This window comes from Streptomyces sp. NPDC019937, from assembly GCF_040631655.1.
In the GTDB taxonomy this organism is placed as follows: Bacteria; Actinomycetota; Actinomycetes; order Streptomycetales; family Streptomycetaceae; genus Streptomyces.
Genome location: NZ_JBEYAL010000002.1, coordinates 230,171 through 334,677 on the forward strand (window position 1 = coordinate 230,171; position 104,507 = coordinate 334,677).

General features: G+C 73.8%; 91 protein-coding genes, 1 pseudogene and 1 riboswitch (1 of these 93 cut by a window edge). Of the genes and pseudogenes, 40 read left to right on the forward strand and 52 right to left on the reverse strand.

The window, feature by feature from the left end:
- Together ABZ562_RS02735 and ABZ562_RS02740 are read right to left on the reverse strand one after the other, a co-directional pair.
- Positions 1-1,414, reverse strand: partial view of a S1 family peptidase gene (locus ABZ562_RS02735; RefSeq protein WP_361473006.1) — the 5' portion only. It extends 200 nt beyond the left edge of the window; the window shows 1,414 of its 1,614 coding nt (coding positions 1-1,414); it begins with the start codon at positions 1,412-1,414; its stop codon lies beyond the left edge, outside the window.
- A gap of 200 nt (positions 1,415-1,614) precedes the next feature.
- Complete coding sequence (locus tag ABZ562_RS02740; RefSeq protein WP_055555698.1) at positions 1,615-1,992, reverse strand: L-rhamnose mutarotase; 378 nt, start codon at positions 1,990-1,992, stop codon at positions 1,615-1,617.
- A gap of 188 nt (positions 1,993-2,180) precedes the next feature.
- Here ABZ562_RS02740 and aroQ point away from each other — a divergent pair, with 188 nt between their 5' ends.
- Positions 2,181-2,654, forward strand: coding sequence for a type II 3-dehydroquinate dehydratase (gene aroQ / locus ABZ562_RS02745; protein WP_361473009.1), 474 nt, complete (start codon positions 2,181-2,183; stop codon positions 2,652-2,654).
- A 27-nt stretch (positions 2,655-2,681) separates the two neighbouring features.
- Here the strand turns inward: aroQ and ABZ562_RS02750 are convergent, their stop codons facing one another.
- Positions 2,682-3,470 carry a DeoR/GlpR family DNA-binding transcription regulator gene (locus tag ABZ562_RS02750; protein ID WP_361473012.1) on the reverse strand — a complete coding sequence of 263 codons (789 nt, stop codon included), beginning with the start codon at positions 3,468-3,470 and terminating at the stop codon, positions 2,682-2,684.
- A 143-nt stretch (positions 3,471-3,613) separates the two neighbouring features.
- Between ABZ562_RS02750 and ABZ562_RS02755 the strand changes: the two genes are divergently transcribed.
- The 4 genes from ABZ562_RS02755 to ABZ562_RS02770 all read left to right on the forward strand — a co-directional run bounded on the left by ABZ562_RS02755 (position 3,614) and on the right by ABZ562_RS02770 (position 6,774).
- Entirely contained in the window at positions 3,614-4,507 is an 894-nt protein-coding gene (locus ABZ562_RS02755) for a sugar isomerase (protein ID WP_361473014.1), read from the forward strand.
- A 30-nt stretch (positions 4,508-4,537) separates the two neighbouring features.
- Positions 4,538-5,380, forward strand: coding sequence for a class II fructose-bisphosphate aldolase (locus ABZ562_RS02760; protein ID WP_361473016.1), 843 nt, complete (start codon positions 4,538-4,540; stop codon positions 5,378-5,380).
- A 140-nt stretch (positions 5,381-5,520) separates the two neighbouring features.
- Positions 5,521-6,234: a glycoside hydrolase family 75 protein gene (locus ABZ562_RS02765; protein ID WP_361473018.1), complete on the forward strand. Its 714-nt coding sequence runs from the start codon at positions 5,521-5,523 to the stop codon at positions 6,232-6,234.
- Positions 6,235-6,381: 147 nt separating this feature from the next.
- Complete coding sequence (locus tag ABZ562_RS02770; RefSeq protein WP_361473021.1) at positions 6,382-6,774, forward strand: STAS domain-containing protein; 393 nt, start codon at positions 6,382-6,384, stop codon at positions 6,772-6,774.
- Here the strand turns inward: ABZ562_RS02770 and ABZ562_RS02775 are convergent.
- The 4 genes from ABZ562_RS02775 to ABZ562_RS02790 all read right to left on the reverse strand — a co-directional run bounded on the left by ABZ562_RS02775 (position 6,685) and on the right by ABZ562_RS02790 (position 12,960).
- Positions 6,685-7,674, reverse strand: a complete 990-nt coding sequence (locus tag ABZ562_RS02775) for a sigma-70 family RNA polymerase sigma factor (protein WP_361473024.1) — start codon at positions 7,672-7,674, stop codon at positions 6,685-6,687. The genes ABZ562_RS02770 and ABZ562_RS02775 overlap by 90 nt on opposite strands.
- A 102-nt stretch (positions 7,675-7,776) precedes the next feature.
- Complete coding sequence (locus ABZ562_RS02780) at positions 7,777-8,016, reverse strand: DUF6296 family protein (protein ID WP_361473027.1); 240 nt, start codon at positions 8,014-8,016, stop codon at positions 7,777-7,779.
- 131 nt (positions 8,017-8,147) lie between these two features.
- Positions 8,148-12,584, reverse strand: a complete 4,437-nt coding sequence (locus tag ABZ562_RS02785) for a cation-transporting P-type ATPase (protein WP_361473030.1) — start codon at positions 12,582-12,584, stop codon at positions 8,148-8,150.
- Positions 12,585-12,687: 103 nt separating this feature from the next.
- Positions 12,688-12,960 (reverse strand): hypothetical protein, encoded by a 273-nt coding sequence (locus tag ABZ562_RS02790; protein ID WP_361473032.1) that lies wholly within the window; start codon positions 12,958-12,960, stop codon positions 12,688-12,690.
- A gap of 25 nt (positions 12,961-12,985) precedes the next feature.
- Here ABZ562_RS02790 and ABZ562_RS02795 point away from each other — a divergent pair, with 25 nt between their 5' ends.
- Positions 12,986-13,279 (forward strand): hypothetical protein, encoded by a 294-nt coding sequence (locus ABZ562_RS02795; protein ID WP_361473035.1) that lies wholly within the window; start codon positions 12,986-12,988, stop codon positions 13,277-13,279.
- A gap of 641 nt (positions 13,280-13,920) precedes the next feature.
- Complete coding sequence (locus ABZ562_RS02800; protein ID WP_361473038.1) at positions 13,921-14,496, forward strand: LuxR C-terminal-related transcriptional regulator; 576 nt, start codon at positions 13,921-13,923, stop codon at positions 14,494-14,496.
- A 101-nt stretch (positions 14,497-14,597) separates the two neighbouring features.
- Here ABZ562_RS02800 and ABZ562_RS02805 read toward each other — a convergent pair whose 3' ends face one another.
- Complete coding sequence (locus ABZ562_RS02805; protein ID WP_361473041.1) at positions 14,598-15,446, reverse strand: DNA-formamidopyrimidine glycosylase family protein; 849 nt, start codon at positions 15,444-15,446, stop codon at positions 14,598-14,600.
- 94 nt (positions 15,447-15,540) lie between these two features.
- Here ABZ562_RS02805 and ABZ562_RS02810 point away from each other — a divergent pair, with 94 nt between their 5' ends.
- Complete coding sequence (locus tag ABZ562_RS02810) at positions 15,541-16,695, forward strand: PP2C family protein-serine/threonine phosphatase (protein ID WP_361473044.1); 1,155 nt, start codon at positions 15,541-15,543, stop codon at positions 16,693-16,695.
- 13 nt (positions 16,696-16,708) lie between these two features.
- Here ABZ562_RS02810 and ABZ562_RS02815 read toward each other — a convergent pair whose 3' ends face one another.
- Together ABZ562_RS02815 and ABZ562_RS02820 are read right to left on the reverse strand one after the other, a co-directional pair.
- Positions 16,709-17,443 carry a Mut7-C RNAse domain-containing protein gene (locus ABZ562_RS02815; RefSeq protein WP_361473047.1) on the reverse strand — a complete coding sequence of 245 codons (735 nt, stop codon included), beginning with the start codon at positions 17,441-17,443 and terminating at the stop codon, positions 16,709-16,711.
- 73 nt (positions 17,444-17,516) lie between these two features.
- Positions 17,517-18,365: a ribonuclease BN gene (locus ABZ562_RS02820; protein ID WP_361473050.1), complete on the reverse strand. Its 849-nt coding sequence runs from the start codon at positions 18,363-18,365 to the stop codon at positions 17,517-17,519.
- A gap of 158 nt (positions 18,366-18,523) precedes the next feature.
- Between ABZ562_RS02820 and ABZ562_RS02825 the strand changes: the two genes are divergently transcribed.
- The gene (locus ABZ562_RS02825) at positions 18,524-21,937 is read left to right on the forward strand and encodes a SpoIIE family protein phosphatase (protein WP_361473053.1); all 3,414 of its coding nucleotides are present in this window, start codon (positions 18,524-18,526) and stop codon (positions 21,935-21,937) included.
- Here ABZ562_RS02825 and ABZ562_RS02830 read toward each other — a convergent pair.
- The 6 genes from ABZ562_RS02830 to ABZ562_RS02855 form a co-directional block, all read right to left on the reverse strand.
- Entirely contained in the window at positions 21,926-22,804 is an 879-nt protein-coding gene (locus ABZ562_RS02830) for a MauE/DoxX family redox-associated membrane protein (protein ID WP_361473056.1), read from the reverse strand. The two genes, ABZ562_RS02825 and ABZ562_RS02830, sit on opposite strands and share 12 nt — an antisense overlap.
- Positions 22,801-23,454: a cell wall protein gene (locus tag ABZ562_RS02835; protein WP_361473059.1), complete on the reverse strand. Its 654-nt coding sequence runs from the start codon at positions 23,452-23,454 to the stop codon at positions 22,801-22,803. The genes ABZ562_RS02830 and ABZ562_RS02835 overlap by 4 nt, the downstream gene beginning before the upstream one ends.
- A gap of 8 nt (positions 23,455-23,462) precedes the next feature.
- A complete protein-coding gene (locus tag ABZ562_RS02840; RefSeq protein ID WP_361473062.1) occupies positions 23,463-23,885 on the reverse strand; it encodes a septal ring lytic transglycosylase RlpA family protein in 423 nt (140 codons plus the stop codon).
- Positions 23,886-23,956: 71 nt separating this feature from the next.
- Positions 23,957-25,114: an acetyl-CoA C-acetyltransferase gene (locus ABZ562_RS02845; RefSeq protein ID WP_361473065.1), complete on the reverse strand. Its 1,158-nt coding sequence runs from the start codon at positions 25,112-25,114 to the stop codon at positions 23,957-23,959.
- A gap of 10 nt (positions 25,115-25,124) precedes the next feature.
- On the reverse strand, positions 25,125-25,739 hold the full coding sequence (locus tag ABZ562_RS02850) for a TetR/AcrR family transcriptional regulator (RefSeq protein WP_361473268.1): 615 nt from the start codon (positions 25,737-25,739) through the stop codon (positions 25,125-25,127).
- 54 nt (positions 25,740-25,793) lie between these two features.
- Positions 25,794-26,585 carry an SDR family oxidoreductase gene (locus tag ABZ562_RS02855; protein ID WP_361473270.1) on the reverse strand — a complete coding sequence of 264 codons (792 nt, stop codon included), beginning with the start codon at positions 26,583-26,585 and terminating at the stop codon, positions 25,794-25,796.
- A 54-nt stretch (positions 26,586-26,639) separates the two neighbouring features.
- Between ABZ562_RS02855 and ABZ562_RS02860 the strand changes: the two genes are divergently transcribed.
- The 3 genes from ABZ562_RS02860 to ABZ562_RS02870 all read left to right on the forward strand — a co-directional run bounded on the left by ABZ562_RS02860 (position 26,640) and on the right by ABZ562_RS02870 (position 30,000).
- The gene (locus ABZ562_RS02860) at positions 26,640-27,812 is read left to right on the forward strand and encodes an acyl-CoA dehydrogenase family protein (protein ID WP_361473068.1); all 1,173 of its coding nucleotides are present in this window, start codon (positions 26,640-26,642) and stop codon (positions 27,810-27,812) included.
- Positions 27,813-27,891: 79 nt separating this feature from the next.
- Complete coding sequence (locus ABZ562_RS02865) at positions 27,892-28,872, forward strand: acyl-CoA dehydrogenase (RefSeq protein ID WP_361473070.1); 981 nt, start codon at positions 27,892-27,894, stop codon at positions 28,870-28,872.
- Between the two features lie 123 nt (positions 28,873-28,995).
- The gene (locus tag ABZ562_RS02870) at positions 28,996-30,000 is read left to right on the forward strand and encodes a LacI family DNA-binding transcriptional regulator (RefSeq protein ID WP_361473073.1); all 1,005 of its coding nucleotides are present in this window, start codon (positions 28,996-28,998) and stop codon (positions 29,998-30,000) included.
- Between the two features lie 8 nt (positions 30,001-30,008).
- Here the strand turns inward: ABZ562_RS02870 and ABZ562_RS02875 are convergent, their stop codons facing one another.
- Positions 30,009-30,749 (reverse strand): PaaX family transcriptional regulator C-terminal domain-containing protein, encoded by a 741-nt coding sequence (locus ABZ562_RS02875; protein WP_361473076.1) that lies wholly within the window; start codon positions 30,747-30,749, stop codon positions 30,009-30,011.
- Between the two features lie 127 nt (positions 30,750-30,876).
- Between ABZ562_RS02875 and ABZ562_RS02880 the strand changes: the two genes are divergently transcribed.
- Positions 30,877-32,532, forward strand: coding sequence for an acyl-CoA dehydrogenase family protein (locus ABZ562_RS02880; protein ID WP_361473079.1), 1,656 nt, complete (start codon positions 30,877-30,879; stop codon positions 32,530-32,532).
- Between the two features lie 386 nt (positions 32,533-32,918).
- Here ABZ562_RS02880 and ABZ562_RS02885 read toward each other — a convergent pair whose 3' ends face one another.
- Positions 32,919-33,371: a hypothetical protein gene (locus tag ABZ562_RS02885; RefSeq protein WP_361473081.1), complete on the reverse strand. Its 453-nt coding sequence runs from the start codon at positions 33,369-33,371 to the stop codon at positions 32,919-32,921.
- A 128-nt stretch (positions 33,372-33,499) separates the two neighbouring features.
- Here ABZ562_RS02885 and ABZ562_RS02890 point away from each other — a divergent pair, with 128 nt between their 5' ends.
- Positions 33,500-34,270 (forward strand): DUF4239 domain-containing protein, encoded by a 771-nt coding sequence (locus ABZ562_RS02890; RefSeq protein WP_361473084.1) that lies wholly within the window; start codon positions 33,500-33,502, stop codon positions 34,268-34,270.
- Positions 34,271-34,283: 13 nt separating this feature from the next.
- Here ABZ562_RS02890 and ABZ562_RS02895 read toward each other — a convergent pair whose 3' ends face one another.
- Entirely contained in the window at positions 34,284-35,135 is an 852-nt protein-coding gene (locus ABZ562_RS02895; protein WP_361473086.1) for a metallophosphoesterase, read from the reverse strand.
- 269 nt (positions 35,136-35,404) lie between these two features.
- On the opposite strand from ABZ562_RS02895, the gene ABZ562_RS02900 reads away from it, so the two are divergent.
- A complete protein-coding gene (locus ABZ562_RS02900; RefSeq protein ID WP_361473089.1) occupies positions 35,405-35,866 on the forward strand; it encodes a universal stress protein in 462 nt (153 codons plus the stop codon).
- Between the two features lie 101 nt (positions 35,867-35,967).
- Entirely contained in the window at positions 35,968-36,204 is a 237-nt protein-coding gene (locus ABZ562_RS02905; protein WP_361473092.1) for a dodecin, read from the forward strand.
- A gap of 1 nt (position 36,205) precedes the next feature.
- Here the strand turns inward: ABZ562_RS02905 and ABZ562_RS02910 are convergent, their stop codons facing one another.
- The 5 genes from ABZ562_RS02910 to ABZ562_RS02930 all read right to left on the reverse strand — a co-directional run bounded on the left by ABZ562_RS02910 (position 36,206) and on the right by ABZ562_RS02930 (position 42,897).
- Positions 36,206-37,273 (reverse strand): phosphatidylinositol-specific phospholipase C domain-containing protein, encoded by a 1,068-nt coding sequence (locus ABZ562_RS02910; RefSeq protein ID WP_361473095.1) that lies wholly within the window; start codon positions 37,271-37,273, stop codon positions 36,206-36,208.
- Positions 37,274-37,422: 149 nt separating this feature from the next.
- Entirely contained in the window at positions 37,423-39,255 is a 1,833-nt protein-coding gene (locus tag ABZ562_RS02915; protein WP_361473098.1) for a transketolase, read from the reverse strand.
- Between the two features lie 29 nt (positions 39,256-39,284).
- Positions 39,285-40,601: an NAD(P)/FAD-dependent oxidoreductase gene (locus ABZ562_RS02920; RefSeq protein WP_361473101.1), complete on the reverse strand. Its 1,317-nt coding sequence runs from the start codon at positions 40,599-40,601 to the stop codon at positions 39,285-39,287.
- A gap of 130 nt (positions 40,602-40,731) precedes the next feature.
- Positions 40,732-41,925 carry an FAD-dependent monooxygenase gene (locus ABZ562_RS02925; RefSeq protein ID WP_361473104.1) on the reverse strand — a complete coding sequence of 398 codons (1,194 nt, stop codon included), beginning with the start codon at positions 41,923-41,925 and terminating at the stop codon, positions 40,732-40,734.
- Between the two features lie 105 nt (positions 41,926-42,030).
- The gene (locus ABZ562_RS02930; RefSeq protein ID WP_361473107.1) at positions 42,031-42,897 is read right to left on the reverse strand and encodes a DNA-formamidopyrimidine glycosylase family protein; all 867 of its coding nucleotides are present in this window, start codon (positions 42,895-42,897) and stop codon (positions 42,031-42,033) included.
- A 163-nt stretch (positions 42,898-43,060) separates the two neighbouring features.
- On the opposite strand from ABZ562_RS02930, the gene ABZ562_RS02935 reads away from it, so the two are divergent.
- The 3 genes from ABZ562_RS02935 (at position 43,061) to ABZ562_RS02945 (ending at position 46,993) form a co-directional block, all read left to right on the forward strand.
- Complete coding sequence (locus tag ABZ562_RS02935) at positions 43,061-44,314, forward strand: hypothetical protein (RefSeq protein ID WP_361473109.1); 1,254 nt, start codon at positions 43,061-43,063, stop codon at positions 44,312-44,314.
- 67 nt (positions 44,315-44,381) lie between these two features.
- Positions 44,382-45,434, forward strand: a complete 1,053-nt coding sequence (locus ABZ562_RS02940) for a LacI family DNA-binding transcriptional regulator (RefSeq protein WP_361473112.1) — start codon at positions 44,382-44,384, stop codon at positions 45,432-45,434.
- A 113-nt stretch (positions 45,435-45,547) separates the two neighbouring features.
- Positions 45,548-46,993, forward strand: coding sequence for a lipase maturation factor family protein (locus tag ABZ562_RS02945; RefSeq protein WP_361473115.1), 1,446 nt, complete (start codon positions 45,548-45,550; stop codon positions 46,991-46,993).
- Positions 46,994-47,025: 32 nt separating this feature from the next.
- Here ABZ562_RS02945 and ABZ562_RS02950 read toward each other — a convergent pair whose 3' ends face one another.
- Complete coding sequence (locus ABZ562_RS02950) at positions 47,026-47,346, reverse strand: hypothetical protein (protein WP_361473118.1); 321 nt, start codon at positions 47,344-47,346, stop codon at positions 47,026-47,028.
- Positions 47,347-47,443: 97 nt separating this feature from the next.
- Between ABZ562_RS02950 and ABZ562_RS02955 the strand changes: the two genes are divergently transcribed.
- The 3 genes from ABZ562_RS02955 to gntA all read left to right on the forward strand — a co-directional run bounded on the left by ABZ562_RS02955 (position 47,444) and on the right by gntA (position 53,336).
- The gene (locus ABZ562_RS02955; protein WP_361473121.1) at positions 47,444-52,060 is read left to right on the forward strand and encodes an HAD-IC family P-type ATPase; all 4,617 of its coding nucleotides are present in this window, start codon (positions 47,444-47,446) and stop codon (positions 52,058-52,060) included.
- Between the two features lie 174 nt (positions 52,061-52,234).
- On the forward strand, positions 52,235-52,363 hold the full coding sequence (locus ABZ562_RS02960; RefSeq protein ID WP_361473124.1) for a hypothetical protein: 129 nt from the start codon (positions 52,235-52,237) through the stop codon (positions 52,361-52,363).
- Positions 52,364-52,583: 220 nt separating this feature from the next.
- Entirely contained in the window at positions 52,584-53,336 is a 753-nt protein-coding gene (gntA, locus tag ABZ562_RS02965) for a guanitoxin biosynthesis heme-dependent pre-guanitoxin N-hydroxylase GntA (protein WP_361473126.1), read from the forward strand.
- A gap of 89 nt (positions 53,337-53,425) precedes the next feature.
- Here the strand turns inward: gntA and ABZ562_RS02970 are convergent, their stop codons facing one another.
- Complete coding sequence (locus ABZ562_RS02970; protein WP_361473128.1) at positions 53,426-54,442, reverse strand: cation diffusion facilitator family transporter; 1,017 nt, start codon at positions 54,440-54,442, stop codon at positions 53,426-53,428.
- A gap of 291 nt (positions 54,443-54,733) precedes the next feature.
- Between ABZ562_RS02970 and ABZ562_RS02975 the strand changes: the two genes are divergently transcribed.
- A complete protein-coding gene (locus tag ABZ562_RS02975) occupies positions 54,734-54,976 on the forward strand; it encodes a hypothetical protein (RefSeq protein WP_361473131.1) in 243 nt (80 codons plus the stop codon).
- Between the two features lie 32 nt (positions 54,977-55,008).
- Here ABZ562_RS02975 and cobN read toward each other — a convergent pair whose 3' ends face one another.
- Positions 55,009-58,638: a cobaltochelatase subunit CobN gene (gene cobN, locus ABZ562_RS02980; RefSeq protein ID WP_361473134.1), complete on the reverse strand. Its 3,630-nt coding sequence runs from the start codon at positions 58,636-58,638 to the stop codon at positions 55,009-55,011.
- A gap of 29 nt (positions 58,639-58,667) precedes the next feature.
- A riboswitch (cobalamin riboswitch) is annotated at positions 58,668-58,792 on the reverse strand.
- Between the two features lie 109 nt (positions 58,793-58,901).
- On the opposite strand from cobN, the gene cobG reads away from it, so the two are divergent.
- Genes cobG through ABZ562_RS02995 form a run of 3 tightly spaced genes read left to right on the forward strand, consistent with a single transcriptional unit; the run spans position 58,902 to position 62,472 of the window.
- Positions 58,902-60,290 (forward strand): precorrin-3B synthase, encoded by a 1,389-nt coding sequence (gene cobG, locus ABZ562_RS02985; protein ID WP_361473136.1) that lies wholly within the window; start codon positions 58,902-58,904, stop codon positions 60,288-60,290.
- An 8-nt stretch (positions 60,291-60,298) separates the two neighbouring features.
- A complete protein-coding gene (locus ABZ562_RS02990; protein WP_361473139.1) occupies positions 60,299-60,940 on the forward strand; it encodes a precorrin-8X methylmutase in 642 nt (213 codons plus the stop codon).
- Positions 60,937-62,472 carry a precorrin-2 C(20)-methyltransferase gene (locus ABZ562_RS02995; protein ID WP_361473141.1) on the forward strand — a complete coding sequence of 512 codons (1,536 nt, stop codon included), beginning with the start codon at positions 60,937-60,939 and terminating at the stop codon, positions 62,470-62,472. The genes ABZ562_RS02990 and ABZ562_RS02995 overlap by 4 nt, the downstream gene beginning before the upstream one ends.
- Here ABZ562_RS02995 and ABZ562_RS03000 read toward each other — a convergent pair.
- Complete coding sequence (locus tag ABZ562_RS03000) at positions 62,457-63,230, reverse strand: cobalt-precorrin-6A reductase (RefSeq protein WP_361473143.1); 774 nt, start codon at positions 63,228-63,230, stop codon at positions 62,457-62,459. The two genes, ABZ562_RS02995 and ABZ562_RS03000, sit on opposite strands and share 16 nt — an antisense overlap.
- 53 nt (positions 63,231-63,283) lie before the next feature.
- On the opposite strand from ABZ562_RS03000, the gene ABZ562_RS03005 reads away from it, so the two are divergent.
- Positions 63,284-64,426 (forward strand): cobalt-precorrin-5B (C(1))-methyltransferase, encoded by a 1,143-nt coding sequence (locus ABZ562_RS03005; protein WP_361473146.1) that lies wholly within the window; start codon positions 63,284-63,286, stop codon positions 64,424-64,426.
- A gap of 381 nt (positions 64,427-64,807) precedes the next feature.
- On the opposite strand, the gene cobM is transcribed toward ABZ562_RS03005, so the two are convergent.
- The 11 genes and pseudogenes from cobM to ABZ562_RS03060 form a co-directional block, all read right to left on the reverse strand.
- Complete coding sequence (gene cobM, locus ABZ562_RS03010) at positions 64,808-65,572, reverse strand: precorrin-4 C(11)-methyltransferase (protein WP_361473149.1); 765 nt, start codon at positions 65,570-65,572, stop codon at positions 64,808-64,810.
- Complete coding sequence (cbiE, locus tag ABZ562_RS03015) at positions 65,569-66,810, reverse strand: precorrin-6y C5,15-methyltransferase (decarboxylating) subunit CbiE (protein ID WP_361473151.1); 1,242 nt, start codon at positions 66,808-66,810, stop codon at positions 65,569-65,571. Before cbiE ends, cobM begins: the two co-directional genes overlap by 4 nt.
- An 80-nt stretch (positions 66,811-66,890) precedes the next feature.
- On the reverse strand, positions 66,891-67,640 hold the full coding sequence (locus tag ABZ562_RS03020) for an acyltransferase (RefSeq protein WP_361473154.1): 750 nt from the start codon (positions 67,638-67,640) through the stop codon (positions 66,891-66,893).
- A 49-nt stretch (positions 67,641-67,689) separates the two neighbouring features.
- Positions 67,690-68,415, reverse strand: coding sequence for a (2Fe-2S)-binding protein (locus tag ABZ562_RS03025; RefSeq protein ID WP_361473157.1), 726 nt, complete (start codon positions 68,413-68,415; stop codon positions 67,690-67,692).
- The gene (gene meaB, locus ABZ562_RS03030) at positions 68,416-69,411 is read right to left on the reverse strand and encodes a methylmalonyl Co-A mutase-associated GTPase MeaB (protein ID WP_361473160.1); all 996 of its coding nucleotides are present in this window, start codon (positions 69,409-69,411) and stop codon (positions 68,416-68,418) included.
- Between the two features lie 3 nt (positions 69,412-69,414).
- Positions 69,415-71,649: a methylmalonyl-CoA mutase gene (gene scpA / locus ABZ562_RS03035; RefSeq protein ID WP_361473162.1), complete on the reverse strand. Its 2,235-nt coding sequence runs from the start codon at positions 71,647-71,649 to the stop codon at positions 69,415-69,417.
- A complete protein-coding gene (locus tag ABZ562_RS03040; RefSeq protein WP_361473165.1) occupies positions 71,649-73,547 on the reverse strand; it encodes a methylmalonyl-CoA mutase subunit beta in 1,899 nt (632 codons plus the stop codon). Before ABZ562_RS03040 ends, scpA begins: the two co-directional genes overlap by 1 nt.
- Positions 73,548-73,859: 312 nt before the next feature.
- Positions 73,860-74,841 (reverse strand): annotated as a pseudogene (locus ABZ562_RS03045) (cytochrome P450).
- Positions 74,842-75,191: 350 nt separating this feature from the next.
- Entirely contained in the window at positions 75,192-75,344 is a 153-nt protein-coding gene (locus ABZ562_RS03050) for a hypothetical protein (RefSeq protein WP_361473168.1), read from the reverse strand.
- 23 nt (positions 75,345-75,367) lie between these two features.
- The gene (locus ABZ562_RS03055) at positions 75,368-75,529 is read right to left on the reverse strand and encodes a hypothetical protein (RefSeq protein WP_361473171.1); all 162 of its coding nucleotides are present in this window, start codon (positions 75,527-75,529) and stop codon (positions 75,368-75,370) included.
- 64 nt (positions 75,530-75,593) lie between these two features.
- Positions 75,594-75,764: a hypothetical protein gene (locus ABZ562_RS03060; protein ID WP_361473276.1), complete on the reverse strand. Its 171-nt coding sequence runs from the start codon at positions 75,762-75,764 to the stop codon at positions 75,594-75,596.
- 229 nt (positions 75,765-75,993) lie between these two features.
- Between ABZ562_RS03060 and ABZ562_RS03065 the strand changes: the two genes are divergently transcribed.
- From ABZ562_RS03065 to ABZ562_RS03080, 4 genes are all read left to right on the forward strand, one after another.
- Positions 75,994-76,920, forward strand: a complete 927-nt coding sequence (locus ABZ562_RS03065) for a DUF3048 domain-containing protein (RefSeq protein ID WP_361473174.1) — start codon at positions 75,994-75,996, stop codon at positions 76,918-76,920.
- A 282-nt stretch (positions 76,921-77,202) separates the two neighbouring features.
- Positions 77,203-79,527, forward strand: a complete 2,325-nt coding sequence (locus ABZ562_RS03070) for a glycoside hydrolase family 95-like protein (protein ID WP_361473177.1) — start codon at positions 77,203-77,205, stop codon at positions 79,525-79,527.
- A 116-nt stretch (positions 79,528-79,643) separates the two neighbouring features.
- The gene (locus ABZ562_RS03075) at positions 79,644-81,200 is read left to right on the forward strand and encodes a phosphatase PAP2 family protein (RefSeq protein WP_361473180.1); all 1,557 of its coding nucleotides are present in this window, start codon (positions 79,644-79,646) and stop codon (positions 81,198-81,200) included.
- A gap of 97 nt (positions 81,201-81,297) precedes the next feature.
- Positions 81,298-82,293, forward strand: coding sequence for a DMT family transporter (locus tag ABZ562_RS03080; protein ID WP_361473182.1), 996 nt, complete (start codon positions 81,298-81,300; stop codon positions 82,291-82,293).
- 4 nt (positions 82,294-82,297) lie between these two features.
- Here ABZ562_RS03080 and ABZ562_RS03085 read toward each other — a convergent pair whose 3' ends face one another.
- On the reverse strand, positions 82,298-83,137 hold the full coding sequence (locus tag ABZ562_RS03085) for a glycoside hydrolase (RefSeq protein WP_361473185.1): 840 nt from the start codon (positions 83,135-83,137) through the stop codon (positions 82,298-82,300).
- A gap of 250 nt (positions 83,138-83,387) precedes the next feature.
- Here ABZ562_RS03085 and ABZ562_RS03090 point away from each other — a divergent pair, with 250 nt between their 5' ends.
- From ABZ562_RS03090 to ABZ562_RS03100, 3 genes are read left to right on the forward strand one after another with little or no spacing between them, the layout of a single operon-like run.
- The gene (locus ABZ562_RS03090) at positions 83,388-84,731 is read left to right on the forward strand and encodes an MFS transporter (protein WP_361473188.1); all 1,344 of its coding nucleotides are present in this window, start codon (positions 83,388-83,390) and stop codon (positions 84,729-84,731) included.
- Between the two features lie 30 nt (positions 84,732-84,761).
- Complete coding sequence (locus ABZ562_RS03095; RefSeq protein ID WP_361473190.1) at positions 84,762-85,433, forward strand: response regulator transcription factor; 672 nt, start codon at positions 84,762-84,764, stop codon at positions 85,431-85,433.
- Positions 85,424-86,767 carry a HAMP domain-containing sensor histidine kinase gene (locus tag ABZ562_RS03100; protein WP_361473193.1) on the forward strand — a complete coding sequence of 448 codons (1,344 nt, stop codon included), beginning with the start codon at positions 85,424-85,426 and terminating at the stop codon, positions 86,765-86,767. The genes ABZ562_RS03095 and ABZ562_RS03100 overlap by 10 nt, the downstream gene beginning before the upstream one ends.
- Here the strand turns inward: ABZ562_RS03100 and ABZ562_RS03105 are convergent.
- Both ABZ562_RS03105 and ABZ562_RS03110 read right to left on the reverse strand, forming a co-directional pair.
- Entirely contained in the window at positions 86,758-87,693 is a 936-nt protein-coding gene (locus ABZ562_RS03105) for a TAXI family TRAP transporter solute-binding subunit (protein WP_361473195.1), read from the reverse strand. The genes ABZ562_RS03100 and ABZ562_RS03105 overlap by 10 nt on opposite strands.
- Positions 87,694-87,745: 52 nt before the next feature.
- The gene (locus tag ABZ562_RS03110) at positions 87,746-88,168 is read right to left on the reverse strand and encodes an ATP-binding protein (RefSeq protein ID WP_361473198.1); all 423 of its coding nucleotides are present in this window, start codon (positions 88,166-88,168) and stop codon (positions 87,746-87,748) included.
- A 268-nt stretch (positions 88,169-88,436) separates the two neighbouring features.
- On the opposite strand from ABZ562_RS03110, the gene ABZ562_RS03115 reads away from it, so the two are divergent.
- From ABZ562_RS03115 to ABZ562_RS03125, 3 genes are read left to right on the forward strand one after another with little or no spacing between them, the layout of a single operon-like run.
- Positions 88,437-89,294: a helix-turn-helix transcriptional regulator gene (locus tag ABZ562_RS03115; protein WP_361473201.1), complete on the forward strand. Its 858-nt coding sequence runs from the start codon at positions 88,437-88,439 to the stop codon at positions 89,292-89,294.
- Between the two features lie 2 nt (positions 89,295-89,296).
- Positions 89,297-89,602, forward strand: coding sequence for a DUF397 domain-containing protein (locus ABZ562_RS03120; protein WP_361473204.1), 306 nt, complete (start codon positions 89,297-89,299; stop codon positions 89,600-89,602).
- The gene (locus ABZ562_RS03125; protein WP_361473207.1) at positions 89,599-90,420 is read left to right on the forward strand and encodes an SAM-dependent methyltransferase; all 822 of its coding nucleotides are present in this window, start codon (positions 89,599-89,601) and stop codon (positions 90,418-90,420) included. Before ABZ562_RS03120 ends, ABZ562_RS03125 begins: the two co-directional genes overlap by 4 nt.
- A gap of 10 nt (positions 90,421-90,430) precedes the next feature.
- Here the strand turns inward: ABZ562_RS03125 and ABZ562_RS03130 are convergent, their stop codons facing one another.
- Positions 90,431-91,831 carry a HAMP domain-containing sensor histidine kinase gene (locus ABZ562_RS03130; protein WP_361473210.1) on the reverse strand — a complete coding sequence of 467 codons (1,401 nt, stop codon included), beginning with the start codon at positions 91,829-91,831 and terminating at the stop codon, positions 90,431-90,433.
- A 2-nt stretch (positions 91,832-91,833) separates the two neighbouring features.
- On the reverse strand, positions 91,834-92,538 hold the full coding sequence (locus ABZ562_RS03135) for a response regulator transcription factor (protein WP_361473213.1): 705 nt from the start codon (positions 92,536-92,538) through the stop codon (positions 91,834-91,836).
- 173 nt (positions 92,539-92,711) lie between these two features.
- On the opposite strand from ABZ562_RS03135, the gene ABZ562_RS03140 reads away from it, so the two are divergent.
- A complete protein-coding gene (locus tag ABZ562_RS03140) occupies positions 92,712-93,977 on the forward strand; it encodes a glycosyltransferase family 4 protein (RefSeq protein WP_361473215.1) in 1,266 nt (421 codons plus the stop codon).
- Between the two features lie 32 nt (positions 93,978-94,009).
- Here the strand turns inward: ABZ562_RS03140 and ABZ562_RS03145 are convergent, their stop codons facing one another.
- The 8 genes from ABZ562_RS03145 to ABZ562_RS03180 all read right to left on the reverse strand — a co-directional run bounded on the left by ABZ562_RS03145 (position 94,010) and on the right by ABZ562_RS03180 (position 102,147).
- Positions 94,010-95,536 carry an SDR family NAD(P)-dependent oxidoreductase gene (locus ABZ562_RS03145; protein ID WP_361473218.1) on the reverse strand — a complete coding sequence of 509 codons (1,527 nt, stop codon included), beginning with the start codon at positions 95,534-95,536 and terminating at the stop codon, positions 94,010-94,012.
- Positions 95,537-95,623: 87 nt separating this feature from the next.
- A complete protein-coding gene (pqqE, locus tag ABZ562_RS03150) occupies positions 95,624-96,745 on the reverse strand; it encodes a pyrroloquinoline quinone biosynthesis protein PqqE (RefSeq protein WP_361473273.1) in 1,122 nt (373 codons plus the stop codon).
- Positions 96,733-96,999: a pyrroloquinoline quinone biosynthesis peptide chaperone PqqD gene (pqqD, locus tag ABZ562_RS03155; RefSeq protein WP_361473221.1), complete on the reverse strand. Its 267-nt coding sequence runs from the start codon at positions 96,997-96,999 to the stop codon at positions 96,733-96,735. Before pqqD ends, pqqE begins: the two co-directional genes overlap by 13 nt.
- Positions 96,996-97,730 carry a pyrroloquinoline-quinone synthase PqqC gene (gene pqqC / locus ABZ562_RS03160; RefSeq protein WP_361473224.1) on the reverse strand — a complete coding sequence of 245 codons (735 nt, stop codon included), beginning with the start codon at positions 97,728-97,730 and terminating at the stop codon, positions 96,996-96,998. The genes pqqD and pqqC overlap by 4 nt, the downstream gene beginning before the upstream one ends.
- Complete coding sequence (gene pqqB, locus ABZ562_RS03165) at positions 97,727-98,629, reverse strand: pyrroloquinoline quinone biosynthesis protein PqqB (RefSeq protein ID WP_361473227.1); 903 nt, start codon at positions 98,627-98,629, stop codon at positions 97,727-97,729. Before pqqB ends, pqqC begins: the two co-directional genes overlap by 4 nt.
- Before the next feature lie 11 nt (positions 98,630-98,640).
- Positions 98,641-98,781, reverse strand: coding sequence for a pyrroloquinoline quinone precursor peptide PqqA (gene pqqA, locus ABZ562_RS03170; protein ID WP_361473230.1), 141 nt, complete (start codon positions 98,779-98,781; stop codon positions 98,641-98,643).
- Between the two features lie 73 nt (positions 98,782-98,854).
- The gene (locus ABZ562_RS03175) at positions 98,855-100,357 is read right to left on the reverse strand and encodes a glycosyl hydrolase family 28 protein (protein WP_361473233.1); all 1,503 of its coding nucleotides are present in this window, start codon (positions 100,355-100,357) and stop codon (positions 98,855-98,857) included.
- On the reverse strand, positions 100,354-102,147 hold the full coding sequence (locus ABZ562_RS03180; protein WP_361473236.1) for a discoidin domain-containing protein: 1,794 nt from the start codon (positions 102,145-102,147) through the stop codon (positions 100,354-100,356). The genes ABZ562_RS03175 and ABZ562_RS03180 overlap by 4 nt, the downstream gene beginning before the upstream one ends.
- Before the next feature lie 302 nt (positions 102,148-102,449).
- On the opposite strand from ABZ562_RS03180, the gene ABZ562_RS03185 reads away from it, so the two are divergent.
- Both ABZ562_RS03185 and ABZ562_RS03190 read left to right on the forward strand, forming a co-directional pair.
- Positions 102,450-103,259, forward strand: a complete 810-nt coding sequence (locus ABZ562_RS03185; protein ID WP_361473239.1) for a hypothetical protein — start codon at positions 102,450-102,452, stop codon at positions 103,257-103,259.
- Positions 103,260-103,270: 11 nt separating this feature from the next.
- Positions 103,271-104,362 (forward strand): PQQ-dependent sugar dehydrogenase, encoded by a 1,092-nt coding sequence (locus tag ABZ562_RS03190; RefSeq protein WP_361473242.1) that lies wholly within the window; start codon positions 103,271-103,273, stop codon positions 104,360-104,362.
- Positions 104,363-104,507 lie beyond the last annotated feature (145 nt).

Sequence of the window (104,507 nt, forward strand, 5' to 3'; positions counted from 1 at the left end):
CGCCCGCACCGGCGTTCGCGGCGCCTTCACCGCCCGCACCGGCGTTCGCGGCGCCTTCACCGCCCGCACCGGCGTTCGCGGCGCCTGCGCCACCGGCGTCACCCGCGCCGCCGTCACCGGCGCCGATCACGGCACCCGTGGCCTCCAGGGCACCGGTCACCGGCTGGAAGAAGGTCTCGCCGCCCTGGGTGCAGTCGCCACTGCCGCCGGACGTGAGGCCGACCGCCGCGTCCCCGGCGAACATCGCGCCGCCGCTGTCGCCCGGCTCCGCACACACGTTCGTCTGGATGAGGCCGTTGACGATGTCGCCACCGCCGTAGTTCACCGTGGCGTTGAGGCCCGTGACCTCGCCGTCGCTGACACCCGTCGTGCTGCCGGAGCGCTGCACCTTGAGGCCCACGCTGGCCTCGACGGCCCGGCCGATCGCCTGGTTGGTGCCGTCGGCGAGCTTGACCGCGCTCTCGGGCTGGGTGGTCGCGTCGTCGTACATCACCAGCGCGAAGTCGGTCTCGGGGAACTTGGTGTCCTGGACCGTGCCCAGCGCCTGCGCACCCGCCTGGTCCGCGGTCCAGGTCTCGGACTCGTTGCCGCAGTGGCCCGCGGTCAGGAAGCCGGGCGCTCCGTCGACGGAGACGTTGAAGCCGAGGGAGCAGCGGGCGCCACCGCCGAAGATGGCATCGCCGCCGACGACACCGCCGGCCGCCGCGCCACCGCCCGCGCCACCGGCCCCGGCGTCCCCAGCACCACCGGCCCCAGCGTCCCCGGCGCCACCGGCACCCGCGTCCCCGGCTCCGCCCGCAGCCCCGGCGTCTCCGGCGCCACCGGCACCCGCGTTCCCGGCAGCGTCGCCCGCCGCGTCACCGGCGCCCGCGGCGCCGCCGTTCGCGCCCGGCTGGGCCGGGTCGCCACCGTCGAACCTCTTGAACTCGCCCTTCGTCCGCTGGACGCTCACCATGCCGTCCATCGCGTCCGTGGCCTTGGTCAGCGTGTCCCACTTGGCGCCGGTCACGGTCTTGTCCGCGGTCACCCGGACCTTGTTCGTCACCGGGTCGATGGACCAGGCGGTACCGGCCACCGAGGCGTCGGTGCTCAGCGTCTTGGTGGCGGCCTTCAGCTCGGACATGCTGTTCTGCACGATCTTGGCGACGGCGCCCTTGGCTTCCACGGTCTTCGCCGCGTCCTCGGTCATGACGTTCATGACCAGTTGGCTCGTGTCGTTGTTGAAGTACCAGCCAGCGCCGTTGTCACCGAGGTCAGAGGCGAGGCTCCTCGCGAGTTTCACTGCCGACGGGGACGAGAAGGTCTTCACGTCCGTCGTCTTGTCCTGGCTCGCATTGGCGTTGGGCAGCAGAAGGGCGGCTGCCCCGAGCGCCACGACAGCAGCTCCGGAAACGGCGAGGGTCCGCTTGTTCACACGTCGGTGGTGGCTCAACACTGACCTCCAGTAGGGGGGCGCGGGGCGTGTGCGGAGCGCCTGTTGCATTTCCGCCACGCCCCCGCGCAGGGCCACCAAGCAGTACGGGAGGCGTTTACTCCGTTCTCACCATGACTCACAGTGTGATGAATGGCTGCGCCGATCGATCCGGAGCGATAGGGTCCGCCGGTTCCGCGCCCTCAGTCCGCGTCGCCACCCGCACCGTCGCCACCGGCGGCCCCGGCCGCCTGGACGCGCAGCTGCCACACCTCCCCCAGGGCCATCTGCGCCGATTCCCCGACCGGGGAACCCTCCGTGGTCTCGAAGTGATCGACGTAGGCGCCGATGAACTCCTGCCAGCGGTGGTTGACCGGGTCCTCGTCCAGCGCCGCCATCGCCGCGGCGAAGTCCTCGCAGTCCACGAGGTGGAAGAGATGGCGTCCGCTGCGCCAGATCCGCCAGTTGGTGATCCCGGCCCGGCCCAGCGACTCCAGCAGATCCGCCGGAACCGTGGCGTGCTCCCGTTCGTAGCCCGATTCCTGGCCCTCCTTGAGGACCGAGTGCAGCGCCACGCGCATCGGCGATCTCCCTTCATCCACCGTCATGGTCGGTCATGGTCCATGGGCACATGCCCGAAGCCACTCTGCCCCCTCCGGCCCCGGCCGCCAACGGTCTCCGGGCAGGCGATCTACGATGCTCCGCGGAGCGGCGCGACCGCCGGACGCCCCGCACCCGCCGATGACGACCACGGAAGGACCCCAACGCCATGGCCAACACCCCCGTGCGCGACCGTTCCACGATCTTGGTTCTCAATGGGCCGAACCTGAACCTCCTCGGCCGCCGCCAGCCGGAGATCTACGGCACCGACAGCCTGGCCGACATCGAGAAGCTGGTCGCCGAGACGGCCGCCCCGCACGGGCTCACCACCGACTGCCGGCAGAGCAACCACGAGGGGCAGCTGATCGACTGGATCCAGGAGGCGCGGGAGCGGCACGCGGCCGTCATCATCAACCCCGCCGGTTACTCCCACACCTCGGTGGCCCTGCGTGACGCGCTGGCGATCTGCGACGACATGCCGATCCTGGAGGTGCACATCTCCAACATCCACCAGCGCGAGCCGTTCCGGCAGCACTCCTATGTCTCCGCGCTCGCCAGCGGCGTGATCGCCGGATGTGGCATCCAGGGCTACGCCTTCGCGGTGGAGCGGGTGGCAGCGCTGCTCGCGGCCATGAAGAAGTGAGACGTGAGGACCTGAAGACCTCCCTCGTCAGGCCCGGATGACGCGGACACCGGCCTCGGTGTACGGGGCGATCGCCTCTTCGGTGGCGCCGGTGTCCGTGACCAGCACCTCGATCTCGTCCAGCGCGCAGATCCGGGCGAACGCCCGCCGGCCCAGCTTGGAGCTGTCGGCCGCGACGACCACCCGGGCCGCGCGCCGGGCCATGAGGTGGTTGATGCTGGCCTCGCCCTCGTGGTGGGCGGCCGCGCCCCGCTCGGGGTCCAGCGCGTCCACGCCGAGGATGGCCAGGTCGAGGGAGACCTCGCCCAGCACTCCGGTGGCCAGCGGCCCCATCAGTTCGAACGACTGGGGGCGGGCCACCCCGCCGGTGAGCACGATCTTGATGTGCGGGCGCACCGCCAGCTCATGGGCGATGTTCAGGGCGTTCGTCACGACGGTGACGGCCGGGCCGCCGCCCTCGGAGCCGGACAGTTCGCCGCGGGTGGCGATGGCGCGGGCGATTTCGGTGGTGGTGGTGCCGCCGTTGAGGCCGACGACCGCGCCGGGCTCGACCATGCGGGCGACGGCAGCGCCGATCCGCTGCTTCTCCGAGGCGCGCCGGGCGGTCTTGTAGCGCAGCGGAAGGTCGTACGACAGGTTGTGCGCGACCGCGCCGCCGCGGGTGCGGTTGAGCATCTGCTGCTGCGCGAGTTCGTCGAGGTCCCGCCGGATGGTGGCGGCGGACACCGCCAGTTCGGCGGCGGCCTCCTCGACCTCGACCCTGCCGTCCCTGGCCAGCAGTTCCAGCAGGGCGTTCCAGCGCTCCGGCCGTTTCACGCCGTCTCCTCGCCCCCCGTCGTAGCGTCGCGGTTCACCCTACCCCGATGGCGGGCGCCCTGGACTTCACTGCAAGATCATGCGCATTATCAGGCTGTACGAAGCATCTTCGCGCATGTGCAGCCATCGGACTGGGGAGCCATATGAGCCACACCGAGACCGAGATCGCGAGCCAGCCCGACTGCTGGCGCCGCGCCGTCGAACTGGCCCGGGATCCGGACGGGCCGGTGCGCGAGGCGCTGCCCCGGCCCGGTGAGCGGGTCGCCGTCGTCGGCTGCGGCACCTCGTGGTTCATCGCCCAGGCGTACGCGGCGCTGCGGGAGGCCGGGGGCCAGGGCGAGACGGACGCGTTCCCGGCGTCGGAGATGCCGGCCGGGCGCGCCTACGACCGGGTGCTCGCGCTGTCGCGGTCGGGCACCACGACCGAGGTGCTGGATCTGCTCGGCCGGCTCCGGGGCGGGGTGCCGACCTCCGTCATCACCGCGGTCCCCGGCTCCCCGGTCACCGGCCTGGCGGACGCGGCGGTCGTGCTGGACTTCGCGGATGAGCGGTCGGTGGTGCAGACGCGCTGGGCGACCAGTGAACTGGCGTTGCTGCGCGCCCATGTGGGGCATGGCCTGGAAGGTCTGATCGAGGACGGCGCGGCGGCGCTCGCCGCGCCGCTGCCCGACGGGCTCGCGGAGGCGGGCCAGTTCACCTTCCTCGGGCGCGGCTGGACGTACGGCGTCGCGCAGGAGGCCGCGCTCAAGATGCGCGAGGCGGCGGGCGCGTGGACCGAGGCGTACCCGGTGATGGAGTACCGGCACGGGCCGATCAGCGTCACCGGCCCGCGCAGTGTGGTGTGGTGGCTCGGCGAGGGCCCGTCCGGGCTGGCGGAGGAGGAGGTCACCGGGCCCGGTGGCCGGCTCGTCGGATACGGCCGGGACCCGCTGGCCGAACTGGTGCTGGTGCAGCGGCTCGCGGTGGCGATCGCGGGGCGCTACGGCCTCGACCCCGACCAGCCCCGCAATCTCACCCGCTCGGTGATCCTCGGTTGAGCGGGCGGAGCGAGCGAAGGGAGGCGGGCCATGCCGCTGGTGACCACCGCTGAGATCGTCGGACCGGCACTGCGGGGCGGGCTCGGCGCGGGGGCGTTCAATGTGATCCAGATCGAGCACGCCCAGGCGATCGTGGCCGGGGCGGAGGCGGCCGGGGCACCGGTCATCCTGCAGATCAGCGAGAACGCGGTGCGGTATCACGGCGCCCTGGCCGCGATCGGCCGGGCCACCGTCGAGGTCGCCCACGCCGCGCGGGTCCCGGTCGCGGTGCATCTGGACCATGCCACCGAGCCCGGGCTGGTGCGGGAAGCGCTCGGGCTCGGCTTCGGGTCCGTGATGTTCGATGCCTCGGCGCGCGATTACGACGCCAATGTGGCCGCGACCGCGGCGGTGGCGGCCGACTGCCACGCCGCCGGGGTGTGGGTCGAGGCGGAGCTGGGCGAGGTGGGCGGCAAGGACGGGGTGCACTCCCCCGGCGCCCGGACCGATCCGGCCGAGGCCGCCGCCTATGTCGCGGCGACGGGCGTGGACGCGCTCGCGGTCGCGGTGGGCACCTCGCACGCCATGGTGGTGAAGGAGGCGGTGGTGGACCTGGAGCTGGTCGCGGCGCTGCGCGCGGCCGTGCCCGTGCCGCTGGTGCTGCACGGTTCCTCCGGGGTGCCCGAGGCCGATCTGACCCGCGCGGTCGCGGCGGGTCTGACGAAGGTGAACATCGCCACCCACCTCAACGTGGCCTACACCAGGGCTATCCGCGGCCATCTCGCCGACCACCCGGAGGTGGTCGACCCGCGCCGCTACGTCGCGGCGGGGCGCGAGGCGGTGGCCCGCGAGGTGACCCGGCTGCTGGCCCTGGTGCGCGCCGTACCGCGCTGAGACCGCGCACTCGCGCTGTTGACCTGACCGCGTGTTGACGCGACCGCGGTGTCGACGCGACCGCGCGTGTTGACATGACCGAATCAACTCGCCACGATGCGGAGGAGGTTAGGAAAGGTTCCTAACAGAGGGGTGTCCCCATGCGCACACGACTCGCGTTCGTACTGGCCGGCGCCGGGCTGCTGGCCGGCTCCCTCACGGCAGGCGCCCAGGCCACCACCCGGGGCCCCGCGCCTGCCCCCGCCCCCGGCTCCGCGTCGGTCAAAGAAGGCTCCGTCACGGCCGCGCAGTTACTCGCCAAGGTCAAGAACTGTTCGCAGATATCCAGCGGCAAGTACCGCACCGACGACGAGACATCGGCGACCGTGCCGGTGTGCGACGCCAATGGCGCGGTCTTCTGGAAGGCGGACATGGACGTCGACTGCGACGGCCAGGTGACCTCCAAGTGCAACGAGGACACCGACCCGTGGTTCCAGGACGACACGGCCTTCCACCAGTCGAACGGAAAGCCCCTGATCGCCGACAAGCTGCCCTATGTGGTGGTGCCCAGCAAGAGTTCCACGTGGGACTACTCCAAGTCCGGCATCAAGGGCGGCGGCGTGGTCGCCGTCATCTACAACAACAAGGTCGAGTACGCGGTGGTCGGCGACACCGGCCCGACCAAGATCATCGGCGAGGCGTCCTACGCCACGGCCAACGCGCTCGGCATCGACCCCAACCCCGAGACGGGCGGCGCCGAGTCGGGCGTGACGTACATCCTCTTCAAGAACTCCTCGGTGTCCCCCATCGAGAACCATGACAAGGCGGTCTCGGTCGGCGACGGCCTGGCCAAGCAGTTCGTCCAGAACAACTGACCTCCCGCCGCGCACCGGCCGCCGGGCCCAGGGGCCCGGCGGCCGCAGCGCGCGGCCGGCGACGGCGGCGCGATGACTTTTCCCCGTCCCGAGGGTCCCTTCTGATGAGCGCGCGAGCCATCGCGCGCCCCCGACAGGAGGTCGACGTTGACCGGTCCCCAGCCCGAGAGCCCGCCCGCGCTTCCCCCGGCCGTTCTGGTCCTCGACCGGCCGCCGGGGACCCGCGCCGAGGTGGAGCGGCTGTGCGAACGGCTGCGCGAGCTGGTGCGGCGCAGCGCCCCCGGCCCCGTCACGGTGGACGTGGGCGCGGCACACCGGCCGGATCTGGCCATGGTCGAGACCCTGGCCCGGCTGCGGCTGACCGCCCGCCGTCTGGGGCGGGAGATCCAACTGCGGCACACCGGCGGCGAGCTGGCCGAGGTGCTCACCCGGGCAGGGCTGGACGCCGCGTTACGGATCGAGCCGGGGAGGGAGGCCGAACAGCGGGAACAGCCGCTCGGTGTCCAGGAAGGAGTTGAGCCCGGTGATCCGCCCGGCTGATATCTCCAGGACCTGGAGCGCCCAGGGCTCATGGCCGCCGCCCGGCCCGCCCGGCCGGTACTGGCCGAAGGCGGGCGCCCCGTTCGCCACGGTGGGGACCAGCCGGGAGCCCCGGCAGCCGATGCCGTGCCCCAGCAGCCAGGCGCGGATGTCGTCATGGCCGCGCAGCCACAGGTCGTAGGGCGGCATGGACAGCGTGGCGTCCTCGTGCAGGAGCGAGGTGAGGGAGTCCAGGTCGTAGCGCTCGAAGGCGTCCACGTAGCGGGCGAGGAGGACGCGCTGCTCCTCGTCCAGCGGCTCGACCGGATCGGTGTCGCTGATCTCGCTCGCGGAGAGCGTGGCCCGGGCGCGCTGCAGCGCGCTGTTGACCGAGGCGACCGTGGTGTCCAGCAGCTCGGCGACCTCGGCGGCCTTCCAGGCCAGCACCTCCCGCAGGATGAGCACCGCGCGCTGGCGCGGCGCCAGGTGCTGGAGGGCGGCCACGAACGCCAGCCGCACCGCGTCCCGCTGGGCGGCGACCTCGGCGGGGTCCCCGCCGTCGGCCAGCACCTGCCCGTCGGGCACCGGCCCGATCCAGGTGACCTCGGGCTGGGTGGTGAGGGTGGCCGGGGTCGCCGAGGAGACGGCGGTCAGGTCCATCGGACGGGCCCGGCGCTTGCTCCCGTTCAGCATGTCCAGACAGACGTTGGTGGCGATGCGGTACAGCCACGAGCGCAGCGCCGACCGGCCCTCGAAGCGGTCCAGGCCCTTCCAGGCGCGGACCATCGTCTCCTGGACCGCGTCCTCCGCCTCGAACGCCGAGCCCAGCATCCGGTAACAGTAACCGGTGAGCTGGACCCGGTACGGCTCCAGCTGGAGCTCGGCACCGGCCGTGCCGTCCACTGTCGCGACATCACTCATCGACGCACCTCGACGTTTCTGCTTCTGCGGACTCCCATGGGAGGAAAGCTAGCGCGCGGCACCGACAAAACCCCTGATCTGCGAAGATCTCATGGAATCCAGTCAGGTCACCGGCCGGGCGCGGACCATCGAGGCGTGCACCTGGTGCCCACCGCTGGCGATCATCCGCACCTCGGCGCGGTCGCTGATCTCGGCCCGCACGATGCCGGTGTCGTCCGCGTAGACGGGGTGTCCGCCAGGACCGTTGGAGTCCGTGCGGTGCACCATCACGATGTCCTCGGCCTCCGGCTCCGGGGCAACCGGATCGGCGAAAATCAGCTCATATCTCTCGCGTCGCGGCATCAGGCACTCCTCCCACACGGACCCGCCCCCTCGCCCCAAACCGGGACAATCAACACTATCGAACAGACGCGTCACCGCAAGAGGGTCGCGGAATCCCGGGCAGCGGCAGGGCGGCGGACGGGCCGACGCCCTCAAGGCTCCTGGGCCACCGCGCCGCGGACCAGCGGGGTCATGACCGAGCCGATGACGGTGGCCGCGGCGATGGAGCCGAGGGTGATCCCCCAGGCGAGCGGGCCGAGCGGGGTGCAGTCGAAGAACTGGCTCACGCCCGGCGTCTGGATGATCCCGGCGAGGACCGCGGCCGAGCCGAGCCCGGCGATCAGCACATGCCGGTCCAGTCCCCCGGTGGCCAGGGTCTGCGCCAGCTGCGTACCGACCAGGGCGACGAGCGCCACCGTACTGGCCCGGCGCTTGCGGCCGGTGAGCCGCGCGCCCGTCCACGCCACGCCCGCACCGGCGGCCGTGATGATGCCGCGCAGCATCATCTCCCGGTTCAGCGCGGTGCCCAGGGAGCGGCTGGGGCCCTCCTTGAGCAGCCGCTCGCCGGCGTGGCCGGTGGGTTCGCGCACCGCGATGGCCAGCGCGGGCGCGAGGTCGGTCAGCAGGTTGACGAGCATGATCTGCCGGGCGGTCAGCGGGGTGCTGCCCGCGATGGCGGAGGCGAGCACGCTGAAGGTGACCTCGCCGAGGTTGCCGCCGATGAGGATGGCGAGCGCGGCCCGGACCGAGGCCCACATCGCCCGCCCCTCCATCAGGGCCGACACGATCGTCTCCAGGCGGTCGTCGCCGACGACGAGGTCCGCGGCGGCGGTCGCGGCCGGGGTGCCGCGCCGTCCCAGGGCGATCCCGATGTCGGCGAGCCGGATCGCGGGGGCGTCGTTGGCGCCGTCGCCGGTCATCGCCACCACCCGGCCGAGGCGCTGGTAGGCCTGCACGATGCGGACCTTGTGGTGGGGGCTGCAGCGGGCGATGACGTCCACGGTGGGGAGCAGTTCGTCCAGCTCGGCGTCGGCCATCTCGTCCAGGTCGGGCCCGGTGCACACCTTCAGCTCGGTGGCGTCGATGACGGTGGACGCGATGGACTCGGCGGTGGCCGGGTGATCGCCGGTGAGCATCACGGTGTGCACGCCCGCCTCGCGCAGCCGCGCGGTCGCGGGGGCCGCGCTGGTGCGCACCGGGTCGGCCAGCGCGATGAACCCGCGGAAGACCAGGTCCCGCACTGACTCGTCGGTGAGCTGTTCCCCGGCCCGCATGGGGCGTTCGGCCACGGCGAGGACCCGGCGCCCGGCGCCGGCCAGTTCCTCGGCGGCCGCGGTCAGTTCGGCGACGCCCCCGTCGTCCAGGGCGGTGGTCGCCGCCCCGTCGGGCGCCTGCCTGCGCACGCAGCGCTCCAGCACGCTCTCCGGGGCGCCCTTGACGCTCAGCAGGGTGCCGCGCACGGTGGCCCCGGCGGTGGCGTGATAGGCGCGGGAGGGCTCGAAGGGCAGCGCGTCGGTGCGCCGCCAGCGCGGTGCGCCCCGGCGTACCGCGACCCCGGCGCGGCGCGCCCCGGCCATGACCGCGCGGTCGGTCTGGTGGGCCATGGGCTCGGCCTGGCGGGCGGGCGGAGTGGCCCGCAGGGCGGCCGCGAGCACGTCCTTGCGCGGGGCGTCCAGCCGGTCGGCGGGCTGCGGGCCGCCGCCGTCGCCGACCGCGGCGAGCTGGAGGGTGCCCTCGGTGAGGGTGCCGGTCTTGTCGAAGCACAGCACGTCGGCGCGGCCGAGCGCCTCGATGGTGCGCGGATTGCGGACCAGGGCGCCGAGGTCGGCCAGCCGCCGGGCGGCGGCCAGCTGGGCCGCGTTGACGAGGAACGGCAGGCCCTCCGGTACGGAGGCGACGGCGAGGTTGACCGCCGAGGCCAGGTTCTCGGTCAGCGGGAGGCCGTGCAGCAGCCCGGCCCCGGACACGGCGGCGGCCGAGCCGAGCGCGATGGGGACGCTGGAGCGGGTGAGCGCGGTGAGCCGCGCCTCGACACCGGTCACGGGTGCGGCGCGGCGGGCGGTGGCCAGGCTCCTGCCCACCTCGGTGGACGGGCCGGTGGCCACGACGATGGCCTGCGCCCGCCCGGCGGAGACGGTGGTGCCCTCGTAGAGCATCGAGCTGCGCTGGGTGATCTGCGCGGCGACCACCGGCGCCGGGTTCTTGGGCACCGGCAGGGATTCGCCGGTCAGCGACGACTCGTCGACCTCCAGGCCGTCCGCCTCCAGCACCCGGCAGTCGGCCGGGACGACGTCCTCCGGGCCCAGCGCGATGATGTCCCCGAGGACCAGGTCCCCGGCGGTGACCAGGCGTTCGGTTCCGCCGCGGCGCACCCGGGCGCCGACCGCGGACTTGGCGAACAGCTCCGCGAGCGCCCGTTCGGTCCTGACCCGCTGGAAGCCGCCGACGAGCGCCGAGGTGGCGGTGATGGCCGCGACGAGCGCGGCGTCGGTGCGCGACCCGACGGCGGCGGCGAGCGCGGCCCCGGCGGCCAGGACCGGGGTGAGCGGGTTGGCCAGCTCCTCGATGAACGCCGCCGGGAGGCTGGTGCCGGTCGGTTCTCCGGTGCGGGTGGGCGCCTTGCCCGCCCGGGTGGCGGCCTGCTCCGGAGTCAGCCCCTGGCCGGGGTCGCAGGACAGGCGCTCCAGCACCCGGGGTACGGGCATCAGATGCCAGGGGGTGGTGGTCACCGGGGGCACCAGCGGGCGGGAGAGCAGCTGCCGGGCGCGCCAGTTGCCGAGGCCGAACGCGATGGCACCGGCGGTGGTGCCGGCCGCCGCGCCGCGCGCGGTGGCCTGGTCCCGGGGGGCCTTGAGGGCGGCGACCGCGCCGATGCCGCTGCCGCCGGCCGACAGCAGGGCGCTCTCGCGGTCCACCTGGGCGGCCACGCCGACCGCGTCCACGATGATCCCGGCGGAGTCCAGGTCGGCGCCGACGAGCAGATGGGCGCCCCAGGCGGGGGGCTCGCCCTCGTGGTGGATCCCGACGCCGCAGTCGGACGCGCCCAGGGCCCGGCGGTTCCCCGACAGCAGCATCACGACCGCGCCGTCGGCCTGGAGGGCGCGTACGGAGGCGACCAGGCGGCGGCCCGCCGGTGCCACCGCGTCGGCGAAGGTGAAGGCCGTCGGGGGTGGCCGGTCGGTGGCCAGGACGATGCGCGCGCCCGCCCGGCGGGCGGCCGCGGCCACCGCCTCGGCGCCCGGGACCGCCTGGGCGGCGAGCCCGGCGACCGCCTGGAGCCGCTGTCCCCGGGCGAGGCCCAGGGTCCGCTCACTGCCCTTGCGGCGCAGCCTGGCCGCGGTGTGCCGACCGGTGCGGCCGGTCAGCTCGAGCCGGTCCAGCGGCCCCAGCACCCATCCGTTGTCGCGCCGGACCTCCAGGGGCGCGTCCGGGTCGAAGAGGTCGAAGAGCCGCATCGCGACCTGCTCGGGGTCGGCGCCGCCGAGGAGTTCCAGGTCGATGGGTTCGTACCGGTCGCCGCGCAGCGCCGCCTCGTCGAGCACCACGGTGTCGACCTGGCCGAGCCGCCGCAGGGCGCTGCGGTCCATGGCCAGGACGCCGCGCAGGGCCAGGAACCGGCCGAGGCTGGTGGCGAATCCCTCGCGCCCGGCGCCGGGCGCCCTCGGTATGGACGAGAACGCGACGGCCAGCCCGCGGCGCGGTCCGGCGAACGGGGCGGTCAGCGCGCCGACCGCCGCCCCGGTGGCCATGGAGCGCTCCGCGAACCGCTCCATGCTGTCCCTGGGGGTGGGGCCGGGCCGCTCCACCACGATGGGCTCGGCGGCCACGTCCTGGGGCCCGTGCACCAGATGCGGCTCCATCGCCGCCCATGCCTCGCCCTCGGCCCTGGCCTCCCGCCACAGGCCCAGGCGCTGGGCGAGGTCGAGTGCGAGCCCGCCGCCGCTGGTGGCCACGCCCTGGGTCAGCGCGCTCAGCACGGGCAGGGCCGCCTCGGTGGGCTCGCCGCGGGTGACGGCCAGGGCCAGCCGGCGCAGCCGGGGGTGGTTCTGGATGGCGGATACCGACGCGCTCACCTCGGCCGGCAGCCGGAGCCAGGGGACCAGCCGCAGGGCGGTGGCGACGCTCAGGCCCAGCACGTCCGCGGCGACCACGGCGAGGGACTGGGCCTCCCGGGGCCCGCCCGAGGGGTGGCGTGGTTCGGGGGCCCATGCGTCGAACTCCTCGGCGGGGGCGACGGGGCCCTGGGTCTCGGCGCGCTCGATCAGGGCGACGAGTTCCAGTTCGCGCGGGGGCGGTTTCGTGACGGCGACGACGACCCGCTCGGAGGGCGCGTTCACCCGCGCCCACAGCACGCCCGGATGGTTTTCGAGGGCCTGTTCCACCCGGTTCGCCACCTGCTCCCCGCCGATCCCGTGCACACCGTGCACTTCGATGTAGTAGCGGCCCGGGTACGACCACACCCCACGGCTGGGCGGGTGGACCAGCCGCCCGACCGCGCCGGCGGCGTCCCGTACCCGTGCGGCCACTCCGTGGGTGAGGGGCTCCAGCATCGGGGGTTTCGTCAAGTGCAGCCCAGGCAGCGTCGTCATCGGTGAGACCTCCGGTGTGTCGGCGTCCGCGGCGCGGTTTCCGTGTGGAGCGGTCTGTCCGGTTGATTCCGATTACCCTGAAATAGGAAGAAGATTCCGGATGTCAATCATGTGTGGACGTGAGACCAGTGACCACTCCCACCAGCTCCCGCAAGCGCAGCACCTCCGCGACGGCACGGTCGTCGGCGCGCGGCGCCGGCAAGTCGGCCCGGAGCCAGGCCACATCGAAGGGCCGGGCCCCGTCGAAGACCGCGGCCGCCACCAAGTCCGCGCAGTCGGGGAAGACGAAGGCGGCGCAGAGCACGCAGAGGTCGAAAACGGCGAAGGCGGCGAAGTCCGCGAAGCCCACCCCCCAGAAGGGTGACCACCGGTTCACGGTGACGGTCCCCAGCCTCGGCCACGTGGCGCAGGCGACGCGGCTCGACCGCGCCGCGAGCGCGACCCATCTCGACCGCGTCGACGGTGAGCGCGTCGGCCGGGCGGCGAAGAGCGCGGCGAACGTGGCGCTGATGCCGATCGCGGCGGCCCGCCGGGTGCTGCCCGCCAAGGGCGGCCTCCCGCTGTACGCGGGGCTCGGGGTGCTGGGCGTCGCCGAGGTGATCGAATGGCCGGTGGCCGTGGGCGTCGGGGTCGGCTACGCGGTGCTGCGGCGCGGCGGGGTGATGGCGCCACCGTCCGAGACCCGCAAGGCCTGACCACGGCGGCCCCGCCCCGAACGCCCTGAACACCCCCGAACACCGGCAGCGGCCCCCGGCCGCCCGGGGGCTCGTTCCGGCGCGCCGCGCCGAGGACGTACCGCCCCCGGGCGGCGCCCTCGTGCCCACGTGCCGGGGCCACCTCAGGCCCGCCGGGTGACCTGAGCCGGCGGCCGGAATCGCCGGTGTCCGCGACACCCGCGACACGGTGATGTGGGACAGACTGGGGAATCACCGAGACTTCACGATGCGCGAGTGATGCCCGCTTTCCCCATTCAGCGGCGCCTTTGACCATTTCACCAAGGCACACGGGCAGGAAACGGGCAGAAGTTGACCACAAACGGGCAGCGGCAAGCAGTCGAAACGTTGGTATATACCATGAAGCGCATCTAACACCCGTCACTGGAACCGTCGCACGGTCCGCTTCCAGCGCCGGTCCGGAGGCTGGTGGCAGGGCCGTGACCTCAGCTTTTTCCGGTTTGCGCACGACCATGCCGTTGTTGAGACAACAGAAAGCGGTACTCTCCATGGCTCACCCCCACACCACTCAGGGCGCCCGCCGCCTGCCCGGGCAGGCATCATCGGGCTTAACCCATGACCGGAACCGGGCCCGCGCCGTGACCGGATGCCACGCCGCCGGTATGGCCACCCTCGCCCTCGACCTCCAAATCCTCGCCGGAGACGAGGACTTCTTCCGGCACTTCGGCGGAACGTCGGCGGAGCTGTGCGGGCGGAACCTGTTCGACCTGCTCGACCCCAGCGCACCCGCCGTCCTGCGGGAGCACTTCCTTCGGCTGCACGACGGGCGGCGCACCCGCTTCACGGAGCGCGTGGTCGGCCACCGCTCGGGAGGGCGGGTGTTCTCGGGCGAGCTGACCGGCACGGCCGTCCAGGGCCCGTCCGACACGCTGTCGGCGATCGTCGTGCTGGTCAAGCCGGATGACGAGAAGGCCGAGGAGGACACCGCGACCCAGAGCCGCAATCTGCTGTCGCCGCTGGAGGCACAGATACTGGAGGGCGTGGCCACCGGCGCCTCGACCGTACAGATGGCCGCCAAGCTCTACCTCAGCCGCCAGGGCGTCGAGTACCACGTGGGATCGATGCTGCGGAAGATGAAGGCGCCCAACCGGGCGGCCCTGGTCTCGCGCGCGTACGCGGCGGGCATGCTGACCGTCGGCACCTGGCCGGCCCGGGTCCGCCCGGACTTCGTCAAGTGACCCGGCCATGAAGTGATATCGCGTCAGATGACGTATCCGGTGGCCGGCGAGATAGGGGGTTCCGTCGGCCACCCCCTCGACAGCCCTGAGCGGCGGACCGGTCAGGAGCGTTCCGGCTGACACCGCGGGCACCAGGTGCTGGTCCGCCCGGCGATCTTTCCGCGGCGCAGCGGGCGGCCGCAGCGCGGGCAGTGCGGATCCGGGTCGTCGCGGTGACCGGTGAGCCAGGACGGCCGGGGCGGCACCTGCCCCGCCCGCACCGAGGTGCGCAGCACCCCGCGCAGCGCGGTGTGCAGCCGCCGCCGCTCATCGGGGCCCAGATCGCCCGTCCGGCTCTTCGGATGGACCCGCGCCCGCCACAGGATCTCGTCGCCCAGCAGATTGCCGAGCCCGGCGACGACGGACTGGTCGGTCAGCGTGGCCTTGACCCGTCCGCGCCGCCCTTCCAGCAGGGTGTCCAGCTCTCCCCGGCCCAGTGTGAGCGCGTCCGGGCCCTGCTCGCCGAGGATCCGGCCCACATCGGCCTCGGTGGCGGCGAGCCACAGACCCCGCAGCTTGCGCTGATCGTGGTAGCGGAGCTGATGGCCGTCGTCGAGCGTGAAGACGACCCGGCCGAACCGCTCGGGCGGATCGCCCTCGGAGCGGCACACCAGCCCCCCGGTCATGCCGAAGTGCAGGATGAGCGTGGGGTCCCCGACCGGACCCTCGACCGGACCCTCGACCGGCCCCCCGACCGGCCCCCCGACCGGACCTCCGAGCGGGGCGATCAGCCACTTGCCGTGACGCCGCGGGGCGGCGAACCGGCGGCCCTCCAGCTCGCGCTTCAGCCGCTGTGCGGTGACCCCGCGCAGCACCCCGGGATCGAACACCTCGACCCGCTCGATCCGGTGCCCCTGCGCGCAGGAGACCACGGTGCGGCGGAAGCCCTCGACGTCCGGTAGCTCGGGCATATCGCCAGATTACGCCGGGCGCCGGAGGACGGCCCGGAGGGAGGAAAGGTGAGGATATCCACATCTTTGCCCTGGTCGGATAAAGTACCTGGTTATGCGATTCATCCGCTCCGAGTCGAGGGCGAGCGATCGCAATCAGACGCTTTTCGCGATCGCGCGGTGCCTGCCGTTCGTGGTCATGGCGGCGGTCGTCACCATCGAGCTGACCCCCGCGCACGTGATCTACACCGGTCCGCTGCTCACCCCGGCCCCGGCGCTGGCCGCGGTGACCATGGGCCCGGCCGGCACCGGGGGCGTGGTGCTGCTGGCCGCGGGGATCAGCGCCCTCACCGCCACCCACAACCACGCCTGGGGCACCCAGCCGGTGTACGCGAATCTGCTGGCGCTGCTCGTGGTGTCCGTGGCGAGCGTGGCGAGCAGCGCCGTCCGGGAGCGCAGGGACCGGGAGCTGAGCCAGGTCCGCCGGATCGCCGAGGTGTCCCAGAACGTGGTGCTGCGGCCGCTGCCCGCCCGGATGGGCGGGGTGCGCACCGCCAGCGTGTACATGGCCGCCGAGCGCGGGGCGCAGATCGGCGGCGATCTGTACGAGGCGGTGGGCACCCGCTACGGAGTGCGGCTGATCGTGGGGGACGTGCGCGGCAAGGGGCTGGCCGCGGTGCGGTCCGCCGCGGCGATCCTGGGCGCCTTCCGGGAGGCCGTGCACTACGAACACGATCTGATCGAGGTGATGCGGCGGTGCGCGGCGGCGCTGGGCCGCGAATACGACCTGCTGGACCGGTCCCGGCTCCAGGACTGGGACGAACGGGCCGAGCAGTTCGTCACCGTGGTGCTCGCCCAGGTGGTGCCCGACACGGCCATGGTCCAGCTGATCAACCGGGGCCATCCCCCGCCGCTGCTGCTGCACGACCGCAAGGTGCGGACGCTGGGCCCGGTGCGCCCGCTGCCGCCGCTCGGCCTGGAGGAGTTCCTGACCCCGCCCCCGATCGGCGTCGAGACCTTCCCGTTCGCCGTCGGCGACCGGCTGCTGCTGCACACCGACGGAGTGCTGGAGGCGCGTAACCACTGCAACGAGTTCTTCCCGCTGCCGCGGGTCATGGAGACCGTGGAGGGCGCCACCCCGACCGAGTACCTGGATCGGCTGCGCCACGCGCTGGTCCACCACGCCGGGGGGCGGCTGGCCGATGACGCGGCGATGGTCCTCGTCGAGCGGGCGGCGGGCGCCGAGCCGGGGTGGCGCTCGGAGCCCTGACTCCTCCAGCGGCTCAGGGGACCGGGGCGCCGAACTCCTCCACGGCGGCCGCCACGATCGCCTCCAGCCGGGCGTGGTGGGCGCCGCGCCAGTAGACGCGCTCGCAGGCGGCGCAGCGGGCGAACACCTCGTACGTGCTCCGCGTGCCGTGCTCCAGCCGCCCGCGGACCGTGTCCTTGTCGGCGTCCTCCAGGGCGCCGTTGCACGCCGTGCAGCGGGTCCACGGGGCGAGGGAGGGGGTGAACCGGCCGAGGACGTCGCGCAGTTGTTCTTCGGGCCGGTCGCTGTAGACATACGCCCCGGCCCACAGCTCGCGCCGCCGCAGCAGCCCCCGGTCGCGCGAGAGCAGCACCCGGCGCTGGGCCGCTGAGCGGGCGGCGAGCGCGGGGTCGCCGATGTCCTCGCTCTCGTACGCCGCGTCCACGCCCAGCAGCCGCAGGCGGCGGGCGAGGGTGCCCAGGTGGACGTCGAGCAGGAAGCGCAGCGGGGCGCCCGGGACCCGCTGCGGCCGGGCGACCGGGTGCACCTCCACCGACTCCCCCGCCCCCGGCACGTGCGAGACCGCGGTCTCCCGGCCGTCGACGAGCAGCCGGCCGACCTCGGTGAGCGGAACCCCGAAGGACTCGACGACATGGCCGAGAGTGGAGGCGCCGTCGGTGGTGACGGCCGTGCGGTCCCGGCGCCGTTCGGGGGCGGCGAAAAGCCGCAGTTCAGGGGCGAGGCTGAGCTGGATCTCCGGTCCGTTCACACCGCCAGCATGCCAGGCGTGTCCCCCGCGGGCGACGCGTTTTCGCCCCCGTGCCGCCGTCCTTCCTCGAGGGTCAGGCGCCGCCGGAGCGCTCCAGGCGCCGTCGTGTGCGGCGCCAGGTCACCAGCCGCAGATACTCCTCGTGCAGCAGCCGGCCGACGAGCGCCCCGCCGAAGACCACGAAGCCGACGCCGACCAGCCAGGACTGCACGACCAGCACGGTGCCCACCGGGCCGTAGGACACCGCGCTGGAGGCGATCAGCGGCGAGAACACCAGCCGGGAGAAGACCCGCAGCCCCCACAGCCCGACGCCCGTGGCGAGGGCGCCCGGCAGCAGGGCGCCCCAGCTGATCCGCCCGCCGAGCAGCAGCCGCTGCGACCACCAGAAGAAGAGCACCGTGCCGACGACGGCGACGGCCAGCCGGACGGGTCCGGGGCCGAGGTGGGACGACAGCAGGAGGTAGCCGATGAGCACGATGAGCCAGACCAGATGGCGCCACACGGTGTGCCAGCGGCCCGGGGGCAGCTCCCAGACCTTCTCGTAGCCGGTCTGCACCGCCCCGCAGAAGGTCAGCCCGAAGAGGGCCAGCGTGGCCAGACCGAACGCGGTGGTGGTCTCCAGCGACCGCCTCGGCGGGGCGAACAGGTCCAGGACCTCGTCCCGTGAGGTGGCGGACACCCCGAGCCCTTCGGCCAGCCACTGGGCGAAGCCGTGCCGGTTCACCGGGTCGGCGGCGGCGACCACGATCAGCAGCGGCACCAGCGTGAGGAAGCCGAGCGCGGCGAACCCCAGCGCCCGGTGCATCAGCTCGAATTCGCTCCCCCTGCGCCACCCCCGCCCGGCCGGGGACCGGTGGAACGTGCGGTGCAGCCGCCGGAAACGCGAGCGGCGGTGGGAGGAGTCGGGGAACTGCTCGGACATACCACTCCCACTCCCCCACCACCAGATCATGCGATATGCCCCAATACGTAACGCATCGTCCAGCGTACTCAGTGCGGATGCCCGTGCAACCCACGGTGCCCGCGGCCCACTGGCCCGGCGGCGGTCCTGTGCCAGAATGTGAGAGGGAAGCTGCCGCGATGAACGGGCCCGGGAACCAGCAGACACCTGCCGGAGAGCTGTTCGCCGAGGGCGGTGCGCTCGGCAGGATGATGAGCGCGGTCGACTGGTCGGCGACACCCCTCGGCGCCATTGACGCCTGGCCTCCGCGGCTGGTCGAGGCGTTGCGCATCGTGTTGTTCAGCGAGCAGCCGATGGCCCTCTTCTGGGGCCCCGACTACACGATGCTGTACAACGAGGGCTACATGGCCATCATCGGCTCCAAGCATCCGGGGGCGCTGGGCCGGTTCGGCCGGGACGTCTTCCCCGAGAACTGGGAGCTGTCCGCCGCTCCGCTCTTCGAGAGCGTGCGGGAGAACCGCAAGCCCTCCCTGGTGACCGACCGGGCCTTCGTCATCCAGCGCCGCGGCTTCCTGGAGCAGTCCTACTTCGACATCTCCTTCCAGCCGCTGCTGCTGGAGGACGGCACGGTGGGCGGGGTGCTGTGCGTCGTCACCGAGACCACGGCGCGGGTGCTCAGCGAGCGGCGGCTGCGGCTGCTGGCGGGGCTCGGCGCGCGGACCGCCGGGCTGCGCACCCCGCAGAGCGTCGCCCGGACCGTCGCGGAGATGCTGGACATCCACCGGGACGACGTCCCCTTCACCGCCTTCTACCTCGTGACCGCGCCCGGCGGGCTCCGGCTCGCCGCGTCCGCCGCCGTCCCGGAGCGGGCCGTCGAGGCGATCCGGGAGCTGTCGCCGGACCGGAGCGGGGAGGCGACGGGCCTGGCGGCGCGGCTGGCGGCCATCGTGGGCGACGCGGCACCGGCCCGGCTGCCGGGCGCGCTGTTCTCGATGCCCGGGCAGGAGGCGCTGGCCCATCCGCTGGTCCGCTCGGGCACGGTGGAGGGCGTGCTGGTGATGGGCGTCAATCCGCGGCTGCCCGCCACCGCTCCCTACCAGGACTTCTTCGAGGTGCTGGCGGCCACCGTCGGGGCGGCTCTGTCGGCGGCCCTGACCCAGCAGGAGCAGCGGCGGCGGGCGGAGACGCTGGCCGAGCTGGACCAGGCCAAGACGGTGTTCTTCTCCAACATCAGCCATGAGTTCCGTACGCCGCTGACCCTGATCCTCGGCCCGGTCCAGCAGGCGCTGGCCGACGAGGACCGCCCCGCGCGGCGGTCCCAGCTGGAGCTGGCCGAGCGCAGCGCGCTGCGGCTGCTGAAGCTGGTCAACACCCTGCTGGACGTCTCCCGGGTGGAGGCCGGAGGGCTCAAGGGCGCGTTCGAACCGGTGGACCTGTCCCGGGTCACCGCCGAACTGGCGGCCATCTTCCGCACCTCCTTCGACCTGGCCGGGCTGACCCTGGAGGTGGACTGCCCGCCGCTGCCCGAGCCGGTGCACATCGACCGGGAGATGTGGGAGAAGATCGTCCTCAATCTGATCAGCAACGCGCTGAAGTTCACCTTCACCGGCGGGGCCACGGTCCGGACGGCCGCCGCCGGCCGCCACGCCCGGCTCACCGTGAGCGACACCGGCACCGGTATCCCGCCGGAGGAGCTGCCCCACCTCTTCGAGCGCTTCCACCGGGTGCGCGGGGCACTGTCCCGGTCGTACGAGGGCAGCGGCATCGGGCTGGCGCTGGTGAAGGACCTGGTCGAGCTGCACTCGGGCACCATCTCGGTGAACAGCGTCCCGGGCCGGGGCACCGAGTTCACGGTGGAGATACCGTTCGGCACCGCGCATCTGGAGGACGTCACGCGCGAGGCGCCGGCCGTACGGAGCACCACGGAGGAGGCCGAGCGCGCCGCCCCGTACGCCCAGGAGGCGCGCAACTGGCTCGACACCGCCCCGCCCGGGCCCCTGGAAGCGGAGACCCCGGAAGCGCGGGCCCCGGAAGCCGAACCGGAGCCCGCCCCGGCCGGGCGGGCCCGGCTGCTGGTCGCCGACGACAACGCCGACGTACGGTCCTATCTCGGTGATCTCCTCGGCCGCGACCACGACGTCCTCCTCGCCGCCGACGGCCGCGCCGCGCTGGACACCGCCCTGGAGCACTCCGTCGATCTGGTGCTGACCGATGTGATGATGCCGCGCCTGGACGGCTTCGGGCTGGTGCGGGCGCTGCGCGCCGACCCCCGGACCACCCGGCTGCCGATCATCATGCTGACCGCACGGGCCGGGGAGGAGTCCACGGTGCGGGGGCTGGGCGCGGGCGCCGACGACTACCTCGCCAAGCCCTTCTCGGCCCGGCAGCTCCTCGCCCGGGTCGGCGCCAACCTGGAGCTGTCCCGGCTGCGCGAGCGGGTGCTCAGCGACAGCCGCCGGCAGGCGGACATGCTCACCTCGCTGTCCCGGGCGAGCCTGCTGCTGTCCGACACCCTCGATCCGCCGCAGGTCCTGGACACCGCCCGGCGGCTGCTCATCCCGGCCCTGGCCGACGAGATACGCGTCCGCCTCGCCGACCCCCGCGCCGAGCGGCCCGTGTACGCCGCCGGGGAGCCCGTGGCGCCGGACGACCGCCTGGACCGGGCCCTCGCCGACACCCTGCTCGCGGGCGCCACCTCCGGGGCGCCCCCCACCGGCGGCACCCTGCTCTCCGTACCCCTGCTCGCGCACGGCCGGATGCTGGGCGCCCTGGCCATCGCCCGGCGCGAGGGCGCGTACACCATGGCCGACCGGCAGTATCTGCGGGGCGTGGCGGGCCGTCTGGCCCTCGCCTACGACAACGCGGCCCGCTTCCGCAACGAGCGCCATCTCGCGATGACCCTCCAGCGCGCCCTGCTGCCACAGACCCTCCCCCAGATGCCGGGACTGCGCACCGCCTCCTACTACGAGGCGAGCGCCAGCGGCGCCGAGATCGGCGGCGACTGGTACGACGTCATCGCGCTGCCCGACGGCGAGATGGGGCTGACCATCGGCGATGTGATGGGCCATGACGTGGACGCCGCCACCGTGATGGGCCGGTTGCGCTCCACCCTGCGCGGCTTCGCCCTGGACCGCGCCTCCCCCGGTGTACTGCTGGGCAAGCTGGACGCCTATCTGCGCTCCCTGGAGGTCGACCACTTCGCGACGTGCCTGTACGCGGTGTACGAGCCGCGCACCCGGCGGCTGCGGTACGCGGCCAGTGGCCATCTGCCGCCGCTGCTGGTGGCGGACGGGACGACGAGCTTCCTCGACGTCGCTCCGGGCGCCCCGCTGGGCCTCGCGCACGAGCCGCCGCCCGGCCACGAGACGCGGCTGCCGCCCGGCGCGGGACTGCTGCTGTTCACCGACGGGCTGGTGGAGAACAGCCGGCTGCCCCTCGACGACGGTCTGGCGGCGCTGCGGCGCGCCTGCGACGGGCTCGCCCCGCCCGTCCTCACCGATCCGCAGGCGATCATCGACCGGGCGCTGGGGCTGCTGGACATACCGGGCCGGGTGGACGACGACACGGCGCTGCTGGCCGCGTCAACGCCGTAACGGGTCTCCCGCCCGGTCCCCCGCCGCCACCGGTTCGCCGGTGTCGGCGTCGAGGACGCTCACCCGCACCGCGGGCTCCCGTACCGCGTCCCGGCTCGCCCCCGCGTCCAGCGCGAAGAGCACCACCAGCGGTCGCGCGGTGCCGCCGGGCGCGTGGAGCCCGGCGTACCGGAGGATGCGCCAGCCGCCCTCGTCCCAGTGGTCCAGCAGCGCCGACCGCACCAGGGGCGCGGTGGACTGCCAGGCCAGCGAGTGTTCCAGCAGCTCGACCGTCGCGGCCAGCGGCACCCGCGGCCCGTTCGGGGCCCCGGCCAGCGGGTGTCCGGTGAGGCGCAGGCGCAGCCTGCGCCACGGCATACGCCACCGGCGGTCGGCGCGGAGGGCCAGCAGCCCGGCCGCCGCCGCGAGGGCGCAGCACCCGGTGGCGGCCGGGTGCCGCGGGGCCGTGACCCACCAGGGGTGCCGGGCCAGCGCCACGGCGACACCGCCCGCCACCACCATGGCGGCCCGGGCGAAGGCCCTGGCCCCCACCGGTCCGTCGTCCCGCGCCGTGCAGCCGCACGAGGCCCCGGGCGCGGCCGCCCGGGCGTACCCGAGGTAGCCGAGGAAACCGGCGCCGAGCACGGCGGCCGCCCCGCCCGCGGCCACCGACGGCGGCAGCACCAGCAGCGCGGCGGACAGCAGGAGTTCGAGGGCGCCGAGGGCGCGCAGCGCGGGCGCCGCGCGGCGGCCGCCGCGCAGCAGCCGGGCCAGCGCGGTCCGGTGCGCCGTACGGGCCGTGCCGTGGCCGACGAGCTTGCCGGCCCCGGCCGTCGCCAGCACCCCGGCGAGCAGCGGCGCGGCGAGATCGAGGGCGGCGGCGCTCACCGGCGGCGCCCCGCGCCCGGCCCGACCGCCACGCTCACGATGTCCACGGAGTCGTCGGACGGCCGCCAGGCGCCCAGCACCTGGGCGTCCTGCCCGATCCGCAGCCCGGAGAGGTCGGCGGTGGGGGCGGCGCCGGAGTAGGAGGCGCTGGAGGTGTCCGGGAGGATGTTGCCGACGATCTCGTGCGATCCGTGCGCGAGGTGCAGCCGGGTCTTCTCGATGCCGCGGATGGTGGTGTGGAGGTTCACGATGTTCACCCACACCGCGTCGGCGGCGACCGTGCCGTCGGGCATCGGGACGCCGCGTGCGTAGAGCCCGTCGCCGGTCTCGATGGAGGCGGCGGTGGTGGGGCGTACCTTCCAGACGCTGGTGGCGCCGGTGAGCCGGACCCGGGCGTGGTCGCCGTAGGAGCCCGCCACCTCCAGCACACCGCCGTCGACGGAGGTGATCCGCCCCTCCACGAAGGCACTGGCGGGGACCGCCGGGTCCAGGGGGCGGCGCAGGGGCGCGGCGAAGACGGCGCCGGCGTCCACGGCGCCCAGCGCGGTCGCGCCGATGACGCCCGTTCCGACGACGGTCACGCCGCGCAGCGCTGCGGCGGTGAGGAAGCGGCGGCGGTCGAGGGGGTCGGAGATCCGGTGCGCGCTCATGGCCCCGCTCACTCGTAGAGGGAGACCGGCAGGGTGCCGGAGCTGAGGCTGCCGATGGCGGAGAAGGCGGCGGGGGTCAGGTCGATGACGCGGTTGCTGCGGCAGACGCCGTCGCAGCAGCTCGACTCGCCGCAGAAGCTCCGGGTGCGCGGACCGCAGTCGCTGACGGTGACGCAGACGGACGCGCCGGAGCACAGGTGGCGCACCGTGATGGCCGAGCCGCAGCCGCGCCGCGGCAGGTCCTCGCCGCACAGATCCGGCCGGGTGATGTCCCAGCACGCCTTCGACGCGTTGGGCCAGGCGGCCTGCAGGGCACTGGACTTGCACGTGCCGCAGGCGCCGCCGCCCGCGGCGGCACACGGGCCCCAGGCGTTGCCACAGCAGAACCAGGTGGCCTCGCCGTTCCCGAGACTGGTCGATCCGCACGCCATGCGGCCATCATGTGCGGGGCCGCGCGGGGCCGCCAGGCGGAGGCGTCCGATCGCCGCACCCGACGGCGCCCTCACAGCCTCTCGACGATGGTCACATTGGCCTGGCCGCCCCCTTCGCACATGGTCTGAAGGCCGTAACGCCCGCCCGTGCGCTCCAGTTCGTGCAGCAGGGTCGTCATCAGCTTGGCGCCCGTCGCGCCCAGCGGGTGGCCCAGCGCGATCGCGCCCCCGTTGACGTTGACCCGTTCCGGGTCGGCGCCGCTCTCCCGCAGCCAGGCCAGTACGACCGGTGCGAACGCCTCGTTGATCTCCACCAGGTCGATGTCGGCGATGGTCATGCCGGTCTTCTTCAGCGCGTACGCCGTGGCCGGGATGGGCGCGGACAGCATCCGGATCGGGTCCTCGCCGCGCACCGACAGATGGTGGACGCGGGCGCGCGGGGTCAAGCCGTGTTCGCGCAACGCCCGTTCGGAGGCGACCAGCAGCGCGGCGGCGCCGTCGGAGACCTGGGAGGAGAGCGCGGCGGTGAGCCGGCCGCCTTCCATGAGCGGGGCGAGCGCGGCCATCTTCTCCAGGCTGGTGTCCCGGCGCGGCCCCTCGTCCGCGTGGACGTCCCCGTACGGGACGACCTCACGGTCGAAGCGGCCCTCGTCGATGGCGCGGATCGCGCGCCGGTGGGAACGGAGCGCGAACTCCTCCATCTCCGGGCGGCCGATCCCCCACTTCTCGGCGATCATCTCGGCCCCGTGGAACTGGCTGACCGGCCGGTCGCCGTACCGCGCCCGCCAGCCCTCGGAGCCCGCGAAGGGCCCCTCGGTCAGTCCCAGCGGCTGGGCCGCCTGGCGGCTGGCGAAGGCGATCGGCACCTGCGACATGTTCTGCACGCCGCCCGCGACCACCAGGTCCTGGGTGCCGGAGAGCACCGCCTGCGCCGCGAAGTGCAGGGCCTGCTGGGAGGAGCCGCACTGCCGGTCGACGGTCACGCCCGGCACCTCCTCGGGCAGCCCGGCGGCCAGCCAGCAGGTGCGGGCGATGTCCCCGGACTGCGGGCCGACGGTGTCCAGACAGCCGAAGACCACGTCCTCGACGGCGGCCGGGTCCGCGCCCGAGCGCTCCATCAGCGCGCGCAGGACGTGCGCGCCGAGGTCGGCCGGGTGGACGGACGCCAGCCCGCCCTTGCGGCGGCCGACGGGGGTCCGTACCGCTTCGACGATGAATGCCTCGGCCATGGCTGCTCCTTCAGTCTCGTGGGGTGATGCCGTCCAGGACCATCGACACGTACTGGCGGGCGATCTCCTCGGGGCTGTGCTGTCCGCCGGGCCGGTACCAGGACGCGGCGACCCAGACGGTGTCGCGCAGGAAGCGGTAGGCCAGCCGGCTGTCGAGGTCGGCGCGGAACACCCCGTCGGCCACGCCCCGCTCCAGCGTGCCCAGCCAGGCCTGTTCGAACCTGCGCTGCGAGTCGGTGAGATAGCCGAAGCGGGGCAGGGCTGCGAGCTGCCGGGACTCCTTCTGGTAGATCGCGACGGCGGCCCGGTGCCGGTCGATCTCCCGGAAGGACTCGGTGACCAGCGCCTCGATGGTCTCCCTGGGGCCGAGCCCGGCCCGCAGCACGCCCTCGTACCCCGCCCACAGCTCGTCGAGGAAGGTGGAGAGGATCTCGTCGACCATCGACTCCTTGGAGTCGAAGTGGTAGTACAGGCTGCCCGCGAGCATCCCCGCCTCGTCCGCGATCCGGCGGACGGTGGTCGCGTTGTAGCCCTGGGCGGCGAACACCTCCGCCGCCGTCGAGAGCAGTTCGCGGCGCCGCTCGGGGGACGGGCTCACGGTGGTCTTCTTGCTGTTCCCGCTGATTTTCGGCACGTTCCCATTCTCGCCTCACCGCCGCCGGGCCCACGGGTGCCGGGCTCATGGGTGCCGGCTGCTGACGGAGACCGTCTCGCCCGTCATGTACGACGCGTAGCCGCTGGCCAGGAAGACGATGACGTTGGCGACCTCCCAGGGCTCGGCGTACCGGCCGAACGCCTCGCGCTCGGTCAGCTCGGCCAGCAGCTCGGGCGTGGTGACCTTCACCAGGTGCGGATGCATGGCCAGGCTCGGCGCCACGGCGTTGACCCGCACCCCGTACGCGGCGGCCTCGACGGCGGCGCAGCGGGTGAGCGCCATGACCCCGGCCTTGGCGGCGGCGTAGTGGGCCTGGCCGGCCTGGGCGCGCCAGCCGACGACGGAGGCGTTGTTGACGACGGTCCCGGATCCGCCTGCCGGGCGGGCCTTCATGCGGCGGAGGGCGGCGCGGGTGCAGCGGAAGGTGCCGCCCAGGGTGACGTCGATGACCTTGTGCCACTGCTCGTCGGTCATCTCGGTGAGTTCGGCGGTGCCGCCGAGGCCCGCGTTGTTGACCACGACATCCAGCCGTCCGTGGTGGTCCTCGGCGAGGTCGAACAGCGCCGCCACCGCGTCCTCGTCGGTGACATCGCAGGTCAGCCCGGCGACACGATCCGCTCCGAACTCCTCGGCGAGGGCGGCGGCCGTCTCCTCGAGGCGGCGTGCGTGGGCGTCGCCGATGACGATCCGGGCGCCTTCCTCCAGGAACCGGCGGGCCGTGGCGCCGCCGATCCCGGCGCCCGCCGCGGCCGTGATGACGGCCGTGCGGCCGGTGAGCAGGCCGTGGCCGGGGACGTACGACGGCTTGTTGTCCATCACGGCGCCACGGTAACCTACCAAACACTTGTTAGGGAAGGAGCCGGGGGCCCGATGGATCTCGACCTGACCGAGCGGCAGGAGGCGTTCCGGGCCGAGGCCCGGGGGTGGCTCGCGGCCCATGTGCCCGCCGCCGCGCTGCCGTCCCTGGAGACCGCCGAGGGGTTCGCCGCCCACCGCGCCTGGGAGCGGACCCTGGCGTCCGGCCGCTGGTCGGCGGTGACCTGGCCCGAGGAGTACGGCGGGCGCGGCGCGTCGGTGCTGGAGTGGCTGCTGTTCGAGGAGGAGTACTACGCGGCGGGCGCGCCCGGCCGGGTGAGCCAGAACGGCATCAGCCTGCTGGCCCCCACTCTCTTCGACCACGGCACCGCCGGGCAGCGGGCCCGGATCCTGCCGCCGATGGCGCGCGGCGAGGTGATCTGGGCGCAGGCGTGGTCCGAGCCGGAGGCGGGCTCCGACCTCGCCTCGCTGCGCTCCACCGCCCGGCGCGCGGACGGCGGCTGGCTGCTGACCGGCCAGAAGACGTGGTCCTCCCGGGCGGCCTTCGCCGACCGGGCCTTCGGACTGTTCCGCAGCCACCGCGAGCCCGGGGCCCCGCCCCACCGGGGGCTGACGTATCTGATGTTCCCGCTGGACGCGCCGGGGGTGACCGTCCGCCCCATCGGCCGCCTCGACGGCAAGCCCGCCTTCGCCGAACTCTTCCTGGACGAGGTGTTCGTGCCCGACGAGGACGTCATCGGCGAGCCGGGGCAGGGCTGGCGGGTCGCGATGAGCACCGCGGGCAACGAGCGCGGGCTGACCCTCCGCAGTCCCGGCCGTTTCACCGCCGCCGCCCGCCGTCTGGCCGCCCTGTGGCGGACACGCGCCGCCGCCGGGGAAGGGGAGGAGGCGGGCGGGGCGGCCGCGGCCCTGCGGGACCGGGTGGCCGACGCGGTGATCCGCGCCCGCGCGTATGAACTCTTCGCCTACGCGGGCGCCTCGCGGCTGGCCGCCGGGGAAGCGCTCGGGGCCGAGTCGAGCCTCAACAAGGTGTTCTGGTCGGAGCTGGACATCAGCCTCCACGAAACGGCCCTGGATCTGCTGGGGCCGTGCGGTGAGCTGGCGGAGGACGGCTGGGCGGAGGGCTATGTCTTCGCGCTGGCGGGGCCGATCTACGCCGGGACGAACGAGATCCAGCGGGACATCGTGGCGGAGCGGCTGCTCGGCCTGCCGAAGGGCAGGCGGTGAGCGGCCCGCTCGCGACCCCGCGTACGGCGGGAACACGACTCCCGGCCACACCCCGGCGGAAGACGAAGGGCGACCGCGCATGAGATTCCTGCTGGACCAGGCGCAGCGCGAGTTCGGCCGGACCCTCGGCCGGATGCTCGGCGCGGCGGACACCCCCGGCGCGGTGCGGGCGTGGGCGCGCGGGGAGCACGCGCCCGGGCGGGCGCTGTGGGGGCGGCTCGCCGAGGCCGGGGTGACCGCGCTCGCCGTGCCGGAGGCGTACCAGGGGGTGGGGCCGCTGCCGGTGGAGCTGGCCGTGGCCTGCGTCGAGCTGGGGCGGCACGCCGCGCCGGGGCCGTGGGCCGAGACGGCCGCGGCGGCGGTGCTGCTGACGGCGTCCCCCGTGGCCGGGGACTGGCTGCCCCGTATCGCCTCCGGGCAGGCGATGGTCACCGTGGCGATGGCCGACGCCGGTCCGTACGCCCTGGACGCGGACGCCGCCGACGCCGTCCTGGCCGTGCGCGGCGAGGAGTTGTGGCTGGCCCCGGGGCACGGTCCGGTGCGGACCTCCCTCGACCCCGCCCGGCGGCTCGCCCCGCCGCTGCCCGGGGGCGAGCGGCTGGCGCGGGGCCCGGCCGTCGCCGCGGCCGCCGCGCGCGCCGCGGACTGGGCCGCCTTCGCCACGGCCGCGCAGTCACTCGGCGCCGGGCTGGCGCTGCTGGACCGGACCGTCGCCTACGTCAAGCAGCGCACCCAGTTCGGCCGCGCGATCGGCTCGTTCCAGGCGGTGCAGCACCAGGTGGCGGATGTGCTCATCGGGCTGGAGTTCGCCCGGCCGCTGCTCCACGGGGCCGCCGTCGCGCTCGCGGCGGGCGGCCCGGGGGCCGGGGCCGAGGTCGCCGCCGCCAAGGTGGCGGCGGGCGACGCGGCGTACGCGGCGGCGCGCACCGCCCTCCAGCTGCACGGCGCGATCGGCTACACGGACGAGTACGACCTGTCGCTGTGGATCCGCAAGGCCCGCGCCCTGCGGGGCGCCTGGGGCTCCCCCTCGGCCTGCCGCGCCCGGGTGCTCGCGTCCTGAGGCCGCTCGCTTCCTTAACGGCCGCTCGCCTCCTGCCGCCGGAGGAGTGTCATCCGGTCCGCGTCCTGATCCATGCTGTACCGACGAACAGCAGGCGGCGAAGCGAACAGCGAGGTAGCGGCGATGCACCGGCCCCGGCCCACCCTGGAGAGCGTGGCCCGGCACGCGGGCGTCTCGCGCGCCACGGTCTCCCGCGTCGTCAACGGCTCGACCAGGGTCGCCGAGGACAGCCGGGCGGCGGTGCTGCGGGCCGTCGAGGAGCTGGGGTACGTACCCAACCAGGCGGCCCGCAGCCTGGTCACCCAGCGCACCGACTCGTTCGCGCTCGTCCTGCCCGAGGAGCCGGGCCGGGTGTTCTCGGACGACCAGTTCTTCCCCGGCGTGGTGCGCGGCGTCGGCCAGGAGCTGGAGGGCGCGGACAAGCAGCTGGTGCTGATGATGGCCCGCTCCCCCGCCAGCCGGGACCGCATCGAGCGCTTCGCCCTGGCGCGCCACGTCGACGGGGTCATGGTCGCCTCCGTGCACGGCGCCGATCCGCTGCCCGCCGCGCTGGCCCGCATGGGCATTCCGGTGGTCTGCAACGAGCGGCTGCTGGGCCCGGCGGCGCTGCCGTACGTGGGCGTCGACAACGCCGGGGGCGCGGCCCTGGCCGTGGCGCATCTGCTCCGCTCCGGCCGCACCCGCGTCGCCACGGTCGCGGGCCCGCAGGACATGGTGGCCGGTATCGACCGGCTGACCGGCTACCGGACGGCGCTGACCGAGGCGGGGCGGGAACCGCTGGTGGCGGCCGGGGACTTCACGCAGGAGTCGGGCGCGGTCGCGATGCGGGAGCTGCTGGGGCGGCGGCCGGAGCTGGACGCCGTCTTCGTGGCCTCCGACCTCATGGGCCTCGGGGTGCTGCGGGCCCTGCGGCAGGCCGGGCGGCGGGTGCCGGAGGACGTGGCGGTGGTGGGCTTCGACGATGTGCAGGCGGCGCGGTACGCGGACCCGCCGCTGACGACCGTGCGGCAGCCGATCGCGGAGATCGGGCGGCGGCTGGCGCGTCAGCTGCTGCGGCTGGCGGGCGGTGAGGCGATCGAACCGGCGGTGGTGCTGGACGTGGATTTGGTGCTGCGCGGCTCGGCGTAGCCACCTCGTCAAGGGGCGGTGTACTGGCGCAGCTCCCCGCGGAAGTCCCGCTCGAACGCGTCGTACCTGCCCCGCAGGTCGGCGCCCGGCCACCCCCGCGGCAGCAGCTCGTCCGGCAGTACCGGGTCCGTCAGCAGATGCCGCAGCACCGCCGCCGCCACCGTGAAGCGGTCGGCCGGGCTGCACGCCGCGTCCAGGGCGTCGGCGAGGCGGCGGGCCCGGCCGGCCCACTCCGGCAGGTCCCAGAGCCGGGCCGCGAGGGCGGCCGGGTCGTCCTCCGGGGTGGCGGTGAAGCAGCCGCACTGCTCGGCGACGACGGGCGGGCGGGGGCGTACGAGGTTGGCGGGGCGCAGCCAGGTGCCCTCACGGAGTTCGGCGAGCCGCAGCGCGGCCATCGCCTGGCGGAGCGCGGCGCGCTCGGGGGCGGGGCGGCGGTCGGGGGTGACGACGGCGATCTCCCAGGTGCCGTCCCAGCTCCGGGTGCGGGGCGCGCGGCTGTCGTCCTGGCGGGCCTGGCGGGCGAGCAGCCGGTCGGTGAGCCGGTAGGCGCCGCCGTGCTGTTCGAGGTCACCGGCGGCCACCATCCGGGTGAGGGCGACCCGCACCGTCCCCTCGGCCGTGCCGAACAGCGCGCCGACGCGGACGAGCGCGCGGGCGGGCAGCTCCGGCGGATGGTGGCCCAGCAGGGTGCTGAGCACGATCGAGCGCGCCGTCAGGGGGCGCAGCGTGAGCGTTCCGGTGTCGTCCATAACTGTGCGGAACCCTATCCATCACGCCGCCCACCTACCATTACAGTTTCCCATCACGCATACTGAAAGTGTAAGAGACCCCAGGTCCACGGCCCGGCATCCGCGGCGACCCCAGGAGACCCTTTCCATGAGCGCGACGCACGAAGTCCTCAACCAGGCTCCGCCCCTCGCCGAATTCAGCACGGCCGACGAGCCCGCCCTGCTGGAGGCCCTGCGCCGGGACGGCGCCGGATGGGCCGAGCCACGGGTGCGGGAGGTGGGCGCCCGGGCCGGTTCCGCCGAGGTCCAGGACTGGGCCCGGATGGCGGAGGAGCACCCTCCGGTGCTGCACACCCACGACCGCTACGGGCACCGGATCGACGAGGTCGAGTACCACCCCGCCTATCACCAGCTGATGACCGCCGCCGTGGAGAGCGGGCAGCACGCGGCGGCCTGGGCCGAGACCCGCCCCGGGCGGCACCTGGCGCGCGCGGCCACGTTCTACGCCTTCGCCCAGGCCGAGCCCGGCCACGGCTGCCCGATCTCCATGACGTACGCCGCGGTCCCGGCGCTGCGCGCCGAACCGGAGCTGGCCGCCGTGTACGAGCCGCTGCTGACCGCCCGCGTCTACGACTTCGGGCTGCGCGCGCCGCTCACCAAGCGCGGGCTGATCGCGGGCATGTCGATGACGGAGAAGCAGGGCGGCTCGGACGTGCGCGCCAACACCACCGAGGCCACCCCCGCGGCCGCGGACGACGGCACGTACCTGCTCACCGGCCACAAGTGGTTCACGTCCGCGCCGATGAGCGATGTGTTCCTGACGCTGGCGCGGACCCCCGAGGGGCCGACCTGCTTCCTGGTGCCCCGCGTCCTGCCGGACGGCACCCGCAACGCCCTGCACCTCCAGCGGCTCAAGAACAAGCTGGGCAACCGCTCCAACGCCTCTTCCGAGATCGAGTACGACCGCGCCGTGGCCTGGCGGATCGGCGAACCGGGGCGCGGGGTGCGGACCATCGTCGAGATGGTCAACGTGACCCGGCTGGACTGCGTGATCGGCTCGGCGGCGGGCATGCGCGCCGGGCTGCGGCAGGCGCTGCACCACTGCGAGCACCGCCGGGCCTTCGGTGCCGAGCTGATCGGCCAGCCCCTGATGCGCAACGTGCTGGCCGATCTGGCGGTCGAGTCGGAGGCGGCGACCACGCTCGCGATGCGGCTGGCCGCGGCCCTGGACCGCGCCGAGGCCGGGGACGGCGGCGAGGCGGCGCTGCGCCGGCTGGGGCTCGCGGTCAGCAAGTACTGGGTGTGCAAGCGCGGCGCCACCCACGCCGCCGAGGCCCTGGAGTGCCTGGGCGGCAACGGCTACGTGGAGGACTCCGGCATGCCGCGGCTGTACCGGGAGGCGCCGCTGCAGTCGATCTGGGAGGGCTCGGGGAACGTCGCCGCCCTGGACGTGCTGCGCGCCCTCGGCCGGGAGACGGGCGCGCTGGACGCCTTCCTCGCCGAGGTGGACACCGCCGCCGGGGCCGACGCACGGCTGGACGCGGCCGTGACCCGGCTGCGCGCGCTGCTGCCGCAGGTCGCCGATCCGCAGCGGGCGCAGCTGCTCGCGCGCCGCCTCGCCGAGCAGATGACCCTGGTCCTGCAGGGCAGCCTGCTGGTGCGGTACAGCCACCCGGCGGTCGCCGACGCGTTCTGCGCCTCCCGGCTCGACGGGGACTGGGGGCACGCCTTCGGCACCCTGCCGCCGGGGACGGACACCGGCCCGATCCTGGACCGGGCCCGGCCCAAGGACCTGCGGGCGTAAACCTCACTCCCGGAAATCTCCTTATTATTTCCCCTATTCGGGCGAATCATCGGGGGCATAGGGCTGACGGCGGTCCGTTCAGCCGAATATCTCCTCGTGAATCGATGGCATGGCGCATGGCGGGCGGGGGTCCTCACGACGGCCCTGCTGCTCGCCTCGACGGGGGCGACAGCCGTGGCCGACGGGGACGGTGACGGCCAGGGGGCCGCCACCACCGCCCCGCGGCCGACGATCGACGTCCGGGGCGGGGCGGCGGCGGGGGACGGGGGTGCGGACCATGGGCCGCGTGCGGGGGTGAGGCTGCGGGCGCGGGTCCAGATCGGCCCGGGCTTCTGCAGGTGCGTCAGGGCGTCGGTGGCGGCGCGGCGGGGCTGGCTCAGATTCCGCTACGGCTGGTGCCCGCCGCCCAAGCCCACCCCGACGCCTACGCCCACGCCGCCCAAGCCGACGCCCACGCCCACTCCGCCCAAACCGACGCCCACGCCGACGCCCACACCCACACCCACGCCCACACCCACACCCAGCCCCACGCCGACCCCTTCGCCGACGCCCACGCCCAGCGCGTCGCCTTCGGCCAGCCCGGCGCCGCGCCCCACGCCGCCGCGCGCCCCCGCGCCCGCCCGTCCGGCAGAGCCCGCGCCCGCGCCGTCCACGCGGCGCCCCGCGGCGCCGCTTCCGGTCGCTCCGCCGGCCCGGCCCCCGAAACCTCCGGCACCGCCCCCCGAGCCGGCTCCCGCGCCGAGCGGGACCCGCCGCGTCGAGGTGCGCGCGTACCACAAGCCCGCGCACCACCAACCCGACGGCGGGACCTCCTTGGTCACGTTCACCCTGCTGCTCACCGCGCCCGCGGTCCTCGCGGCCGCCGCGCTCCGCCCCCGCTCGCGCTCACGCTCCGGCTCGCGCGGCCGGCGCGGCTGACCCGCGCCCACCGCCGGCCGTCCCGGCCTTTTCGTACCGGAGGTTACCCATGCCCGAATGGCTGATCCTGACTCTTCTGACGGCCGGGACCTGCTCGCTCGTCGTCGTCCTCGCGATCCTCAACGCCCGCCGGCTCGGCGAGGACGACGACCCGAGCGAGACCCCCGATGTCCTCGACTACATGATCATGATGATCGGCGTGGTCTACGCGATCGTGCTGGGCCTGGCCATCGCCGGGGTCTGGGAGGCCCGCGGCGCCGCCCAGGACGGGGTGCGGACGGAGGCACAGGCGCTGCACGAGGTGACCGAGCGGGTGAGCGTCTACCCCCAGCCGGTGCGCGACCGCATCCGTGACGACGTCGACGCGTATGTGCGCCATGTGGTGTCCCGGGAGTGGAAGGTGATGGTCGACCGGGGCGAACTGACCGACCGGGGCGCCGACCTGCTCGCCAGGCTGCGGCACGACGTCACCATGGCCAAGCCGCACAGCGAACTCCAGGCGCAGGCCTACCAGCCGCTCGTGGACCAGGTGGCCGCCGTCGACGACGCGCGGGGCGCCCGCCAGCAGAACGCGGGGCCGACGATGCCCGAGGTGGTGTGGTTCGGGCTGCTGTTCGGCGCGGCGCTGGTGATCGGGCTGGTCTTCACCCTGCAGATCCGCCGCTCACCACGGGAACTGATGCTGGCGGTGATGTTCACCGCCCTCATCATCTTCCTGCTCTACCTGGTGTGGGACTTCGACGATCCCTTCGGGCGGTCGGTCGGCGACGCGACGACGCCCTTCACCGACCTGTTCCCCAGCGCCCGGGGAGGTCTGTGACCTCCCTCCCGGGTCAGGACACCGGCACCGGGAGCACCCGGCGCAGCGGGTCCTCGGGCAGCCGGCCGTGGGCCTTCCACTCGCGCGGGTAGCCGACCGAGACCTCCTGGAACTTCACCCCGTCCTCCACCGTGGTCCGCGGGATGTGCAGATGCCCGTAGACGACGGTCTCGGCGCGGAACCGGACGTGCCAGTCGGCGGTCAGCTCGGTGCCGCACCACAGGGCGAAGTCGGGGTAGCGCAGCACGCGGGTGGGCAGCCGGGTCATCGGCCAGTGGTTGATGAGCACCGTCTTCAGCGCGGGGTCGCAGGCCGCGAGCCGGGCCTCGGTCTCGGCGACCCGGGCGCGGCTCCAGGCGTCGCGGGTGGGGTAGGGGTCGGGGTGCAGGAAGTGTTCGTCGGTGCAGATCACACCCTCGTCGTGGGCGTGGGCGAGGGCGGCCTCCTTGGTGGTGATGCCGTCGAGGCGGAAGGTGTAGTCGTACAGCAGGAACAGCGGGGCGATGATGAGCGGCCCGCCGATGCCCTCCCACACCGGGTACGGGTCCTCGGGCGTGACGACGCCCTTGCTCCGGCACATCTCCACCAGCGCCCCGTAGCGCGCCACGCCCCGGGCCTGCACCGGGTCCTTGGGGTGGGTCCACAGCTCATGGTTGCCCGGCGACCAGATGACCTTGGCGAAGCGCTCGCTCAGCAGCCCCAGCGCCCATTCGATGTCGGCGAAGACCTCGCCGACGTCCCCGGCGACGATCAGCCAGTCGTCCTCGGAGCCGGGCCGCAGCCGCTCCACGATCGCCCGGTTCTCCTCGTAGGCCACGTGCAGGTCACTGATGGCGAGTAGTTCGCCCCGGTGCGTGCCGCCCATTGTTTCTCCTGTCGTACGGTCGGCGGTCAAGTTGCGGTCGCGGCGTGGTACCGCCGCGGGGACGGGCCGGATGACCACCCGTTTCCCCGAGGGGGTGTCTTGCCGATCATGCCGGGCTCCCGACGCCTGGCACGGCACCTCGCCGCCCCGCGCTCGTCGCACGCAGCGCCGCTGCGCTCTCCTCACGCGGGTTGCGAGCCACCGCACCAGACGCCGCTCGCTGACCCTGCCTGATCGACAAGACACCCCCTGGCGCTAGCCTCGCAGATGTGGTGGACAAACTTCCCGCGGCCTTCGAGCGCGGAACTGACGGACCGAAGGTTATCGTGGCCGGTGTCGACGGCTCCGACTCGTCCTGGCGTGCCGTCGCGTACGCCGCGGGGCTGGCCAGGCGCCAGAACGCGCTGCTCGCCCTGGTGTACATCCAGCCCGTGATGGCCGCCGGTGCGGCGCTGGGCGCCTCCGTGGCCGACACCACGGGAGAGGTGGCCGAGGAACTGCTGCGGGAGGTGCGCGAGGCGACCGAGCGGCTGCGCGGCGTCTTCGAGGTGCGCTGGGAGTTCCACACCTTCCGCGGCGATCCGTACAACGGCCTGGTGACGGCGGCGGACGAGCTGAAGGCCGACGCGGTGGTGGTCGGCGCGTCCGAGCAGGCGGGGCACCGCATCGTCGGCTCGGTGGCGGTCCGGCTGGTCAAGGCGGGGCGCTGGCCGGTCACGGTGGTGCCGTAGCCCGCCGGGCGCGCCGGCGGCGTCCGGCTCGCGGACGGGGGCGCGGTGAGGCACCGTGGGGAGAGGAACCATCGGACCGCCCCAGGACCGGGGAGACTGCCATGTCCCATACCTACCGGGTGACGGAGATCGTCGGCTCGTCCACCGAGAGCGTCGACGACGCGATCCGCAGCGGCATCAGCCGTGCCTCGAAGACGCTGCGCAATCTCGACTGGTTCGAGGTCGGCGCCGTCCGCGGGCATATCGAGGACGGCCGGATCGCGCACTACCAGGTAGGGCTGAAGGTCGGATTCCGGCTGGAGGAGACCGACTCCGGCTCCGGTGATCTGCCCGGCTGATTCAGCCACGGGGGACGACGGCGGACAGCACGGACGGCAGCGGATACCAGTCGGCGGTCGCGAGGCTGGCGTGCCGCGCGGCGAGGTCGTTCACCCGCGCCCGGGCCTGGGCCTCGGTGGGGTGGGTGCCGTCGATGGCGGGAGCGACGTTCTGCGCGTCCGTCATGATCAGGATGTAGTGGCGGGCGTCGTACCATGCGGTGTCGATGTTCCGGGTGACGTACGCGGAGGCGTCGCCGTCGAAGAACACGAACCACGGGCGGATCGCGGCGTCCTGGTACCGGGTGCGCGGGTCGCCGGCGGCGGCGGTGTGGACGGCGGGGAAGGCGGCCGCCTCGCGCAGCCTTCCGGCGGCGGCGAGATCGCGCAGATGGGTGGCGTACTCGCGGTCGGTCCACAGCGTGTCGAGCGGGTTGTTCTCCTCGACGGTGCCGGGGATCAGCTCGACGATGAACTTGCCCGCGAGCGCGGACCGGGACGGCCAGGCCCCGGCCCGTACCGCCTCGTCCAGGTCGGTGTGGCCGCCCACCACGTCAGCGGGGCGCAGCAGCGCGTCGCCGAGGGTGGCGCCGAGGAGCGCGTCGAGGTCGTCGGGGCCGCGGCCGCTCTTGTCGTAGAAACCGTCCTTCAGCTCCGTCTTGATGACGATGGGACGGTGACCGGGGTGGGCGTCGTGCCAGGCCTTCATGTCGGCGAGGCAGCCCGCCAGGCTCTGGTCGCGGGCCTTGGTGCGCAGTTCGGCGGGGGTGGCGGCGTTCTCGCAGTTGTTGTCGTTGCCGAGCGGGTTGCTGTGCGAGACCCGCCACCCGGCGCCGAACACATTGGTCCACACGTCGAGTTCGAGCAGGGAGGCGCCGGAGTCGAGCGCGTCGGCGAAGTACGGATACTTCGCCTTCTCGTACGCGTTGTGCACGCCCACCCCCGTGGTGGCGGCGTACGACGGCTCGGCGGCGGCGGCCGGGCTCGCGCCCGCCGACGCCGTCAGACACAGTGCGGCGGCCGCCGCGGCGACCGCCACCGTCCGCGTGTGCCGCGCCCCGCCGGACGCGGATCTCCCCGAGTTGCCCATCCGACCCCACCCCTGCCGCCGCCATCAGAACTGGGCAGCAGCGTACGGGAGGGACTCACGGGTGACGAGAGGGACTTCGTCACACGGAGGGGTTCTGGGGTCGGTCGGGGTGTGCTCGGCTCAGATCCGCCTCATCGGCCCATGTCGCCTCAGGCGGCCACGAGTTCGCGGGCCGCCGCGGTGATCGCCTCGGCGTCGATCCCGGCCTGATTCAGCTGCTCGGCCGGGGTGCCGGACATCGGCATGTTCCGTACGGCGAGCCGCACGATGCGCGGCGCCGGGCCGCCGTCGGCGAAGGCGCCCTGGACCGCGTCGCCCACACCGCCCTCGGGGTGGTGGTCCTCGACGGTGATCAGTCGGCCCGTCACCTCGGCCGCGGTGCGCAGCGCCTCGGCGTCGACCGGCTTGAGCGAGTACAGGTCGATGACGCGGGCGGAGATGCCGTCCTGGGCGAGCCGGTCCGCGGCGGCGATGGCCTCGTGCACGGTGACCCCGGCCGCGACGAGGGTGACGCGGTCGCTCTCGGTGGCGCGCAGGATCTTGGACCCGCCGATGGGGAAGCGCTCGGAGGACGGGTAGATGACGGGCGTTCCGCCGCGCGAGGTGCGCAGGTAGCGGATGCCCGACAGCTCGGCCATGGCCGCGGTCAGCTGGGCGGTCTGGTTGGCGTCGCACGGGTAGAGCACGGTGCTGCCGTGCACGGCCCTCATCGCCGCCAGGTCCTCCAGACCCATCTGCGAGGGCCCGTCCTGGCCGATGGCGACCCCGGCGTGCGAGCCGACCAGGTTGAGGTCGGCGCGGCTGACGGAGGCCATCCGGACGAAGTCGTAGGCGCGGGTGAGGAAGGCGGCGAAGGTGCAGGCGTACGGGGTCCAGCCGCGCGTCTGCATGCCCACCGCGGCGGCCACCATCTGCTGTTCGGCGATGTAGAACTCGAAGTAGCGCTCGGGGTGTTCCTTGTGGAAGTACTCCAGCCGGGTCGAGTCGCCCACCTCGCCGTCGAGGGCCACCACATCGCCGCGGGCGGTGCCGACGGCGGCCAGCGCCTCGCCGAACGCGTCGCGGGTGGGGACGGTGTCGCCGGTGTTGAAGCGCGGCAGGCTCAGCGGGCCTTCCGACGTGGGCCGGGTGGGCTTCTCCGCGGGCGGGCCGAGCACCGGCACCGCCATGTTCCGTACGCCGCCGAGTTCGGCGATGGCCTCCTCGGGGTCCTTCAGCGGCTTGCCGTGCATGCCCTCGTGGTTCTCCGCGGAGGCGACGCCGCGGCCCTTCTGGGTGCGGGCGATGATGGCGGTGGGGCGGCCGACGGTCGATGTCGCCTCGCCGTACGCGCGGTCGATCGCGGCGATGTCGTGCCCGTCGACCTCGATGGTGTGCCAGTCGAAGGCGCGGATGCGGCGCGCGTAGGCGTCGAGGTCCCACTGGTGGCGGGTGGGGCCGCGCTGGCCGAGCCGGTTGACGTCGATGATGGCGGTGAGGTTGTCCAGCCGTTCGTGGCCGGCGTGCTCGAACGCCTCCCAGACCGAGCCCTCGGCCATCTCGCTGTCCCCGCACAGCACCCAGACCCGGCTGGAGACGTGGTCGAGCCGCTTGCCGGCCAGCGCCATGCCGACGCCGAAGGGCAGCCCCTGGCCGAGCGATCCGGTGGCCACGTCCACCCAGGGCAGTTCCGGGGTGGGGTGGCCCTCCAGCCGGCTGCCGAGCTTGCGGAAGGTGAGCAGTTCCTCGTCCTTGAGCGCCCCGGCCGCCTTGTAGAGCGAGTACAGCAGCGGGGAGGCGTGCCCCTTGGAGAAGATCAGGTGGTCGTTGCCCGGGTGCTCCGGCTTTTCGAAGTCATAGCGCAGGTGGTTGCCCATGAGGACGGCCATCAGGTCCGCCGCCGACATCGACGAGGTGGGGTGGCCGGACCCGGCGGCGGCCGAGGACCGCACGGAGTCCACCCGCAGCTGCTGCCCGAGCTCGCTGAGCTGTTCGTGTCGCATTGTTCTCCTTCCAGGTTCGTCCCCGCGGTTCAGCCGCCGCCGCGGCCGTGCTGCGCGACCTCGGGCGACTCGGTGTCCAGCGGCACCGACCAGGACGGCACCAGGCCGAACTGCACCGCCTGCGGCGGCAGCGCCGCGTCCAGCAGCCAGTCGGCGGCCACCCGGATCCGGTTGCCGGGCATCGCCATCAGGTGGTAGCCGCGGGTGACCGCGTTGGCCGCGGGGCCGGCCAGCGGGATGTGCAACGGGTCCGCGGCCGCTTGTACCCCGCCGAGATCGACCGTGAACCCCAGGTCGTGGTGTTTGTACGGGCGCGGGGTGCCGCGTCCGAAGGAGGCGAGGATGTTGTGGGCGGCCACCTTGCCCTGGCGCTGCGCGTGCTGCGCGGTCATCGGCGTGAACTCGCCCGGCCGGGTCAGGTCCGGCACGGCGGCGGCGTCCCCGCAGGCCAGCACCTCCGGATGGCCGGGGACGGCCAGATACCGGTCGACCCGCAGCCGCCCGTGCTCGGTCGCCAGCCCGAGGTTCTCCACCAGCGGGTCGGGGCGTACGCCGACGCACCAGATCAGCGACCGGGTGTCGATGAACTCGCCGTCGTCGAGCAGCACCCCGTCGGAGGTGGCCTCCTTGACCGAGGTGCCCATCCGGACGTCGACCCCGCGCCGCCGCAGCACCCGGTCCGCGGTGCGGGACAGCCGTTCGTCGAGGCTGGGCAGCACCCGCTCGGCCACGTCGAGCAGCATCCAACGGGGCCGGGACTCGCCGCGCAGCGCGGCGTTCCGCCGGGCGAGGGAGTCGGTGAACAGGGTGCCGTGGGCGGCCACTTCGGTGCCGGTGTACCCGGCGCCCACCACCACGAAGGTCTTGCGCGCGGCCCGCTCGCGGGCGTTCCGGGTGTTGGCCGCCATCTCGAGCTGGCGGGTGACGTGGTCCCGCAGGAACAGGGCCTCCGGCATGCCGCGGAAGCCGTGGGCGTGCTCGGCCACGCCCGGGATCGGCAGCAGCTTGTTGACGCTGCCGACCGCCAGGACGAGCCGGTCGTAGCTCATCTCGCCGCGCTCGCCCTCGGGGTCGGTCCAGGCCACCCGGCGGCCGGTGAGGTCGACGGAGTCGACGTTGCCCAGCACCAGCCGGACGTGCGGCAGGGTGCCGGTGAGGGACACCGAAACCCGCCGGGGTTCCAGGACGCCGGCGGCCACCCCGGGGAGCAGCGGCAGGTACAGAAAATAGTCGTTGGGGTTGATCAGGACGATTTCCGCCGTGCGGCGCAGGGCGCGGGACAGCGTACGGGCGGCCTGGTAACCGGCGAAACCGGCCCCCACGATCACGATGCGTACTGGGCTCACACGGAACTCCCGGGCACGACGAGGGCAGAGCGCTCCAAGTGCCCGTGCGGGCCGCGGTCAAACCTGGGGTGGCGGCCGGCCTCCGCCCGGTGGGCAATCCCGCCGCCCGCGCCGGAGGCTGCCGCGGGGGCTATGACCGGACCGGTTCGTCCCAGTCGATGCGGTAGCCGGTCTGCCAGTCGTCGCCGGTGGTGCCCGCCCGGTCGAGCCTGCGGGGCATCGTGGCGTCCCGCAGGGCCCGCTTGACGGGCCCGGGGGCGTTGCGGCGGGCCAGGCCCGCGCTGTTCGCGGCCACCTTCTCGACCCGTTCGCGGCGCAGTCCCTCGTAAGCGGCGAGCGCCGACCGCGGGCCGGGCAGATCGCGCAGGCACTTGGCGAGCACCACACCGTCCTCGATGGCCAGCGAGGCGCCCTGGGCGGCGTTGGGCGCGCACGCGTGCGCCGCGTCGCCCACGATGACCATGCCCTCCTCGGACCAGACGGGGGTGGAGACCAGGTCGTACGCGGCGGTGGCGACGATGTTCTCGCCGGTCGCGCGGACGATGTCGGCGGCCGGGGTGGGGTCCTCGGCGAACAGTTCCGTCAGCCGCTCCCGCCACTGCCCGGGGGTGACGGCGGCCAGCTCCGCCTTGGACAACTCGGCCGCCGGGGCGTTGCTGAACCACCACACCTCGCCGTCGGGCGCGGTGGTGCAGCCGAAGAACGCCTGCTTGCCGAAGACCATCCGGTAGGTCTTCGGGGCGGGCGGGTCGGCGGCGTCGCGGGTGTAGCCGCACACCGTGTGCTGCCCGGTGTAGCGGGGCCGGGGCGCGCCCGCGTCGATGGTCCGGCGGATGAGGGAGTGGATTCCGTCGGCGCCGACGAGGACATCGCCCACGGCCCGGCCGCCGTCCGCGAAGGACCCCACGACGCGGCCGTCCGGGCCGGTCTGGGCGGCCAGCAGCCGCTTGCCGTGCTCGACGCGCACTCCGCGGCGCACCGCTTCCTCGCGCAGCACCCGGGCCAGGGTGGCGCGTCCGATCGTGACCGCCCCCAGCCCGCCGTCCTCCGCGCCGGCCATCGGCTTGTCGCCCAGCCGTTTGCCGGTGTTGCTGATGAATTCGACGCGGGTGGCCGGGAAGCCGTGCTCCAGGACCGGCCCGTGGGCGTCGATGGTGCGCAGCGCCTCCAGGCCGTTGTTCGCGACGAGGAGGAACGCACCGCCCGTGTCGGTGGCGTCGGGAGGGTACGCCTCGTAGACGACCGCGTCGATGCCCGCCTTGTGCAGGGCCATCGCGGTGACCGTGCCGGCGATGCCGCCACCGATGATCAGGGCCTTGGTCATGGTGCTCCGTGACAGAGGGTCGGGAAGAGGTGACAGCACCATAGGGCCCGCGCGCCTGTCCCGGGGCGGGTTCGCCGAGGCCGGTACGGCGGTGGGCGGAGGCGGCTACTTGAGCAGCCGGGACATCCGGCGGTCGGCGAGCGGTCTGCCGCCGGTCTGGCAGGTGGGGCAGTACTGGAGCGAGGAGTCCTTGAAGGACACCTCGCGGACGGTGTCGCCGCACACCGGGCAGGGCTCTCCGGCGCGGCCGTGCACCCGCATCCCGCTGCGCTTCTCCGCCTTGAGGTCCCCGGCAGCGAGCCCCCGGGAGCGTTCGACGGCGTCCCGCAGGGTGGCGCCCAGCACCTCGTACAGGGCGGTGATCTCCTCCTCGGAGAGGTCCGAGGCGAGCCGGTAGGGCGACATCCGGGCGGCGTGCAGGATCTCGTCGGAGTAGGCGTTCCCGATCCCGGCGATGACGCTCTGGTCGCGGAGCACGCCCTTGATCCGGTGGCGTACGCCGCGCAGCAGCCCGGCGAACACCTCCTGGGTGAAGGAGTCTTCGAGCGGGTCGGGGCCGAGGCGGGCGATGCCCGGCACCTCGGCGGGGTCGCGCACGCAGTACACGGCCAGCCCCTTGCGGGAGCCCGCCTCGGTGAGGTCGAAACCGGAGCGCTCCGGCCCGGAGAGCAGCAGCCGCAGCGCCAGCGGGCCCCGGCCGGGGCGCGGCGGGGTCTCGGGCAGCCCGTCCTTCCAGCGCAGCCAGCCCGCGCGGGCGAGATGGATGACCAGGTGGGGGCCGTCGGTGGCCACATCGAGGAACTTGCCGTGGCGGCCGGCCGCCGTGATGGTGCGGCCTTCGAGGGCGGTCAGCGGCGGGTCGTACGTCTTCAGCACGCTCACCGCGACGGGCAGGACGCGGGCGATCTCCCGGCCCACCGCGCGGTCGGCCAGGATCCCGGCGAGGGCCTCCACCTCGGGCAGCTCCGGCATGCCACCAGTGTGCCGCAGCACCGGCCGGGTCGCGCCCGGCCGCCCGCGACCCACCCTCGTACCACTCCGGGCTGCGGGGTGCGGTCTCCTCCCCTACTGTCTCTCTTGTCCCCTGGACCCCTTGGATCCCTGATGCCTCATTCGTCCCGCACGGAGAGTCCCCATGCCCGACACCGGACAGCGTGAGCGGTCCGTACCGCAGTACGAGCCGTACGAGGCTCATGAGGCGTACGAAGGGGGCAGCCCCGAGGCCGAGCGGCTGCTCTTCGAGAAGCTGGCGCGCGAGCTGATGGGCGTCCAGCGGGCGCACCAGCGTGCGTCGGGCGCCGCCCAGCTGCTGCGCACGTTCCACGCGAAGGCGGCGCTCGGCGTGGAGAACGCGCGGCTGCGCTTCCACGACAGCCTGCCGCCCGAGCTGTGCGTGGGATACGCCCGGCCGGGCGCCGCGTACCCGGCCGTGGTGCGGCTGTCCAACGAGAGCGGCACCGAGCGCCATGACGCCACTCCCGATCTGCGCGGGATGGCGGTGCGGGTCCAGGCCCGCCCCGGGGAGAGCCACGATCTGCTGGCCACCAGCTTCCCGGTGTCCCACGCCGCCGACGCCCGCGAGTTCGTGGCCTTCGCCAAGGCGACGGCGGGCGCGGACACCACCGTCGAGCGGGCGTTCGGGCTGTTCGTCAGGCTGCCGCTGGCCGTGGGGTGGGGGGCCGCCGACCGGATGCGCCGCAATGTGCACACCGCGACCCGCCACACGGTCGGCTCACTGGCCCGCGAGACCTTCTGGAGCCGGGGCGCGATCCTGTGGGGCGCGGCCGGGCCCGTGCGCTACCAGCTGCGCCCGGCCCCCGGCGGCACCCCCGCGCCGCTTCCCGACAGCTCCGACCCGGACTACCTGCGCCATGAGCTGACGATGCGGCTGGCCACCGGTGATGTGTGCTTCGAGCTGTGTGTGCAGCGCTACGCGGACGAGCGCCGCACCCCGGTCGAGGACGGCTCGGTGGAGTGGCGGGAGAGCGACGCCCCGGTCGTCCCGGTGGCGCTGCTGACCGTACCCCGCCAGGATCTCGACACCGCCGAGGCCCGGGCGGCGGCCCGCCGGGTCGAGCAGCTCGCGTTCAACCCGTGGCACACCACGGAGGAGTTCCGGCCGCTGGGCAACCTCAACCGGGCCCGTAAGACGGCGTACGAGACGGCCGCCGCGCACCGGCTCGGGCTGTGCGCCGGCGCCGCGCCGCCGCCGCGCGACACGGTCCTGGGGGTGCCGGTGCGGGCCGGGGCGCGCCTGGCCTTCGGCCTGGTCGACCGCTGTGTGCCGTGGCACCGGCTGCCGGTGCCGCCGGGGTTGCCCGGCCTGGCCGCGCTGCGCGGGACGCTGCGGCGGCTGCGTCTCGTCGACGCGGACGCCGATGCTCGTTAGCGTGCTGGACCGGTTCACCACCGCGATATCGTGTGGCCTTCACGCGGGCCGGACACGGGGGGCGGTTATGGACGGCGAGGCCGGGGCGGGCCGGGGGCGGCGCGTCACCATACGGGACGTGGCCGCCCGCGCCGGGGTTTCCAAGGGCGCGGTGTCCCTCGCCTTCAACGACCGGCCAGGAGTCTCCCCGGCCACCCGGGACCGTATCTTCGCGGCCGCCCGCGAACTGGGCTGGGCCCCCCATCTCTCCGCCCGCTCGCTGGCCGGCTCCCGGGTGGACACGGTCGGGCTGGCCATCGCCCGCCCGGCCCGGACGCTGGGGCTCGAACCCTGGTTCATGGAGTTCGTGTCGGGCATCGAGAGCGTGCTGGTCGAGCGGTCCTGCTCGCTGCTGCTGCGGCTGGTGCGGGACGTGGCGGAGGAGATCGAGGTCCAGGAGGCGTGGTGGCGCGGGCGGCAGGTGGGCGGCTCGATCCTGGTCGACCTGCGCGACGGCGACCCGCGCGTTCCCGCGCTGCGGCGGCTCGGGCTGCCCGCCGTCGCCGCCGGGCACCCGTCCCTGGCCGGCGGGCTCACCTCGGTGTGGACCGACGACGCCACCGCGGTGGGCGAGGCGGTGCGCTATCTGGCGGCCCTGGGCCACCGGCGGATCGCCCGGGTCGGCGGCGCGCCCGCGCTCGGCCACAGCACCGTGCGCACGGCGGCCTTCGATGCCACCTTGGGCGAGCTGGGGCTCGGGGCGGGGCGCACGGTGACCACCGACTTCTCCGGCGAGGAGGGGGCGCGGGCCACCCGCGCCCTGCTGGCCTCGGGCGACCGGCCGACGGCCATCATCTACGACAACGACATCATGGCGGTGGCCGGTCTCTCGGTAGCGGCCGAGATGGGTCTCACGGTCCCGGCCGATGTGTCGCTGCTGGCGTGGGACGACTCCCAGCTGTGCCGCCTGACGCATCCGACGCTGTCGGCCATGAGCCACGATGTGTCCGGCTTCGGGGCGGAGGTGGCGCGCCGGCTGTTCGACGTCCTGGACCGGGCCGAGCCCCGCGCCCATCAGGCCCCCACCCCGGCGCTCACCCCCCGTGCCAGCACGGCGCCGCCACCGGCGCGTCGGGCCTGAACCGGTTCAGGCGCCCCACCAGGCCCGCATGCCCTGCCGCGCTGCGGGCACTCGCCGGAGGTGGTACGGATAGCCGCAGGCCTCGGCGGCAACAGGCCCAGGGAGCAGCCCTCATGGAGTGGTTCACGTCGTCCGGCTACTGGCTGAGCCGGCTGGTCTTCCAGCGGGGACTGGCCGCCGTCTACCTGATCGCCTTCCTGACGGCGGTCACCCAGGCCCGGGCCCTGATCGGCGAACGCGGACTCACCCCGGCGCCCCGGTTCCTCGCGCGGGTGCCGTTCCGCCGCTCGCCCAGCCTGTTCCATCTGTACTATTCCGACCGCTTCTTCACCGCCCTGGCCTGGCTCGGCGCGGCGCTGGCCGCCGCCGTGCTGGCGGGCGCCGCCGACGCTGTGCCGCTGTGGGCCGCGATGGCGGCGTGGCTGGTGCTGTGGCTGCTGTATCTGTCCATCGTCAACGTGGGGCAGGTGTGGTACGGCTTCGGCTGGGAGTCGCTGCTGCTGGAGGCCGGGTTCCTGGCCGTGTTCCTGGGGAACGAGCGGACCGCGCCGCCGGTGCTGATGCTGTGGCTGCTGCGCTGGCTGCTGTTCCGGCTGGAGTTCGGCGCCGGGCTCATCAAGCTGCGCGGGGACCGCTGCTGGCGCGATCTGACGTGCCTGTACTACCACCACGAGACCCAGCCGATGCCGAACCCGCTGAGCTGGTACTTCCACCATCTGCCGAAGCGCCTGCACCGGGTCGAGACGGCGGCGAACCACGTGGCCCAGCTGGTCGTCCCGCTGGCGCTGTTCACCCCGCAGCCCGCCGCGAGCGTGGCCGCGGGCATCATCGTGGTCACCCAGCTGTGGCTGGTGGTCTCCGGCAACTTCTCCTGGCTGAACTGGGTGACCATCCTGCTGGCCCTCGCCGCGGTCGACGGGCGGGCGGCCGCAGGGGTGCTGCCGCTGCCGGCGCCGCCCCCGCTCCCCGCTCCCCCGGTCTGGTACGAGGTGCTGGTGGCGGCGGCCTTCGTCTTCGTCGCGGTGCTCAGCTACTGGCCCGCCCGCAATCTCCTCTCGGGCCGCCAGCTGATGAACTACTCCTTCAACCCGCTCCATCTGGTCAACACCTACGGCGCCTTCGGCAGCGTCAACCGCAGCCGGCAGGAGGTGGTGATCGAGGGCACCGACGAACCCGTGCTCACCCCGGACACCGTGTGGAAGGAGTACGAGTTCCGGGGCAAGCCGGGCGATGTGCGCAGGATGCCGCGTCAGTTCGCGCCGTACCACCTGCGGCTGGACTGGATGATGTGGTTCGCCGGGATCTCCTCGGCGTACGCGGGGTCCTGGTTCACCCCGCTCGTCGGCAAGCTGCTGGTGAACGACCGGGCCACGCTGAAGCTGCTGCGCGCCTCCCCCTTCCCGGACGCGCCGCCCACCCACATCCGGGCCCGGCTGTACCTCTACCGCTTCACCACCCGGCGGGAGCGGCGCGCCGGCGGCGGGTGGTGGCACCGCACCCTGATCGGCGAGTTCCTGCCGCCGGTCCGGCTGGAGGAGGCACGCCCGCCCGGCCGGTGACGGGGGATGGGTCCGACGGCGGGGCAACGGCGTTACGCGGCCGCGCCCTTCGCGTTCGGCGTATCGGAACCCGGCGGCGGGTTGCGCAGGACGGCGTAGCCGAGGCCGACGCCCACCGCGATCGGCCAGTCCAGCACGCCCGCGATGCCCATCGCGCCGAGGCCGGCGTACAGCGGGAGCCCGCCCTTGGCGGGCAGCACCCGGCGCGCGGCCCTGATCGGCATCGCGGCGGCGTTCGCCGTGGCCATCGCGGCGCGCGGGACGGTGAAGGTGATGGTGCGGTCGCCGTTCCTCGCGGGGTTCCGGCCCGTCTTCCGGGTCTCGGTCGTCTTGGATGTCGTGGCTGCGCTCACGCCTTCCTCCCTCTGACCGCCCCTTTTGTTACTTTTCCGGGGAATTAGGTAAACATACTGCCATTTGGGTTCTTCGGCGACCGAGGGAGCGCGGCCGGTGCTGCCATTCGCGATGCTGTCCGATCTCATCGCCCTGCCGGTTCGCGGCGTGAGCGCCCTGCGGCCGCGCCTCGCGGACGCCGCCGACGTCCTGCGGGACACCGGTGAGCGGCGCGCCCGCCGCCGGGTGTGGGCGCGGCCGGGCCGGGCGCATGTGGAGGTGCGCGGGCTCACCGGACACGGGGAGGCACACGACCGGCTGGCCGGGCGGCTGACGGCCGCGCTGCGCCGTCTGCACGGCGTCAACTGGGCCGAGGTGAACGCGGCGGTGGGCCAGGTGCTGGTCGACTACGACGAGGACCACCTCGACGCCGACGAGGTGCTCCAGCTGATCGAGCACATCGAGAAGGCACACGGGAGCGACACGGACGCCTTCCCCGGCGAGCGCCCGTTCCCGCCGTACGACACCGCCCCCGCCACGCTGGCCGCCACCGCCCTCGTCGCCGACTGCGTGGGCCTGCTGGCGGCGACGGTCCGGCGCGTGACGCTGCTGCCCGCGCTCACCCCCGCGCTGCGGCTCCCGGTGGTGCTGGCCGAGATCCAGCCGCGGCTGCGCGGACTGCTGGAGGCCCGGCTCGGCCACGCCCACACCACCCTGCTGCTCGGCGTGTCGGGCGCGGCGGTGCACGCGCTGACCAGGGGTGAGGCCCCGCTGGCCCTGGACGCGGTGCAACGCGTCCTGCAGCTCGCCGAGATCCGCGGACGGCAGGCCGTATGGCGGCGCCGCGAACCGGATCTGGTGCCCGGCTCCGACGGGCTGCCGCCGCGCTCGCATCCCCCCGCCGCCCGCCCGGCGCCGCTGCCCGCCGGGCCGGTCGAGACCTGCGTCGACCGCACCTCGCTGGCGTCCCTGATGGGGGCGGGCGGGCTGCTGGCCTGGAGTCGGGATCCGGCGCGGGCCGCGGAGGCGATCCTGGCCACCGTGCCGCGGGCCGCCGCCATGGGCCGGGAGGCCTTCGCCGCCCGGCTGGGCGACGCCCTGGCCCGCGAGGGCGTGGTGCCCATGGACGGCGCCGCGCTGCGGCTGCTGGACCGCATCTCGGCGGTCCTGATCGACTCGGGGGTGCTGTGCACCCGGCGCCCGCGGCTGCTGTCGGTGGTCACCGTCGGCGACCTGGACGAGGCCGGGGCGTGGAGCGCCGCGCAGTCCGTCCTGGACCGCCGCGCGCTGCCGGAACTCTCCGGCGAGGGGCCCTGGTCGCGCGGCTCCTGGCGGCTGGTGCGGCCCGACGACGTCCTCGCGGCCCATCCGTCGAGCCCGTCGGCGATGACCGTGGACCTGTGCGACCCGCACGGCCGGCGGCAGGCGCGGGTCCGCATCGGCTGCGAACTCGACCCGCTGGCCGACGCCGTGGTGGCCGCCGCCCGCGCCGGTGCGGGGCGTCTGCTGCTCACCGAACACGCCGGCGCGGCGGAGATCGCCCCGTGGGCTGACGAATTGCTCGCCCACGGCACGGCGCTGACCGACCGGGTGCGCCAATTGCAGAGCGACGGCCACGGGGTGCTGCTGATCAGCGCCGAGGAGGACGAGGCGCTGGGCGCGGCCGACCTCGGCATCGGCGTCGTACGGCGCGGCGAGGCGCGGGTGTGCTGGTCGGCGGATCTGCTCTGCGGCCCCGGGCTCGCCCAGGCGTGGCGCGTGCTGCGGGCCCTGGAGGACGCGCGCGGGGTCAGCCACCGGTCGGCCCGGCTGTCGATGGGCGGCTCCGCGCTCGGCGCGCTCATCGCCGCCGCGGGCACCCGTCCCACGGCGGTCGGGTTCGCCACCTCCCCGGTGTACAGCGCGGCCTTCCTGGCCGTGCTCGGGGGGATGCGCGCGGCGCGCCGGGTACACCGCCGCCCGCTTCCGGCGGAGCGGGTGCGCGGCAACTGGCACATGCTGGGGGCGCGGGAGACGCTGAGCGTGACCCGCGCCTTCCAGGAGCACCGGGCGGAGCCGCCGGCCTCCGGCGTGTCGCGGGGCGAGGAGGCCGAAGCCGCGACACGCCCGGTGTGGGCGGCCGGGACGCGCCCGGTGCGCGCGGCCGCGGGGCTGGTCGTACGGGCCGGGGCCGCGGTCGCCGCCGCCTCCCCCGTCGGCGCGCTGGCCCGGGACGCCGCGGCGCTGGCCGGGGCGGTCCGCGAGGAACTGCGCGATCCGCTCACCCCGGTGCTGGCCCTGGGCGCCGCGGCGTCCGCGGCCGTGGGGTCCGGGGTGGACTCCCTCCTGGTCGTCGGCGTCATGGCGGGCAACGCGGTGATCAGCGGCGCGCAGCGGCTGCGGGCCGACCGCTCGCTGCGGGGCCTGCTGCTGAGCGAGCAGCGGCACGCCCGGCTGGTCGACTGGGCGCCCGCGATGTCCCCGGCGGACGGGATGGCGGTGGACCGCGAGGCGTTCTTCGCCGGGCTGGCGGCGGCCCCGGCGCGGCGCGTGCCCGCCGAGGACCTGACGGTCGGCGACATCATCGCGCTGCGGCCCTCGGACGTCGTACCGGCCGACGCCCGGCTGCTGGTGAGCGACCGGCTGGAGCTGGACGAGGCGGGCCTGACCGGCGAGTCGGGGCCGGTCCCCAAGGATCCCGCCGCCACGCCCGGCGCCGATCTGGCGGACCGTTCCTGCATGCTCTACCAGGGCTGCACCGTGCTGGCCGGGACCGGCTACGCGGTGGTCGTGGCCGCCGGGCCGCAGACCGAGGCGGGGCGCGCCGCCGCACTGGCCGGGGACGCCGTGACTCCGCTCGGCATCGAGGGCCGGCTCGCCGCGCTGACCAGGGTCGCGCTGCCCGCCACCGGGCTCGGCGGCGCCGCCGTCACCCTGCTGGGGCTGCTGCACGGCACGCCGGTGCGCGAGGCGCTGGCCACCGGGGTGGCCGTCGCGGTGGCCGCCGTGCCCGAGGGGCTGCCGCTGGTGGCCACCGTGGCGCAGTCCGCCGCGGCGCGCCGCCTGTCGCACCGCGGGGTGCTGACCCGCTCGCCCCGGGTGCTGGAGGCGCTGGGCCGGGTGGACACGGTGTGCTTCGACAAGACCGGCACGCTGACCGAGGGGCGGCTGTCCGTGTCCCGGGTGGCGGCGTACGACCACGACCTGCCGATCGACGGCGCCCCGGGCCGCCGGCTGCTGCGCACCGCGGCCCGGGCCTGCCCCGGCCCCGACGGCGGCCGGGCGCTCGCCCACGCCACCGACCAGGCCGTGGTCGACGCGGCGGCCGCGCACTGCGACGGGGACGACGCCTGGCGGCCGGTGTCCGAGCTGCCGTTCGAGGCCAGCCGCGGCTTCTCGGCGTGTCTGGGCACCGACTCCGGGCGGCCGCGACTCGCCGTCAAGGGGGCGCCCGAGATCGTGCTCGCCCGGTGCACCTCCGCCCTGGCGCCGGTGGCGGCGGACGGCGCCGTACCGCTGACCCCCGAGCGGCTGCGTTCCACCGAGCGCCTGCTGTACTCGCTGGCCTCCGACGGGCTGCGGGTCCTGGCGGTGGCCGAGGCCCTGCCCGATACGGCCGACACGCCCGACACGCCGGGGGCGACCCTGGCCGAGCTGGCCCGGGGGCTGACCCTGCTCGGCTTCATCGCCATCGCCGACACCACCCGGGCGGGCGCCGCGGAGACCGTCAAGCGGCTGACCGACGCCGGGGTGAGCATCGCGATGATCACCGGCGATCATCCGACCACGGCCGCCGCCATCGCCCGTGAGCTGGGCATCCCCGACTCCGGCCCGGTGCTCACCGGCGCGGAGCTGGACACGCTGCCGGAGAAGGAGCGGGTCGAGCGGATCTCCCGGACCACCGTCTTCGCCCGGGTCTCCCCCGAGCACAAGGTCCGTATCGTCCAGGCGCTGCGGCAGGCCGGGCGGGTGGTGGCCATGACCGGGGACGGGGTCAACGACGCGGCCGCGATCCGCCTCGCGGACGTGGGCATCGGGCTCTCGGCCCACGGTTCGACCTCGGCCCGGGCCGCGGCGGACCTGGTCCTCACCGATCCTGACCCGACCCGGATCCTCGACGCGCTGCGGGAGGGCCGAGCGCTGTGGCGCAGCGTGCGGGACGCGGTGGCGATCCTGGTCGGCGGCAACGCGGGCGAGGTCGCCTTCACCGTGCTGGGCGCGGCGGCGGCGGGCCGGGCGCCGCTCGGCACCCGTCAGCTGCTGCTGGTCAACCTGCTCACCGACATGCTGCCCGCGCTCGCGGTGGCCCTGGCCCGGGCCCGGGAGGGCACGGACGGGGAGGATCCGCTGGCCGGCGGCCCCTCACCCGCCCTGCTCGGCTCCGACCTGGGCCGGATCCTGGCCGTGCGCGGCACCGCCACCGCGCTGGGCGCCGCGGCGGCGTGGACGTGCGGGCGGATGACGGGCCGGGGCCGGCGGGCGAGCACCATGGGGCTCGCCGCGCTGGTCGGCACCCAGCTGGGCCAGACGTTCATCACCGACTGGCACAGCCCGCTGGTGCTGGTCACCGGCGTGGCGTCGGCGGCCGTCCTGTTCGCCGTGGTCGAGACGCCGGTCGTCAGCCACTTCTTCGGCTGTACGCCGCTGGGGCCGGTGGCCTGGACGATGGTGGGCGTGTGCTCCGCCGGTGCGACCCTGGGCGCCGCCGCCGCGCCGCGGCTGCTGTTCCCCCGGCGGGTTCCCTGCGCGGTGTAGGGGGTGCCGGCCCCGTATCGGGTGTCTGTCGTCGTTCACCCGAGTTCACCCGATTTTTACCCTGCGTGCGTGCCCCGCTCGCCCACTCGGGCCAGGCTCCGGAAATGGAAGCGGATGCCTCACTTCCGGCACCCGCCTCCATCACGATTTGTTCCGTCCAGTGAGGTAGACCCCGTGGCCAACATCCTGACGACCGTCCTGGCCAAGCTGGCCCACATGACCCTGGAAGCGCTGCTCGCGCACCTCGCGAAGTCGCTTCTGACCGTCGTGTTCAAGCCGTCGACCGGTCCGGCCGCCGCCTGATACGACCGTTATCCGGCGACCGTTCGCGACGAACATCCCGCCGTGGGCGATTTCTTCGGTACGAAGCTCGCCACGAATTTCGTTGATCGGCCTCGGGCCGTCACAATCACCAAGTGACCTTCCCCGTCCTCCAGCGGACTCGGTCCTTCCGGGTACCGCCGGTGAGGGGTGGGCGCTTTCGGATGTGTGAAGGAGATGACCCCTGCGAGGAGGCACGTAGGTGGAAGAAAGGCTGGCCATGACGGTGGATGCGCGTGGTGACGTCGAGGAGTTCATCCTCGGGGAACGGTTCGCGTGCCTGGCGGGGCGTTCCGCCTGGCGCCGGGGAGGCATCACTCACCGCCACTATGACCTGCTGGGGGGCGAGGATTCCGCCCGGCTGCTGGCGCTCGATCTGGCGGAGTTCGTGAGTTCGGCGGACTGGAGCGCCCGGACGTTCACCAGTTTCATCGCGACCTTCGAGCAACCTCGCGGGGTCGATGAGCTGCGATTCGAAGAGCTTCTCTGGCAGCAGCTGCAACTGCTCCATGAGCAGGACGCGGATTTCCATCATTGGGCGGATGGTTATTCGTCCGATCCGCAGTCCCCGGAGTTCGCGTTCAGCGTGGCCGGCCATCCCTTCTTCGTGATCGGCCTGCATGAGACCCACCGCCGGTTCGGCCGCAGGCCGCCCTTCCCGATGCTGGCCTTCAACTCCCATGAGCAGTTCGACCGGATCAAGGGCGCCGGGATGTGGGACCGGCTCGCGGAGAAGATCCGCAAGCAGGACATCCAGCTGCAGGGGGACATCAATCCCAACCTGTACGAGTACGAGGAGCTGTCCGAGGCCCGCCGCTACTCGGGCCGTCCCAAGCCGGCCGATTGGCAGTGCCCCTTCGCCGCCCGGGAGGCCGCCCGGCAGGCCGAGCTGGAGCGCGTGGCGGAGCGGGAGCTGACCGTCTCGGCGGCGGCCGTCACGGGCACCATCGGCTGAGGTTCCGCGCACGGCGGTGACGCCGCTGGGCCCGGGGGCGGAAACCGCCCCCGGGCCCAGTCACGCGGCGGCCCCGCCGGCGGTCGTGCTCAGTGGTCGTGCGCCTCCGCCCGGTGGACCGGGCCGTGGGCGGTCAGGCAGTGCTCGACGAGCGGTTCGTCCGCGCGGCGGTGCTCCTCCCCGTCCGCCCCGGGCCGGGGCGTCACGGTGTCGAGGTGGTCCACCTGGAGCGTGGTGTGGGTGATGCCGTACTCCTCGCGCAGCACCTCCTCCAGCGCCTCCCGCACCGCGTGGCAGTCGCCCGCCGCCGCGACCAGGACATGGGCGGACAGCGAGACCTCGCCCGAGGTGATCTGCCAGACGTGCAGGTCGTGCACCTCGGCCACCTCGGCGTGGGAGGCCAGCAGGCTTCCGATCTCGTCGGGCTCGACCCCGGCGGGAGCCGCCTCCAGCAGGACGCGCCCGGAGGCCCGCAGCAGTTCCACCCCCGCCTTGATCATGAGAGCGACCACGACGAGTCCGGCGATCGCGTCGGCCCGGGCGAAGCCGGTGGTCACCACCACCAGCCCGGCGATCGCGGTGGCGATGAAGGCGTAGAGGTCGTTCAGCACATGCTGGAAGGCGCCTTCGATGTTCAGCGAGGCGCGGTTCGCCTTCGACATGCACCACGCCGCCGCGATGTTCACCACGATCCCGGCGAGCGCCACGGCCAGCACCAGCCCGCCGGTCACCTCGGGCGGGTCGATCAGCCGCTCCACCGACTCATAGCCGAGGTAGGCGCCGAGCAGCAGCAGGGAAAGCCCATTGGCCTGCGCGGAAAGGATTTCCGACCGCTTGAGCCCATACGTATAGCCACCCCGGGCGGGCCGTGCCGAAAGCCGGATCGCGATGAGCGCGAGGACGATCGAGGCGGCGTCGGTGAGCATGTGCGCCGCGTCGGAAAGCAGCGCCACCGACCGCGCGATCACTCCGATCACGACCTCCACCAGCATGAATCCGGTGATCAGCGCGAGAGCGATGGACAGCCACCGGCGGTCGGCGTTCTCCGCCACACCGTGCGTGTGCCCGCCATGCCCCTCGCCGTGTCCGTGCGTATGGGCTCCCACCCGCTCCTCCTCGGATCGCTCATGGACAGCGGCAATTGAACAGCACTTCGGAGAATTCTCCAAAGGCTGCAATGGACACGGTTATCAGGTGGCATTGCTTTATGGATTCGGCAACGCTTTTCATTGTCGCGCCGGGAAAATACGCGGCGCACCGGATCGCGGAGCGGACGTCACCCGGGCAGGCGATCACGGGTCCGCTGATGTGTACGAGGCCACGCCGGTGCGGGTGAGGTCGGCGCGCAGGAGGTGACCCCGCGGGGTGCGGCGCGTTGGCCGAACATGACGACGACGATGCGACGCCGTTCTCTCTCGCAGCCGAGCAGAGTGCCGGACCGGAGCACCGAAGGCGGCGGAACGGTTCACCAGACGCTGCACCAGTCGAGCTGCGTACCGATCTACGCGGCGCTGGTGGAGCGCTGGTCGTCCGCGGGGCGGGCGGTGCCCGGGGCGTACGACCGCGAGTGGACCGAACTGGTCAACTGCCCGCCCTGGCCGGACCGGATCCGGGCGGCGGCCCGGCCGTCCTCCGGCTGAGCCGCCGCCCGTCCCGCTTCCTTCGAGGGACCTCAGTCGTCCCCGCCCTCCAGGCCGCCCTCCGTCTCCAGGAACAGCTCCCGGACCCGCTCCAGCACCTCCGGGTCCGGCTGCTCCCACAAGCCCCGGCTCTCGGCCTCCAGCAGCCGCTCGGCCATGCCGTGCAGCGCCCAGGGGTTGGCCTCCTCCAGGAACGCGCGGTTCTCCGGGTCGAGCAGATAGGTCTGGGCGAGCTTGTCGTACATCCAGTCGGCGACCACTCCGGTGGTGGCGTCGTAGCCGAAGAGGTAGTCGACGGTGGCGGCGAGTTCGAAGGCGCCCTTGTAGCCGTGTCGGCGCATCGCCTCGATCCAGCGCGGGTTGACCACCCGGGCCCGGAAGACCCGCGAGGTCTCCTCGTGCAGGGTGCGGGTGCGCACCGTCTCGGGGCGGGTGGAGTCGCCGATGTACGCGGCCGGGGCGGTGCCCTTCAGGGCGCGCACGGTGGCGACCATGCCGCCGTGGTACTGGAAGTAGTCGTCCGAGTCGGCGATGTCGTGCTCGCGCGTGTCGGTGTTCTTCGCCGCGACCGCGATCCTGCGGTACGCGCTCTCCATCTCCTCGCGGGCCGGGCGGCCCTCGAGACCGCGGCCGTAGGCGTAGCCGCCCCACACCGTGTAGACCTCGGCGAGGTCGGCGTCGGTGCGCCAGTCGCGGCTGTCGATGAGCTGGAGCAGTCCCGCGCCGTACGTCCCCGGCCGGGAGCCGAAGATGCGGGTGGTGGCGCGGCGCTCGTCGCCGTGCTCGGCGAGGTCGGCGCGGGTGTGGGCGCGTACGTAGTTGATGTCGTCGGCCTCGTCGAGGGAGGCGGCGAGCCGTACGGCGTCGTCCAGCAGCCCGACCACGTGCGGGAAGGCGTCGCGGAAGAAACCGCTGATGCGCAGGGTGACATCGACGCGCGGGCGGCCCAGCTGGCCGGCGGGCACGGGTTCGAGCCCGGTCACGCGCCGCGAGGCGTCGTCCCACACCGGGCGGATGCCCATCAGCGCCAGCGCCTCGGCCACGTCGTCGCCGGAGGTGCGCATGGCGCTCGTGCCCCACAGCGACAGGCCGACCGACCGCGGGTACTGACCGTCGTTGTCGGCGCGGTAGCGCTCCAGCAGCGAGTCGGCGAGCGCCTGGCCGGTCTCCCAGGCCAGGCGGCTGGGCACGGCCTTGGGGTCGACGGAGTAGAAGTTGCGGCCGGTCGGCAGGACGTTGACCAGTCCGCGCAGCGGCGATCCGGACGGCCCCGCGGGCACGAAGCCGCCGTTCAGGGCGTGGACGGCGTGGTCGATCTCGTCGGTCGTGGCGGCGAGCCGCGGCACGACCTCGCGGGCGGCGAACTCCAGGATCGGGGTGACCGCGGCCCGCTGGGCCTCGGGCAGGTCCAAGGCGGCCTTCTCGGCGGCCTCGGGGGCCCAGTCCGCGTCCTCCATCGCCTGGACGAGGGCGCGGGCGCGCTCCTCGGCCTCGTCGGCGCCCGAGCGGGTGGCGGCCGACTCGTCCAGGCCCAGCGCCTCGCGCAGCCCGGGGAGTGCCGACGTACCGCCCCAGATCTGGCGGGCGCGCAGGATGGCCAGGACGAGGTTGACGCGCTCGGGGCCGGTGGGCGCGCCGCCGAGGACATGCAGACCGTCGCGGATCTGGGCGTCCTTGACCTCGCACAGCCAGCCGTCGACGTGCAGCAGGAAGTCGTCGAAGCCCTCGTCGTCGGGCCGCTCCTCGAGCCCCAGGTCGTGGTCGAGCCGGGCGGCCTGGATCAGGGTCCAGATCTGGGCGCGGATGGCGGGGAGCTTGGCCGGGTCCATCGCGGAGATGGCGGCGTACTCGTCCAGCAGCTGTTCCAGCCGGGCGATGTCGCCGTAGGAGTCGGCGCGGGCCATCGGCGGTACGAGGTGGTCGACCAGGGTGGCGTGGACCCGGCGCTTGGCCTGGGTGCCCTCGCCGGGGTCGTTGACCAGGAAGGGGTAGATCAGCGGCAGGTCGCCGAGCGCGGCGTCGGGGCCGCAGGCGGCGGACAGGCCCGCGTTCTTGCCCGGCAGCCACTCCAGGTTGCCGTGCTTGCCCAGGTGCACCATGGCGTCGGCGCCGAAGCCGCCGTCGGCCCGCGGGGTCGCCATCCAGCGGTAGGCGGCCAGGTAGTGGTGCGAGGGCGGCAGATCGGGGTCGTGGTAGATGGCGATGGGGTTCTCGCCGAAGCCGCGCGGCGGCTGGATGACGACCAGGAGGTTGCCGTGGCGCAGCGCGGCGAGGACGATCTCGCCCTCGGGGTCGCGGCTGGTGTCCACGAACATCTCGCCGGGCGGCGGGCCCCAGTGCTCCTCGACCGCGTCGCGCAGCTCCCGCGGCAGGGTGGCGTACCAGCGTCGGTAGTCGGCGGCGGGGACGCGGACCGGGTTCTTGGCCAGCTGTTCCTCGGTGAGCCAGTCCTGGTCGTGGCCGCCGGCCTCGATGAGGGCGTAGATGAGTTCGTCGCCGACGCCGGAGGCGAGGCCCGGGAGCGCCCCGTCGCCCTCTTCGGGGCCGAGGTCGTAGCCTTCGGCGCGCAGCCGGCGCAGCAGGGCGACGGCGCTGGCGGGGGTGTCGAGGCCGACCGCGTTGCCGATGCGGGAGTGCTTGGTGGGGTAGGCGGACAGCACGAGCGCGAGGCGCTTGTCGGCCGCCGGTATGTGGCGGAGCCGGGCGTGCCGTACGGCGATTCCGGCGACGCGCGCGGCGCGCTCGGGGTCGGCGGCGTAGACCGGCAGGCCGTCCTCGTCGACCTCCTTGAAGGAGAACGGCACGGTGATCAGCCGCCCGTCGAACTCCGGGACGGCGACCTGGGTCGCGGCGTCCAGCGGCGACAGGCCCTCGTCGTTCTCCTCCCACGCGCTGCGCGGCGAGGTCAGGCACAGCGCCTGGAGCACGGGGACGTCGAGCGCGGCGAGCGCGCCCGCGTCCCACGCCTCGTCGTCGCCGCCCGCCGACGCCTCGGCGGGGCGGGTGCCGCCCGCGGCGAGCACGGTGGTGACGACGGCGTCGGCCGCGCCGAGCGCCTCGACCAGTTCGGGCTCGGGGGCGCGGAGGGAGGCGACGAACAGCGGCAGCGGCCGTCCTCCGGCGTCCTCGACGGCCCGGCACAGCGCCTCCACGAAGGCGGTGTTGCCGCTCATGTGGTGGGCCCGGTAGTAGAGCACGGCGATCACCGGGCCGGTGACGTCCTCGCGCGCGGTGCGCTCCAGCGGCCCCCAGGTGGGGGCGGTGGCGGGCGGTTCGAAGCCGTGGCCGGTGAGCAGCACGGTGTCGGACAGGAAGCGGGCCAGCTGGTCCAGGTTGGCGGGGCCGCCGTGCGCGAGGTAGGCGTGGGCCTCGGCGGCGATCCCCACCGGGACCGTGGACGCCTCCATGAGCTGGGCGTCGGGGGCCTGTTCACCGGTGAGGACGACGACGGGGAGGTCGCCCGCGAGCAGGGTCTCGAGGCCGTCCTCCCAGGCGCGGATGCCACCGAGCAGCCGCACGACGACGAGTTCGACGCCGTCGAGGAGGCCGGGCAGGTCGTCGAGCGGGAGCCGCGCCGGGTTGGCGAGGCGGTACGGCACCGGGCCCGTGGCCGCGCGGGCACTGAGCAGGTCGGTGTCGGACGTCGACAGCAGCAGGATCATGGCTCGGTGCCTTCCTCGGGGTCCGCGCCCCGGGCGGGTTGGAAGACGGCGGGAGTTCCTGGCTCGCACGGCAGGCTGCCGTGTTCACAGTGGCGGGACCGCACCGGATTCGCACCGGTTTCCTCCCCCAGACGCCGTCTTGTGCGTCTTTGACGCCGTCTGATGCGTCCAGCGGGCCAGACGGCCCGCCGCAGAGCATAGTAGGCGTTGCTGACCTGGCACGGGACGGTGAGGGCCGACCGGACGTCGGTATGCTCGCCGCCATGTCCCTCCCCCCGGCAACCGTCCCACCTGCGAACGAAGCGCCCGGTGAAGCGCCCTCGCGGCGGGCGCGCGGACGCGATGACGCCTGCCCCGGCGCGCTGCGGCTGCACCCGGCGGACGACGGCTCCCTGGCCCGCGTCCGGATACCCGGCGGCCTGCTGACGGCAGGTCAGGCGCTGGCGCTGGCCCGGGCGAGCGAGGAGCTGGGCGACGGCCGTCTGGACCTCACCTCGCGGGGCAATCTCCAGCTCCGCGGCCTGGAGGCGGCGTGCGGCGGCGAGCTGGCGGCCGGGCTGCGGGAAGCCGGGCTGCTTCCCTCGGACCGGTACGACCGGGTGCGCAACATCGCAGCGTCCCCGCTGAGCGGCCTCGACGGCGCCGGATACGGCGATGTCACCGTGTGGGCGCGGGAGTTGGACGCCGCGCTGTGCGCCGGGGCGTGGGAGGAGTTGTCCGGCTTGTCGGGCCGTTTCCTGTTCGCGATGGACGACGGCCGGGGCGATGTGGCCGCATTGGGCGCGGATGTGACATTGATCGCAGCGCCGGACGGCGGGGCGGTGCTGCGGGTGGGCTCCGGTGCGCCGGGGGCCGGTCTCGAGGTGCGGGGGCGGGACGCGCCGCGCGCCGCCGCGCTGGCCGCCGTGGAGTTCCTGGCCAGGGCCCGGGTGAGCGGCACCCAGGCGTGGCGGGCGCGCGAACTGCCCGCGCGACACGCGGTGACCGCCGACGGCCTGGCGGCGCGGCTCGCGGACGAGGGCGTCGAAGCCGTACGTACCGGACACGGCGGGCCGGTTGACGCGCCCGGCGCGCCGCCCGCGCCGGGCGTGGTGTCCGGGCCGGACGGGCGCCACGCCGTGTCCGTCCTGGTGCCCCTGGGCCGGGTCGGCGCGGCGCCGTGGCGGCTGCTCGCCGGGCTCGCCTCCCGGGGCGGCTCGGGCGAGCTGCGTGTGACACCCTGGCGCGGCGTGGTGCTCCCGGGGTTCACCGCGGACGGCGCGGCGGCCGCGTCGCGGGAGGTGGCCGACGCGGGGCTGGTGACCGATCCGGGCTCCCCGTGGGCCGGGGTCGGCGCGTGCACGGGACGGCCGGGCTGCGCCAAGTCCCTGGCCGATGTGCGCGCCCACGCGACGCGCGCGGTGGCGGACGCTCCCCGCTCCCCCGGCGCGCCGCCGCCGGTGCCGGTGTACTTCTCCGGCTGCGAGCGGCGCTGCGGCCACCCCGGCGGCCGCTGGGTGGACGCGCTGGCCACCTCCGGCACGGATTACCGGCTCACCGTACGCGACACGCGGGAGCCCGACGGCGCGGCCGGTGCCACCGGTGGCGGCGCGATGGACGTAACGGCAGAGCGATTGGCCGACGCCGTGGCGACGGCCCGCGGAACAGCATGATCAACGACATGATCGAGGACACAGTGTTCGACTACGAGAAGGACGGGGCGGCCATCTACCGCGCCTCCTTTGCCACCATCCGCGCCGAGGCGGACCTGGACGGCCTCCCCGCCGACGTCAGCCGGGTCGTGGTGCGGATGATCCACGCGTGCGGAATGGTCGACCTGGTCAAGGACCTCGCGTACACGCCCGAGGTGGTCGCCCGGGCCCGGGAGGCGCTGCGCGCCGGGGCGCCCGTGCTCTGCGACGCCCAGATGGTCGCCAGCGGCGTCACCCGCAGGCGGCTGCCCGCCGGCAACGACGTGGTGTGCACGCTGTCCGACCCCGCCGTACCGGAGTTGGCGCGGCGCATGGGGACGACGCGCAGCGCCGCCGCGCTGGAGCTGTGGCGGGACCGGCTGGAGGGTTCGGTCGTGGCGGTCGGCAACGCGCCCACCGCGCTGTTCCATCTGCTGGAAATGCTCGAACAGGGCGCGCCGCGCCCGGCCGCCGTCATCGGCGTGCCGGTCGGGTTCATCGGCGCCGCCGAGTCCAAGGAGGCGCTGGCCGGACATCCGTCGGCGCCCCACCATCTGGTGGTGCGCGGCCGACGCGGCGGCAGCGCCATCGCCGCGGCCGCGATCAACGCGATAGCGAGCGAGGAAGAGTGAGCGAGCAGCAGCGACAGGCGACGCCGGCGGCGAAGGGACGGCTGTACGGCGTGGGCCTCGGCCCCGGTGACCCTTCCCTGATGACGGTGCGGGCGGTGGAGGTCATCGCCGGGGCCGATGTCGTGGCGTACCACAGCGCCCGGCACGGCCGCAGCATCGCCCGCTCCATCGCCGAGCGGCATCTGCGGCCCGACCACATCGAGGAGCGGCTGGTCTACCCGGTCACCACGGAGGGCACCGACCATCCGGGCGGCTACCGGGGCGCGATGGAGGAGTTCTACGCGGAGGCGGCGGCGCGGCTCGCCGCGCACCTGGACGCGGGGCGCACGGTCGCGGTGCTGGCCGAGGGCGATCCGCTCTTCTACGGCTCGTACATGCACATGCACAAGCGGCTCGCCGACCGCTACCCCACCGAGGTGATCCCCGGCGTGACCTCGGTGAGCGCGGCGGCCGCCCGGCTCGGCGCGCCGCTGGTGGAGGGCGAGGAGGTGCTGACGGTCCTCCCGGGCACGCTGCCCGAGGAGGAGCTGACGGCGCGCCTGGCGACGGCCGACGCGGCCGCGGTCATGAAGCTCGGCCGCACCTTCCCGGCCGTGCGGCGCGCCCTGGAGCGTTCGGGGCGGCTCGCCGACGCGCGGTACGTGGAACGCGCCACGATGAGCGCGGAGCGCACCGGGCCGCTGGAGGAGGTCGACCCCTCGTCGGTGCCGTACTTCTCGGTGGCGGTGCTGCCGAGCCGTATCGGCGCCCCGGCCGCACCGGCCGCCGCCGCGTCCGGGCGCCCGGGCGAGGTCGTGGTGGTGGGCCTGGGCCCCGCCGGTCCGCTGTGGCTCACCCCCGAGGCCCGCGGTGAACTGGCCGCCGCCGAGGACCTGGTCGGCTACACCACCTACCTGGACCGGGTCCCCGTACGGCCCGGTCAGCGGCGGCACCCCTCCGACAACAAGGTCGAGGCCGAGCGCGCCGAATTCGCCCTCGACCTGGCCCGGCGCGGCCGGCGTGTCGCCGTCGTCTCCTCGGGCGACCCCGGGGTGTTCGCCATGGCCACCGCCGTTCTGGAGGCCGCGTCCGAGGAGCCGTACCGCGATGTCCCGGTGCGGGTGCTGCCCGGCATGACCGCGGCCCACGCCGCCGCCGCCCGCGCCGGTGCCCCGCTCGGCCACGACTACGCCGTCGTCTCGCTGTCGGACCGGCTCAAGCCCTGGGAGGTCATCGCCGGGCGCCTGCACGCCGCGGCCGCCGCCGACCTGGTCCTCGCCCTGTACAACCCCGGCTCCCGCAGCCGGATCTGGCAGGTCGGCAAGGCCCGCGAACTCCTCCTGGAACACCGCGCGCCGGACACCCCGGTCGTCCTGGGCCGCGACATCGGCGGCCCCGGGGAGAGCGTCCGCATCGTCCGCCTGGCCGACCTCGACCCGGCCGAGGTGGACATGCGCACGATCCTGCTGATCGGGTCCTCCCAGACCCGCACCGCCCGCCGCGGCGACGGCACCGAGATCGTCTGGACCCCCCGCCGCTACCCGGAGGTGTGACGCCCCGGCGCCGTACGGAGCCAGGCGACGGCCTCGGCGGGGGTCCGCACCACCGGGACGTCCCGCGGGGCCGGGGGGCGCTGGACGACGACCACGGGGATTCCGGCGTCGCGGGCCGCGGTCAGCTTGGGGGCCGTGGCGCCCGCGCCGCTGTCCTTGGTGACCAGGACGTCGATGCGGTGGCGGCGCAGCAGCTCGGCCTCTCCCGCGAGGGTGAACGGACCACGGTCCAGGATCACCTCCATGCGGGGCGGGAACGGTGGCTGCGGGGCGTCGACCGAGCGGACCAGGAACGAGGGCGCGGTGAGGTGGGCGAAGGCGGCCAGCCCCATGCGGCCGGTGGTGAGGAAGACCCGCTCCCCCAGGTCCGGCAGCAGCCGCGCGGCCTCCTCCAGCGAGGCCGCCGGGTGCCAGCGGTCGCCCGGGCCCGCCACCCAGCCGGGGCGGCGCAGGGCCAGCAGGGGAACATGGACGGCGGCGGCCGCACGGGCCGCGTTGTGACTGATCGTGTCGGCGAAAGGATGGGTGGCGTCGATGAGCGCGTCCACCTGGTGCTCGCGCAGCCAGCGGGCCATGCCCTCGGGGCCCCCGAACCCGCCGATCCGCACCTGCCCGGCGGGCAGCCGCGGTTCGGCGACCCGGCCCGCGAGGGAGCTGGTGACGCGCAGGGCGGGAGCACCGTCCAGCTCCGCGGCGAGTCGGCGGGCCTCGGTGGTGCCGCCCAGGATGAGCACATGGCGCGCCGGTGTGCTGTTCATCGGATGCCTTTCGTCGTCCGTGCGCCCGTCATCGTATGCGCGGCCGGTGGCCCATGGCTGAGGCGGAGGCCGGGGTGAGCGGGGGCCGCGGGGCACAGCTGGAGCGGACCGGGCTGCGGCACGGGTGGACCACCGGGGCGTGCGCGACCGCCGCGGCGACGGCCGCGTACACCGCGCTGCTGACCGGCGACTTCCCCGATCCGGTGACGATCGCGCTGCCCAAGGGGCAGCGGCCCGCGTTCGCGCTGGCGGCCGAGGAACGGGGGGCGGACCGGGCCATGGCGGCGGTCGTGAAGGACGCCGGGGACGATCCCGACGTCACGCACGGCGCGCTGATACGGGCGACCGTACGGGCCCTGCCGCCGGGCGGCGGCGTGGTGTTCCGGGCCGGGCCGGGCGTCGGCACCGTCACCCGGCCCGGGCTGCCGCTCGCGGTGGGCGAACCGGCCGTCAACCCCGTGCCGCGCCAGATGATGACCGAGCACATCGCCTCCGTCGCCGCCCGCCACGGCGGCGGCGGGGACGTCGAGATCGAGATCTCGGTGGACCACGGCGAGGAGATCGCCCGCAGCACGTGGAACCCCCGGCTGGGCATCCTCGGCGGGCTGTCCATCCTGGGCACGACCGGCATCGTGGTGCCGTACTCCTGCTCGGCGTGGATCGACAGCATCCGGCGCGGCGTGGACGTCGCCCGGGCGGCGGGGCGGCGCCATGTGGCGGGGTGCACGGGGTCGACGTCCGAGAAGGTGGCGGTGGCCACGCACGGGCTGCCGGAGGACGCCCTGCTGGACATGGGCGACTTCGCGGGCGCCGTGCTCAAGTACCTGCGCCGCCACCCGGTGGAGCGGCTGACGATCGCGGGCGGGTTCGCCAAGCTCTCCAAGCTCGCGGCGGGCCACCTGGACCTGCACTCCTCCCGCTCCCAGGTCGACAAGGGCTTCCTCGCGGAGCTGGCCCGCCGCGGCGGCGCGGACGAGGACCTGGCGGCGGCGGTCGCGGCGGCCAACACCGGCCTGGAGACGGTGCAGCTGTGCGCGGCCCGGGGCGTCCCCCTCGGCGACCTGGTCGCGGCGGCGGCACGGGAGGTCGCCCTCGGGGTGCTGCGCGGGGCCCCGGTCGCGGTCGACGTGATCTGCGTCGACCGCGCGGGCACCGTGGTGGGCCACGCCGCCCCCCGCGGCCCACGGGACGCCTGACGCACCGCCGGGTGCGGTGTATACCGCCACGCGGCAGCGCTCCCCCGCCCCGCGCGGGCCGGGGCGTGCCCGGGCGGGATGCGCACGCCGCCCTGCGGCAGCACCCCCCGCGCCCCCGCGCCCCCGCGCGGTGCGGCACCCACGGGGTGCACAGGGCACGCGGCACCCCGGCCATGCGGCCACCGACACGAGCCGTGGGGCCCGCGCAGGCATGAAGCGCGGCCCCTACCTGGCACGAGGCGCGGTCCCGTCGCGCGACGCGGTATTCCGCCAGGCGCGGTGCCCCTTCCGGCGCGAAGGCGGTCACCCCGCCGTGCCGCCCTCCCGGCAGCGGGCGCGGCCCGGCGCAGGAGGAATGCGGCGGGCGGCGGCCGCGGGCGCTCAGGGGGCGGGGGTGTCCTGTGGGGGCCGGGGGCGGGCCGGGGAGTAGAGGTGGCTGTCGCGGAACTGTTCGGCGGCCAGGGTGCGGCCCACCATGATGACGGCCGTACGCACCACTCCGGCCGCCTTCACCTGGTCCGCGATGTCCGCCAGGGTGCCGCGCAGCACCAGTTCTCCGGGGCGGCTGGCCAGGGCGACCACGGCGGCCGGGCAGTCGGGGCCGTAGTGCGGGAGGAGTTCGCCGACCACGCGGTCCACGTAGCGGGCGGCGAGGTGCAGGACGAGCAGGGCGCGGCTGCGGCCGAGGGTGGCCAGGTCCTCGCCGTCGGGCATGGGGGTGGCCTGCTGGGCGACGCGGGTGAGGATGACGGTCTGGCCGACGGTCGGCACGGTCAGCTCCCGGCCCAGCGCGGCGGCCGCGGCGGCGAAGGCCGGGACGCCGGGGACGACCTCGTACGGGATCCCGGCCGCGTCGAGGCGCCGCATCTGCTCGGCGACGGCGCTGAAGACCGACGGATCGCCGGAGTGGAGGCGTGCCACGTCGTGGCCCGCCTCGTGGGCGGCGGCGAACTGGGCGGTGATCTGGTCGAGATCGAGCCCGGCGGTGTCGACGAGCCGGGCGTCCGGCGGGCATTCGGCCAGCAGTTCGCGGGGGACGAGGCTGCCCGCGTACAGGCACACCCGGCAGCGGGCGAGGGTGCGCGCGCCGCGCAGGGTGATGAGATCGGCGGCGCCGGGACCCGCGCCGATGAAGTACACCGTCATCGTGTCTCTCCTGGGACTGGGGCTTTGGTGGTGGACCACTGGGTGACCGGCATCGCCTGGCGCCAGCCGGTGAAGCCGCCCACGGGGGCGACGTGGGAGACGGCGAGGCGGGTGAGGTCGCCGCCGTGGCGGGTGTACCAGGTGGTGAGCAGGGCTTCGGATTCGAGGGTCACGGTGTTGACCACGAGGCGGCCGCCCGGGGGGAGGGCGGTCCAGCAGGCCTCCAGGAGGCCGGGGGTGGTGGCGCCGCCGCCGACGAAGACGGCGTCGGGGGCGGGCAGGCCGGTGAGGGCGGCCGGGGCGGCGCCGGTGACGACGCGCAGGCCGGGGACGCCGAGGGTGGTGGCGTTGCGGATGATGCGCTCGGCGCGTACCGGATCGCGTTCGACGGACACCGCACGGCAGGCGGGGTGGGCGCGCATCCACTCCACGGCGATGGAACCGGAGCCGCCGCCGACGTCCCACAGCAGTTCGCCCGGGGCGGGGGCGAGGGCGGCGAGGGTGGCGGCGCGGATGTGGCGTTTGGTCAGCTGGCCGTCGTGTTCGTACGCGGCGTCCGGCAGCCCGGGGACGGCGGACAGACGCGGGGCGTCCGGCGCCGGGGCGCAGTCGAGGGCGATGACGTTGAGGGGGTCGCCGGGCGGGTGGGGCCATGCCTCGGCGGTGCCCTCGACGGCGCGCTCCCGCGCGCCGCCCAGCTGTTCCAGGACCCGCATCCGGGTCGGGCCGAAGCCGCGGTCCCGCAGCAGCCCGGCGACCTCGGCCGGGGTCCGGGCACCGGCGCTGAGGACGAGCAGCCGGCGGCCGGAGTACAGGGCGCGGGAGAGGGCGGCGAGGGGGCGGCCGACGAGGCTGATCACCTCGGTGGTCTCCTGTGCCCAGCCCAGCCGCGCGCAGGCGTAGGAGACGGACGACGGATGCGGCAGCACCTGCAGCGCGCCGGGGCCCAGCAGTTCGGTGAGGGTGCGTCCGATGCCGAAGAACATGGGGTCGCCGCTCGCCAGCACGCACACCTCGCGCCCGGTGTGCGCGGCGAGCAGCCCGGGGACGGCGGGGCGCAGCGGGGACGGCCAGGGGACGCGTTCGGCGGCGCAGTCCGGTGGCAGCAGGTCGAGTTGGCGCGGTCCGCCGATGACGACCTCCGCGGCGCGCAGCGCCTCACGGCCGGCCGGGGCGAGCCCGTCCCATCCGTCGGCGCCGATGCCGATGACGGTCAGGGGGGTGGGTGGTGGGCTCACTGGGGTTCCTCGTGGTTCGGTGGCGGCCGGGGCCGGAGAGTGTCTTGCCCCCAGGCCCCGGCCCGCACTCTACTGACCTGCTACGACGTCTCCGCGTCCGGCTCCGCCTCGGCGAGCGCCAGCAGCTCCTCCACCGTCATGCCGGCCGGTATCGGCTCGGGCGCGGGGGTCCGCAGCGGCGGCTGCCAGCCGTCCTCGGGGGCCCAGCGCCGGATGACACGGGCGGGCGCCCCGGCGACCACGGCGTGGTCGGGCACCTCGCCCCGTACGACGGCGCCGGCCGCGACGACGACGTTGCGGCCCAACCGCGCCCCGGGCAGGATCACCGCGCCCGCGCCCAGCCAGCTCCCGGAGCCGATCTCGACGGGGGCGGAGCGCGGCCACTGGCGGCCGATGGGCTGGTGGGGGTCGTCGTAGGAGTGGTTGTCGCTGGTCACGTAGATGTACGGGCCGCAGAACACGTCGTCGCCGAAGACCACGTCGCGGGAGGCGATGACGTGGCTGCCGCGGCCCAGGACCACGCCGTTGCCGAGCCGCAGGATGGGGCCGGGGCCGAGGTCGAGGCCGGGCATCATGCCGACGGTGAGCGTGACCTGCTCGCCGATGACGCAGTGGTCGCCGAGTTCGATCCACGGTTCGCCGAAGACGGTGCCCTGGGGGAACGCCAGCCGGGTGCCGACGCCGATGCGGCCGAAGCGGTACGGGCCGGGCCGCTCGGCGGTCACCGCGCCCGCGCGCTGCACGGCGCGCCATCCGCGGTGCACCAGCCGGGACGTGGCGCGGCGGCGCCACGCCCGCCAGGATGAGAACACGTTCTCGTTCTTCGGCATGTACACACCGTATCCGGCCGCCGCGGGGCCGACGGCCTCGGATGCGCCCTTACTCCGGCGGCCGCCGCAGGACGCAGTCGCCGCACAGGCCGCCGCCCGGCACCCGGTAGTACAGGCAGCAGCTGCGGCGCCGGAAGGCGGGCGGGGCGGTGGTCAGTTGGCCGGTGCCGCGCAGCGGCGGGTACGCGAACTGGGCGCGGGCCACGGCCACCGCCCGCTCCCCCGCCTCGTCCAGGCCCCGCGCCCGGCACCAGTCGTGCAGCACCCGCAGCGAACCCACCAGCGCCGAGGCGGCGTTGCCCCACAGCAGCCGGTCCGGGACCCGGTAGGCGCGGCTGACGGCGTGGTGCAGCGGCGTCAGGTGCGCGTACGCGGAATCGGCGAGCTGCCCGGCGAGCCCGCCGGGTTCGCCCTTCACCGGTGGTGTGCCGGGCCACCACAGGTCGTCGGGGGCGGTGCGCGCCGGGTTCCACCACAGCCGGTCGGGGCGGAGGTCGTACACCGCGCCGGAGAGGGCCGCGGGGCCGAGTGCGAGGGACCAGACGCGGGCGGCGAGCCCCTGGAAGGCGAGGGAGGCCGCGACCCTCGGCTCGTCGGTGCCCAGGCTCGCGGCGACCGCCTCCACCCGGCCGCGCAGCGGGGGCGCGGCGGCGCCCCCGCCGGTCAGCCGGCAGGCCGCGCCGATCCGCTCGTACCCCTCCGCAGCCGGGTCACCGGAGCCGGTGCGCAGCGCGAAGAACGGCCCCACCTCGGCGGCCCGTCCCACAGTCACCACTCAGCCGTCGGCCGGAGTACCGAACGCCTCCAGCAGCCGGTCCGCCGCCAGCGTCGCCGTCAGCGTGCCGTCGCGGACCTCCTGTTCGAGGCCGGGCGCGAGCCGGCGCACCTCGGGGTGGGCGTGCAGCCGGGCGAGCAGCTGGTCGCGGACCATGGACCAGGTCCAGCCGACCTGCTGGTCGCGGCGCTTGGCCTCCAGCGCGCCGGTGGTCTCCAGCACCCGGCGGTGCTGCTCCAGCCGCTCCCACACCACGTCGAGCCCGGTGTTCTCGCGCGCCGAGCAGGTGAGCACCGGCGGGTTCCACGGAGCGTCCGGGGGCTGCAACAGCCGCAGGGCGCCCGAGAGTTCCCGGGCGGCGGACTTGGCGTCCCGGGCGTGCGGACCGTCCGCCTTGTTGATGGTGACGACGTCGGCCAGCTCCAGGACGCCCTTCTTGATGCCCTGCAGCTGGTCTCCGGTGCGGGCCAGGGAGAGCAGCAGGAAGGTGTCGACCATGTCCGCGACGGCCGTCTCGGACTGGCCCACGCCGACGGTCTCCACCAGCAGCACGTCGTAGCCCGCGGCCTCCATCACCACCATGGACTCCCGGGTGGCGCGGGCGACTCCGCCGAGCGTCCCGGCGCTCGGCGAGGGCCGTACGAAGGCGTTGGGGTCGACGGCCAGCCGCTCCATCCGGGTCTTGTCGCCCAGGATGGAGCCGCCGGTACGGCTGGAGGACGGGTCGACGGCGAGCACCGCCACCTTGTGGCCGAGCCCGGTGAGCATGGTGCCCAGGGCGTCGATGAAGGTCGACTTGCCCACCCCGGGCACCCCGCTGATGCCGACCCGCCGCGCCCGGCCGGTGTGCGGCAGCAGCTCGATCAGCAGCCGCTGGGCGAGGTCGCGGTGGTCGGCCCGGGTGGACTCGACGAGAGTGATGGCGCGCGCGATGTACGCGCGCTTCCCGTCGAGCACGCCCTTGGCGTACTCCTCGATGTCGATCGTGCGCGGCATGGCCTACAGCTCGTGGCCGAGGTCGGCGGCCAGCTTCCGCACCAGGTCGTGGGCGGCGTCCGGGATGACCGTGCCGGGCAGGAAGACGGCGGCGGCACCGGCCTCGTGCAGGGTCTGGACGTCCTGCGGCGGGATGACGCCCCCGACGACGACGGTGATGTCCTCACGGCCCGCCTCGGCCAGCTGCTCGCGCAGCGCGGGCACCAGCGTGAGGTGTCCGGCGGCCAGCGACGAGACGCCGACGATGTGCACATCGGCCTCCACCGCCTGCCGGGCGACCTCCTCCGGCGTCTGGAACAGCGGGCCGACGTCGACGTCGAAGCCCAGGTCGGCGAAGGCGGTCGCGATCACCTTCTGGCCGCGGTCGTGCCCGTCCTGGCCCATCTTGGCGATCAGGATGCGGGGGCGGCGGCCCTCGGCGCTCTCGAACTTCTCCACCAGCGCGCGGGTGCGGTCCACGCCGGACGACGGTCCGGCCTCGTCTCGGTACACACCGGAGATCGTACGGATCTGGCCGGAGTGGCGGCCATAGACCTTCTCCAGCGCGTCGGAGATCTCCCCGACGGTGGCCTTGGCGCGGGCGGCGTCCACGGCGAGCGCCAGCAGATTGCCCTCCATGCCGCCGCCGGGGCCGGATTCGGCGGCGGCGGTGAGCGCGCGCAGCGCGTCCTGGCAGGCGGTCTCGTCGCGCTCGGCGCGCAGCCGCCGCAGCTTCTCGAGCTGCTGGGCGCGCACCGCGGAGTTGTCGACCGCCCGGACCTCGATCCGCTCGTCGCTGCCACCTTCTGGCCGGTACTTGTTGACGCCGATCACCGGCTGGCGGCCGGAGTCGATCCGCGCCTGGGTGCGGGCCGCGGCCTCCTCGACGCGCATCTTCGGAATGCCCGCGTCGATGGCCTTGGCCATGCCGCCGGCCGCCTCGACCTCCTCGATGTGCTGCCAGGCCCGCCGCGCGAGGTCGTGGGTCAGCCTCTCGACGTAGGCGCTGCCGCCCCACGGGTCGATCACCCGCGTGGTGCCCGACTCCTGCTGGATCAGCAGCTGGGTGTTGCGCGCGATCCGGGCGGAGAAGTCGGTGGGCAGGGCGAGGGCCTCGTCGAGGGCGTTGGTGTGCAGCGACTGGGTGTGGCCCTGGGTGGCGGCCATGGCCTCGACACACGTTCGGGTCACGTTGTTGAAGACGTCCTGCGCGGTCAGCGACCAGCCGGAGGTCTGCGAATGGGTGCGCAGGCTGAGCGACTTGGGGTTCTTCGGGTCGAACTGCTTGACCAGCTTGGCCCACAGCAGCCGCGCCGCCCGCAGCTTGGCGATCTCCATGAAGAAGTTCATGCCGATCGCCCAGAAGAACGACAGCCGCGGCGCGAACGCGTCCACGTCCATCCCGGCGTCGAGCCCGGCCCGCAGGTACTCCACTCCGTCGGCGAGGGTGTACGCCAGCTCCAGGTCGGCCGTGGCCCCGGCCTCCTGGATGTGGTAGCCGGAGATGGAGATGGAGTTGTAGCGCGGCATCCGCTGCGAGGTGAAGGCGAAGATGTCGGAGATGATCCGCATCGACGGCTGCGGCGGATAGATGTAGGTGTTGCGGACCATGAACTCCTTGAGGATGTCGTTCTGAATGGTCCCGGCCAGCTTCTCAGGCGGTACGCCCTGCTCCTCGGCGGCCACGATGTAGAGCGCGAGGACGGGCAGCACCGCGCCGTTCATCGTCATCGACACCGACATCCGGTCCAGCGGGATGCCGTCGAAGAGCTGCCGCATGTCGTAGATCGAGTCGATGGCCACGCCCGCCATGCCGACGTCCCCGGTGACCCGGGGGTGGTCGCTGTCGTAGCCGCGGTGGGTGGGCAGGTCGAAGGCGACCGACAGGCCCTTCTGCCCGGCCGCGAGGTTGCGGCGGTAGAACGCGTTGGACTCCTCGGCGGTGGAGAAGCCCGCGTACTGCCGGATCGTCCAGGGCTGGTTGACGTACATCGTCGGGTACGGGCCGCGCAGATACGGCGCCACGCCGGGGTAGGTGTCCAGGAAGTCCAGCCCGTCCAGGTCCTCGGCGGTGTACAGCGGCTTGACGCCGATGCCCTCCGGGGTGTCCCACACCAGGTCCTCGACGCCCTTGCCGACGCTGTCCCGCACGGCGGCGGCCCAGGCGGCGGAACCGGCACCACTGCCGGGCGCCGGTCCGTCGAACTCGACGGCCGAGAAATCCGGGATCCTGCCCGCTTCCACCGGCTTGCCGCCCATCACCGCACCCCCATGATGTCCAGAGCCGAGGACAGCACCTCGACCGCGTCGCAGCCGGCGAAGACGAAACCGTCCACCCCGGCCCGCTCGTACTCGTCTCGCAGTGTCCCGGGCCGCCCGGCCAGCAGGACCCGGGCCGCCCCGGCGGCCTTCAGCCGCGCCGCCACGGCCGCCGCCTGCTCCGCGTAGACCTTGTCGCCGGAAACCAGGCAGGCCACCGTGGCGCCGCTCGCGGCGAACGCCGCGGCCACCGACTCCGCGTCGACCGTCGCCGGTTCCTGCACGGTCTCGATGCCTCCCGCCTGGAAGAGGTTGGTGGCGAAGGAGGCGCGGGCGGTGTGCACGGCCGCGGGTCCCAGCGCGGCGAGGAACACCCTCGGCCGGGCGCCCCGGTCGGCCGTGTGCGCGTCGGAGCGGGCGCGCAGCGCCTCGTACGCCTCGTCGCGGCGCACCCGCGGCAGCCCGCCGCCGGGCCGCTCGGGAGCGGCGGCGCGCGTCACCGGCGGCTCGGCCAGGTGCGGGAACTCGCTCACGCCGGTGATCGGCTCCTTGCGGCGGGCGAGGTCGCGCGAGCGGCGCTCCCAGGTGGCGGCCAGCCGGTCGCGCACCAGCCCGGAGGCGAGGGCGGCGGCCAGTCCCCCGGCCCGCTCGATCTCCTGGAACCAGGCCCACGCGGCGCGGCAGATGTCCTCGGTCAGCGACTCGACGTACCAGGAGCCGCCGGCCGGGTCGATCACCCGGGCCAGCCCCGACTCCTCCAGCAGGATCGTGGAGGTGTTGCGGGCGATACGGCGGGCGAAGTCGTCCGGCAGGCCGATCGCGCTGTCGAACGGCAGCACCGTGACCGCGTCGGCGCCGCCGACCCCGGCGGCCAGGCTCGCCACGGTGGTGCGGAGCATGTTCACCCACGGGTCGCGCCGGGTCATCATCACCGGCGAGGTGACGGCGTGCTGGCGCTGGGCGCACTGCGGTGCGCCCGCCGCCGCCCCGCACGCCTCGGCCACCCGCGCCCACAGCCGCCTGGCGGCGCGCAGCTTGGCGATGGTGGTGAACTGGTCGGCGGTGGCCGCGTAGCGGAACTCCAGCTCGGCGCAGGCCGCCTCGACCGTCATCCCGGCCCCGGTCAGCGCGCGCAGATACGCCACTCCGGCGGCCAGCGAACAGCCCAGCTCCTGGGCCACCCCGCCACCGGCCTCGTGGTACGGCAGCGCGTCCACGGTGAGGGCCCGGACGCCGCGGTGGTCGCGGTAGCAGGCGACCGCCAGATCGGCGGCGGCCGCGAGGTGGGCGGGCAGGTCCGCGTCCCGGCCGGTGCGGGCCACCAGGCCCAGCGGGTCGGCGCCCAGGTTGCCGAGCGCCGCGTGCGGCGGCACCTGACGGTCGGCGTACAGCCGCAGCAGGGCGCGCGCCGCGGCCTCGAAGTCCGCGCCCGCGTCCAGGACGACGGGCGCGAGGTCGAGGTAGACGCCCGCCAGGGCCTCGGGCAGCGCGTCGACGGCCACCCCTCCCTCGCCGACGGTCAGCCACACCGACCCGGCGCCGTTCTCCAGGTCCGCGAGCACGGCCCGGTTGGTGGAGCCCGCGTCCGGGTGGGCGTGCAGGGGGCGTACGTCCCAGCCGGAGACGGCGGATCCCGCGGGGCGCGCGCCGCGAAGGTACGGGGCGAAGCCCGGATAGCCGGAGTGGCCGGGGTCCTGGGGGGCGTCCTGGGCGGTGTAGAGGGGGCGGACGGTGATCCCGTCCTCGATCTCGGTCGCGAGGGCCGCTTCGGCCTGTACGCCCGTGGCGTCCGACGCGCCGGTTTTGCGCAGCACGCCTTCCACGAGGCGATGCCATTCGTCTCGCGTCACATCCGGGAATTCATCGGCTAGGGGAAGCCCGTCGGGCAGGACCGTCATGAAAGTGAGGCTAATGGCCTCGGCTAAAGGCGCAGCAGAGGGTAGGGCTGTGAGCTTACTCTCGGCCCAGGATGCCCGCTTCCGACCGATTACTCGCCGGTAAGTCCAGTGTTTATGGGGACCGTAGGGGTTGCCGCGGCACCGGGCGAGGGTGCGGTCGCGGGGGCCGGTGTCCGGGGGCTCGCGGTGTGCTCGCGGCGCGCTCACGACCGCGGGAGAAGTGCTCTCACACAGAGGCCCGCCCGGTGCGACGGGGGATGCACACCGGGCGGGCTCGATGACCTTTTTACCGCATCCGGCGGGGGTTATGCATCAAAAATCTGTTCGCTTCTTCGTCCACCAGGCCACGGGGGGCGAGATCAGGCCACGTGCGCGGATCGAAGGCTCCACCGCAGCTCCTCCCTGGGCACGTCGAGGCACAGCCCCGGAAAACGGAACAACAGCGTGGCCAGAGCGATGTCGGTCTCCACCCGGGCCAGCGGTGCGCCGAGGCAGTAGTGGATGCCGTGGCCGAGGGCAAGGTGCCCGGATCGGCCAATATGCGGATTGAGTGCGTCCGGGTCCTGGAAGTCCTCCCGGGGGAAGCGGCGGATGGCGAGCGGGGCCGGGGCCTCGCAGCGGGCCGGCTCGTCGAAGGCGGCCGGGAAGCGGGCGGGGTCCGCGCGCAGTTCCCCGAGCAGACCGGGGTGGCCGGACAGCAGATCGTCGCCGGGTTCGGCGCGCTTCTTCGCGATGAGGCCGGTGCAGAAGCGCAGCATGGCGCCGACCGCCCCCTTCGCGGCCTCCGGCCGCGGCCGGGGTCCGGGGTGATCGGCGCGTCGCTCCAGGCGCGGACGTCGCGGCGGTCGCCCTCCGGGACGCCGAGCAGATCGCAGACGACGATGACGGGCAGTTGTCCGGCGTACGTGGCGAACAGATCCGCACGGCCCTCCGCCTCGATGGCGTCGAGCAGTTCACCGGCGACACGGCGGACCGGCGCGCGCAGCTTCTCGACCCGGCCGGGGGTGAACGCCTTGGCCACGAGGCGGCGCACCCGGGTGTGGTCCGGCGGGTCCATGGTGAGCAGGTTCGCGTCCAGGGCTGGCGGCAGGCAGAAACCGCTGAATTTGCCCGGCGCGGCGGTGTTGGCGGTGTCAGCGGTGTTCTGCATGGCTCCCGACCTCGGAGAGTGCCGTCGGTCCAGTTCAGTGGCCGGGAGGCGGCGCCGGGGCTGAATCTCCCCGACGCCGCCTGCGCCACGGGCGGCCCCGACCCCCGTCCAGGGCCACCTCGTTCTTGGTCCCCCCCCGTTCACCGCCGCGGGCCGTGCCTTTCTGCTTGAATCAGCAAACCGCGTCCGAGCGCCGCTGCTTCCCCTTCGGCAGCAAGTTGCCAATCGCCGCACCGCGCCGCTTGAGCCTTGACACGCGCGATCTCGGGGGGCCGCGCAGCGGCGGTCAGCAGGGGCGACGGTGGGGTGGTTCAGGCCCCGGCCGCTGCCGCGTGGAGCCGGTGCGATCGCGGTAACGGGCCGTCAGTCCGGACTCGCCCGCGCGGAATCCCTGCCGCCGGATGTCCGGCCCGGCAGGACGCGGGGGGCCGTCGCCGGCATCGGGCAGGATCAGCGGCGGCGCGGCGGTCGGCGCCGCCGTCGCGCGCCGCGCGTCATCGCGGCGTCTCCCCCAACTCGCCGGGAGCGGACCTGCCGCACGCCCCGGCGGCGCGCCCCGCCTGCCCGGCCCGCTCGCCGGGCACGTCGTACACCAGCGGCCCGCCCCCGAACCCGTCGGGGTGTGCCGGGTGGACGTACGGGGTCATGGGCGGACGGCTCTGATGGGCCGTCACCGGGCGGGCATTTCGGGCGGATCCGTGCTCGCCGCCCACAGACCGGCCGACGGGTCGGCGAAGGAGCAGCGGGGCTGCCGGCCGGGCGGCCGGGCGGCGGCCCCGATGTCCGCTTGCTGCCAGCGGACAACGGCCGAACCGGAGCAGTCGCCGGTCACGAACAGCGTCGTACGGACCGGCGGCCGTCCCCGTCGTTCGGCATGGCAGCGACGGTGGTGCCGCTCAGTCCACGCTCTGGAGAATGTGCGGCTCGGCCAGATCGTCCTCGTAACCGGCGAGACGAATCGGCGCGGAGCGAGCCCACACCTCCAGACTGCCCACTTCCGGCGGCTCCGCCCGCCTCCCGCCGTTCTCCGTGTGTGACTCGTCGCTCATCGTCTGCTCGGGGGCCACCGCACACTCCCTCGTGGTCGGCTGAACCGGATCTGTCGTCAGGTTAACGAGCACTTGAAGGCTCCGCCCGTCGATTCCCAAGGACTGGACAAACACCGAGGACCCCGGCCGAATGCTCCGCGCCGAGTGGCCACCGGCCGCCATCCGTGGTGAGCTGGGACGGGAGGGGGTGGGGCTTGTGCCAGCCGAACGGGCGAGGAGCCCACGGGGCGCCCGGCCCGCGGTTCTCATGCTCGCGGCGCTCCTCGTGCTCGCCACGCTGGGTGGTTGCCGCGGCGGGGCGGGCCCGGACGGAAGCGCGGAGCGCGGCCGGTCCCCCTTCACCGGGCAGTCCGCGAGGCCCGCGCCCGTCCTCGCCGTGAAGATCGACAACACCGGCCGGGCCCGCCCCCAGACCGGCCTCGGCGCGGCCGACCTCGTCTATGTCGAGCAGGTGGAGGGCGGGTTGAGCCGGCTGCTCGCGGTCTTCTCCGGCCGGCTGCCCGCCACCGTGGGGCCGGTGCGCAGCGCCCGCGAGAGCGATCTGGAACTGCTGCGCCAGTTCGGGCGCCCGGCGCTCGCGTACTCGGGCGTCCAGTCCCGGCTGCGGTCCGCCGTGGACGCCGCGCCGCTGTACCCGCTGCCGCCCGGTACGGCGCCGCGCGCCTACTTCCGCGGTACGGAGCACCCCGCGCCGCACAACCTGTACGTGCGTCCCAAAGCCGCGCTGCGGGCGGCTCCGCACGCCTCGGACGCCTCGGACATCGGCTTCCGCTTCGGTGCCGCTCCGCCGGGCGGGGAACCAAGGAAGCGGCAGACGGTGCGCTATCCGTCCGCCGGCTTCACCTTCACCTGGTCCGCCACCGGCAAGCGGTGGCTGGTGGCGATGGACGGCACCCCGGCCCGCACCACCGACGGCGGGCGGCTGGGCGCCGCCACGGTCGTGGTGCAGCACACGACGCTCCGCTCCTCGCGCTTCCACGATGTGCTCGGCAGCGTCACGCCCTTCACCGAGACGGTCGGGGCGGGCACCGCGCTGGTGCTGCGCGACGGCAAGGCGTATGAGACGCGCTGGTCACGGCCGGGAGCGGGGGGCGGCACCACCTTCACGACCACGGACGGCGACCGGATGACGTTCGCTCCGGGCCCGGTGTGGGTGGTCCTCGCGGCGCGGTGAGCCGTCTCACTGGGTAGACAGTCGCGGCGTGCACAGCGCCCGGGGCGAGGAGATCCGAGGTATTGCCGCTCCAGCGGGCCGGTGGCGGCATTTCGACGCGCCATCTCCCGCCTCTCATCCGATGTTTCTGGTGCGCGAGGGGTTCCGGTTCCTCCGGAAGGGCTGCATCATGCCGAGGGGTTCAGCCCGAGGAACTTCAGGCATGTACGTGACCATGCCTGCGACGAGGGCTCCCCCGGTCCCCGAACGCCGGACGGCTGGATCTCGAAACCCTGGAGTGTCATGTCACCCGCACCCACCAGAAGGACCGTCGTCGGTGGCGCCCTGGCCACCGGAACCCTCGGGCTCACCGCGCCGGTCACCGTCGCCCACGCGGCCCCCGCCACGGCCCCGGACACCGCCCGGCAGACCTCCCCCGACCCCTGGACCACCGTCCTGGACGACGCCGACATGGTCTGGCAGAAGATGCCCCGGACCTGGTACGAGGGCCCGTACCTCGGCAACGCCCGGCTGGGCTCCGGCATCTACGCCGATCCGGACACCCCGGGGGCCGTCCGCTTCAACGTCCAGCACACCGAAGTGCAGGACCACCGGCCCGAGTTCGGCTCGCTCTTCGGGCTCGCCCGGCTTCCGATCGGCCACTTCACCCTGGAGCCGGTCGGCACGATCACGGCCGTCGACTGGCGGCTGCGCCTGCGCGACGCGGAGCTGACCGGCACGATCACCACCGACCGGGGCACGCTGACCCTGCGCGCGCTGGTGCACAACTCCCGCTCGGTCATGGCGATCGAGGTCACCCCCACCCGTGGCGAGACGGAGTTCCGCTGGGTGTTCCACCCGGCCGAGGCCATCAGCCCGCGCGTCGCGTTCAAGCCGCTTCCCGACGGCTACACCGGCAATCCCCCGGCCACCGTGGAGGATCACCACGGCGTCCGGGCCGCCGTACAGCCGCTGCTCGCGGGCGGGCAGCATGTGACGGCCTGGCGGGAGCGCACCCGCTCCCGGCGCCGCACCCTCTACGTCACGGTCGCGCACTCCCACCCGCGCACCACCGCCCGTGACCGCGCGCTGAAGACCGTCCGGGCCGCCTCGGCGCTGCCGTACGACGTGCTGGCGGCCACCCACCGCACCTGGTGGCACGCGTATTACCGCAAGAGCTTCCTCTCGCTCCCCGACGCCCGCCTCCAGCGCTTCTACTGGATCCAGCTGTACAAGGTGGCCTCGGCGGCCCGCGCCGACGCGCCCGTGATGGCCACCAGCGGACCATGGCTGGAGTCCACACCGTGGCCCGCCACCTGGTGGAACCTCAACGTGCAGCTGGAGTACTGGCTGATCCACGGCTCCAACCACCTGGAGCTGGACGCCGTGACCCGCGCCCTCGGCGAGTTCCGCGACAACCTCTCCAACCAGCTCGACACCCCCTACCGCAAGGACTCGGCGGGCATCCCGCGCACCACCGACATCCACCTGGTCAACGGCGGCGCCGTGGCGAACGGCGGCTTCGCCGTCGGCATCCCCGGCCAGGATCCGCCCACCCCCGAGGTCGGCAACCTCACCTGGGCGCTGCACAACGTGTGGCTCACCTACCGCCACACCATGGACATCACGATCCTCCGGGACGTGGTCTTCCCCCTGCTGCGCAAGGCCGTCGCGTACTACCTGCACTTCCTCACTCCCGGCAGCGACGGCAAGCTGCATCTGCCCGCCACCTTCTCGCCCGAGTACGGGGTGAACGCCCCGGACTGCAACTACGACCTGATGCTGCTGCGCTGGGGCTGCGCCACGCTGCTGGACTCGGCGAAGATCCTCGGCGTCGACGATCCGTCGGCCCCGCGCTGGCGGGAGGTGCTGACGAAGCTCACCCCGTATCCGGTCGACGAGAACGGCTTCATGATCGGCGCGGGGGTTCCGTTCGCCAAGTCCCACCGCCACTACTCCCACATGCTCGCCGTCTATCCGCTGTACGAGGTGACCTGGGAGGACCCCGGCCGGCGGGAGCTGATCGAGAAGTCCCTCAACCACTGGGTCGGCTTCGAGGGCGCGCTGCAGGGCTACACCTTCACCGGCGCCGCCTCGATGTCCGCGCAGATGGGGCGCGGCGAGGACGCGCTGAAGTACCTGGGCGAGCTGATGACCCGCTTCATCCAGCCGAACACCATGTACAAGGAGTCGGGTCCGGTCATCGAGACCCCGCTGTCGGCCGCGCAGTCGCTGCACGACATGGTGTGCCAGAGCTGGGGCGGGGTGATCCGGGTGTTCCCCGCGCTGCCCGCCGCCTGGCGCGATCTCATGGTGCACGACTTCCGCACCCAGGGCGCGTTCCTGCTGAGCGCGGCGCGCGAGGGCGGGGTGACCCGCTGGGTGCGGCTGCGCAGCGAGGCGGGCGCGCCCTGTGTCGTACGGCATTCCCTGCCCGACAGCATCGAGGTGCACGACGAGCGCGGGCGGCGGCTGTCGTACGAGCGTGTCGGCGCGGGGACGATCCGGATCGCGCTGGACAAGGGGCGCGAAGCGGTGATCACGGCACGCGGCGATCACCCGGACATGACGGTCGCGCCGGTCGAGCCGAACGGGGCGGCGCCGCGCTGGGGACTCCCCGCCTCCTGACGCCTCGTCACCCGGTGCGGGGGCCCCTTCTCCGCACCACGGGGAAACGAAGGGGGATGGGTCACAGCGCGCGCCGGTCAGGCGTGCCCCGGCCATTCCGGGTTACACCATGAGGCATGGGACCGATCAGTGACATCGACCGGCAGCTGTTCGCGCGGGTCGCGGCCAGCCGGCTGCGGGGCGCTCATCCCCTCCTGCCCCGGCTGAGCCGGGCCGCCGACCACGGCAAGCTGTGGTTCGGCACGGCCGCCGTGCTCGCGGCGGTGGGCGGGCGCACCGCGCGGCGGTCGGCGCTGCGGGGCATCGGCTCGCTCGCGGCCGCCTCGATGGCGTCGAACCTGGTGGTGAAGTGGACCGTGGAGCGCCGCCGCCCGGTGATGGACGCCGTGCCGCTGGTCCGACGGCTGCGCCGGCAGCCCTGGACCAGCTCCTTCCCCTCCGGGCACTCCGCCTCGGCGGCCGCCTTCGCGACCGGGGTCGCCATCGAGTCGTCCCGGTACGGCACCCTGGTCGCGCCGCTCGCCGCCGCGGTCGCCGCCTCCCGGGTCTATGTGGGCGTCCACTACCCGAGCGATGTGGTGGCCGGGGTCGCCCTGGGGGTCGGGGCCGCCGCGCTGACCTGCCGCTGGTGGCCGCCGCGGCCGGAGACCCCGGCGCAGGCCCGGCCGCGGGTCTCGGCGCCCGCCCTGCCCAAGGGCGAGGGGCTGGTGGTGCTCGTCAACCACAGCGCGGGCAACGCGACGGCCGCGGGCGGGTTCACCGACGCCGAGCAGCTGGAGGTGCTGCTGCCCGCGGCCGAGATCCTGGAGTGCGGGCCCGACGACGACTTCATGACGCTGCTCGGACAGGCCGCCCGCCGGGCCGCCGAGCGGGCCGGGGCGCTGGGGATCTGCGGCGGGGACGGCAGCGTCAACGCGGCGGCCGCGATCGCCGCCGAGAGCGGGCTGCCGCTCGCCGTCTTCCCCGGCGGCACCCTCGACCACTTCGCGCTGGACATCGGCGTACCGAACTTCGAGGACACCGCGCACGCGGTGACCGAGGGCGACGCGGTCGCCGTGGACCTCGCCCGGGCCACCCCGCTCGCCGGGGGCGAGGGGACCAGCCACTTCGTCAACACCTTCAGCCTCGGCTTCTACCCCGAGCTGGTGCGGATCCGGGAAAGCCTGCAGGGCCGGCTGGGCAAGTGGCCGGCGGCCGCCGTCGCGCTCGGCCGGGTGCTGCGCACGGCCACCCCCATGGAGATCGAGGTCAACGGGCACCAGCGGCGGCTGTGGGTGCTGTTCATCGGCAACGGCGGCTACTCCCCCGAGGGGTTCGCGCCCGCGTACCGCCAGCAGCTCGACGACGGGCTGCTGGACGTCCGGGCCATCGACGGGGACCAGCCGCTGGCCCGCACCCGGCTGCTGTTCTCGGCGCTGACCGGCACCCTCGGGCGCTCGCGCGTCTATACGACCCGCCGGATGCGGCAGCTGCGGCTGTCCGGGCTGCACGCCCTGGACACCCGCGCCTACGACGGTGAGATCGCGGCGGAGCCCGCGGAGGCGCTGCTGATCGACAAGCGGCCCGGGGCGCTCACCGTCTACCGGCCCGCCCAGCCGCAGAACGAACTGCTGCAGCGGGCCCGCACGGCCGCCGCCAAGGCGAAGTGGTGGCGTGCCGTACTACGCAAGTAGTACGGGCAAGTCTGTGCTCAAGGACGACGACGCAGCGGGGTCCGACCCTCAAGGATGAGGGCATGGACGGAAGTGGATCGGCCCAGGGGGCCTCGACGTGACCTCGCTCGCGCTGTCGGTGCTGCTGGCACTGGCCTCGTCGGTGTGCTACGCCGCCGGGGCCATCCTCCAGGAGCATGTCGCGGCGACCACGCCGCTGGGCGCCACCGGGCCGCTGCGGCGCGGGCGCTGGTGGGCCGCGGTGGCCCTGAACGGGGCCGGTGCGGTCCTCCACGTGCTCGCGCTGGCCTACGGCCCGCTGAGCGTGGTGCAGCCGCTGGGCGCGCTCACCATCGTCTTCGCGCTGCCGATGGCGGCGGTGTTCGTACGGCGCCCGGTCGGCGCGGCGGGCTGGCGGGGCGCGCTGCTGGCCACCGCGGGGCTGGCCGGGCTGCTGTCACTGACCGGTACCTCGCGGGCCCAGGCGCTGTCGGGCGGGGAGCGGGTCACGGTGACCGTGGTCACGCTCTCCTTCGTCGCGGCGCTGGTGCTGGTCGCGCGCTGGCTGCCGCCGGGCGGACTGCGCGGGGGGCTGCTGGCCACCGCCGCGGGGACCGCCTTCGGCATCTCCTCGGTGTTCGTCAAGAACGTCGCCGTGGAGGGGAGCTGGGGTTCCTGGGCCCATGTCCTGCCCAGCCTCGTCATGATCGGGCTGCTGGCCGGGGGCGGGGTGCTGCTGTCCCAGGCGTCGTACCACGGGGCCGGGCTGGCGGCGCCGCTCGCGACGGCCACGGTGGTCAACCCCGTGGTGGCGACGGTCGTGGGCATCACCGCGCTGGGCGAGCACTTCCGGCACGGCACGCCGGGCACGCTGCTGGCGGTGCTCGCGGCGCTGGTGGCCACCACGGGGCTGGTGATGCTGACGGTGCACAGCGCGGAGACCGGGGCGGACGCCGTGCGGCGGCCGGAGGACGACGGCCCCGACGATCAGCCGCCCGCGCCCCGGGCCCCCGAGGCCCCGCCCCGGCTGACCCGCCGGATCCCCCGGCCCCGGCACCCGGTCCGCAGGCGCACCCCCGACCGCGGCGGGGCGGTGCTCCAGGCGCACCGATAGCGCCTCAGCGGGTGCGGTTCCGGCCGACGTAGACGTTCCGGGCCCGGTAGTACGTGTCGCCGCCGGGTCCTGAGGAGCCTGATGAGCCCTCCATCTGGAGGTTGATGATGAGCCACAGCGGCTTGCCGACGAAACCGGCGCCGCGGTGGACGGCCTTCCAGGTGCCGTCGAGGTAGTAGTGGATGTCCACGTCGGTGGCGTTCACCTTGGTGATCCAGGCGCGGTAGGTGTGCCAGTTGCCGGGGCCTGAGACGCCGACGATCGTGCTGGAGACGTCGGAGGAGCCGCGGAAGGTGTTGAACCAGTTGTCGGAGTTGCCCTTGAACTCCAGGATGTCGCTCTCCGGCGGCCAGCTGTTGACGCCGGTCAGCCAGAAGGCGGGCCAGGTCCCGGCCGCGCTCGGCGCCTGGAACTCGCCCTTGACCTCGTAGTCGGGGAACTGGTCGGTCACCACGATCTGGTTCTTCGCGTGCACCGCGCCCGAGTGGTAGCGGATCGGCAGGTGCGGGGACGAGCCGCTGGTGCCCTCGTCCCAAGTGATGCGGGTGGCCTTCAGGGTGAGCACCCCGGAGGCGAGGGTGATGTGGTTGTGGTCGGTGGGGCTGCCGTACATCCGGGCGCTGCCGTTGTGGTCGGAGCCCCACGGGTAGAGGTAGTTCCACTCCGCCTCGAAGGCGCCGTAGCTCCCGAAGGAGCCGTTGATCACGTCTTCCCAGGTCGCCGCCGGTGCGGCGGCCGCCGGGCGGGGCCACCCGGCCAGGGCCGCGGCACCGCCGAGGGCGGCGGCCCCGCTGAGGAATCTCCTGCGTCCGTACGACTCGCCCGGTGCTGACACGCCACGCATGGCCGCCTCCCGAAGTCCGAAACTTCGAACACAAGCAAACAGGAGCCACCACAATCCCGCGGCCCCCAGAAGACGTCAACGGTTCGGGACGGAGCCCGGCGGGGAAAGGTCCGGCGCGGGACGGTGTGTTAACCGGACGTTAGCTCTCGGTCCGGAGGCTGTACGCCGCCCCCTGTCCGCACCGACGCTGCGTTGCGCGGCGACCGCCCCACCGGCGGCCGGCCCGCTCCCGCACGTATCAGGAGGCCCAGTGAGCGACACCGGCTCAGCACAACAACCCCGTACCCCCTGGCGAGCCGTGCTCGGCGGCTCGATCGGCAACCTCGTCGAATGGTTCGACTGGTTCGTCTACGCCAGCTTCGCCACCTACTTCGCCGGTGCCTTCTTCCCCAAGGGCAATGACACCGCGCAGCTCCTCAACACCGCGGGCATCTTCGCCGTCGGATTCTTCATGCGCCCGATCGGCGGCTGGCTGCTGGGCCGGTACGCCGACCGGCGCGGGCGCAAGGCCGCCCTCACCCTCACCGTGACGCTGATGTCGGCCAGCGCCCTGCTCATCGCCATCGCGCCGACGTACGACCAGGTGGGCTACTTCGGCGCGTTCGTGCTGCTGGTGGCCCGGCTCCTCCAGGGCCTCTCGGTCGGCGGCGAGTACGCGGCCAGCGCCACCTACCTCACCGAGGCGTCCCGGCCCGGCCGCCGCGGCTTCGTCTCCAGCTTCCAGTACGTCTCCATGACCATGGGCCAGCTCATCGGCCTCGGACTGCAGATCGTGCTCCAGCACACCATGTCCGACGACGCGCTGCACTCCTACGGCTGGCGCATCCCGTTCATCGTGGGTGCCGTGGCCGCCGCGGTGGTCTTCTGGCTGCGGCGCAACCTGCTGGAGACCGAGGCGTACACCGAGGAGGAGGGCGCTGGGGACGGGTCGGCCGAGCGCGGGAGTCTTCGTCAGCTGCTGCTCCACCGCAAGGAGGCGGCGCTGGTCATCGCGCTGACCATGGGCGGCACGGTCGCGTACTACACGTACACCACCTATCTCACCAAATACCTGTCGAACACTGCCGGGTTGAGCAAGAACGACGCGTCGCTGGTCAGCTTCTGCGCGCTGTTCCTGTTCATGCTGCTCCAGCCGGTCGCCGGATCGCTGTCGGACCGGATCGGCCGCCGGCCGCTGCTGATCACCTTCGGCATCGGCTCGATGCTCGGCACCGTGCCCATCATGACCGCGCTCTCGCACACCGACACCTTCCTCGGCGCGCTGCTGCTCTCGCTCGCGGCGCTGGTCATCATCACCGGCTACACCTCCATCAACGCGGTGGTGAAGGCCGAGCTGTTCCCCACCCATGTCCGGGCGCTCGGCGTGGCGCTGCCGTACGCGGTGGCCAACGCGCTGTTCGGCGGCACGGCGGAGTACGTCGCGCTGTGGTTCAAGAACGCCGGCGCGGAGTCCGGCTTCTACTGGTACGTCTCCGGCTGCGCCGCCGTCTCGCTCGTCGTCTACCTCACCATGCGCGAGACCCGGGACACCGCCCTCACCCGCGAAGCGGCCGAGAAGACGGCCGCCGAGGACTTGCGGAAGAGCGCTGTCTGAGCCATCGGCCCAGCGCATACGCTGTGGCCCATGCACGTTCTCCTGGTCGAAGACGACGACCGGCTGGCCGCCGCGCTGACCGCGGCGCTGGACCGGCTGGGGCACCAGGTCGTCCGCGCCGGGCGCGCCGACGACGCGCTCCGGCTCAAGGACGGCGCCGACTTCGTCCTGCTCGACCTGGGGCTGCCCGACATGGACGGGCTGGAGGCGCTGCGCAGGCTGCGCCGCGCCTCCGCCGTCCCGGTCATCGTGGTCACCGCCCGGTCCGCCGAGCGGGACGTGGTCCGGTCCTTGCGCGGCGGCGCCGACGACTACCTGGTCAAACCGTTCCGCACGGCCGAGCTGGTCGCGCGCATGGAGGCCGTCGTCCGGCGCGGAACCCGGCCGCTCACGGCGGCGGGCCCGGTGGTCGCGGTCGGCGGCGTGACCATCGACCTGGCCACCCGGCAGCTGGAGGTGGACGGCCGTCCCGTGGCCCTCACCCGCCGGGAGTTCGACGTGCTGGCGCTGCTCGCCCGCGAACCCGGTGTCGTCCGCAGCCGCGAGGAGATCCTGGACGCGGTCTGGGGCGACCTGCTGCTGTCGGCGTCCCGCTCCCTCGACGTCCACATCGCCGGAATCCGTTCCAAGACCGGCCGTCCGGAGCTGGTGGAGACGCTGCGCGGCACCGGATACCGGCTGGGTACCGGCGGATGCACCTGAGGATCCTGACGGTCTACACCGTGCTCATCGCGTGCCTGGTGGCCGCGCTCGCGGTGCCCTTCGCCCGCGCGTACTCCTCGCACCGCACCGGGCAGCTGCTGCTGGAGCGGCGCGCGGACGCCACCCGCCTGGCCGAACTCGCCGACCAGGCCATCCGGGACGGGTACACCACCGGGCTCGTCCAGGAGGTCTCCCGCTACCACCAGCTGTACGGCACGGCGGTGGAGATCCGCGGCCGGGACGGCGAGCGGGTCGCGGGCGGCGGGGCCTGGGAGCGCGGGCCCGCCGAGCGGGCGCTGTCCGGCCGTACCACCGGGAACCTGCCCCTGGTCACCCCGTTCGGCCCGGACGCGGTGGTGATCGCCGAGCCGGTCGGCCGGGACGCCCAGGTCTCCGGCGTGGTGCTCATGCGGGTGGCCACGGCCACCGCCCGGCGCGAGGTGGCCCTGGTGTGGGCGGCGGTCGCGGGTGGCTCGCTGATCGCGGTGGCCTGCGCCCTGATCGCCGCGCGCCGCCTCGCGCGGTGGATCCTGCGCCCGGTGACCGAACTGGACGTCACCACCCGGGCCATCGCCGAGGGCCGGATGGACGCCCGGGTGCGCAACGGCGGCCACGGGCCCGCCGAACTGCGGCTGCTGGAGCGGCGGTTCAACGCCATGGCGGACGCGGTCTCCGCCGCCCTGGAGCGGCAGCGCGCCTTCGTCGCGGACGCCTCGCACGAACTGCGCACCCCGCTGACCGTGCTGTCGCTGCGGCTGGAGAACCTGGAGCCGCACCTGCGGGAATCCGGGAGCGGCGACTACGCCGAAGCGCTCGCCGAGGTCGACCGGCTGGCCGAACTGCTGGAGGACCTGCTGGAGCTGGCCCGGGTGGAGGCCGGGACGGCCGCCCCCGAGCCGATCCCGCCCACGGCGCTCGCCGCGCGGCTCGGCACCTGGCGCGAGGTGCACGCGGCGCGCGGGCTGACCCTGGTGGTGGACGTCGAAGCGGCGGGCCCCGACGCCCCGCCGCTGCCCGCCCCGGCCGCCCGGATCGCGGACATCGCGCTGGACAACTCGGCCAAGTTCGTGCCGTCCGGCGGCACGGTCACCGTCTCCCTCGACGCCGCCGGAGCGCTGCGGATCACCGACGACGGCCCCGGGCTCACCCCCGACCAGCTGGCGGCGGCCCCGGGACGCTTCTGGCGCGCACCGGACCACGGGAACGTGCCCGGCAGCGGTCTGGGCCTCGCCATCGCCGCCGAACTGGCCCGCTCCTGCGGCGCCGAGCTGACCCTCCGCTCCGCCGAGCCCCACGGCCTGGTGGTGGAGCTGCGGCTGCCCGGTCAGCCGTAGGCGGCGCGGTAGTACGCGGCGGCGCCCGGGTGGAGGGGGACCGTGCCGGTGCCGATGGCGTAGCGCTCGTCCAGGCGGCTGCCCGGCGCGTCCGGCACCGCCAGCCGGTCGCGGCGCTCGAAGAGCACCCCGGTGAGCGCGCGGGCCGTGCCGTCGGCGAGCGCGGAGCGGCATACGAGATAGCTGGGCGTGCCCACGGTGGGGGTCGGCTTCCGCGTGCCGTACACCCCGGCCGGGATCGAGACCTCCTCGTAGACCGGTCCGTGCGCGCCGCGCAGCGCGCGGGCGAACCCGCCGAGCGGGATCAGGCGGAGCCGGTGGCGGCGGGCGAGCCGGGCGATGGCCCAGGTGGGGGCGCCGCCGGACCAGAAGAAGGCGTCCACGGACCCCCGGGTGAGCGCGTCGGCGGATTCGCCGAGCCCGAGGCGTACGGCGCGGATGTCGCGCACCCCGGCCGTCGCGAGCACCCGTCCGGCGGTCGTCGAGGTGCCGGACGCGGCGGCGCCGAGGGAGACCGTGCGCCCGGCCAGCTGGGCGGGGTGCTCGATCGTGGAGTCGGCGGGCACGACCAGGTGCAGATAGTTGAGGTACAGCCGGGCGAGGGCGGCGATCGGCACCGGCCGCCGGAAGGTGCCGCGCCCCGCGGCGGCGTCCGCCGCGCTGTCGGCGAGAGTGAGCGCGGTGTCGGCCCGGCCGTCGCCGAGCATGCGCAGGTTCTCCACGCTCGCGGCGGTGGTGAGCACCGTCACGGTGAGCCCGTGGTGGGCCCGGTGCGCCTCGGTGGCCAGTCTGCTGCCGAAGGTGGCGTAGGGCCCGCCCCGGGGGCCGGTGGCCAGCCGCACCCGGGCGGAGGGCCCGGGGTCCGAACAGCCGGCGAGCCCGCCCGCGGCGAGCGCCAGCAGCAGGCGGCGTGGGACGGTGTGCACGCGGCGATGCTAACCGCCGCGGTGGGGTGCGCAGGAGCGCCGGACGTCGCCGTCAGCGGGCCATCGCGCTGAGCTGGGCCCACACCACGCGGCCGCCGGCCGCCCCCGGCCGGTCGCCCCACGCCTCGGTCAGGGCCCGGACGAGGGCCAGGCCACGGCCGCTCTCGTCCTCCACGCCCGCTTCGCGGGGCATGGGGCCGAGCGGGCCGCCGCCCTGGTCGGCGACCTCGACGTACAGCGAGCGCCGCTCCTGGGCGCGCAGCACGCACAGGATCTGCTCGCTCGCGGTGTGCACGAGGGCGTTGGTGAACAGCTCGGACATCACCAGCTCCGCCGCGCCGCACACGTCCTCGTCGAAGCCCCAGCCGGGCACCAGACTCCGGACGAGCCGACGCGCGGCGCCGACCGAGGCGCCCCGGGCGGGCAGCTGCAAGGTCTCCTGGCGGAGGGCCGTGTCAATACCGGCGGAGCTCATGTGAGGGGCCATCGTCGAGCGTTGACGCAATGCCACGGCCATGTGCCTTCCGTCCGTCTACCTGTGGGGGCGTGAATGCCGTACGTGAATGCCGCAAGTGCGCGACAGGGCAGCCACGTTGGGACCGGTCACGACGCCACTATCGTTCCTGCGAGCATCAGTTGGCAAGACGCGTTCTGCAAAATGCAGAATGACCGACGCAGTCTGTGTCGCCCATGGCGAGCATGGCACACTGAGTCGCACAACACACCGTCCGAGGAGGAACGACGTGGGTGAAGCGCGGTCTGCCCCGACCGTCGGGCAGATGGTCCTCGGCATGCGGCTGCGGCACCTCCGTGAGCGGGCCGGGGTCAGCTATGACGCGGCCGCCAAGGCGCTGCACGTCAACCAGACCACCGTGCGCCGGATGGAGAAGGCCGAAGTCGGCCTGAAGCTCCCGTACGTCGAGAAGCTTCTCCAGACCTACGGCGTCGGACAGGACGAGGTGGAGTCCTTCCTCGGGCTCGTGGAGGAGGCCAACCAGCCCGGCTGGTGGCACCGGTTCCGCGATGTGCTGCCGGACTGGTTCAGCCTCTATGTGAGCCTGGAGGGCGCCGCCAGCCGGATCCGCGCGTACGAACCGCACTTCGTGCCCGGCCTGCTGCAGACGGAGGACTACGCCCGGGCACTGCTGCGCATCGGCTTTCCGCAGGGCACCGACCAGGAGATCGACCGCCGGGTCGCCCTGCGGATGGAGCGTCAGGAGCTGCTGTCCAGACCCGACGGGCCGCATCTGTGGGCCGTCATGGACGAGACGGTGTTCCGTCTGCACATCGGCGGGCCGCAGATCATGCGCGCCCAGATCGACCACCTCATCGAGACCGTCCAGATGCCGAACGTGACCCTGCAGGTGGTCCCGTTCGCCTCCGGGCCGCATCCGGGCATGGGCGGTCCCTTCCAGCTGTTCCGGTTCCAGATCCCGGAGCTGCCGGACATCGTCTACGCCGAGGGCCTGACCGGCGCCGGCTATCTCGACCAGCGCACCGATGTGGCCGCCTATCTGGAGGCACTCGACCGGATGGGCACCCAAGCCACACCGGCGCGCCGCACGGAGAGCTTTCTCCGTGGGATTCGCAAGGAGCTGTGACTGTGGATCAGGTAGAAGACGTCTACAACGGCATGCCGGCCACCCGCCTGGCGACGGAAGGCTGGCGAAAGCCCTGGAGCGGCCCCAACGGCGGTGCGTGCGTGGAGGCCCTGAGGCTGCACGACGGGCGGATCGCCCTGCGGCAGTCGACGGACCCCGACGGCCCCGCCCTGATCTACACCCACCATGAAATGGAGAGGTTCATCCAGGGCGCCAAGGCCGGCGCCGCGGATTTCCTCCTCTCCCGACCCGACAACCCCAACCTGACCACCTCGGCGGGTACCGCACCGGAACGGAGGGCGGCGTGACCGACTACGGACTCGCCCCGGACCAGCAGATCGACACCACCAAGCCGCACCCGGCTCGGATGTACGACTTCTATCTCAACGGCAAGGACCACTACGAGGTCGACGCGGAGGCCGCCGGAAAGGTCCTGTCGGTCTACCCGACCGTCAAGCTCAACGCCACGGTCAACCGCGGCTTCATCCACCGGGCGACGCGCTGGCTGGCCGCCGAGGCGGGCATCCGGCAGTTCCTGGACGTCGGCACCGGCATCCCCACCGAGCCGAACCTGCACCAGGTCGCGCAGAGCGTGGCCCCGGACGCCCGGGTCGTCTACACCGACAACGACCCCATCGTCCTCGCCTACGCCCAGGCCCTGCTGCGCGGCACCCCCGAGGGGCGCACCGCGTACGTCCAGGCCGATGTGCGCGAGCCGCGGCGGATCATGTCGGCGACCGAGCTGAACGAGACGCTCGATCTGAGCGAGCCGGTCGCGCTGTCGGTGAACGCGCTCTTCCACTTCATTCCGGAGGAGGAGAAGCCGTACGAGATCGTGGCGGAGCTGATGGACGCGCTCGCCCCGGGCAGCTATCTGATGCTGACGCACTCCACGGCCGACTTCCACGCGGAGACCTGGCAGAAGGTGATCGCCGTGTACAAGGAGAGCGGCATATCCTTCACGACCCGCAGCAAGAGCGAGGTCGAGGCGTTCTTCGACGGTCTGGAGCTGGTCGAGCCGGGCGTCTCGGAGCCGCACGACTGGAAGCCGGGCCCCGGCGACCGCCCGGACGAGATCCGCAGCGCGGACATCAACATGTGGGCCGGAGTGGCCCGCAAGCCGTAGCGGACACCCCCTACGGCTCCTCCGGGCCGTCGACGGTGAAGCCGAGCACCGCGCCGCCGCCGGGGCGGGGGCGGGCGAAGACCGTGCCACCGTGCGCGAGGGCGACCTCGTGCACGATGGCGAGCCCCAGCCCGGAGCCGGGCAGGCTGCGCGCGCCGGGGGCGCGGTAGAAGCGGTCGAAGATCCGCGTCCGGTCCTCCTCGGCGATGCCGGGGCCCCGGTCGCGTACTTCGACGCGGTGCCCGGTCACCACGACCTCGACGGGCCCGGTGCCCTCCCGGTCGAACTTGGCGGCGTTCTCCACCAGGTTGGAGACCGCGCGCAGCAGGGCGCCGGGGTGGCCCTCGACGAGGGTGTCGCCCTCCGCCCGTACCGTGATCTCACGGCCGGTGCGGCGGCGGGCGAGGGTCGCGGCCTTGGTGGCGACCTCGTCGAGGGACACCTCGGTGCGCGGTTCGTCGTCCCGCTGGCCGGCCGCGAGGTCCACCAGCTCGTTGACGAGGTCGGTCAGCTCCCGGGTCTCCCCCGCCAGATCGGCCAGCAGCTCCTCGCGCGCGGCGGGCGGCAGCTGCTCGAAGCGGCTCAGCAGCGAGATGTTGGTGCGCAGCGAGGTGAGCGGGGTGCGCAGTTCGTGGCCGGCGTCCTGGACGAGGCGCCGCTGGTCGTCCTTGGAGCGGGCGAGCCGGCCGAGCATGCCGTCGAAGGCCCGTCCCAGCCGGCCCACCTCGTCGTCCCCGGCGACCGGGACCGCCACCTCCATCCGCCCGGTGGCCGCCACGCTTTCGGCGACCCGGGTGAGCCGTACCAGCCGCCGGGTGATGCGTCCGGCGAGCCACCAGCCGGCCAGCCCGGCGGCCATGATGATCGCGACGACGAACAGCGCGGTGCGCTTCTGCAGCTCCTGCAGCAGGTCCTCGGTGTCGCTGATCTGCTGGGCCACCTGGACCGCGCCGCGGCCGTCGCCGAGCGCGACGGTGGCCATCCGGTACTGGTCCTCGCCGATGGAGATGTTGCGCTGCCGCATGGTGCCCGGGGCGGTGTCCGCGGCGGTCTCCCGGTCCTCCTCGCCGACCGGCAGCGGGGGCTTGCCCTCGTCGTAGACGCTGCCCCGGCCGCCGAGCACCTGGACGTCCATGCGGCTGATCCGGCGCAGGTCGTCGCGCAGCCCGTAGGGCACCGGGACCTCGGAGGGATACTGCCGCAGGACCACCTTCTGGCCCCGGACCTGGGTGCGCAGATCGCGGACGACGTCGGTGAACGCGGACTTCTGGTCGACCCGCACCAGCCCGGCCGCGGCGTCGTAGCTGAGGAAGCCCACCAGGAGGGTCACCACGGACGCGAGCGCCGCGAAGGAGAGCGCGAAGGTGGTGTGCAGGCTGGGCCGCGGCCCGCGGCGGGGGCGGAAGCGCACGTTCACTCCTCCCGCAGGGTGTAGCCGACGCCGCGCACCGTGTGGATGAGCGGGGCGCGCCCGGTCTGGTCGACCTTGCGGCGCAGATACCCGATGTACACGGCCAGGTTCTTCGATCCGGGGCCGAAGTCATAGCCCCAGATGCGAGAGTAGATCGTGGCATGGTCGAGGACGATGCCCGCGTTACGGGCCAGCAACTCCAGGAGGTCGAATTCGGTGCGGGTCAGCTCCAGCTCCGTACCGCTCCGCCACACCCGGCGCGCCGAGGGGTCGAGCCGGAGGTCGGCGACCGCGAGGGTGGCGTCGTAGGCGGCGTCCTCCGCCGCGGGCTCCGGTATGGGGGCGACGCGGCGCAGCAGCGCGCGCAGCCGGGCGAAGACCTCCTCGACCTCGAACGGCTTGGCCACGTAGTCGTCGGCGCCCGCGTCCAGCCCCTCGATCCGGTCGGCGGTCTCCACCCGCGCGGTGAGCATGAGGATGGGGGTGCGGTCGCCCTCGGCGCGCAGCACCCGGCACACCTGGACGCCGTCCACGCCCGGCATCATCACGTCCAGCACGATCACGTCCGGGTGCTCTCGGTGGATGGCCGCCAGGGCCTCGACGCCGTCGGACACCGCGGTGACCCGGTATCCCTCCAGTATCAGGGCGCGCTCCAGCGCATGGCGGATGGCGCGGTCGTCCTCGGCGAGCAGCACGGTGTTGGTCACAGGACGAGTCTGCCAAGACCGCCCGGGAGCGATCGCCCTCGCCCCCGCGGAGCTGCGGTTCTTACCCGGCTCTCACCTTATCCACGCGACCGGCTTACCGAGCCGGGACAGGGTACCCAGTACGTCCCGGGGGGATCGCGCCCCGGTGTTGCCACCGGCCGGAGAGACACCGCATGAAGATCGCATTCCTGCTGCACAACGCCTATGGGATCGGCGGAACGATACGCACCACGCTGAATCTCGCCGCGGCGCTCGCGGAGCGCCACGAGGTGGAGATCGCGTCGATGATGCGCCACCGCGCGACGCCGCGCTTCACGCTCGATCCGCGGGTGCGGCTGGTGCCGCTGGTCGACACGCGTCCCGGCGGCCTGGACGCGCAAGATCCGCTGTTCGCCGAGCCCACTCGGGACTTTCCCGTCCACGAGAAGCGGAACCACCAGTACAACCGGCTGATGGACCTGCGGGTCGCCCGGTATCTGGAGGGCTGCGACGCCGACGTGATCATCGGCACCCGGCCGGGCATCAATGTGTACCTGGCCCGTTTCGGCCCGCGCAAGGCGCTGCGCATCGCGCAGGAGCACCTGCGGTACGAGGCGCACAGCAAGAAGCTGCGGGCCGAGCTGACGCCGTTCTACCGCACGCTGGACGCCGTGGTCACCACGACGGAGGCGGACGCGGCGGTGTACCGGGCGAAGATGCCGCTGCCGGGGGCGCGGACCCTGGCGATCCCCAACAGCGTCCCCGAACCGGCGGCCGAGCCCTCCGAGGGCACCGCGCCGGTGATCGCGGCGGCCGGCCGGCTGGTCCGCGGCAAGCGCTTCGACCTGCTGATCGACGCCTTCGCCGAGGTCTCGCCCAAGCATCCGGACTGGCGGTTGCGGATCTACGGCGGGGGTGCCCAGAAGGAGCAGCTGCAGGAGCGCATCGAGGAGCTGGGGCTGGCCGGGAGCGCCGAGCTGATGGGGCCGTACTCGCCGATCGAGGAGGAGTTCGCGAAGGCGTCGATCGTCGCGGTCGCCTCGGACGCCGAGTCGTTCGGGATGACGATCGTGGAGGCCATGCGCTGCGGGGTGCCGGTGGTGAGCACGGACTGCCCGCTCGGCCCCGCCGAGATCATCGAGGACGGGGTCACCGGGCGGCTCGTACCCGTGGGCGACAAGCAGGCGCTGGCGCAGGCGCTGCGGGACCTGATCGACGACGGGCCGGGCCGCCGCGCGATGGCCGCGGCGGCGCTGGAGAGCGCGCGGAGGTACGACCCGGAGCCGATCGCCGAGCGCTACGAGCGGCTCTTCGAGGAGCTGACGTCCAGCCGGTTCGCGCGCTCCTGGGAGCGCGCGAAGATCCGGCTGCGGGCCCGCTACCGCCGTACGGTCCGCCGCTGGAAGCGTGCCTTCCGCCGCCGTCTGCCCGCGGCGGGCGGGACGGGCGCGAAGGCCTGACGGGCCGCCCGGGCCTGCCGGGCGGCTTTCGCCTACCAGGTGGTCGGCGCGTAGTCCTTCAGGAAGCAGCCGAACAGGTCCTCGCCCTGCTCGCCGCGGACGATGGGGTCGTAGACCCGGGCCGCGCCGTCCACCAGGTCGAGGGGGGCGTGGAAGCCGTCGGCGGCGAGCCGCATCTTGTCCGGGTGCGGCCGCTCGTCGGTGATCCACCCGGTGTCGACGCTGGTCATGAGGATGGCGTCGGTCTCGAACATCTCACGGGCGCTGGTGCGGGTGAGCATGTTGAGCGAGGCCTTGGCCATGTTGGTGTGCGGATGGCCCGCGCCCTTGTAGCCGCGGCCGAACTTGCCCTCCATCGCGGACACGTTGACCACGTACTTGCGCCGGGCGGACGCGGCGGCCATCGCCGGGCGCAGCCGGCTGACCAGGATGAAGGGCGCCGTCTCGTTGCACAGCTGCACCTCCAGCATCTCCACCGGGTCCACCTCGTGGACCCGCTGGATCCAGGTGTTGGTGGCGTCCAGGTCCGGGACGAGCCCGCCCGCGTCGATCGCGGTGCCCGCCTCGATCCGGGCGGGCGAGGCGGAGCCGCTGGTGAGAGCGAGGGCGGTGAGGTCCTGGGCGGTCAGCGCGCCGTCCCGCTCCGTACGCGGTCCGGGCAGCGCCGTCTGGGAGCCGCTGCCGAAGGCGCCGAGGACGACGGACTCGGGCAGCTCCCCGGCGGGCAGCGGCGCCGACTCGCCCGCTATCAGCTCCGCGTACGCCTGCGGGGTGCGGCGCACGGTCTGCGCCGCGTTGTTGATCAGGATGTCCAGCGGCCCGGCGGCGGACATCTCGTCGGCCAGCGCGATGACCTGGGCGGGGTCGCGCAGATCGATACCGACGATCTTCAGCCGGTGCAGCCACTCGGCGCTGTCCGGCATCGCCGTGAAGCGGCGGATCGCGTCGTTCGGGAAGCGGGTGGTGACGGTGGTGTGGGCGCCGTCGCGCAGCAGCCGCAGTGCGATGTACATGCCGATCTTGGCGCGGCCGCCGGTGAGCAGCGCCCGGCGGCCGGTGAGGTCGGTGCGGGCGTCGCGGCGGGCCCGGTTCTCGGCGGCGCAGTCGCGGCAGAGCTGGTGGTAGAACGCGTCGACCTCGACGTAGCGGGTCTTGCACACGTAGCAGGAGCGGGGGCGCGCCAGGATGCCCGCGATCTCGGTGGTGACGGAGCTGCTGAGGGCCCGGCCCAGCGTCTCGTCGTCGATGCGGTCGGCGGCGCCGGTGGCGGTGGCCTCGGTCACCGTCTTGTCGTTGGCGGTCTTGGCGGCCCGCCGCTCCTGGCGCCTGCGCTGCTTGACCGTGCGGTAGATACCGGCGGTGGCCCGGCGCACCGCGATGGCGTCGGGGTGGTCGACGGGCAGCCGGTCCAGTTCTTCCAGGACGCTCAGGCAGGTCGCCAGGCGCCCGGGGTCGATACCGGGCTCCGCATGGGTCCCGGGCTCCCCCGGCTCCGTGGGCACGGCGCCGGTCTGCCCGGCCTCCGTCCGCTCGGCCCGGCCGTCGTCAGTCACCGTCATCGCCGCTGCCGCTTCCTCGTTCTGTTTTCCCTGGGTAACGGCCGAACTGTACGGAAGCGGGGACGGCCCTGCCAAACCCGCGCGGTCTCACCCCCTCTTGTACCCGCGGTAGGTATAGCCCCGGAGCGGGGGTTCCGCGGCCGCGGCGGGGCCGGTCAGCGAGCGGATCAGGCCATGATCGGGCGAGCGGGCGCAGGCCGGGTCGGTGCGGGCCGCGTCCCCGGTGAGCGCGTATGCCTGGCAGCGGCAGCCGCCGAAGTCCTCGGCGCGGTGGGAGCAGCTACGGCACGGTTCGGCCATCCACTCCTCGCCGCGGTAGCGGTTGAAGGCGGCGGAGTGGTCCCAGATCCACGCAAGCGCGTGGTCGCGGACGTTCGGCGGGTCCAGGCCGGGCAGGGCGGCCGCCGCGGGGCAGGGCAGGACGGTGCCGTCGGGCGCGACGGTGAGCGAGACCGCGCCCCAGCCGCCCATGCAGGGCTTGGCGACGCCCTCGAAGTAGTCCGGGAGGACCCACACCAGCTCGGTGCGGCCGCCGAGCTGTTCGCGCCGGCGCGCGACGGTCTCCCGGGCCCGGGCGAGCTGGTCGCGGGTGGGCAGCAGGGCGGCGCGGTTGCGCAGGGCCCAGCCGTAGAACTGGGTGTTGGCCAGTTCGATACGGTCGGCTCCCCAGGCCACGGCCAGGTCGATCAGGGCGTCCAGCGCGTCGAGGTTGTCGCGGTGCAGGACGATGTTGACGCCCAGCGGCAGGCCCGTCTCCCGTACCAGCGCCGCGGCCCGCTCCTTGGCGGCGAACGAGCGGTGTCCGGCGATCCGGTCGGAGGCTTCGGGGTCGGCGTGCTGGACGGAGAGCTGGACGCTGTGCAGCCCGGACCCGGTCAGCGCCGCGAGCCGGGCCTCGTCCAGTCCCACGCCACTGGTGACGAGCTGGGTGTAGAGCCCGGCGGACACGGCGGCGGCGACGATCGCCTCCAGGTCCCGGCGCAGCAGCGGCTCGCCGCCGGACAGATGGGTGTGGACGACGCCCAGCTCGGCCGCCTGGCGCAGCACCCGCTCCCACTCCTCGCCGGTCAACTCGCGGGAGCGGCGCACCAGCTGGAGCGGGTTGGAGCAGTACGGGCAGTGCAGCGGGCAGCCGTGGGTCAGCTCGGCGAGCAGCGCCCAGGGGCGGGGGTGGGCGCTCCCCCGGGGGTGGGCGGTCACCGTATCCAGCCCTCCTCGTGCATCCGGTCCAGGAACGCGGGGACCTCGGTGGCCACGGGGGCGCCGGGGAAGCGCTCGGAGAGTTCGGCCACGATGGTGTCGAGGTCGCGGTCGCCGTCGCACAGCCGCAGCACGGTCCCGGCGGTGCCGCGCAGGACCACGACGCGCTCGGGCAGCACCAGCAGGTCCACCTCGCGCACCCGGTCGTGGCGCAGGCGCACCGCGGGGGCCAGGGCGGGCCGCCAGGCGGCCGGGGCCGTCATGTCCCCTCCCCCGGGGTGTCGCCCGAAGTGTCCCCCGCGGTGTCCCGGGACGTGTCCTTGGTGTCGGCGTGCTCCACCGCGTCCAGCAGGGACCACAGCACCTCGCATTTGAAGGTCAGCGCCGCGACCGCCCGCTCCTCGTCCTCGGGGGTGCGGGCCCAGGTGAGGACGAGGTCGAGGGCTTCGGCGCTGTCCCGGCCGCCCTGGCCGACCCGGTCGCGGAAGTAGCGCAAGCCCTCGCGATCGATCCACCGGTAGTGGCGTTCGAACGCCTCGATGCGGGTGCGCATGATGGTGGGGGCGGACAGTTCGGTCAGCGAGGCGGCGACGGCCTCCAGCGGGGTGCCCAGACGGCAGAAGTTGACGTAGCCGTCGACCGCGAGCCGTACCCCGGGCAGCACGTCGGCGCCGGTCAGCAGCCGTTCCCGGCCAAGACCCGCGGCCTCGCCGAGCCGCAGCCACCGCTCGATGCCGCCCTCGCCGTCGGCCGCGCCGTCGTGGTCCCGGATGCGGCGCAGCCACATCCGGCGCAGCCTCGGGCTGTCCAGCTTGGCGGTGATGAGCGCGTCCTTGACGGGGATGTGGCGCTGGTAGTGGAAGCGGTTGAGGATCCAGCGGCGCAGTTCGGCGGGGGTGAGTTCACCCGCGTGCATGCGGAGGTTGAAGGGGTGCCGGTCGTGGTAGCGCTCCCCGGCGACGGCACGCAGCCGTGCCTCGAGGCTCCGGGTCATAGCTCGATCACCATCCCGTCGGCGGCCACCTCGATGCCCCGTCCGGCGAGCACCGCGTGCTGGGGCGCGGCCGGGTCGTTGAGGGGGTTGGTGTTGTTGAGGTGCGTGTACAGGGTGCGGGCGTCCAGTGCGGCGAGCCGTCGTGCCGTGCCGCCGGGTCCGTCGATCGGCAGATGGCCCATGGCGGTGGCGGTGCGGGAGCCGAAGCCGCTGCGCCGGGGCTCCTCGTCGTCCCAGAAGGTGCCGTCGACGATGACGCAGTCGGCCTCCTCGGCGGCCCGCTGGAAGGTGTCGGGCCAGGCGGCGAGGGCGGGGGCGTAGAGGAGGGAGCGGCCGGTGGCGCGGTCCGTCAAGCGCAGGGCGACGACCCAGGCGTCGTCGTCGGCTCCGCCCAGCCCGGTGGCGTAGCGCGGGCGTTTGGCGGAGACGGGGACGGCGCCGAGGGTGAAGTCGGCGTCCGCGGCGGCCGGGCGGGGGCCTTCCACCGGCAGCTCGTGCCAGTCGAGGCGGGTGTAGGGGGTGAGCACATCGCCGAGGTGGAGTCCGGTCAGCAGGGCCCGGCGCACCGGGGCGGTGGTGTGCAGTTCGACGCCGTCGGCCTCGCGCAGCCGGGCGATGCCGAGGGTGTGGTCGAGTTCGGCGTCGGTGAGGATCACCCCGGCCAGTGGGGTGTGGCGCGGTTCGGGCCCGGGGCGGAGTTCGGGGCAGTCCTCGATCTGCTCGCCGAGGTCGGGGGTGGCGTTGACGAGGTACCAGCGGCCTTCGGCGGCCCGTACGGCGAGCGAGGCGTGGCGGCGGCGGCGCTCCGGGTGGGCGCGTGCCCCGGAGCATCCGGGGCACGCGCAGTTCCACTGGGGTACGCCGCCGCCCGCCGCGGTGCCGAGCACACGCACGCGCATGGCGGCTGCCGTCAGCGGGCGTTCAGTGAGTAGGCGGTGACCTCCAGCGCGGTCTCGACGACCACGTAGTCGGGGGTCTGCCAGGCGGTCCGGTCCGGGACGGCCGGGGCCCGGTCCGCCGTGGTGGGGGTCTGCCGCACGGTCTCGTTCATGGTGCTGACCTGCCTTCCGGTTTTCGATGGGTGGGTCGGTCCTGAGGAGGTTCCGGGGGCGGGGCGGGCGCGGTCAGCCGGTGGTCCTGATCCGCAAGCGCTCGCCGTCGGTGGTGGTGCTGTGCCGGACCACGAAGCCGGTGACACCGCTGAAGCCCACGTCGTACGGGCTGGCGGTGCCGCGCTGGGCGGTGACCCGGTCCAGGGTGATGGCGGCCCCGTCGTCCGCGATGAAGGCGGGCCGGTCGTCGCCCGAGTCGGTCCGCACGGCGCTGTCGGTGAAGGTGATGTTCTTGGCGTGCCGGATCCACCAGCCGTAGGAGGGGCGTACTCCGTAGGTCTTGGGGACGTAGTCGGTGAGGTATTCGCCGGGGACCAGTTCGGCGTCGGAGGCGGGGTGGCCGCCGGGCACGGTCAGCCGCACCCGGTCGAAGGTGATGTCCTCCACGTCCGCGCCGGGCGCTCCGGTGATGGTGCTGGTGTAGTCGACGCCGGTGACCGGGTGGGTCAGCCCGGTGCCGGTGACATCGGTGAAGGCGATGTCGTGGATCCGTCCGGCGGGCGGGGCGCCCGGGCAGCGCTTACGGTCGCCGATCTTGATGAAGACGGGGGTGGCGCCCTTGGTCATGGTGACGTCCGAGTAGCGGACGTCGCTGATGTCGGCGCCGTCCATGGAGACGATGCCGATGGCCGCCTTGCCCCCGCCGCCGATCCGGAGCCGGTCGAAGCGGATGTCGCGGAAGTCGCCGCAGGTCTCCGAGCCGAACTGGAGGGCGTTGTTCTCCGTGGACAGCACATCGGAGTCATGGACGCGGATGTCATGGCTGGTGTAGGTCCGGCCCAGCGCGTAGTCGCTCTTGAGGACGACCCCGTCGTCCCGGCCCTCGATGCGGGAGTGGCCGATGTCGACGTGGCGGCTGTTGATGAGGTTGACGGCGTCCCGGTCGGTGCTGGTGAGCACCTTGGTGCGGGTCATCCGTACCCCGTCGCAGCCGTTGAGCAGCAGCGCGAAGTGGCCGCCCCGGGTGAAGGTGACGTCCTTGATGTCCAGGCCGGCGCAGCGCTTGAGGGAGAGGATCTTGTCGCCGACGCCCGGGTCCAGGGTGTTGCTGGTGCCCAGGCCCTCGCCGTCGAGGGTGCCGGAGCCGGTGATGGCGAGGTGGTGGATGTTCTCGCCCGTCAGCAGCGCGTTGCGGAAGTGGCTGTGGCCGAAGTCCTGGTAGGCGTCCCAGGGGTTGGGCTCGGCCGCGTCCATGCCGCCCGCGGCGGCGAGCAGCGTCGCGCCCTTGGCGAGGTGCAGGGTGATGTCGCTCTTGAGGTGGACGGTGCGGGACTTGTAGGTGCCGGGCGGGAAGAGCACGGTGCCACGGCCGGGACCGGCGGCGGCCGCCTCGATCGCCCGGTCGATGGCGTCGTCGTCCAGGGTGGTCCCGTCCCCCGTGGCGCCGTAGTCGCGCACGTCGTACGTGCGGTGAGCGGGTCCGGGCTGGGCGGTGGCCGTCAGGGGGGCCGCGGCGAGCAGACAGGCTCCGGCCGCCGTGGTGGCGGCGAGCCGTAATCGCGTCGATCGCGTCATGAGGTGCCCTTCGGGTAGCCGGATCCGACGCGCACCTCGTCGATCAGCAGTTTCTGGTAGCGCTTGGTGTCGGTGGCGGCGGCCCAGGTGCTGTTGACGGTGAGCCGGACGTAGCGCTGTGTGGCCGCGGGGAGGTCGATGAACTGCACACCGCGGGCGCTGGGCAGGGTTCCGGTCTTGACCGGGCTGCCCCAGGTGGCGCCGTCGCTGGAGACCTGCACCTGATAGTCGCGGATCCGGGCGGACTGTTCGGTGTCGGACCGGGCGTAGGCGACCGACCACTCCCGCTGGTTGACGGCCAGGTACCGGATGCTTCTGGCCGAGCGCAGGTCGAAGGTGACCGTGGCGGGCAGCTTGGTGTTGTTGTCCCAGTAGGTCTGCGGATCGCCGTCGAGGACGGCGGAGGCCGGGTGGCCGCTCGCCGAGGCGCCGGCGCTCGCGGTCATGGAGGTGGCGGGCACGATCCCCTGCCTGCCGTCGGTGCGGACGCTCAGGACGGTGTCGTACGGGTCCCAGTTGGTGATGCCGGAGATGGTGAGCCTGCCCTCGTCCTGGCGGAAGGCCAGCTTCTTCCCGGTGCGGAAGTCGGTGACGCCGGACACCCGGTAGCCGTTGTCCCGCACGGTCAGCGTGGAGCCGGACGGCTTGGTCAGGACGTGGACATAATGCTGGTCGGGGTCGGTCCTGCTGACCGTGGTCACCCCGTGCGCCCCGTCGTTCCAGGAGCCGGGCTGGAGTCCGCCGTACGCGTAGCCGCCGCCCTCGGTGCCGTTCAGCGAGCCCCAGATCTGGTCGAGGTAGCTCTTCGCGAGGTTGTTGAAGGCTTCCTGCTTGCTGGGGAACTTCCCGTTCACCTGGGCTGTTTCGGCCATCAGCGACTTCACGGAGGATCCGGAGTTGCTGATCAGCCGGCCGAGGGTGAGCCCGGTGTCCACCGCCGAGTCGGTGCCGCTGTACCACCAGGCGCCGCTGCTGGGCAGCTTGAAGCAGGCCTCGGTGAGCCGTGGCTGCGGGGTCCAGATGGCCTGCGGGTAGTCGTACGCCGGGGTCATGCCGGTCTTCTGCTCGTTGCTGACCGTGTCCATGATCGGCGTGTCTTCGTTGTTGTTGCTCAGCAGCCACTCGGGGCGGTCGGCACGGATCTTCTCGTACAGGCCGTGGTCGAGCCAGTAGTCGTTGTCGTTGTCGATCCAGAACCCGGACAGCTTCGGGTACTTCTTCATCACTTCGACGAAGTTGTCGTACGAGTACTCACCGAACCCGTCGCGCGTGGTCAGGTCGACGTCCCTGCCCTTGTAGGCGGAGTACGCCGCCGAGTCGAGCCATTCGTGGCCGCCCTCGTCGTGCCACTGCGGATCGTCGGTCATGTAGAGCATGACCTTCAGCCCCTGCTTGCCCGCCGCGTCGATCAGCTCGCCCAGGAAGTCCCGCTGGGTGGAGCAGCTGCCCGGGATGGCGGAGGGCCAGGCGCGCGCGTATCCCAGCCGGCTGTGGAAGGAGGCGAGGACGAGGTACTTGGCGTGCAGCTTCTTGGCCTCGTTCACCCAGTAGCCGGCGCTCCAGCCGCCGTCGGTCACCGCCTTCTCCCAGGCGGAGCAGCTGGTGTAGCCGGGCGAGGTGCGCATGCCCCAGTGCAGGAAGAGACCCGCCTGCGCGTCGCGCAGCCACTGCTGCCGGGGGTTGACCACGTCGGCCCGGGCGGGGGCCGGACCGGCCAGGGCGAGCGTGCCGATGGCCAGCAGGACGGCGGCCAGCCAGGCGCCGAGGCGTCGGCGCGGTCTGTGATCCATGGGGCTCCTTCCCCGGGCTGCGGTCGGGTGCGGTGCTGTTGCAGCGTCACCGCCCTGTCGGTGTCCGGTCAAGAAGCATGCGCCGAATTCCTCCGATCTATCTGGATGGACATGCCACGTATATTTCGACCAACTAAGCGGAATGCGCAGGTGGATGATTGGATTTCAGCGCTGATCCCCCATCAGGACCCCTCCTTGGTCCACACCATTCCTTGACTCATCGCGCCATACCTCCTACCTTCCGCGATGCGCCGTCACGCCCAAAGAAGTTGATGAACAAGGATCAGACAGGAGAATCCTTGATGGAGCGCCCACCGCTCTTACCGCGCACCGCCCTCACCCTCGCGGCCACCGCGGCACTGATCGCCCCGGCCGCGGTCGCCTACGGCACCGAGCGCGCTCCGCAGGCGGCCGCCGCGTCCTGGAGCCTCAAGTGGCACCCCGCGGCCGGAGCCGGCGTCGCCGGCTCCTTCGAGGGCGCCGAGGACGACCGCGCCGACTCCCACCCCGGCACCACCCACATCTACCCCTACCAGGGCGGCTTCCGCACCGACATCCACTACCCCAAGGACGTCGACACCAGCACCGACCGCCAGCGCAACGAGGTCCGGGGCATGAAACAGGACGGCTCCGCCGTCAAGATCCTCAAGAACGAGACCTGGCGGATCCAGTACCAGATGTACGTGCCGGACACCCTCGACGCGACCACCGGCTTCACCCACATCATGCAGATCAAGGTCGGAGACGTGGCGGCCCCGCTGTTCACCATGTCGCTGCACCAGCACGGTGACGGCCCGAAGGTCGAGATGCGGACCTCGGACGACGACGACAACCTGACCGAGGCCGGAGCCGCCGACATGGCACCGCTGCAGGGTACGTGGAGCGATGTGTCGGTCGAGGTCAAGGCGGCCGACTCGGGCGCGTACGCCGACTGGTCGGTGACCACCGCCGACGGCAGGAAGGTCGCCTCGCACAAGCGCACCGGCCTGGACCTGTGGCGCGGCAAGAACTACCTGCGGCCCAAGTGGGGCATCTACCGCAGCCTGAACAGCAGTGGCCTGCAGACCACCTATCTGCTCACCCGGAACTTCAAGGCGTACAAGCTCCAGTAGGAGGAGACGCGATGAAGAGCTGTCGGAACACCCTGGTGGCCGCGGCCGCCACCACCGCGCTCACCGCCGGGCTGCTGCTCACCCAGGCGGGTACGGGCAACGCCGCACCGGCCGCCGCCGATTCGGCTTCTTCGGCCCCTTCGACCCTCACGACCATCTCGTCGGGCTGGTCGATCCCCTGGGGGCTGAGCTGGCTGCCGGACGGCTCGGCGCTCATCACCGAGCGGGACTCGTTCAAACTCTTCAAGCTCACCCAGTCGGGCACCAAGACCCAGGTGGGCACGGTACCCAACGTGGTGACCACCGGCGGCGAGGGCGGGCTGATGGGCCTTGCCGTCTCCCCGGACTGGAACACCGATCACTACGTCTATCTCATGCACACGGCGTCCGACGGCAACCGGATCGCCCGCATGACCTACGACGGCTCCTCACTGAGCGGCTACAAGGCGCTCGTCACCGGCATCAAGAAGAACAAGTACCACAACGGCGGGCGGCTGAAGTTCGGCCCGGACGGCTATCTGTACGCCACCACCGGGGAGGCCCAGACCCCCGACCTAGCCCAGGACAAGGACTCGCTCAACGGCAAGATCCTGCGGATGACCACCGACGGCAAGCCGGCCCCCGGCAACCCGTTCGGCACCCTCGTCTACTCGCTCGGCCACCGCAACCCGCAGGGCCTCACCTGGGACCCGCAGGGCCGGCTGTGGGAGGCGGAGCTGGGCAACAGCAAGTACGACGAGCTGAACCTCATCGAGCCGGGCAAGAACTACGGCTGGCCCACCTGCGAGGGCTCCTGCTCCACCTCCGGGATGACCAGCCCCAAGCGCCAGTGGTCGGTCGGCGACGCCTCCCCCAGCGGGGTCACCTACGCCGACGGCGCGCTGTACATGGCCGCGCTGAAGGGCGAGCGGCTGTGGCGGATCCCGGTCGACGGCACGAGCACGGGCACCCCGAAGGCGTACTACACCAACTCCTACGGGCGGCTGCGCACCGTCGAGACGGTGCCCGGCAAGAACACGCTGTGGCTGTCCACGACGAACGCCGACAACAACGGCGGGGAGCCGGACGGCGCGGACAAGGTGTTCCAGGTCGACCTGAAGTAGGCCCCGTGCCGCCGGGGGGGGCCGGGCGGCCGGGGGGGGGGCCCCCCGGGGGTGTGGGGCGGCGGCGGGGGGGGGGGCCGCCCGGGAGCCGGCCGGCCGGGGCGCGGAGCAGAAAACAAGGAATTTGGGTGGTAGGGACCGCGGG

Coding starts and splice junctions, on each gene's coding strand:
- ABZ562_RS02740 (WP_055555698.1), bottom strand. CDS start 1,992: ATGCGCGTGGCGCTGCACTCGGTCCTCAAGGAGGGCCAGGAATCGGGC.
- aroQ (WP_361473009.1), top strand. CDS start 2,181: ATGGCCAACACCCCCGTGCGCGACCGTTCCACGATCTTGGTTCTCAAT.
- ABZ562_RS02755 (WP_361473014.1), top strand. CDS start 3,614: ATGAGCCACACCGAGACCGAGATCGCGAGCCAGCCCGACTGCTGGCGC.
- ABZ562_RS02760 (WP_361473016.1), top strand. CDS start 4,538: ATGCCGCTGGTGACCACCGCTGAGATCGTCGGACCGGCACTGCGGGGC.
- ABZ562_RS02765 (WP_361473018.1), top strand. CDS start 5,521: ATGCGCACACGACTCGCGTTCGTACTGGCCGGCGCCGGGCTGCTGGCC.
- ABZ562_RS02775 (WP_361473024.1), bottom strand. CDS start 7,674: ATGAGTGATGTCGCGACAGTGGACGGCACGGCCGGTGCCGAGCTCCAG.
- ABZ562_RS02780 (WP_361473027.1), bottom strand. CDS start 8,016: ATGCCGCGACGCGAGAGATATGAGCTGATTTTCGCCGATCCGGTTGCC.
- ABZ562_RS02785 (WP_361473030.1), bottom strand. CDS start 12,584: ATGACGACGCTGCCTGGGCTGCACTTGACGAAACCCCCGATGCTGGAG.
- ABZ562_RS02800 (WP_361473038.1), top strand. CDS start 13,921: ATGGCCACCCTCGCCCTCGACCTCCAAATCCTCGCCGGAGACGAGGAC.
- ABZ562_RS02805 (WP_361473041.1), bottom strand. CDS start 15,446: ATGCCCGAGCTACCGGACGTCGAGGGCTTCCGCCGCACCGTGGTCTCC.
- ABZ562_RS02810 (WP_361473044.1), top strand. CDS start 15,541: ATGCGATTCATCCGCTCCGAGTCGAGGGCGAGCGATCGCAATCAGACG.
- ABZ562_RS02820 (WP_361473050.1), bottom strand. CDS start 18,365: ATGTCCGAGCAGTTCCCCGACTCCTCCCACCGCCGCTCGCGTTTCCGG.
- ABZ562_RS02825 (WP_361473053.1), top strand. CDS start 18,524: ATGAACGGGCCCGGGAACCAGCAGACACCTGCCGGAGAGCTGTTCGCC.
- ABZ562_RS02835 (WP_361473059.1), bottom strand. CDS start 23,454: ATGAGCGCGCACCGGATCTCCGACCCCCTCGACCGCCGCCGCTTCCTC.
- ABZ562_RS02840 (WP_361473062.1), bottom strand. CDS start 23,885: ATGGCGTGCGGATCGACCAGTCTCGGGAACGGCGAGGCCACCTGGTTC.
- ABZ562_RS02845 (WP_361473065.1), bottom strand. CDS start 25,114: ATGGCCGAGGCATTCATCGTCGAAGCGGTACGGACCCCCGTCGGCCGC.
- ABZ562_RS02855 (WP_361473270.1), bottom strand. CDS start 26,585: ATGGACAACAAGCCGTCGTACGTCCCCGGCCACGGCCTGCTCACCGGC.
- ABZ562_RS02860 (WP_361473068.1), top strand. CDS start 26,640: ATGGATCTCGACCTGACCGAGCGGCAGGAGGCGTTCCGGGCCGAGGCC.
- ABZ562_RS02865 (WP_361473070.1), top strand. CDS start 27,892: ATGAGATTCCTGCTGGACCAGGCGCAGCGCGAGTTCGGCCGGACCCTC.
- ABZ562_RS02870 (WP_361473073.1), top strand. CDS start 28,996: ATGCACCGGCCCCGGCCCACCCTGGAGAGCGTGGCCCGGCACGCGGGC.
- ABZ562_RS02875 (WP_361473076.1), bottom strand. CDS start 30,749: ATGGACGACACCGGAACGCTCACGCTGCGCCCCCTGACGGCGCGCTCG.
- ABZ562_RS02880 (WP_361473079.1), top strand. CDS start 30,877: ATGAGCGCGACGCACGAAGTCCTCAACCAGGCTCCGCCCCTCGCCGAA.
- ABZ562_RS02890 (WP_361473084.1), top strand. CDS start 33,500: ATGCCCGAATGGCTGATCCTGACTCTTCTGACGGCCGGGACCTGCTCG.
- ABZ562_RS02895 (WP_361473086.1), bottom strand. CDS start 35,135: ATGGGCGGCACGCACCGGGGCGAACTACTCGCCATCAGTGACCTGCAC.
- ABZ562_RS02905 (WP_361473092.1), top strand. CDS start 35,968: ATGTCCCATACCTACCGGGTGACGGAGATCGTCGGCTCGTCCACCGAG.
- ABZ562_RS02910 (WP_361473095.1), bottom strand. CDS start 37,273: ATGGGCAACTCGGGGAGATCCGCGTCCGGCGGGGCGCGGCACACGCGG.
- ABZ562_RS02915 (WP_361473098.1), bottom strand. CDS start 39,255: ATGCGACACGAACAGCTCAGCGAGCTCGGGCAGCAGCTGCGGGTGGAC.
- ABZ562_RS02925 (WP_361473104.1), bottom strand. CDS start 41,925: ATGACCAAGGCCCTGATCATCGGTGGCGGCATCGCCGGCACGGTCACC.
- ABZ562_RS02930 (WP_361473107.1), bottom strand. CDS start 42,897: ATGCCGGAGCTGCCCGAGGTGGAGGCCCTCGCCGGGATCCTGGCCGAC.
- ABZ562_RS02935 (WP_361473109.1), top strand. CDS start 43,061: ATGCCCGACACCGGACAGCGTGAGCGGTCCGTACCGCAGTACGAGCCG.
- ABZ562_RS02940 (WP_361473112.1), top strand. CDS start 44,382: ATGGACGGCGAGGCCGGGGCGGGCCGGGGGCGGCGCGTCACCATACGG.
- ABZ562_RS02945 (WP_361473115.1), top strand. CDS start 45,548: ATGGAGTGGTTCACGTCGTCCGGCTACTGGCTGAGCCGGCTGGTCTTC.
- ABZ562_RS02975 (WP_361473131.1), top strand. CDS start 54,734: ATGCGACGCCGTTCTCTCTCGCAGCCGAGCAGAGTGCCGGACCGGAGC.
- cobN (WP_361473134.1), bottom strand. CDS start 58,638: ATGATCCTGCTGCTGTCGACGTCCGACACCGACCTGCTCAGTGCCCGC.
- cobG (WP_361473136.1), top strand. CDS start 58,902: ATGTCCCTCCCCCCGGCAACCGTCCCACCTGCGAACGAAGCGCCCGGT.
- ABZ562_RS02990 (WP_361473139.1), top strand. CDS start 60,299: ATGATCGAGGACACAGTGTTCGACTACGAGAAGGACGGGGCGGCCATC.
- ABZ562_RS03000 (WP_361473143.1), bottom strand. CDS start 63,230: ATGAACAGCACACCGGCGCGCCATGTGCTCATCCTGGGCGGCACCACC.
- ABZ562_RS03005 (WP_361473146.1), top strand. CDS start 63,284: ATGGCTGAGGCGGAGGCCGGGGTGAGCGGGGGCCGCGGGGCACAGCTG.
- cobM (WP_361473149.1), bottom strand. CDS start 65,572: ATGACGGTGTACTTCATCGGCGCGGGTCCCGGCGCCGCCGATCTCATC.
- ABZ562_RS03020 (WP_361473154.1), bottom strand. CDS start 67,640: ATGCCGAAGAACGAGAACGTGTTCTCATCCTGGCGGGCGTGGCGCCGC.
- meaB (WP_361473160.1), bottom strand. CDS start 69,411: ATGCCGCGCACGATCGACATCGAGGAGTACGCCAAGGGCGTGCTCGAC.
- scpA (WP_361473162.1), bottom strand. CDS start 71,649: ATGGGCGGCAAGCCGGTGGAAGCGGGCAGGATCCCGGATTTCTCGGCC.
- ABZ562_RS03040 (WP_361473165.1), bottom strand. CDS start 73,547: ATGACGGTCCTGCCCGACGGGCTTCCCCTAGCCGATGAATTCCCGGAT.
- ABZ562_RS03050 (WP_361473168.1), bottom strand. CDS start 75,344: ATGACCCCGTACGTCCACCCGGCACACCCCGACGGGTTCGGGGGCGGG.
- ABZ562_RS03065 (WP_361473174.1), top strand. CDS start 75,994: ATGCTCGCGGCGCTCCTCGTGCTCGCCACGCTGGGTGGTTGCCGCGGC.
- ABZ562_RS03070 (WP_361473177.1), top strand. CDS start 77,203: ATGTCACCCGCACCCACCAGAAGGACCGTCGTCGGTGGCGCCCTGGCC.
- ABZ562_RS03075 (WP_361473180.1), top strand. CDS start 79,644: ATGGGACCGATCAGTGACATCGACCGGCAGCTGTTCGCGCGGGTCGCG.
- ABZ562_RS03085 (WP_361473185.1), bottom strand. CDS start 83,137: ATGCGTGGCGTGTCAGCACCGGGCGAGTCGTACGGACGCAGGAGATTC.
- ABZ562_RS03095 (WP_361473190.1), top strand. CDS start 84,762: ATGCACGTTCTCCTGGTCGAAGACGACGACCGGCTGGCCGCCGCGCTG.
- ABZ562_RS03100 (WP_361473193.1), top strand. CDS start 85,424: ATGCACCTGAGGATCCTGACGGTCTACACCGTGCTCATCGCGTGCCTG.
- ABZ562_RS03110 (WP_361473198.1), bottom strand. CDS start 88,168: ATGAGCTCCGCCGGTATTGACACGGCCCTCCGCCAGGAGACCTTGCAG.
- ABZ562_RS03140 (WP_361473215.1), top strand. CDS start 92,712: ATGAAGATCGCATTCCTGCTGCACAACGCCTATGGGATCGGCGGAACG.
- ABZ562_RS03145 (WP_361473218.1), bottom strand. CDS start 95,536: ATGACGGTGACTGACGACGGCCGGGCCGAGCGGACGGAGGCCGGGCAG.
- pqqD (WP_361473221.1), bottom strand. CDS start 96,999: ATGACGGCCCCGGCCGCCTGGCGGCCCGCCCTGGCCCCCGCGGTGCGC.
- pqqC (WP_361473224.1), bottom strand. CDS start 97,730: ATGACCCGGAGCCTCGAGGCACGGCTGCGTGCCGTCGCCGGGGAGCGC.
- pqqB (WP_361473227.1), bottom strand. CDS start 98,629: ATGCGCGTGCGTGTGCTCGGCACCGCGGCGGGCGGCGGCGTACCCCAG.
- pqqA (WP_361473230.1), bottom strand. CDS start 98,781: ATGAACGAGACCGTGCGGCAGACCCCCACCACGGCGGACCGGGCCCCG.
- ABZ562_RS03175 (WP_361473233.1), bottom strand. CDS start 100,357: ATGACGCGATCGACGCGATTACGGCTCGCCGCCACCACGGCGGCCGGA.
- ABZ562_RS03180 (WP_361473236.1), bottom strand. CDS start 102,147: ATGGATCACAGACCGCGCCGACGCCTCGGCGCCTGGCTGGCCGCCGTC.
- ABZ562_RS03185 (WP_361473239.1), top strand. CDS start 102,450: ATGGAGCGCCCACCGCTCTTACCGCGCACCGCCCTCACCCTCGCGGCC.
- ABZ562_RS03190 (WP_361473242.1), top strand. CDS start 103,271: ATGAAGAGCTGTCGGAACACCCTGGTGGCCGCGGCCGCCACCACCGCG.